This is a genomic window from Ferdinandcohnia sp. SAFN-114 (assembly GCF_059415045.1).
Genome location: NZ_JBPFDQ010000010.1, coordinates 1 through 81,386 on the forward strand (window position 1 = coordinate 1; position 81,386 = coordinate 81,386).

Sequence of the window (81,386 nt, forward strand, 5' to 3'; positions counted from 1 at the left end):
CTTTCGAACCGCCGTATACCGAACGGTACGTACGGTGGTGTGAGAGGTCGGCGCGGTAACGCGCCTCCTACTCGATTATTTGCTCAGGAAGGAGAAACTATTAATCAAATTTCAAAGTGGATTGTTCTTATTAAAGAAATATATGTTGAAAAGTGCTTGAAATCAAAGAATAAATACGTTATGGTATATACAGGTTGTTCTTTGAAAAGAACAAAATCCTAGATGTCCTTTTTTGAAAAGGAGTGAAAATATGCTAAAGAAGACATTAAGATGGAGTGGAAATGTATTATTTGCTTTATTCGTTCTGTTAAGTGTTTTAGTGTTGGTGTCGACCTTTCAATCAAAAAGTCAGATTGGACAAGTTCCCTCCATCCTTGGTTTTAAAATCATGACCGTGATGACAGGTAGTATGGAGCCGGAAATACACCCCGGAGATATGATTATCGTCAAGGGGAAGGATCCTAGTAAACTCCAAGTAGAGGACGTCATCACGTACCAATTGAACCAACAGACACTCGTAACACATCGAATCGTTGATTTGGTAAAGAAGGATGGGGAAACTCTTTATCAAACAAAAGGTGATGCCAATAATGTGGTGGATCATAACTTTGTGTCCTCAGACCAAATTGTAGGCGTTTTAGCTTTTACGATACCGAAGGCTGGGCATTTGGCCCAAATCTTACAAACCCCTACTGGTATTATCATAATCTCTCTTTTAATTTTGTTGATAATAACGCTTGGAATGATCAAAAAGATGCTAACAGCACAGCGAGAAGAAACTAGTCATACATAATGCATTCCGCCGTTATTACTCATAACTTATTTGATGAAGGAGGTGTCATTTAACTATTTTTAGCAGTTTAATACATTAGTAGAAACGGGAGGATACCATGAAGAAAAAGAGTATTATTGGATTAGTTTCTTTGTTAGTTGTGTGTATTGCAGTTGTAGGTACGATTGCTTACTACTCGCTCAGTTTTAAAAGTGACAAGAATATGGCAACAGCTGCTAGCTTTAAAGTTGAAGCAAAGCATAATGGACAGGCGATTGGTGATGAGCAATTTCAGTTAGATGAGCTTTATCCAGGCATGGAAACAATAGAAGCCTATAGCTTTGAAGTGAATAAGAAAGGTACTGAAGTACCAGTAGAGTATCAAGTGAAGTTAACTCCAACTGGTGAATTGTTCCCTGCAAATGCGAATTCTCCAGTTACCTTTACATTACAGCGTCAACTTGATGGCGAATGGGTATCTCTAGATCATTCAACTGCATTTAAACCGGAAGCTGACGTAGAAAACTATCGTATTTTAGTTGATTGGCCACACAGTGATAATGATATTGATTTTGAAGGTAAAAGTGGAAACATCCGCTTAGAGGTTATTGCAACACAAGTTGAAGCAAGTAGCGCTCAGGTAGCAAAAGAAAAGTATGAGGCAGTAAACGAAGCGTTCCTTGCATTAGATAAAGTTCATAATAACACTTCTTTTAATAGAGGGAACTTTACAAAAGCTCAATCAGACGCAGTGCAAGATTCAATTAATGAGCTAGCTGCTTACGTTGATGGATTAGTAGACGGAAAAACAAAGACTGAATTAAAGGCGAAAGTAGCAGATTTACAAAAAGCCCTAGATGAAAAAGTGGCATCTCGCTATGTGTATTATGAAGTTGTGGAAGAGGAAACACATTTTGAGCAGCTTAAGCTATCTATTTCTGGAGAACTATTCTCCACTGCAAATGGAAGAACACAACATAATAATCCGATGTATACAAATTCTGGTGGAGAGAAAAACACAATTTATTTAAGATACTCTAATTTCTCATTTGTTAAACCTACAGTCGGTGATAAGGTAGATCTGAACTTAAGGTTTAGCAATAACGTGAAAAACATCGATGTAACTTTCACAAACCTTGGTGACGGCAAATGGCAAATTGAGAGTGATTGGTTAGTAGAAAAGAAATAATTGAGGGATAAGTTTTGTCCTTTTGTTCTTTATTAAGAAAAACATGTGCATTATGACGATCTATAACGTTTGAAAAAGGAGGAACCACAATGAAGAAAAAAGCTTTATTCGGCCTAGCTTCCCTCTTAATTATTGCAATTGCGATTGTTGCAACAACAGCTTATTTTACGAAGCAGTTCGTTAGTGACAATAACCCAGCAAAGGCTGCTGTTTTTAATGTGGATGTTGTGGATAGAGATGGTCAAACTATTGGGGACGGAAAGTTCAATCTAGGGGAAGATTTCTTTCCAGGTATGGAGCCTGTTGAAGTGTACAACTTTACAATCAAGAAAAATGATACGAAGCTTCCTGTTGAGTACAGCGTGAACTTCACGCCAAGTGGCGAATTGTTGACTGGAGATACACCTATTGCTCTTGAACTTCAGAAGGATGTAGCGGGTGTGTGGACGAAGGTTGACTACTCCACCACATTTAAGCCAGAAAATGACTCTGAAAGCTACCGCATTCTTGCAAGCTGGCCACATGGTGACAATGACATTGCATTCCAAGGTAAGACTGGAAACATGAAATTAGAGGTTACAGCAACCCAGGTTGATCCTGAAGAGGAAGTTGAAGGACCACCGTATTATACTGGTGAAGTTGCATTTAAGGCAACACCTAACGGCTCTACTAGAAAGACTTCTGAGAAAGAAGTTAATTTTTATGTGAATAAAGAAGGATATAAGGTAATTGAAATCAACAAGGGTGAAACAGCTGGAGATTTTGAAACTAAGGTTGGTAATGTAAAAGTAGTTGGGGAAACCTTTAATGGCAAACTATATTACCGTGTGTATACAGAAAAAGAATACTATGCGAGTGAATCTCAGGTATGGAGAACAAGTACTGTTGATACATCTGTTGATGGGGTAGTAAGGTTTAATGCTGTTCTCGGTCCATACCTATCTATCGAATCTAAAGCTCTATACAATTGGTTTACTTCAAACTAATTTTTACAATGGCATAGGCTGACATTTAAATTGTCAGTCTATGCATCACCATAATCGGGAGGTGACTTGATTGAAAAAAACGATTCTAAGAGCAACTGGATTTTTATCAGCGGGCATATTAATCTCCGCCATTTTACAAGCAAATACTCCTACATTCTCATACTTTACCACCCAATATCAAGATGTAATCAATGTTTCGACTGCTTCAGCGGAAGACCTGATTAAACATGTAGAAGTGATTAAGAAAAAGGATGGTAGTTTAGTAGTTGAGGTGGTCCGTGATAGTGATTATGGTTATCGACCCGATGTCGGCTTTTCGATTGAAGGCGATTTGGCCGAATACATCTTACATATCAATCCAATCAAAGCTGAAAAAAATGGAACTTACACTATTCCGCTCGAAGCCAACATTAACGCCTATCAATTTTTAGAGCTTTTAACAATGAAATTCTCTGGAAAAGAGACAACTGTCAAAGGAAAACTCACTGCAAAGAATTTTGATGGTCAAGTTATCGCAGCAAAGGATATTGAGCTAGACATTGATTATTTGTTAGGTCGAATTGATGATGAAATTGTAAGAAACAATCCAAAATTAGACAAGCTTGATGATCCTAAAGCCATTGAAGAGCTAGCAAACCTGATTGCTTTTTTAGCTAAGGGTGTGAATTTGGAAGAAGAATCGAGTGAAGTTATCGTTAAAACTCTTGCTCCGGATTTACTAGAAAAGCTTGAATCTCAAGAGAAACAATTGGATGAAAGAAACAATGAAATAGTAAAGCTATTGAAGGAAATTGATAAGCTAAAACAGGAAAAAAAGGAACTCCAAACAAGTCTTGAACACGAGCAAAAAGCTTTAGATGCCCCCCCTGTAAAACCTGAAACAAAAGATGATACAACAGAGGAAGTTGAGTAGCATGCTTCGTAACGAAAAAATAATAGATAGTTAGAAGAACGGGAGACGATATCGTAATCCCGTTATTTTTATGTTTTTTAAAGATTAGTAAATGCTGGTTATAGAATATCTATTAAGGTAGTTGCACTTTATGGGGGTCATTCGTATAGTGCTTTATAACTAACTTATAGACATAAAGCGACAAGTTAAGTAATTGTTTTAAATGATTTAGATTTATTGTAGTAAAGGGATATTTCACTAAAGTTTGTATATTCACTGTAAACATTTTATTACAAAAAAGTACAATAGTTGTCGTATTCTTCCGAATTTTAAATATTTATAGAAGGGTTTGACTATAGTAACATTTAGATTGTTTCAATAGCTACCATTAAATGGGTAACGATGGGAGGGGAAAATAGAGTACTAGATATGGTCCTTAAAGATATAAAGATAAGAGAGGGGAATAGGTATTGTCGAAAAATAGGAAGTTTAATAAGCTCTTTACCAGTTTACTAATCTTTGTGCTCGTTTTTTCATTTTTTGCTCCAGGACTTGTATCCGCGGAATCTACCTCTACGAAAGATATTAATTTAGACGAACGGAGATCAGCAATAAAGCAAGTTATTGAAGCGCAGGAAGCTCTTGTTTCGGAAAAACCAACGATTCACCCATCCTTGGTGAACTTAAATGGAAACAAAAAGGTTTCTGTCATTGTACAACTTTCGGAGAATCCAGTTGCTCTTGAAAAAGGGAAAAAAGAACTGAAGGGACAAACATTTTCAGCATCACAGGAGGCGGCTGCTGAAAAGAAAGTTGTTGAACAACAGGCTTCATTTGATAAGAAACTAAAGGAAGCAAGGATTGATGGGAAGAAAGGATACTCCTATCAAAAAGTATTTAATGGTGTGTCTTTAACATTACCAGCAAAGGACATCCAAAAGCTCGTGAATATCAAAGGTGTTGTACGAGTTGAGCCGGATAGTGAACGTTATGCGTTACAAGATATCACACCTGTTGATGATGACGTTTCTGCAACGATGAACACTAGTAATTCTTACTTAGATGTACCTGCGATCTGGGATATGGGCTATGAAGGTGAAAATGTAAAAGTAGCAGTATTAGATACTGGTATTGATTACAACCACCCTGAATTTGAAGGCGTTTATAAAGGTGGTTACAATTTTGTACTACATGGTAACGATTATACTCGCGGCCGCGCTGATAATGATCCATATGAGACAACACCGGAGGATCGACCAGATCATAAGCCAGAAGTCAATTCAACTGGTCACACGTTCTATACAGATCATGGTACTCACGTTGCAGGCACAATTGCTGCTATCGGTGCCAATCCATATGGAATTAAAGGAATTGCACCAAAAGTTGACCTCTACGCGTACCGTGTTCTAGGTGCTTATGGTAGTGGAGCAACTTCTGGAATTATTGCTGGAATTGAGAAGGCTGTAGAAGAAGGTATGGATATTATTAATCTTTCATTAGGTGGAGGAAGTAATAGCGAAACTGCGCCAGATTCTATCGCGATTAACAATGCTGTTCTTAAAGGTGTAACAGCAGTAGTTGCAACAGGTAATAGTGGGCCAGGACGTTCGTCTATCGGAAATCCATCGACTGCTTCTCTAGCTATTTCAGTTGGAAACTCTACTTTACCTTCTGAAACAATACAATCTACTATCACTGTTAAAGCTGGTGATTTCGAGGATGAGTATAATGTAGGCTTAATGGGCTGGACTTTCGCTTCTGACCCAGAAGAGACATTATCAGGAACGTTTGATGTAGTTGCAGTACCAGGACTGGGTGCACCTGCAGACTATAACGGTCTAGATGTAAAAGGAAAAATAGCCCTTGTATCACGTGGAGATATTGCGTTTGTTGATAAGATTGCTGCTGCAAAGGAAGCTGGTGCATTAGGTATCATTATACATAATAATGTTCCAGATGCAGGTCCGGCAGGATTCTTATTAGGGGATTCATTCAAGTTTATCCCGACATACGATATTCCTACCGCAAAAGGAAAGGAATTCAGAGACGCCATTGCTGCTACGGATAACAAGCTTGGTCAAGTAACATTCAGTAATTATGTAAAAGGTACGGTTGCGGGAGACGATATTAACGATTCAAGCTCACGTGGTCCATCCACACCAAACTTTGATATTAAGCCAGACGTCTCAGCACCAGGGACAAATATCATGTCTTCTGTGCCTGCATACGGAAAGGATTATCCTGATGCAGATTATTCGGAAAGCTATGATCGTTTTACTGGTACAAGTATGGCAACACCGCATGTAGCGGGAATCGCAGCATTGCTTTTATCAAAAAATCCAAATTGGGAACCATCTGATATTAAAGTAGCATTATCTAATACTGCAAAACAATTAGACAAAAAATTATATGATGTCTTTGCACAAGGTGCTGGTCGAGTTCAACCACTAGAGGCTATTAATGCTGAAGCTTTAGCATATGCATTAGATACAACAGAGTTTGAAGGCCAGACACATAATCATAAAAAAGGAACCGTTACATTTGGAAAGGTTGTTCCTAATCCAGAAAAAGAAACAGTTATTACAAAGGAAATTGAAGTAAAAGACCTAGTTAGTAAGACCAAAAACTTTGATGTAAGTGTGGAAGTGACCAAAGCTGCAACAGGTGCATTAGAAGACGCTGAGGTTACTGTTAACAAATCATCGTTTACGCTTAACGGCAAAGAAACTCTTACTGTTGCATTAACCGTACCTGCGGGTGAGGATTCACCAGGTAATGAATTACTAGGGTATATCCATATTGTAAGTGAAGGAACAAAACTAGCATTACCATTTGCAGTAGCATTTTCTGACGAAGGTCCGTCAGGGCTGGAGTACTACTTCCTTAATGAGTATGGAATCTCTCCTAATGGTGATGGAAAGCATGAAGAAGCAAGCCTTGAATTAGGGTTGTTGGGGGATGAGGATTTAGTAACCATTGAATTATGGGATGCAGTAAATCCAGAAGGCGGTGCATTTGGAGATGGTTATTTAGGGTTTATGTATCTAGATTCCCTTTCAGCTGGGTATTACACATTAAACGGAATTGATGGCACATACTTCGAGTGGCCGACTGGTGAGCCTGCTGTTGCACCAGAAGGCGTCTACACAGTAGACATGCTGTCATGGAATGCTGAGACATTTGAACCAGAAACATTACTTGGTGATGATGGTCCATTGTTTATTAAAACGTCTTCTCCAGAAATTTCGTTCGACACAGTTGAAGGAGAAATTGAAGGATCTGAAATTACTGTGAAAGGGTTAATCACAGATAAATTTATTGACTTTAAATCAACTGTTGAAGGTTTGTTTGGTATTCCATACGACGTAAATGAACAATTAGATGTTTCGTATGTAGCAACAAATAAAGATGGTAGTACAATTGGTCAGGATTCAATTACAATTGAACAAGACGGTTCATTTGAAATTCCGTTGACAGGTCTTCAGGCGGGTGAAAATACGTTGACACTTGCAGTTGAGGATAGCGTAGCAAACTCTGCAACTCAAGAAGTCAAGCTTCCAGTAAAAGAAGCTGAGAAGCCAAAAGAATTTGCTGTTTCATTAACACCTTCTACAACTGAAGAAACTGAAGGACCAGTTACTGTAAGTGTTGAAACTGACAGTGAAGAGGAACTTGTTGCTCTAAAATGGTTGAAAGGTGAAAAAACGGCAGCAGATTTTGTTGAAGGCGGAATTGATATTAGCCTTGAGGAAAAGAAATTTGATGTAGTTGAAAATGGTACGTACACTGTTTATGCGAAAAATAGTGTGGGTGTAGAAGCGATACAAACAATTACTGTTGAGAATATCGTTGTACCACCAGCACCAATCGCGATTGAATTAACACCGTCAACTACAGAACCGACTGAAGGTCCAATCACTGTAACTGTTACGACAGACAGTGAAGAAGAACTTGAAGTAGTCAAATGGTTAGAAGGACAGAAAGAGGTTTCTGATTTTGCAGAGGCTGGAAATGAAGTAAATCTTGAAACGCTTGCATTTGATGTATCTGCTAACGGTACGTATACTGTATATGCGAAAAATACTGCAGGTGTAGAAGCGGTGCAAACAATTGTTGTGGACAATATTGTTGAACCAGTGAAACCAATTTCAATCGAACTTACTCCATCAACAACAGAACCAACAGGAGGTCCTGTATCGATTACAATTGCAACAGATAGCGAAAGTGATCTAGTCGCAATGAAATGGTTACAAGGTGAAAAAACAGCAACAGACTTTGACAATGCTGGGGCAGACATTGACCCAGAAACAAAAACGTTTGATGTTATTGTAAATGACACATATACAGTTTATGTGAAAAACCTTGAGGGTGCAGAAGCACTAAAAACCATTAAAGTGGAAAATATTGTTGAGCCAACTGAACCAGTTACGATTGAACTTACACCATCCACTACTGAGCCAACAGAAGGTCCAGTTATCATTAAAGTTGATGTAGATGGTGATGTAGTTGCAATGAAATGGTTAGAAGGTGAAAAGACAGTCGCTGATTTCCAAGATGCTGGAATGGATATTGACCTTGAGGAAAAATCCTTTACAGTCATTAAAAATGGTTCGTACACAGTTTACGTGAAAAATAGCGATGGAACTGAATCAGTACAAGTAATAAAAGTGAACAATATTAAACCGAAAGTGGAGCCGGAGAATCCAAGCCCAGGAGATCCGGATCCACAACCAAATCCGGACCCACAAGATCCGAAACCAGAAGATCCTAAACCACAAGATCCGAAGCCGGACAACACAGGAAAACAACCTAATAATTCAGGTAAGAATGGCGATAACCATAACAAAGGAGGAAAGCTTCCAACAACAGCAACTTCCATGTTCAATTACCTTTTAATAGGGGGAGCTTTACTACTTGCTGGCGTTATTGCACTGTTTATTCTGAACAGAAGAAATAAAAATGTTACACTATAATTCTTAATCGAAACCTACCTTTACTGCAAAAAATTTATAGTAGAGGTAGGTTTTTTTATACGAACACACATAAATTTTAAAAGGAGATGAAAATGAAGAAAATCCTACTCTATCTGATTGGCGGGGTCGCATTCATTTGTTTCATCATATTTATTACACAAGAGCAATCCGATGATGTAATAAAAGAGGAGAAGGAAACGATAATAACGGAGGGTGAGGGAGATATGAGAGATAATCGTAAAAAGTTAGGAAAAATCATTAGTTCAAGGAAAAAGGTCATAGGGCCGAATCATCTAAAAGCATCCATTTCAAAAAAGGAAATGAACAATGGAATTTCAATAATTTACGAAATTTATAATGCGGGGGATCAAGATATTCGTTTGCAATTCCCATCTGCTCAGGAGTATGACTATGAAATATATAATGAAGCTGGGGATTTAGTGTACCGTTATTCAGATGAACATGTTTTTGCACAAGTCATTAGGGATGTTTTATTTGCTAAAGGAAAGACGTTAACTTTTGAAGCAGGACTTCCAAAATTAGAAAAAGGTGAATATAGAATATCCATTTGGGCAGCTGCAAGGGGAATGGAAAGTCTGAAAGAAGAATTAACTTTTCGGGTTGAATAAATCTTATTAGGTTTTCATGGGGTCATTAACAGTTTGCTGAGCATATTTCATCCAGTAACTATATACAGATAAACAAGTGACATACCCGTCAATTTCATTTAGAATGGAAATTATAAAGAAACTCAGACAGGAAGGTAAAATATATGAAAACGGCGATTGTAACTGATAGTACAGCTTACATACCACTGGAACTCCGTGAAAAACTTAATATACATATGATTCCGCTAAGTGTCGTATTGGGTGAAGAAAGCTATCGCGAAGAAGTCGACATTACTGCGGAGGCGTTTTACGATGAACTAAAGGCGCGCAAAGAATTGCCAACAACTTCACAGCCGCCAATTGGAGAGTTCGTAGAGTTGTTTGAAAAGCTCGGAAAAGAAAATGATACAATCATCAGCATTCATCTCTCAAGTGGAATTAGTGGGACTTACCAAGGTTCCGTGACAGCGGGCGAGATGGTAGAAGGTGTAAAGGTCTACTCATTTGACTCTGAAATCAGCTGTATGGTACAGGGCTTTTACGCGCTGGAAGCTGCAGAAATGGCGAATGAAGGTAAAGATGCAGCCGAAATTATGGAACGTCTTAATGAAATTAAAAAAACTGTTCGCGCTTATTTTATGGTGGATGATCTGACGAATCTTCAGCGTGGCGGCCGTTTGAGCGGGGCTGCGGCTTTTGTAGGAAGCTTGCTTCAAGTGAAGCCGATCCTTCACTTTGATGATAAATTGATTGTACCTTTTGAAAAAATTCGCACTCGTAAAAAAGCATTGAATCGTGTATTCGAATTATTTGATGAAGATGCGTGTAAGGGTGTGCCAATGCGTGCAGCATTAATTCATGCAAACATCGAAGAGGAAGCAAAGGAATTAAAGGCTGAGCTTGAAAAGAAATATCCACATGTTGAATTTTTACTAAGCTATTTTGGCCCGGTAATTGGAACCCATCTTGGTGAAGGTGCAATTGGGTTAGGATGGTATATGAAATAAAAGATTGCGCCGTACTTTGCGGCGCTGTTTTTTAAAAAAATTGGAGGAACCTTATGAGATTTATACTAGAAAATGAACTATTAATCCCCGAACATTTATCGGACAAGCCTGAAGTCAAACGAATTTCAGACCATGAATCTGGCCACTCCCGACCACTAAATCCCTCTTATGACTACTCTCCACAACTCCAACAACTACTCTACGGCAAGCAAATTTTACTCGAAGAGATTCCATTTTCTCTTGAAGACATACAACAACATTATGTGAATGGTTTTGTGCATTATCGAAAATGCATCACAAAAACAAAAGAAGGGTATTCCTGTGTTCGCTGTGGGAATTCGGACCAAAAGGTTTTTGCGTCGTTTGAATGTGCGCGCTGTTATCAGGAATGTACGTATTGCAGAAAGTGCATTAATATGGGGCGGATGAGTGAATGTACAGTTATGGTAAGTTGGGCGGGGCCAAGTCCGACGATAGAAAGCCCAGATAAACCACTTGTATGGGAAGGAACACTCTCAGCTGGACAACAAAAAGCTTCAACTGAACTTATACGGGCTGTTCAGACAAATGATCAGCTTCTGATTTGGGCCGTCTGTGGAGCAGGAAAAACGGAAATATTATTTGAAGGAATTCAAACTGCACTTCTAGCAGATAAAAAGGTTTGCATCGCCACACCACGCACCGATGTTGTTATTGAGCTTGCTCCCCGAATAAAAGCCGCATTCCCAAAAGTTGATGTCATCGCCTTGTATGGAGGAAGTGAGGATCGTAACAAAACAGCCCCCATTACACTCTCCACAACCCACCAATTGCTTCGCTTTTACAAAGCCTTCGACATGATCATCATCGATGAAGTGGACGCTTTCCCGTATTCCGTGGAGCCGATACTCCAATATGCTGTCAACCAAGCTAAAAAGGATATCTCTTCCACCATCTACCTTACCGCCACTCCAAATAAAACATGGAAAAAAGAAATTTCAGCCGGGAAAAGAAAAGCTGTCACGATTCCTTCGAGGTACCATCGTCAACCATTGCCTGTGCCTAAGTTTGTATGGTGCGGGAACTGGGAGAAAAGACTAAAAAAGAAGAGATTGCCAGGGAATCTGATGGCATGGATTAAGGTACATCTTGAAAAGGGGAAACAGGCTTTTTTGTTTGTCCCACGGATTACATATCTGGAAAGCATCGTCCAAGTTTTGCAGTCTATTGAACCACGAATACAAGGTGTCCATGCCGAGGACCCCGATCGTAAAGAAAAGGTAGCTCGATTTCGTACTGGCGAAATCCCAATTATCGTCACAACGACCATTTTAGAAAGAGGAGTAACTGTTCCGAATATTGATGTGGCCGTCCTGGGCGCAGAGGATCGAATTTTTACGGAGAGTGCATTAGTGCAAATTTCAGGCCGGGTTGGCCGCAGCGCTCAATTTCCAACCGGTCAGATATTATTTTTTCATTTTGGAAGAACAATGGAAATGGTGAAGGCGAAACAGCATATTGAAAAAATGAACAAAGAGGCTCTCCAAAACGGCTTCATTGATTGATTTTGCAGCCCATTTTGATTATGATTAAAGGTAACGGACAAAGAACGAATATGGTGGTGGTTTCCAGTGAAAAAGGTTGTTTATACGTTTGCGCTTTTGTTAATCATCGGTGGAGTATCATTGACAGGGTACTCGGTTTTTCAAATTTGGGATTCAAATCAAGCACAAAAAGAAGCATTGGTTCAAGCAGAGGAACTTATTTCAACGAATCCTGTAGAGGAAGAAGCAAAGAAGGATATGGTAATTCCAACTTTTGAAAAAGGCGAGACAATGGGAGTTTTAGAAGTTCCAAAGCTTGGTGAGAAAATGCCAATTATCGAGGGAACGGATGAGGATGAGCTGGCAAAGGGTGTGGGGCATTATCTCGGCACCGCGCTACCTACGCAAAATGATCAAATCGTTCTATCCGGTCACCGCGATACAACCTTTAGACGTTTTGATGAACTTGAGATCGGTGACACTTTTGTTGTGAAAATGCCATACGGTGATTTTACCTATGAAATTGTGGACACAAAAATCGTGGATGCGGACGACCGGACCATCATTAAATCAACGGCCCCAAATGAGGAGCTTGTAGTGACAACCTGTTATCCATTCGGATACATTGGAAACGCGCCACACCGCTTTATTTTCTATGGAAAAATGGTGAATTGACCTTGTGACCCCTAAGCCGGACGGAATCTGGCATAGGGGTTTTTGGATAGGTCCAAAGTATAGTTTTTCAAGCGTTTAAAAGGAATATTACAAAGTGATGTCAAATTAATGGAGGAGGACAAAATCATTTCCAATTTATGTTTATCATGTAATAATGAAAAAAGATAAAGAGAATGGAGAGGTTCATATGAAGGTTTTTAATGCAATGGAGCCATTAGTAGCTGAAGCAATTAATGATAATTGGTCTGAATTTAACCTGCCTTGTAAATGTGAACAGTGTAAAAATGATGTATTTGCCCTCACGCTTAATAATATACAGCCGCGTTATGTCTCGAAAGATAGTGGTATGGCGTATGTTCGTGCTCAATATTTTAATAAACAAATGATGGCTAATATCTATGTGAAAATCGCAGAAGCCGTGAACATCGTAGCAAAAAATCCTCAATGCGCTAATTTTCAAAGGAACTAACCGATGTCTACATGTATACTTTGTCATCAATATTTTGAAGAAGTGGATTCATGGGCATCCTTGTTTTCTCTAGTAGAACCTGATCCACTTTGTTCTACTTGTAGTGAGAAATTCGAAATCATAGAAGGTGAACTTTGTGAATGTTGCGGACGACCTTTTTTGGGTGTGGCAGATGAATATCGCGAAGGAAACCTCTGCTATGACTGCGTTCGGTGGGACCAGGATTCTCGTTGGCAGGGTGTCCTCACAAAGAACCGGTCGATTTACCTCTATAATGACTTTGCAAAAGATGTGATCTCCCTCTATAAATTCCGCGGTGATTATGTAATTTCTTCCATCTTTAAAACCCCTCTTAAAAAAGCTTTCCACACTCATTTTAATTCTTCCCATCTTGTTGTTCCCATTCCATTAAGTGACGAGCGATTGTATGAACGTGGATTTAACCAGGCCAAGGCGCTAGCAGCATTGTTAGATGTGCAGGTACATGAAATGCTTGCGAGGACTCACCTTGAGAAGCAATCGAAAAAGAGCCGTTCCGAGCGAATTCTTGCCGAAAATGTATTCCGTGTGACTGGAGAGGTTCAGGGTAAAGAAATATTGTTAGTGGATGATATTTATACAACGGGATCGACGCTGAGGCATGCGGGAAAAGTGTTGCTAGAAGCTGGAGCGAAATCAGTCTCCACTTTGACTTTGATGAGGGGATAGTCATTTCAAAAAACTTTCACTATAAACTCCTTTAAAACCACCGATATAATAGATAGAAAAAAGGTGATTGAGGAGAGAGTCAGAATGGCAGAACTAGCGAATTGCCCAAATTGTGGCAGTGTTTTTGTGAAAACGAATCTACGTGATGTTTGTGAAACATGCTATAAAGAAGAAGAAATCGCATTCGAAACAGTTTATACGTTCATTAGAAAAAAAGAAAATCGGACAGCTACCATTTTTGAGACCTCAGAGGGCACGGGTGTTGATGAGGAATTAATCATCAAATTTATTAAGACAGGCAGATTGCGTCTGGCGCAATTTCCAAACCTTGGATATCCTTGTCAAAAATGTCGTACTATAATTAGGGAAGGAAATTTATGTGATGAATGTGTAAATGAACTTCGCAGTGAATTATCAACTTTCGAAAAAGAGCAGAAACGAATCCAGGAACTACGAAATCGTGAAAAAAGAACGTATTTTGTTGATAAATAATCTAAACTTTTTCATGTCGCTGCCGATATTATTAAAAAGAAATAAAGTTCGGATAGAAAGCGAGGTTTTACAATGAAAATTAACCAGTTCGGACCAGTCGGAATGAATCCATATAAGAAGCAGATGAACAAGGTTGCTGCTACAGAAAAATCAACTCAGACAGACAAAGTCGAGATTTCTTCTGCTGCAAAACAGTTACAAGAAACATCACCTATAACCGTTGAACGCCAGCAAAAGGTTGAAGCCCTAAAGCAACAAATACAAAGCGGTACATATAAAGTGAACGTAGAGGACGTTGGGAAGAGCGTTTACGATTTTTATTTTAAAAAGTAATGTAAAAAAGGAGGGTCATTATGTCAGCTGAAAACTTAGTCTCAACGCTCAAAAAGATACTTATTTTACATCAAAACCTATTGAAGCTGTCCGAGCGAAAAACAGAAATTCTGAAAAAAGGCGACATCGATGCCCTCAACGAACAAATGAAAGAAGAACAAAAATACATTTTAGCGATCAAGCAAATGGAAAATGAACGGATGACCATTGTTGATAAATGGCTTGGACCACGAGTTCAAGAGAAGACATTATCAAAATGTATCGAAGTTGCTGAAGACCCAATTCGTTCGGAGTTGATCGAATTACAAGAAGACCTGCTTAAAGTGACACAAGAATTAAAAGTAGTTAATGAATTAAATCAACAGCTAACACACCAGTCATTGCAGTATGTGAACATGTCGTTGGACATGTTACTGCCACAGGAACAAACCGCTACTTACGGAAACCCAGCGGGTACAAAAGAGAAAAAGCAAACACGCTCAATGTTCGATTCGAAAGCTTAACTTATTCAGTGGTGGTTTACCGAGAATAAGTAAAGGCCTTCGGCGGATGCCACAGATTTTTAAAGGAACTTTTCGAGCAAGCTCGAAAAAATCTGGGCGCAAATACGCCAAGGCGCATTTGATTTATTGGAGGATGGAAAAATGGTATCAACCTTTCATGGACTAGAAACAGCACGCCGCGGCATGATGACCCAGCAAAGTGCGTTATATACAACTGGACACAATATCGCAAATGCAAGCACACCTGGCTACACAAGACAGCGTGTCAACTTCACCCAAACAACTCCATATCCATCTCCTGGTCTAAATGCACCAAAATTTCCAGGTCAGCTTGGAACAGGTGTTGAGGCTGGTACGATCCAACGTGTGCGTGAGAGCTTTATAGACGCACAATTCCGGGGTGAGCAAACGAAAACCAGTTACTGGGGAACACGCGCAAGTGCCTTAGGAAAGATGGAAGAAATAATGAATGAGCCAACGGAAACCGGTCTTGCAAACACATTGAACCAGTTTTGGCAATCCCTGCAGGATTTAGCGGCTAACCCAGAAGACCAAGGTGCACGTTCGGTTGTGCGCCAGCGTGGTGAAATGGTGGCAAACACGTTCAACTATCTATCAAACTCATTAACTGCGATAAAGGACGATTTTGGCAAGCAAATCAGTGTAACTGTGAAAACAGTAAACTCGCTTTCTGACCAAATTAGTAAGATTAATAAGCAAATCTCCGAGATTGAACCGGTTGGATATTTGCCAAATGATTTATACGACGAACGTGATCGGTTAATTGATGAGCTTTCGAAGTATGTTGAAATTAAGGTTCATCCACCAAGAAGCAGCGGTGGTGATTCATTACCAGTTGCCGAAGGAATCTTAGATATTTCAATCGTTGGTGAAAACGGGACTGAGACGAAACTGATAGATGGAAGTAATTTTAAAAAGCTCTCAGTCGTACCAGCAATCGATTCAGATGGTGATGGAGTAAATGATCAACCAACGGGTCCTGTTACAGGATTTCAATTAGATGGACAAGCTGTTCCATTTATTCGTAGCGGAGAAATGAAGGCATTAGTTGAAGCATACGGGTATATGGAAAACGGCGAGGAAAAAGGCATTTACAACAAAATGCTAGATGACTTGGATAAAATGGCATATTCGTTTGTCACACAGTTCAATGCTGTGCATAGTCAAGGGTATACGTTGAAGACTTCAACAGATGAAAGTAATTCAGGTGGCGACTTCTTTGAACCGTTTAACAATGGATATAAAAACGCAGCAGCAACAATAAGCGTTTCTTCTAACATAGACAATTTAAGTAATATCGCTTCTTCAAATGCACCTGGGGAATCAGGGAATGGCTTGAATGCTACAAATCTAGCAAATGTAAAGAACACTGATTTTAGTAATATACCAGGTTCAGAAATTAAGGCAGGTAGTATTCAATCGTTCTACGAATCTCTTATTGGATCAATGGGAGTAGACTCTCAGGAAGCAATCCGTATGGCGGATAATGCGGCAGTACTGAAGGATTCTGTAGAGAACCGCCGTCAATCTGTTAGTGCGGTCTCATTAGATGAAGAAATGACGAACTTGATCAAATTTCAGCATGCCTACAACGGGTCTGCAAGAATGATTACAGTACTCGACGAAATGCTTGATCGAGTCATTAACGGCCTAGGCACTGGTGGAAGGTAGGTGTAAACAATGCGCGTAACACAATCGATGCTAACGAATAACATGTTGCGAAATCTAAGCAACAGCTATGAAAGACTTGGAAAATACCAGGACCAATTAAATACACAAAAGAAAATCACAAAGCCATCTGATGATCCAGTAGTTGCTATTAAAGGAATGCGTTATCGTACAGACCTTAAGGAAATCGAACAATATCAGCGAAATCTTTCTGAAGCTTACACTTGGATGGAGTCAGCCGATGATGCGATGGATAAGATGACACAGGCGCTTCATCGAGTGCGGGAGTTGACTGTACAGGCTAGTACAGGAACGAATGGACCTGATGAAAAAGCGAATATTGCAGTTGAGATTGAGCAATTAAAAGAGCATATTGCAACAATTGCGAATACAAAGGTTGGGAATAAGTTTATTTTCAATGGTACAAATACAACAGAAGCACCGGTTGATTTAGCTACTACTACTATTTCAATGTCAAATGCTGATGTATTGCTTGAAGTTTCTAAAGGTATACACATGAATGTGAATGTAAAAGCTAAGGACCTTTTACAAGGTAGTAATACAAACGATATTTTTACCGAGCTTGATAATTTAATTAATGATCTTAACTCCGATGGAGATGTAGGAAAATATCTAGATACAATAGATTCTCATGTATCCAATGTCGTAGCAAATCGTGCAGATTTGGGGGCAAGATTTAATCGCATAGAACTCATTGATGACAGACTAAGTTCGCAAGAGGTGATTGCAACTAAGATTATCTCTGAAAATGAGGATGCTGAAATGGAAAAAGTGATTATTAACTTAACAACTGCGGAAGCAGTACACCGTGCAGCCCTTGGAGTAGGCGCAAAAATTATGCAACCAACACTAATGGACTTTTTACGTTAAGCTATCTTTTTAGGAGATAGCTTTTTTATTAGAGGTGAAACTATGGAGTTAGCGCAAATACGCTTAGAATCACAGAATGCAAAAATAGGTATGCGAACTATAAAACCAGTACAAGAGATCAAGCAACCTAAAGCGGATTTATCAATCGAACAGCCAAAGGCCGAGGTGAAGATAGAAACTACACCGGGAAAGCTGACAATTGATCAAACTGAAGCATGGGCAGATATGGATTTAAAGCATATTTCTCGTCGCATCGCGGAAGCAGCCGACAAAGGGTACCAAGATTCACTCGAAGGAATTGCAAGACGAGCACAAGAAGGCCAGGAACTCATGACAATAGAGAATGGTGGAAATCCAATCGCACAAATTGCCAAAAGAAATAGCGAAGGACCTGAGCTTCAGTTTAACGTAGGATGGATACCATCTCACTTTAGTGTTAAGACTAATTATGTTCCGGCCGAGGTAGACATTGAAGTGAATGTGAAAAATCCAAATATAAATGTCGGGATTAACAAACCAATTCACGAATACACTCCTGGAAAAGTAAATATTACTTTGGAACAAAGACAATCATTGAAAGTTGATTTTGCTAATTTAAAATATATCGGTGTAAACTACGAGCAACAGATTTAAAAAAAGGTTGGGAAGAAATGAAAATTGATACGAAATATCATGGTGAGATACATATAGAAGAAAAAGATATAATTACGTTTGCGAATGGAATACCTGGATTTTTAGAAGAAAAAAAATTTATCTTTTTACCCTTTGGTGAGGATACAGGTATTTCAATTATGCAATCTGTTAGTAATGCTGGACTAGCCTTCGTTGTTACGAACCCATTTCTCTTTTTAAAAGAATATGATTTTACAATTGACGATCAAGTGGTTGAACAGCTCCAACTCGAATCAGTAAAAGATGTTACGGTTTATGTGATACTAACCGTTCAAGATCCATTTGAAAATACAACAGCGAATATGCAAGCTCCTGTTGTTATAAATTCAAGAAAACAATTAGCTAAGCAAGTTATTTTAACAAATACTTCATATCAAACAAAGCATTTAATCTTTGAAAAAGGAAAAGTATCAGCTAAATAGGAGGTGGGAGAATGCTTGTATTAACTAGAAAAATCAATGAATCAATAAAAATTGGTGATGATATTGAAATTACAATATTATCAGTGAGTGGAGAACAAATTAAAATCGGAATAGAAGCACCAAAACATATTGAAATCCACCGGAAAGAAGTTTATCTAGATATTCAAAATGAAAACAACCAAGCCTCCCAAACTTCAATTGATTTGTTAAAACAACTGAATATCAATTTTAAGAATACCCGTTAAACTATAAATGATAGCGGGTATTTTTATTTGCGAAATATTTGTTGAAAATAATCTAAAAATCTATTAAACAATTACAAAACATGTCGATATTAAGTATGTAAAACAAATAAGTATAAAAGGCGGCCGACTTTTGTACTATTTGTAAATATATTTAATTCCACAAGGATGTGGGATTACAAACATTCAAGGAGGAAATAAGAAATGAGAATTAATCATAATATTGCAGCGCTTAACACGTATCGTCAGTTGAATAGTGCATCAAATGCTCAAGCAAATTCAATGGAGAAATTATCTTCTGGCCTACGTATTAATAAAGCTGGAGACGACGCAGCTGGTCTAGCAATCTCTGAAAAAATGCGTGGACAAATTCGCGGATTAGACCAAGCAGCAAGTAATGCTCAAGATAGTATCTCACTAATTCAAACAGCTGAAGGTGCATTAAATGAAACGCATTCCATCTTGCAACGTATGCGTGAATTATCCGTTCAATCATCTAATGATACTAATACAGCAGATGATCGTGCAGAAATCCAAAAAGAGGTTGACCAGTTAAAAGAAGAAATCAATCGTATTTCTGATACAACAGAGTTTAATACTAAGAAACTATTAAATGGTAATGTAGCAAGTACAGCTACTGTTAGTGGTACAAACACTGCTAATATTGATTCCGCTGATGTAACTAACGCAAAATTAGCAAGTGGGGTTTATACACTTACAGTAGAAAACTCTGCAAACACAGAAATTACGGATGAAGTAGATGCTGGAACAGGAATTCAATCAGGTGATATTACAGCCACTGCTGCGAGTGCAAGTTATGGACAATATCAAGTTAAAGTTTCAGACGACACTGAAAATGCTGGTAGAAAAATAGTTACCCTTATTAATGCAGCCAATGGAGAAGAAGTGGGCTCACAATCTAACGTAGACTATGGTACTGACTCTGTAACTTTAGGTGGTTTTACAATTGATACAGCTAACGGTACAGGAAACGGAACATATAGCTTTGAATATGAAGGTGACCATGACTTTAAATTAGCTGATAGTAGTGGTAATGTAATTGCTACACAAAGTTTTACTGATTTAAATAAATCTGATATTGAAATTGCTGGTATCAAGGTTTCCTTTAATGGAGATATTACAGATGGTTCAAATACAACAATAACAATAGCTAACAATTCTTTAACAACACACATTGGTGCAAATAAAGACCAAACAATGAGCATTAATATTAACGACATGTCCTCGAATGCGCTTGGTGTGGATAGTCTTGATTTAACTTCACAATCTGGTGCAGAAAGTGCTATTGAAGCTCTTGATAGTGCAATAAGATCAGTTTCAGGAGAACGATCAAAACTTGGTGCATTCCAAAATCGTTTAGAGCATACAATTAACAACTTGAACACATCTTCTGAAAACTTAACAGCTTCAGAATCTCGTATACGTGACGTTGATTATGCTTTAGCTGCCTAGGCAGTAACAAGCACAGTCGTCCTGGCTGGTAACGGCTAGTGATTATTATCGGGTGAATTGCTGGAAAACCCTTAGAGCTTTTCTAACCACAACGTAGTTGGAAACAACAAGCGTGACGGTTTGAAAAAAGAAAAGATTGGGCAATCAGCAGCCAAGCTCCTGTCTCGAAAGAGTGGAGAAGGTTCAACGACTAGGATAAACCATCTAAGGCGAAAAGCTATGATGATGAAATCCATAGGTGAAGCAATGGTCATCAGCATTGTGGATCCGAAGTGCCCGACCCCTACTAGATTGCTAGAGGGTGAAGATATAGTCTAGTCATTTGTGAAAGCAAATGTTCGCACGATGGCGAAAGAAATGATGAACCAAACTAAGAATTCTATTCTTTCTCAAGCAGCACAAGCAATGTTGGCTCAATCTAATCAAATGCCTCAAGGTGTGTTACAACTCTTGAGATAATGATTGAAGGGCGTCTAGCTTGGTAACGAGCTAGAGGATAACTGGGTGAATTGCTGGAACTTCCTAAAGCTTCATCAACCACAACGTAATTGGAAACGGTCAGCGTGATGGTGTAAAAATGATGAAGATGAAACAATGGATAATCAGCAGCCAAGCTCCTGTGAGGAAACTCTGGAGAAGGTCCAACGACTAGGGAAAACGGTCTAAGGCGAGTGCTATGACTATGAATCTCGTAGGACAGCAATTGCTGTTCGAAGTGCCCAGCTCCATATAGAATATGGATGAAGATATAGTCTATTCTGTAATCGAAAGATACAGTCGCAAAGCAAGCAAACCAACAACCACAAGGAGTTTTACAACTTCTTCGTTAATATTAAATCTAATTGGCTCCAGGCTTTGTCTGGAGCCAATTTTTTGGAGGAAAAGCTAATTTTGAATTATTTTATGATGCCAATACTCAATAGCTTCTCCTTTTGTAAAACCAGTTCTGTTTTGGAATAATGCAATATATGATAATTCTTCCTTATTCAATTCAATTTGATAGGAATTCGTTTCATTTCTTTTTTCGAGAAGGTTAAGTGAGTAAAATTGATATACATCTTCCATATCTAATTTGTTGTACATTTGATTATTAGCAGAGTGTATAAGCTTTTTGATCTCTTTTGTAGGTTTATTAAAATTTATTTTTGATGAAATATACAATGATGTTCTATGTTTTGAAGGTAAAGTTGAATGGGCGAAGGTGTTTTGGAAGATATCCTTACGCTTGATTACAATGTGAGATCTAATTATTGATAAAAAATAAAGTATAGATGGTTTGTCATATAGGACTAGCCTTTTCTGACCATCAATTGAAAAAGATATAGAATATCTCTCTTTTATTAAATCTTTTAGAAACTCTATCTCATGAGTAGAAAAAGATTCAGTTGAAATTACCACCTTTTCTGGGTTGTTTTTCTTTAATTTTAAATTCCCATCATCCTGGTACCACCATGCGAGACATATTGGAGATAGTACTCTCTGAATCAAATCAAAGGGCAATATCTTCACGTTGTTTGAATACCATAATTCTTTTAACAGAACATATAAATCATTAACTGTAGATTGTACATAGAATTGGTCTGAGAAGCCTGCCACCAATCGTTGATCAAACACTCTTCTAAATTTTGGAGGGCTAAGTTTAATATATTCACTTAAATATTGGTAGCTTGTTAAACACCATAATCTATCTTTTCTAGTGTGACCAAATCTAAAGCGTGGTGATTTATTTTTCTCTATTAAAATATTGCCGTCTCCCAAGAGTTTTCCAGTTAACATTTCTATGAGTTTTTGATCATAGTTTTTAATAAGATAATCTATTAATTTTCCATCCACCAATATCGCCTACTTCCATACATATAGGAACGTACGTTCTTTATGTTTTAATTATATCATTTCTAATATCATTAATCTCTCCAAATCACTAAAAATTTTCTCTTACAATCCGATATAACTAATAAAGGCCCGTTCGTTTAGGAGGAAATTAAATGTCGATCGATAATATCTCTTCTAGCACAACGATGAACTTCAACACAGACTATTCTCAATCAAAAAAATCATATGAATCTGAATTCAAAGGGGCTACCCTGAGTGACACGGAACCAACCCTTTTGTCTAAGAAAAACTCAAAAGATAATGTCCAACAGGTCATTGATAGCCTTAATAAATTTTTAGAACCAAATAATACTTCCTTGAAGTTTGAGCTTCACGAGCAATTAAACGAATACTATGTGACAATTGTGAACAATGATACACATGAGGTGGTACGTGAAATCCCTTCTAAGAAAATACTAGATATTTATGCTGCAATGACTGAATTTCTTGGTTTTGTGGTAGATAAAAAGATTTAAAGGTGGTGAGCACCCATGAATATGAGAATTGGTGGATTGGCAAGTGGAATGGATATTGATCAGATTGTTACTGATTTAATGAAGGCTGAGCGTATTCCTTTAAACAAGCTCAATCAACAAAAACAAATCTATGAGTGGCAACGTGATCAATATCGCGATATGAATAAATTGTTGGCAGAACTGGATACGCTGGCGTTCGATATGACATTACAACGAACTTATCAAACGAAAACAGCAACTAGTTCGAATCCAAGTGCTGTAACAGCAACTGCAAGTACTGCAGCATCGAATGGTAATTATAAAATTAAAGTAGACCAGCTAGCAACAGCCGCAACACGAGTTAGTCAAACTGGGATTTCTGCCGCTGGTACAAAAATTGACCCAAATAAGGCATTAAATACACAATCCTTTGCAGGCGGTAATGATTTTAGTGATTTTACAATCGTCACATATAATGAGGATGGCACAAGAAAAGCACCTGTAACGTTTGAAATTGATCCCAGTAAAGATACACTAAATACTGTTTTAAAAAAGATTACAGATTCCGATTTAGGAGTGCGTGCATTCTATGATAGTACCTCTGATAAGGTGGTCCTTGAACGTACAGTTACTGGTGATTTTAATAAAACAGAAGATAATACTGAATTTTTAGGAGCAGAGATTGGGTACAACGGTACTACGGCCAGCTTCTTAGCGAATACTTTACAAATAAAAGCGGGTAATCAGGATCCTATAACTGGTAATTGGACAAAAAATGAAACTGGCGGTACCAATGCGAAATTCACTTATAATGGTGTCTTGACGGTTGAGCCAACTAAAAATGAATATACAATAAACGACCTTACATTGAAATTCAATGCAGTTACTACTGGCGAAGAGACGATTTCAGTTTCTCAAAATACCGAAGATGCCTTCGATAAAATCGTTAAATTCGTAGATAAGTACAATGAAGTCATTGAAAAAATTAATAGTAAACTCGGTGAAACTCGCTACCGTGATTATTATCCGTTATCCGATGAAGAACGTGAAGCAATGAGCGATAAGCAAGCTGAAAAATGGGACGAGATGGCCCAAAGTGGTTTGTTGAGGAACGATTCTATTTTATCCAGTGGCCTTAACCAAATGCGTATGGATTTTTACTCACCCATCTCAGGCTTGAAAGAAGGATTTAGTCAATTAGCTGAGATTGGCATTAAAACTTCATCTAACTATTTGGATAGAGGAAAGTTACTTATCGACGATCCTGATAAATTGAAGCAAAAGCTGGCAGAGGATCCAAATGCAATTTATAAGATGTTTTCTGCTGAAGGGACAGCCTATGAAGATAAAGGGATTGCTAGACGCCTAAGAGACTCGATTAAAGGAACGATTACAAATATTGAATCTAAGGCAGGGAAATCTACCATGACAAATCAGCAGTTTACGATTGGTAGAAATTTAACAAATATTGATGGTCAGATCGACCGATTCGAAGACCGTCTCATGCAAATTGAAGATCGCTATTGGCGTCAATTCACTGCGATGGAAAAAGCAATTCAACGTGCGAATCAACAATCCGCATACCTCATGCAGAACTTTTTCAGCGGATAATAAAGTGAAACTTCAATCAGTGAGGGTGATTTTCAACCCACACAGATTGTTAGTTGAACCAATCGGACCTTTATGGGCAGTTATCTTCCACTACTCATCTTTATTGGATCACAAAATTTTGAGGTGGGGGATATACTGCCCGTTAAGAGGGATAAAAGGAGTGTAACGTAAATGGCAATTGGAAATCCGTATCAAGCATATCAATCAAACTCAGTTACGACTGCATCACCAGGTGAGCTTACGTTAATGCTCTACAATGGTTGTTTGAAATTCATTAAACTCGCACATAAAGCGATTGAAGAAAATAATATTGAAGCAAAAAATACAAATTTGCAAAAGGCACAAAACATCATTCGTGAGTTCATGGTCACGTTAAACATGGATGTGGAAGTATCCAAAAACATGATGGCGATGTATGACTATATGAATCGCCGCCTAATGGAAGTAAATCTTAAGAATGACCTTGAGATTTTGGCTGAGGTAGAGGGACTTGTAACAGAATTCCGTGACACATGGAAGGAAGTTATTCAACTTAATCGTCAACGTCAGCACGGTCAAGGTGGACAAATCTAGTGAATCCGGTAAATAGTCTGTACCGCATTACAAAGGAATTACATGGCATCTTGGCGGAACCGGTTCCACAGGAAAAACGTGATGAGGTCATTGAAAAAATTACGGGTCTCCTTGATGAACGGGAGCAGCTAATATCAAAAGTAAAACCCCCTTTCACCGAGGAAGAGGGGAAACTTGGTGCTGAAATTGTCCAAATGAATGTATTTATAGATAGTAAACTAGATTGTCTAAAAAAAGAGATCCAATTGGATATCGCCAACCAAAAAAAGCGAAAAGTAACGACAAACAAATACGTCAATCCTTATCATTCGGCACCTTCTGACGGAATGTTCTTTGATAAGAAGAAATAGTTTGCCATCTGGAAAAGGTGGCTTTTTTCTTTGACGTATTTACTCAAAATCAGAATAGCTATAATGGTGGGACGCGGGACCTGTCCCTATGTCCCACCATACATATTACAGATTTACCGAATTATTAAATGCTTTTACAGCAGCCTCCGCCACTTGAACATCATGAGGAACTGTACTACCACTTACTCCGACAGCTCCTACAACTTTTCCGTCAATCTCAAGTGGGATCCCACCGCCGAACACGACAAGACGTCCATTGTTTGTTGTATTCAATCCATAAAGTTCTGCTGCAGGAACCGTTGCATCTGCTAAGTTTGCTGACGGCATTCTTAATGCGACAGATGTCCAGGCCTTATTTTGGGCAATGTCAATGCTCGCTAACCAAGCATCATCCATCCGGTGAATCGCAATCAGATTTCCACCTTCATCCACGACTGAAATCACCATGGACACTCCAATTTTATTGGCTTCTTCTTCGGCACCTGAAATAATTTTTTTAGCTAAATCTAATGTGATTTTACTCATAATAATAGCCTCCTTATTTTTAAATACCTTATTTATTCAATATTCCATGTGGGTCAATGACAAATTTTTTGGAAGCACCTTGATCGAATTCAGCATATGCAGCTGTTGCTTGATCTAAGGAAATCAGTGTAGCATTTACTGCTTTCGCAATTTGTGCTTTTCCACTTAGGATCGCCATCATTAAGTCACGGTGATATTTCATTACTGGAGTTTGGCCCGTTACGAAAGTATGTGCTTTCGCCCATCCAAGTCCCAGTCGAACTTTTAACGTACCGATTTTCGCATCCTCGTCTACTGCACCTGGGTCACCTGTAACATATAATCCTGGAATACCAAGTCGACCTCCGGCACGGGTTACTTCCATAATGGAGTTCAAAACAGCAGCAGGCGCTTCACCAGCGCCAGCACCATGTCCGTGGGCTTCAAAACCTACGCAGTCAATGGCACAATCTACCTCTGGCACACCTAAGATTTGTTCGATTTGCTCGCCGAGGTCTGGATGTTCTCTAAGGTTTACAGTTTCACAACCGAAGCTTCTCGCTTGTGCAAGACGCTCCTTATTTAAGTCACCAACGATCACAACAGATGCACCTAGAAGTTGAGCAGAATGGGCTGCAGCCAAGCCAACAGGGCCTGCTCCCGCAACATATACAGTAGTACCAGGCTTTACGCCAGCACTCACAGCACCATGATAGCCTGTTGGGAAAATATCAGAAAGCATCGTTAAATCAAGGATTTTTTCTAAGGCTTGATCTTTATCTGGAAACTTCAGCAACTGGAAGTCCGCATAAGGAACCATTACATACTCGGATTGTCCACCGACCCAGCCTCCCATGTCGACATATCCGTAAGCGGAGCCTGGACGGTCTGGGTTTACATTTTCACAAATATGTGTGTTCTGTTCTTTACAACTACGGCATCGGCCACACGCAATATTAAAAGGTACGGAAACAAGATCTCCTTTTTTAATAAATTCGACATCGCGTCCTACCTCAATGACCTCACCCGTAATTTCATGACCGAGAACAAGCCCCGATGGAGCCGTCGTCCGACCACGAACCATATGCTGATCACTTCCGCAAATATTAGTGGTAACAACTTTTATAATGACCCCATGGTCACACTTACGACCAACATTTAAAGGATTTACTCCCGGTCCGTCTCTAAGAATAAAATCTGGGTAGCTAATATCTTCAATCGCTACACGTCCAGGACCTTTGTATACTACAGCTCTGTTTCCTGCCATTTTTCCTTCCCCCAATCTCCTTTTGATAGAGTTAATTCTCTTGAATTTGAATATTCTCTACCTTACATCTAGTCTAAAAAATAAATCTTTTGTTTGGAAGAACGCACTTTTTTGTGAGAAGATTACCTCAAGGATACTTTTGAGCCAGTGAGGAGGAGAAGTATTGAATGGATGATTTACGGAGGGAAGTCAGAAAGAAACTTGAGAATGGTGAATTTAATTGTGAAAAGGAATTGACCTTATCCATTATTAGCGGCAAATGGAAAATTACGATTATTTACTATTTAGCAACGGGTGGTCCATTACGCTTTAGTGAAATTAAACGATTATTTCCGAAAATAACGCATAAGGTGTTAACGACCCAAGTTCGAGAGTTGGAGGAAGATGGCATTGTTCATCGGAAAGTATATCCCGAAGTTCCTCCGAGAGTGGAATATTCATTGACAGATTTAGGTCAAAGCCTAATGCCGATTGTTTTCATGATGTACGATTGGGGAAAACAAAATATCGAATCTTTTACTAATTAAGGTAAACGCTGGTAAAAAATAAATAGTTGGACATACTACTACTGAAGAATTCTTCAAGCAATCCCATCTAAGAAACCACACAAGTTCCATTCATAACTCACCTTAGACATGCATATATTTTTACACCTACACATAATGTTTACAAATTTACATTACTAGCAGGAAAAAAGGATAACGGGAACGATTTTATCCATTTTCTGGTGGGACAAGGGACCTGTCCCTGTGACCCAACCAAGGCGCATCCGTGACCCACGGGGATAGCTTTGTTTGTGTAAACATTGTTTACAATTTCACAATTTCTCCATATTTATTTTACAAAAAAGCAGGAATTGGGGAGGGGTGTGTAGAATTAGTTAATATAACCTTAATTTAAAAAGGGTTATATTGTTACACAGGTTGGTTACCCTAAAAAGGGTCTTGGCTGTGTCCAATGCATTAGAGTTAAAAGGAGGAGTTCATGTATGAATTACAACGTTCGTGGTGAAAACATTGAGGTAACTCCAGCATTGCGAGAGTATGTTGAGAAAAAGGTAGGAAAGCTTGAACGCTATTTCGATGGCACTCCAGATGCAAAAGTAAATGTTAACTTAAAAGTAAATAATGCGAAGGACCATAAAATAGAGGTTACGATTCCGATGACACAGCTTGTGCTTCGTGCGGAGGAGTCTAATGAGGATATGTATGCAGCGATTGACCTTGTGACTGATAAGCTTGAACGCCAAATCCGCAAGCATAAAACAAAAGTCAACCGTAAGCTTCGTGAGAAAGGCTCTACTCGCACTCTGTTTGAGAATGGCGGGGCAGCTACTGCTACTGCGGTTCAGGATATCGAGGACGAGGATTACGAATTAGTTCGTACCAAGCGTTTTGATTTGAAACCGATGGATAGTGAAGAAGCGATTCTTCAAATGAATATGCTTGGCCACAATTTCTTTGTTTTCACAAATGCGGAAACCAATACAACCAATGTCGTGTATCGTCGTAAAGATGGTAAATACGGCATCATTGAACCTAACTAATACAACTAACTTACGAGTGCACAGTCTGAATTCAGGCTGTGCCTCTTTTATGTAGGCTGTGTTAAATGTCGATGTTGAACCTTATATTTTGTTGATTGGAGTGGAAGGTACGAGATCCTCGAAAATGCTGGCATTTTCTTCGTGCGGTGTAGTTTCAAGGAAGCAAATTCAACGTCCTGCGGGAAAAGCGTGTCCAAGGGAGACCCCGCAGGAGCATAGCGACTTGTCCAGTTGCAGCGGCTAGAAACTCGAGAAATTTCAACTCCTCCTTCAGAGGCAAAATACGCCTCTTTGTCGGAGTTTCCAATTTTCTCGTTTCTGTGCAAGCCGCCTCCACATTCGTTAAGGAGGCTTCCGGACCGCCCGCGGAAAGCGAGTACCTGCAGCGGAAATCAACACTATTAATTAACAGAGCCTTTATGTAAAGGACATTCCTACCATACTAAAAAATAGGGTAAATCCCCCATGGCAAAAAAACCCTACATCATTGATAATACACTTGAGGGACAACCCTTACTAAATGATTTTAAAGCAGGGATCTAGATGACAACTATCCTACAACCTACTCTTTCAAATATTGCAATTATCTTATTTCTATATATGTGTATTAGTCTATTAGTATCCAACCGAAAATCCATTCACAAGTATCTTTTCTCAGCGAGTATTCTTATTCTTACCGCGACTTGTGTTATTTTTCTGTTCTATTTGCCGATCCGTTTTGAAGGATATCAGTTCGATCTCCGCCTTGTGCCATTGGTGGTTTTTTCACTTTTGCTGGGGTGGAAACATGCGATTCCTATCCTAATCATAACGGTTAGCTGGAGGCTTGGCATGGGTGGCGTGGGAGCTATGCCAGGCGTGGTATTTGGTATGGTATTACCTGTGTTGCTGGCTCTTCTTTTTCATAGAAAAGATCGAGTCATGCCAAAGCCGTATACCCTGTTCATTTTAATCATAGCCAGCTGGCTCATCTCGGATGTCCCGATTATCTTTCTCGTACCAAATGGATTAGAGATTTTCAGTGAAATCCATCTTGTTCGGATAATTGCCCTACAGGTATCAGCATTTATCCTATATTTTTTCATTAACCTACTTAATCAAGAAATTGAGTTGAAACGAAAGCTTCGATTTTATGCAGAACGTGATCCTCTTACAGGCCTATACAATATGCGCTATTTCGAAAGTCGCGTTAAGAAAGTCTCAAACCAACGTAAAAAATACATTGTAATGATTGATATCGATCATTTTAAAAAAGTCAATGACACATTCGGCCACTTAAATGGCGATTCTGTTTTGAAGAATGTCGCACAAACTTTGTATAAAATAGTTCACCCCTATAAATCGATACTTGGAAGATATGGTGGGGAGGAATTTATTTTACTATTAGAGGCAGAATCAAAGGAAAAGCTGATGAACATCGTTTCTGATATTCGTAGCGGGATTGAGTCAACACCGTTTTGGGCAGATAACAAAAAGCTATCTATTACTGTATCAATCGGTGTTACTGAACTGAAAGACCCGGATCACCTTTATCAAGCCATTGAAAAAGCGGACAACTCCTTATATGCGTCCAAGCAAAATGGCCGGAATCAAATCAATTATGCGATATAAGTATCTCGTTAAGTGTGGGGTACTTTTTTTGTGTCCAGTTGCAGCACCTAGCCAGTCTTCACCCTGGATAATCTTCTGAGAATATCTTACGAAAAGCTTTGCTTTGAGCAGCTCGAGGTCACAAGCCAATCCATCAAGAAGGTCAAAGTACATCCTTCATGCTAGCTCGTCTTGTGCTTGTCAGACTTTCACTGGATGTGACGACGTCTACGCTTGCCACAGGACGTGGCAGTTGTTAGTAGACGAGCAACTAAAACACCTTACGCGTTTCTCTTTTGTCGAATCCCCTCACATCACGAAACTCGATAATATTTTACCCTTGTCCCTTTTAGTGGTAAAATGGATGATATACATAATAGAAGATGTTCAAAAAGTCCGGTGAAAATGACACATCGAATTTCTTCGTTGGCTTGCTTTTCCGTTGCTCACGTATTAACTGCATACGTTCCGCTACTCAAAACTGCACCGCCTCGAACTACTCGGTCCTTTTCATCCTCCTTTTTGAACACGTATTAATCTCGTAATTGACGAATTTTACGATAGAGGAGCGTACATGATGCTTGGAATTTTAAACAAAGTTTTTGATCCAAACAAACGCACAATCAAGCGCTTGGAAACACTTGCAGATAAAATTGAGGCCCTTCATCCTGAGATGGAGAAGCTTTCTGATGAAGCCCTTCGCAACAAAACCGAAGAGTTCAAGGAACGATACCAAAAAGGTGAAAAACTTGATGATTTACTAGTTGAAGCTTTCGCTGTTGTTCGTGAAGGTGCAAAGCGTGTGTTGGGTCTGCACCCATACCGCGTTCAGTTAATGGGGGGGATTTCCCTTCATGAAGGAAATATTTCTGAGATGAAAACAGGGGAAGGTAAAACGTTAACTTCCACTATGCCTGTTTATTTAAATGCGATCACTGGAAAAGGCGTTCACGTTGTCACTGTCAACGAATACCTTGCAAGCCGTGATGCGCACGAGATGGGTCAACTTTATGAGTTTTTAGGTCTAAGTGTTGGGTTAAACCTTAACTCCATGTCCCGTGATGAAAAAATTGAAGCATACCGTGCTGATATTACGTATGGTACGAACAATGAATTTGGTTTCGACTATTTACGTGATAACATGGTCCTTTATAAGGAACAAATGGTGCAACGTCCGCTTTATTTTGCCGTTATTGACGAAGTTGACTCAATCTTAATCGATGAGGCGCGTACACCGTTAATCATTTCCGGTTCTGCTCAAAAATCAACAGCACTCTACGTTCAAGCGAATGGATTTGTGACAACCCTTAAAAAAGAAGAAGACTACACCTATGATGAAAAAACAAAAGGTGTTCAACTCACTGAAGAAGGAATTTCAAAAGCTGAGCGTGTGTTCGGTATTGAAAACCTATTTGATATTTCGAATGTAGCTTTGATTCATCACATCAACCAAGCGTTAAAAGCGAATGCGAGTATGCACCGTGACATTGACTATGTAGTTGAGGAAGATCAAATCGTCATCGTTGACCAATTCACAGGTCGTCTCATGAAGGGACGTCGTTATAGCGAAGGCCTTCACCAAGCAATTGAGGCGAAAGAAGGCGTCGAAATTCAAAACGAAAGCATGACGCTAGCAACGATTACATTCCAGAACTACTTCCGTATGTATGAGAAACTTTCTGGTATGACGGGTACGGCAAAGACTGAGGAAGAAGAATTCCGCAATATTTACAATATGAATGTTGTTGTGATTCCAACGAATCGTCCGATTGCCCGTGATGACCGTCCTGATTTAATTTATAAGTCCATCGAGGGCAAGTTCCGCGCGGTTGCTGAGGATATTGCTGAGCGCCATGCGAAGGGACAACCTGTCTTAGTTGGTACGGTTGCGATTGAAACATCTGAAATTATTTCGAAGTACTTATTGAAAAAAGGCGTTAAGCATAATATCTTGAACGCGAAAAACCACGCTCGTGAAGCTGAAATCATTGAGCAAGCTGGTCAACAAGGCGCGGTAACCATCGCGACAAACATGGCTGGTCGTGGTACGGACATCAAGCTTGGCGAGGGTGTTAAGGAACTTGGTGGACTTGCGGTAATTGGTACTGAGCGACATGAGAGCCGTCGTATTGATAACCAGCTTCGTGGACGTGCAGGTCGTCAAGGGGACCCAGGGGTAACACAGTTCTATCTTTCAATGGAAGATGAACTTATGCGCCGTTTCGGTTCTGACAATATGAAAAATATGATGGAGCGCCTAGGAATGGATGATTCCCAGCCAATTCAAAGTAAAATGGTCTCCAGAGCGGTTGAATCTGCGCAAAAACGTGTTGAGGGTAACAACTTTGATGCACGTAAACAACTTTTACAATATGACGATGTTCTTCGTCAGCAACGTGAGGTTATTTATAAACAGCGTTATGAAGTTCTTGATTCTGAGAACCTTCGTGATGTTGTCGAAAATATGATTAAGTCTTCACTTGATCGTGTCATTCACGCTCATACACCAAAGGATGAGGTAGAAGAAGACTGGAACTACAAAGGAATCGTTGATCATGTGAATGCGAATCTTCTAAATGAAGGTGACATTTCAATTGACGACCTTCGTGGAAAAGAACCTGAAGAAATGTCCGAGCTCATTTTTGAAAAGGTTAAAGTACGCTATGATGAAAAAGAAGAGCAAATTGAGCCTGAGCAAATGCGTGAATTCGAGCGTGTTGTCGTGCTTCGTGCTGTTGACAGTAAGTGGATGGATCACATTGACCAAATGGATCAGCTTCGCCAAGGTATCCATTTACGTGCATACGGTCAAAACGACCCACTTCGCGAATACAATTTCGAAGGCTTTGCAATGTTCGAAAACATGATTGCTTCCATTGAAGACGATGTTGCGAAGTTTGTAATGAAGGCGCAAATCCGCAGCAACCTTCAGCGTGAAGAAGTGGCGAAAGGCCATGCTGTTCAACCAAAAGAGGGCGGCGAAGAAAAGCCAAAAAAACGCCCAGTACAAAAATCCGTTGACATCGGCCGTAACGACCCATGCTACTGCGGAAGCGGCAAAAAATTCAAAAACTGTCACGGTCAATAAAGATATAGAGACTTCCCAAATTGGGACAGAGGGACAGGTCCCTTGTCCCAGACATGAATATTGAAAAAGGTGAGAGCCAACTCTCACCTTTTGTTTCGAAAAAAATCAGAGACTAATCATGTAAAAATGAGTAAGATAATGAAGTAGGAATCATGATAACTTTATTCAGTAGGGGATTAAAAACCCCACTGAATAAAGTTATAGCCTCCGGCGGATGCCACAGATTTTCAAAGGTAACTTTTCGAGCAGGCTCGAAAAAATCTGGGCGCAAATACGCCAAGGCGAATTTGACTAAATGATTACATCTTGGAGGAAAAATTATGGAATTAGTAGAAATTAAGCACGAACTTGATAAAATGGCTAAGAAATTAGCGGGTTTTAGGGGGTCTCTTTGACTTAGAGGCCAAACAAGCGCGCATCACCGAGCTTGACGAAATTATGTCAATGCCCGACTTCTGGAATGACCAGAATGCTGCCCAAACTGTCATCAACGAAGCAAATGCATTAAAGGATCAAGTCAATGAATTTGTGAATTTAAACGATTCATATGAGAATCTTGAGCTCACCTATCAACTTGTGAAGGAAGAGCCTGATGCAGATTTGCAAGCTGAACTAGACGAAGAAATTCAACAATTGTCTAAAAGCTTAAGTGATTTCGAATTACAGCTCCTATTGAGCGAGCCTTATGATAAAAATAATGCAATCCTAGAGCTTCACCCAGGTGCGGGTGGTACCGAATCACAGGACTGGGGCTCCATGCTTCTTCGTATGTACACTCGTTGGGCCGAGAAAAAAGGCTTCAAGGTTGAAACAATGGACTATCTTCCTGGAGACGAAGCTGGAATTAAGAGTGTGACTCTTTTAATCAAAGGACACAATGCCTACGGCTATTTGAAGGCTGAAAAAGGAGTGCACCGCTTAGTTCGTATTTCACCGTTCGACTCTTCAGGCCGTCGTCACACATCATTCGTGTCATGTGAAGTAATGCCCGAGTTTAACGATGATATCGAAATTGATATCCGCACTGAAGATTTAAAAATCGATACGTACCGTGCGAGTGGAGCGGGTGGTCAGCACATCAACACCACCGACTCAGCTGTTCGGATCACACATCTCCCAACAAATACGGTTGTAACGTGTCAAACTGAGCGTTCACAAATCAAAAACCGCGAACAAGCAATGAAAATGTTGAAGTCTAAGTTATATCAGCTTGAGATTGAAAAACAACAAGCCGAACTAGACGAAATCCGCGGTGAACAAAAAGAAATCGGCTGGGGCAGCCAAATCCGCTCCTATGTCTTCCACCCATATTCCATGGTAAAAGACCACCGCACAAATGTAGAGGTTGGTAATACTGGAAGTGTAATGGACGGCGAGATTGACTTGTTTATTGATGCATATTTGAGATCGAAATTGAATTAATAAGTGGAGAGGGGCAGCCTTGTGGCTGTCTCTTTTTTTGAGCGGAAATTTGCTATCAGCCATAAAAATAAAATAACGGCCATAAATGAAAAGTATCGTCCATAACCCTTATGCTAACGGCCATAAATTCGATTTATCGGCCATAAGCAGGTTCGATGCGCCACTGATCATGTAAAAGGAACGAAGGTCATTCACGGTCGTATATTAATTTATACTCATTTTCAAGCTCTCTTAAAGTCAATTCATAAAGATGCTTTTCATTTTTTTTATAAATTCCTTGTTTTATCAACTTATTAATTAGAACCTTCTTTTTTGACTGACTAGCTTTTCGCAGTAGATTTCCCATTTTAACACCTCTATCTAGTAAAAAAATATGTACGTCATTCATTGTGTTTATTTTCATTGATTCGAGTATGATATTTACTTATCTGTTTAAAAACGATATTCAAAAGCCAAATAATCATAACGGCACCCAAGATATATGTACCAAGTAAGTTAACGACAGTCATCATAAATTACCTCCACCATTTGTCCTTTTCCAATTCATAGAAAGGCGCAAAACAAATTTTGACTCCTAACCTCCAACTCTTGTCATTATATACAATCATACCTTTAAAATTTGTCGATTCATCTGCAATTTACAACTCTTAAATGAATTGTTAACTTTCATTAATAAAAGAAAAACTTGTAATGATTCATACCCCTTGTCAATTCTATAAAAATAAGCCCAACATCACCTCGAAACTTTCAATCTTATTTGTATCAATCAATGAGTGACAGTTAAAAATGACCTGTGATAAAATAACCATAAGTGAAAACTATCAAAAATAGTAGAAATGACTCAGAATATGACTAAAGCACTGCATTTTAATATCGCATATATCTTTGGCTACACCCCTGTTAGGTGTAGCCTTTCATCTGCCTATTTAAAAAACTAGTAAACTATCATTTAAGGGGTTGGATTCTATGAGGAAAAAGGATGAAACAATAGCGCAGTTGGAAGCTATTTTAAAAGAACTTAAATCAGCAAATGAAGAAAGTGCCGCGACTGCGGTGGTCGGCCAGAGAAGAAGAAATCGCAACATGTCTGGGACGCTATTTAAGTTTCTATTTCGAGCTCTAGGAGCACGGATTCTCCTAGTTGCTGTCCTTCTCGTTGCGGTTTCAGTAGGGAGTGTTTGGCTTTTATCTGGAAGTACGTTTAAGAAAGAAAGTACGTTTTTTGTTGAAGATATCAAAGAACTCGCTACACTCGCAACAGCTGAAGCCTCTGTGAAAGCAGTGATCAGACAAGAGGATAATAAGTTGTTTGGAAATGATATATCAATTAATCTTCCAGGCACAAAGAGAGAGATATTTTTAATTGTTCCGGGCACCGTGATTGCTGGTGTTGATTTAAAAGGAATCACCAAGGATGATTTATATGTAAATGAGAAAGAAAAAGTGCTAGATATTGTTCTCCCACATGCAGAGCTAATCCAAGATCCAGCAATACAGATGGAAAAGTTAGTCGCGTTCTCAGATGAAGGAATATTTCGTGGAGAGATGAAGTGGGTGGAAGGCTTTGATTTAGTGGCTGAAGCCCAGGATGATATTCGGAAAGAGGCAATCGAGATGGGACTATTAGAAACCGCCGAAAGAAACGCAGAAAACGTTTTGACTAGCTTTTTTAACAATCTAGACTATACAGTGAACCTAACCTTTAAATAATATGTCACTCTCAATACAAGTTGGTTTGAATCCCACTTTCCCATAATTACTATATTCAAACCTCCTAAAAAACGGTAAAATAGAGGGTGATATCAATAATGGGGGACAACCTTATGAACGAAACGGTTTTATCTATTGAGGAGTTAAAACGAGAGGATCTTATCCGAAAAAACAAATTGGTCGGCATTGTTTCACTTATTTCTATCATTCTAGCAATTATTGTTGAGGTTTCGATTCGTCAGCCACTTCAAATGATTCTCATAATCGGAATTGGCGGTGCGATCTTTCTTGCTATCTTATGCTTACTGATTTACAAGAAACTCCTATTAACACAAACACCTTATATTTCGGTCGTAGGGATTTCGGTGGTTATCTTTGTGATTATGTCTAGCTCACAATCGGCGCCAATTGTCCTTTTACCGTTATACCTATTAACAACGGTTGCAATCTATAATAAACGGAAAACGCTAATCTTTGGCGTAGTTTGTGCCATTGCATTAACGGTTTTATTTTTTCTTACAAGTGGACATGAGTTCAACTACACCTCAAAGGAAATTGTGATTTATTATTTGATCTTTTCGGTAATTATTGCGACTCTGTTTTTCCAGAGTATTGTTACTGGAAGGTTGACTCAGGATATTCAGGCAACGCATAAGCACACCGAGCACCTACTTGAGATGAGACGGCATCATGCGGCACAGCTTGAGGAAAATTCACAAGTGATCAGCGAGAACATCACAAACATCCGTCGCCAAGGTGAGGAGCAAATGCACTCCTTTAACGAGATGACAATCGCCGTTACGGAAATCTCATCTGGAATGAACACGCAAAATGAGGCAGCGACAACCATTACTGAATCCATCGAAGATCTTAATCGAATTGTCCAGGAACTTGTAAAAGGTTCGAACCACCTAAGTAATCAGACCGAGAATACGAATTTAGCAGCTGACAATGGAAATAAATCCATTGACCTTTTACTCTCAAAAATTACAGACTTTCAAGTATCTGTCCATTCAATGTCTGAAACAATGAATTTATTAGTTGAAAAAATCAATGAAACAAATGGGTTTACGGATCGAATTCAGGAAATTGCGTCACAAACGAATTTATTAGCGCTTAACGCTTCGATTGAAGCGGCAAGAGCAGGTGATAGTGGTAGAGGATTTGCGGTAGTTGCATCTGAAATACGAAAACTTTCAGAGGTGACATCAAATACGGCGAATCTCATTTCTGAGAATTTAAAAGAAGTAAACGAGAGTACGACATTAACGCAGAAGCATATGGCAGAAAATGCGATAAAAATGGACGAAAGTGTTCAACTTACAAAGGATGCAAAAGGAGTTTTCACTGTTATCGATGATACAGTGTCCGAACTGAACGATGCCGTTAAGCATTTCGAAAAAATCTCAAACCAAATCAGCCAGTCATCGATTTCCATTGAAACATCAGTGAGTGAATTTGCTGCAATCATAGAAGAAACAACAGCTTCTCTTGAGGAAATTACGGCATCCATCGAAAACCAGAATGGCCAAATGCAACACCTCGTCTCCTATGTCCAAAACACAGACGACGCAACAGCCGAATTGATGGAAATTTTTAAAGAAAAATAGTAGGTCAAGGGGACAAGGTCCACTGTCCCACAATCATTAATAAGTGGGGCGAGGGACCTGTCCCTCTGTCCCAAAGGAGGATACAAATGGTTTATGTGGCAAGTGAAGGGCGTTATGATGGGATGAAGTATAATCGGGTTGGAAAGTCAGGTTTATTTTTGCCAGCGATTTCATTAGGGTTATGGCACAACTTCGGGGGAGTCGATTCTTTTGAGAATGGACGAAACATCTTAAGAAAGGCATTTGACCTTGGGATTACTCATTTTGATTTAGCGAATAATTATGGTCCACCACCAGGCAGTGCTGAAGAAATGCTTGGGAAAATGATGAAGGCAGATTTTGCCCCGTATCGTGATGAATTGGTTATTTCCACAAAGGCTGGCTACCAGATGTGGGAAGGTCCATATGGGGACTGGGGTTCAAGAAAGTATTTGATTTCAAGCCTTGATCAAAGTCTAAAACGGATGGGCCTTGAGTATGTTGATATTTTTTACTCACACCGCCCGGACCCTCATACACCACTTGAAGAGACGATGGGTGCTCTTGATCAGATCGTACGACAAGGAAAAGCGCTATATGTGGGAATTTCAAATTATAATCCGACTCAAACACAAGAAGCCATTCGGATACTGAAAGAGTTAGGTACACCACTCCTTATTCATCAACCGAGATATTCGATGTTTGACCGCTGGATTGAGGATGGCTTGCAGGATGTGTTGGCCGAAAATGGTGTGGGATCGATTGTGTTCTCCCCGATGGCACAAGGATTATTAACGAATAAATATCTTGGCGGCATTCCAACTGATTCAAGGGCTGCTAAGCAAAATACATTCCTTAAAAAAGATCAAATCACAGAGAATGTTTTAGGGAAAATCCAACAGTTAAACGCTCTTGCGATAGAAAGAGGACAAAGTCTTGCGCAAATGGCATTGGCATGGGTTCTCCGTGAAGGTCGTGTCACATCAGCGCTGGTTGGTGCAAGTAAAGTGAGTCAACTCGAGGACAATGTTTCGGCTTTACGAAATCTTTCCTTCACTCAAGAGGAATTAACCAAAATTGAGGATATTTTGGCGCAAAACTAGTTATACTAGTACAGCGCATAATAAAAGGGGAGTAGCCTGTGAGTGATAGGTTACTCCTCTTTTATATTTCAATAAAGGTAATTTGGGAGTGCACACTCTCTTTACATGGCCGAATGGTAATAACCCCAAAGAAAATCTATTTAGTGATTTCGGATAAAGTCTACAAAATGTTGCAATCCTATTTTTGGAAAACGATGTGGTTTTTGAACCATCCATAGTGACCGTGTGAGAGAAAAATCGGCCATGTTAATCTGACATAATGTTCCTAGCTCTAGTTCTTTTAAAACAGTAATCCTTGGAAGAATGCTGATTCCTAGATCTGCTTCTACGGCGCTTTTGATAGATTGAATACTCCCAAGCTCCATTTCGCTCTCAATGTCCTCAAGGATCCCATAATCACGAAGGTAATTTTCAACAATTAGACGTGAACCAGATTCAGGCTCCCGCCAAATCATTTTTTCCTCTACTAATTCATCTATCGTAATTGTTTTTCGATTCTTCCAATGATGGTCATTCGAAGTGACTAAAATAAGCTCATCTTCGGCGAATTTTTCAATTTTTAGGTTTGGATTTTCTATTTGACTTTCCACAAGAGCGATATCAATTTCATTGTTTTCAAGCATTGCAATCATATTTGGAGTATTCCCGATTGTAAGACTGAATGTGATATGTGGATATCCTTTTTTGATCATGCCAAGTATTTGAGGTAATAGATATTCACCAATCGTTAAGCTTGCGCCTATATGTAAATTGACTTCCTCATTGCCAGTCATTTTTTGAACAGCATCGAAAGACCTTTTGATATTTTCAATAACTTCTTTCGCATAAGGATAAAGGACTTCCCCAGCCTTTGTTAGTTCAAGTCTCCCGCCATTTCTCTCAAAAAGCAAAGTGCCATATTCATTTTCAAGCTGGCTAATCTTTTTCGTGACAGCTGGTTGAGAGATATAACTTATCCGTGCAGCGTTTGTAATACTTCCCTCTTCTACCACGAGGCAAAAGAGTTTAAGATTTTCAATGTTCATGGTATCCCTCCTTTCATACGTAATTTCCATATTCATTACTTTCATTATATAAGAATGAGTTCGTATTATTCTATATCGTGAGCAGTATTACGTTTTGTTATGACCTATTATACATTGTTATTTTACTACAACTTAAAGGTTTGATAGGTTAATAGAGAGTCATACATAGGGGGAACGTAATGATGGATATCGTAACAGGTGTTTTACTTGTGGCAATCGGGATATTTGCTGGTGGTTATGGAGCGATTGTTGGGGCAGGTGGAGGTTTTCTATTTGTACCGGCACTCTTGCTTCTCTTTCATGTTGATCCCGTTCTTGCCGCAGGAACAGGACTAGTCATTGTACTCATTAACTCATTGTCTGGTGTTTTTGGATTTGCAAAACAGAAACGGATTGATTACCGAACTGGAATCATGCTAGGTATAGGGGCGTTCCCAGGAACTTTTATCGGTGTGCAACTTCTTCAAGCCTATTCTTCTACGTATTTTTATTTTTTCTTTGCTAGTGTACTTGTCTTTTTGGGCTTCTTTTTAGTCGTGAAAAATACGAATCTGCTAAAAAAGAAGAATATGACGAAGGAAGTAAAAAAAGAAACCGCAGCAACTGGGGAATCAGAGAATAACGTCAGCTCTAGTCTACAAGTAAATACAAGATTACAAGGTAAATGGCTCATTCCACTTGGTTTATTCATGGGGATTCTCTCAAGCTATCTGGGGATTGGTGGAGGCTGGATGCTTGTCCCAATTTTGGTATACATCTTTCGTGTTCCAACCCATATCGCAACCGCAACCTCAATCTTTTCTTTATGTTTATATTCTTCTGTGGGTGTTTTTCTTCAGGTCTGGCATGGGAATATCGATTGGCTGATCGTTGCGTTTGGTGGAGCCGGGATTATCATTGGTTCACAGCTAGGCGTCTTGCTCTCACAAAAAATACCAAGTCGAGTCATCATGCAAATGCTATCTTTTCTATTAATAATCATAGGGTTTCGAATGTATTTTCATTAAGAACCAAAGGGGGATATCTCTTTGGTTCTTTTTTTTTTGTATGGACCCAGAAAACCGCAATTAAATGTTTAGTAAAACTTTAACTAAAATTCATTGACCTTTTTTACTAATGACTCTACAATGTAGATAGAAACCAAAGTATTGGAGGCAAATCCACTATGGATCACGAACAACTTTCAAATAGATTTATAGAAGTATTTAACGAAACCGATTACAGAAGCTTCTTCGCGCCTGGGCGTATTAATCTCATTGGTGAGCATACTGATTACAATGGCGGCCATGTTTTTCCGGCTTCAATCACAAAAGGAACGTATGCGCTTGCTAGAAAACGTGACGATGACAAATTCAGAATGTACTCGATGAACTTTGAAGACCTCGGGGTAATCGAGTTTGACTTAAGCGACCTTGACTACAATAAAGCCCATGATTGGGCGAATTATCCGAAGGGAATGCTCCGTTACTTACGTGAAAAAGGCTATGACATTGCAACTGGTGTTGACGTGCTTTTTTACGGCAATATCCCAAATGGTGCAGGTTTATCCTCATCGGCATCTATCGAGCTTGTGTCAGGTGTGATGTTCGAAAAATTATTTAACCTTGAAATTGATCGTGTTGAACTTGTAAAAATCGGTCAACTTGTAGAAAATAAGTTTATTGGTGTAAACAGTGGGATCATGGATCAATTTGCAATCGGAATGGGTAAAAAGAATGCAGGAATTTTACTAGATTGTGATACATTAAAGTATGAATACGCACCAATTGAGTTGGATGATCATCTCATTTTAATTATGAACACAAACAAGCGCCGTGAGCTAGCGGATTCTAAATACAATGAGCGTCGCAGTGAGTGTGAACAGGCACTTTCTCAACTTCAAAAGGAGCTTGATGTTCAAGCGCTTGGTAATATCACAAGCGAAAAATTTGAACAGTACAAGTATCTAATCGAAAACGAAACCTTACAAAAGCGTGCCAAACATGCGATTTACGAAAATGAAAGAACATTAGAGGCGCTAAAAGCCCTAAAAGCGGGGGACCTCGTAGAATTCGGTCGTTTACTAAATGCATCACACACATCATTGCGTGATGATTATGAAGTAACCGGAAAAGAGCTTGATACGTTAGCAGAAGCAGCATGGGCGCAAGAGGGTGTGCTTGGTGCACGAATGACAGGCGCTGGCTTCGGAGGCTGTGCGATTGCCCTCGTCGAAAAAGACAAAGCGCAAGCAATCATAGATGCCATCGGAAAATTATACGAAAAAACAATCGGCTACCCAGCATCCTTCTATGAAGTAAGCATCGGCGACGGCGCAAAAGAACTATAACAGGGTAGGACACAAGTTCGGGTGGGACACAGGCTGTCAGGGGGACGAGGGAACTGTCCCTCTGACCCAATTTAGGGTGAAAGCACCTGACCCAGCAGGCCCATGACCGAGCCAGGGTGAAAACCCCCTGAACAAAAAAAGGAGCGAATGAATATGAGTATTTTAGTATTAGGTGGAGCGGGTTATATTGGCTCACACGCGGTTTATCAGTTAATTGACGCAAACGAGGATGTTGTGGTTGTTGATAATCTTCAAACAGGTCATAAGGAGGCGGTTCACCCGAAAGCGAAGTTTTATCAAGGTGACATCCGTGACCGTGCATTTTTACAATCTGTTTTTGAAAAAGAAGATATTAACGCGGTGATCCATTTTGCGGCAAATTCACTTGTCGGCGAATCGATGGTTGACCCGTTAAAATACTATGACAACAATGTGTATGGAACACAAATCGTACTTGAAACAATGAAAAACAATAATGTGAAATATATCGTTTTCTCATCTACTGCAGCTACATACGGTGAACCGAAGCAGGTGCCAATTACGGAGGAAATGCCGACTTTTCCAACAAATACGTACGGTGAAACAAAGCTTGCGATGGAGAAAATGATGAAGTGGTCTGAGATTGCGCATGACATTAAATTTGTTTCACTCCGCTATTTTAACGTAGCTGGGGCTCGCGCAACTGGTGAAATCGGGGAGGATCATGATCCAGAAACACATCTGATCCCGGTTATTTTACAAGCGGCGTTAGGAAAAAGAGATGCCATCACAATCTTCGGTGAGGACTATGATACGCCAGACGGAACATGCATCCGTGATTATATTCATGTTGAGGACTTAATTAATGCGCACATTCTAGCGCTTAAATATCTCCAAAACAAGGGCGAGAGTAACTATTTTAACCTTGGAAGTAACAGTGGATTCTCTGTAAAAGAAATGGTTGAAGCAGCTAAAGAGGTTACACAACGCAATATCCCTGTCAATATTGGCGAGCGCCGTGCAGGTGACCCAAGTATTCTAATCGCATCATCAGGAAAAGCGAAGGAAGTGCTAGGCTGGGAGCCAAAGCGTACTTCTATCAACGAAATCATCAAGGATGCGTGGAACTGGCATGTAAACCACCCAAATGGGTATGAAAGCTGAGGGGAGTAACTTGACGATCTACGGAGCTGTACAACAGCTAAAGGAACAGGCTATCAAGGTTGGACTTATTGAAAAAGAAGATAAGATTTATGTTCGCAACCAAGTCCTTTCCTTATTAAACTTAGAGGATTTCGTCCCAACCGAACATGTCTCACCTGAAAAAGACATTCCAACTCTGGTTGAGGATCTAGTTGAATACGCGTGCGAACAAGGTGTTATCGGGGACTATTTTGACGCAAAAGAAATACTTGCAAGTAAAATCATGAACGTGATGATTCCACTGCCGTCCGCGGTGACACGCCAGTTTTATGACCTTTATCAACAAGACCCGGCAGCAGCGACCACCTATTTTTATGAGTTGAGTAAAAATAGCAACTACATTCAAATGAAGCGAATCGAAAAAAACATTGAATATAAAGTAGAAACAACGTACGGCGAGCTTGATATTACTATCAATTTGTCTAAGCCTGAAAAGGATCCAAAGCAGATTGCGCTTGAAAAAGAGACAAAAATCAGCGGTGAGAAGTATCCGAAATGCCTGCTCTGTGTAGAAAATGAAGGGTATGCGGGCCGCATCGGTCATCCGGCTCGCTCCAATCACCGCATCATCCCGGTGCCACTTGAGGGAGAAAACTGGTATTTGCAGTACTCGCCATATGTGTACTACAACGAACACAGTATCCTGCTTTGCGAAGAGCATCGTGATATGAAAATTAGCAAGGCAACATTTGCACGATTACTTGGTTTTGTTGAAAAGTTTCCACACTATTTTATAGGTTCAAACGCAGACATCCCAATTGTGGGGGGCTCGATTTTAACCCATGATCACTATCAGGGTGGAAACTATGATTTTGCGATGGCAAAGGCAAAAGACGATATCAAATTCACGTGGGACTGTTATGACACCATCGAATTTTCAACGGTAAACTGGCCAATGTCAGTTCTTCGCCTAAGAAGCTCGGATAAGGATGCCTTGATAGAAGCGGGTGACCACATTTTACAAGCATGGCGCAACTACAGCGACCCTGAAGTCGACATCATCGCGTTTACGGGCGACACGCCGCATAACACGATTACACCGATTGCTAGGCAACGAGACGGCAAATTCGAGCTCGACCTTGTTCTGCGTAACAACCGTACTAATGATGAGCATCCACTAGGCATATTCCATCCGCATGCCGATGTGCATCATATTAAAAAGGAAAACATTGGTCTCATCGAGGTTATGGGATTAGCGGTACTTCCGGCTCGACTCAAAACAGAGCTACAAGAAGTTGAAAAATACCTAATCGGCGAAGCAGACTCAGTCAATCCAATCCACCAAGAATGGGCGGATGAATTGAAAGCTTACAACCCAACAATAGAAAATGCTCACGAGTTTGTGCAACAAGAAGTCGGTAAAAAGTTCATGCGTGTGCTTGAAGACGCAGGCGTATACAAACGTGATGAAGTTGGCCAAAATGCATTTAAGAGATTTATAGACCATTTTACCTTTATTCAGCAGTAATCTCTTAAATAGTATTTTGTAGAATATATTTTTTTAGCACTTAAATTGGCTGAATAAAGGTAAAGCCTCCGGCGGATGCCACAGATTTTCAAAGGAAACTTTTCGAGCGCGCTCGAAAAAATCTGGGCGCAAATACGCCAAGGCGCATTTGATACTAGATAGGAGATTATCAATATGGAAGTTACAGTACATCCCTACGGAAAGTATGATCACCAAGAAGTACAAGCTTATACGTTAAAAAATGACCATGGGCTAAGCGTTACCTGCATTGACTATGGTTGCATTATTACGGAAATCCTCGCTCCAGATCGAAACGGAGCACAGGAGAATGTTGTACTCGGATTCGATAGCCTGGATGGATATCTTGCAGACCAAACCTATCAAGGGACGATTGTGGGTCGGATTGCAGGCCGCATTAGAGGTGGCGAATTTGAGCTAAATGGTAAAACATATTCCTTAGATAAAAATGAAAAACCAAACCATATCCATGGTGGAGTAAAAGGGTTTAGCAAAGTCGTGTGGGATTCCACTATTATTAAGAAAGAAAATCATGTCGGCGTTGAGTTTAAGTATGTCAGTATGGACGGTGAAGGTGGCTATCCTGGAACGATAGAAATGACAGTCACTTATTCACTCAATAATGAAAATGAATTATCGATCTCTGCAGTAGGTGTTCCTGATGCAGACACTATTTTAAATATCACAAATCATGCTTATTTTAACCTATCAGGTAACATGAAAAATGATGTGCTTGATCATGAACTTACAATTAATAGTAGTAAGTTTCTCGAATTAGACCATGAGTTTCTTCCTACTGGTGAACTCCTTGATGTCACTGGCACTGTTTTTGATTTTCGAGAAGGTCGAAAAATCGCAGACGGCCCGAATTCAGCTGATGAGCAGATTGCCATTGTCGGTCAAGGATATGACCATCCATTTTTGCTCGATGAAAAATTGGTTACGCTTTATGACGAAGCATCCGGTCGCCTATTGAAGGTAGAAACGAACCAGCCTGCAGTTGTCGTATACTCAAGCAACACAATGAAAGACTTTGAAATGCGCGATGGTAGTGCACGTCCGTATTTTGGCGTTTGCCTGGAAACACAAGCACCACCTGATGCAATCCACCATCCGAACTTCCCATCCACGATCGTCAAAAAGGGTGGAGAATACAATTGGGAAACGAAGTACACATTCTCGGTGAAATAAATTCCGGTGAAACTGTATTTGGGCTAAAACGCAATTCCCGAGATTATCGCACGTTTCCATAAAACTCAGGACATTTTTAATAGAAAGGAGATGAAACATGGCAACAATAAAAGATATTGCGGAAAAAGCGGGTGTCTCTATTGCAACGGTATCAAGAGTGCTCAACTATGATTCCAGCTTATCCGTCAGTGATGAAACTAAAAAGAGGATCTTTGAGATTGCTGAGGCGCTTTCTTATAAAAAACGTTCCACTAAAAAGTCATCTTCTGCTCGGATTGGGATTCTCCTTTGGTACACGGAAAAAGAGGAGCTCAACGATCTCTATTACATGTCGATTCGTCTTGGGATTGAGCTGCGTTGTGAGCAGCATGGTATCCAAGTAGCCAATTTTTACAATAGCATTGATAGCATGAAGCAAGAGGAGTTTCAGGGAATCATTGCGGTTGGTAAGTTCAGCACAAATCAAATTGATGAGCTATCGAAATTGGCCGAGCACATCGTGTTTGTTGATTCAAACCCTGATGAGGATGTGTACGATGCGGTTGTTGTGGATTTTGAAAAAGCGACCCGAACGGTGTTGAAGCATTTTATTGAGAATGGTCATACGAATATTGGCTATCTTGGTGGCCGTGAGGAATTCAAGGATCACTCTGCGAAAATTGAAGAAATACGAGAAAAAGCGTTTAGAACCTATCTTGCAGAAGCTAATCTACTAGATGAGAGCAATATTTATATAGGAAGCTTTACGGTCGAAGACGGTTACCAGTTGATGAAACAGGCGATCGTAGAAAAAGGAGACAATCTCCCGACGGCCATTTTTGCGGCTAATGACTTGATTGCAATCGGTGCATTGCGTGCGTTAAATGAAGAAAAACTCGCCGTTCCGAACCGTGTAAGTCTAATTGGGGTCAATGATATTAGCGTCTCCAAATACGTCTTCCCGCCACTGTCAACGGTCAAAGTCCATACCGAAGTCATGGGTGAAACCGCCGTCGACACGATTCTTGAACGGATTTCTGGTAGACAAATCGCAAAAAAGGTATTCATTACTACTAAATTAGTGATACGAGAAACCTAGTCAACCAACTGACTAGGTTTTTTACAATCCAATATAATAGGAAAGAAAGATTACCAACTTTCCCTATAACAACCACGAAACTCCTAGAGAATTAAGTCGAATTCTCGTACCTTTTCCTTACCTATTCACCAGCATTTACCACTTCAAATAATCATTCTTCGAAAATAAAATCCTATTTTACAAAAACATTACCTCATTTTAAGAGGAAGACGAAATTATTCCTTCACACGAATGAAAGTGCTTACAAGAAAATTTAAGGCGCCGAATACTGTCAAGTTACATTTATGTTGCAAACATTAATGATAAAAGGACTATTTTCCTACTAATTGTAATAAAGGGAGTCAAGAGGCTTGAAACCAAGATATTATGTCGAGGGATATCAACGTTCTTCAGTCTAATCAATTTCTCAAAAGTACTAGTGGGGTAGTACACCTTATGTAGTAAGTGGCTTCAAAAGAAACGACAATTTGTAGAAAAATGTAGAATAAACAGGTCTTTCGTCTCGGTTATTAAGTTGGTTGAATATTCTGGAAAAATTGACCTAATCCTAAATATCAAGTAATTTTTAGTATATATCTGGAAAAAATGTGACCGTACTATGTCAATTTTGCCCCGTGTAAGGGCATTGCACTATATAAAACTTATTTACGATAAGCAGGTGATTTTTATGGGAATTAGTGTTTCGGCAGCAATTTCACAGGCAAACCAACTTCGCAATTATGCCACACAGCTTCGGAATCTAAAAACCTCTTTAAATGGATTTCAAGGAAATATCAATTCAGCTTGGCAGGCAACAGAGGTTCAATATATCAACCAAGCGATCGCCGAGATTAACCGAGAGTTAAATTCGATTGCCTCTAAACTAGACTCTGTTGCTCCAGACATCATATCTGTTGCAAACCAAATTAAGCGAGAAGAAGAAGCGGCTGCTCGTGCAGCAGCGGAAGCGAGAAGAAAGGCTGAAGAAGAAGCACAAAAAAGAGCTGACGCAAGGGCTCCGCATCTGCGTTAAATCTAATACTTTTGCTGTCGTGGTGATGTGTGTTTTCTTTTGCTTTTCTTAGTCAAACGTTTGAATTGCATGCAATGAAGGGCGGTAAAAAGCCTTGCTTATACTCAAAAAATTAGTTCAATACCTCTCCTTATTTTTTGTGATGATTTTTTATATTGAGGTCTTGGAGAGTATCTATATTGGGAATATTACGGGCGGTTTAATTATGCTCATCATCTTATTTCTATTAAACTATCGGATTTTAAAATGGATGAGTAAGTACCCTGTCTCATACCCAGGGTTGTATTTTTTGAATGGAATATTAACCCTGATTAGTATTATTTTCATCATTTATTTACTAATTTTCATAACCGGTAGACGTACTTTTGACGATGTTGTAGGTTACTTCATCCTTATAACTGGTCTGATATCTGCTGTGTTTTGGTGGAATTTTAATATTTTAGAAGTATTTAGAAAGAAAAAAGGGAAAAGGGATACGTCCCTAAGGTTTCAAAAGAAGTCGTTTAAAAAGTAGTTTTATAAACGTACTTATTGATAGGAGAGATTTGCTTTGATATTAACTCTATTTGATCGGGAAAAGGCATTTACATATGTACTGCCAGAGCGCATCACAGGCCGCTATATCTTAACCTCTGAAGATGCTCATGGGGAACCGAAAGATTTAATTGCCATCGAGGCAGAAGATGGCAAATGGTTCTTGAAATCGAACAAGTCGGCATTTTTGGCAAGTGATAAGCAAGAAATACTTGGCAAACAGGAAATAGAGCCGTTTAAGACCTACTCGATTTCACGGAACAATGATGCATCTGCTCTCCTTTATGTAGAGCCACCGACAAACGATCGAAATGAGTTTACAAAGCATGAGGTGACGGGAAGTAGCATTCGGATTGGTCGAGGCAATGACAGCCACATCCGATTTTCGAATAAGCTTGTCTCTAGTTCCCACTGCGTGATTCAGTATGATGCACAAGGCCATGCGATCATCCGTGACAACAATAGCTCGAACGGTACATATGTCAACGGAGAACGTGTGACGGAGAAAGTTCTTTCAACAGGTGATGTTATTTACATCATGGGATTGAAGATCATTTACAACGGCAAGCTCTTATCTCTGAATAACCCACATCAATTAGTATTTTTAGACCGAAATGCGTTTCGTCCGTTTGAAGTGCAAAAGCCGATTATAGAAGAAGAGGAGCCACTTGACGATTTCGAAACCGAGGAATTAAATGATGACCTCTTTTATCGTTCACCACGTTTTAAGCGGGATATTAAAAGAACAGAAATTAGAATCGACCCACCGCCTTCGAAGCCGAATATCGATGAGACTCCATTGATGTTCATCCTCGGACCTTCTCTCACAATGGGAATGGCATCCTTGTCCATGGGGATATTTATGCTAAATAACGTATTGGCACGCGGCGAAAGTCTTACATACGCGATGCCGACATTGATCATGTCCTTTAGTATGTTGATCGGAACGGTGCTTTGGCCAATTTTAACGAAGAAGTATGAGAAGAAGCAGCGGGTAAAGCTTGAAGGCAAACGTCAGGAAAAATACTCAAAATACATTGAAGAAATGGCGCAGGAGATAGAAGAAGAATGTCAACGTCAAAGTGAAATTCTTCATGAAAACCATGTCGCCCTCCAAAATTTAATTTCACGAATTACAATGCGAAAAAGAAATCTGTGGGAACGCGCCATTGGTCAAGATGATTTCCTTAAGGTTCGTCTTGGGATTGGCGATCTTCCATTAAATGCAGAGCTAAAATACCCTGAGAAGAAATTCACCCTAGAGGACGACAACCTCCAGGATGAACTCTATAAATTGGTTGAGACACCTCACATTTTAAAACAGGTGCCCGTAACCTTAAGTTTTGTTGAGGAGTATGTCAGTGGGGTGATTGGACGCCGCAGTCGCGTGCAGGATTTTGTGAAGGGACTTATTTTTCAATTAACAGCCTTACATAGTTATGACGAGCTGAAGCTAGTGTTTCTTTACGACAAAAATGAGGAAGAGTATTGGAAGTTTACGAGATGGCTACCACATGTATGGGACGAAGCGATGCAGATTCGCTTCATCGCAACAGATGCGACTGAGGTGAAGGAGCTGTCTTCCTATTTTGAAAAGGAAATTGCCTACCGCGCAAGCCTTGATGAGGCAGAGATACAGGACCTTGACCAGCATTATTTGATTTTCTCCATGAGTAAGTCACTCGCATCAAGGGCTGAGATGATCAACCTCCTTTTAGAGGAAAATAAGAACATTGGAATTAGCCTTGTCACGTTATACGATGAGCTTAAAAATTTACCGAAGGAATGTACGATGGTTGTCGAGCTTGCGGATGATATGTCCAAAATTTATGACAAGGACGACATTTCCGGTTTGTACACTGCATTTGATGCGGAATTTTATGAGCGTGAGGATGCGGAAGAGGTTGCGATTCGCCTAGCGAACATCCAGCTTGCATCCTCCGTTGAGGCATACACGCTACCAGACATGATTACGTTCCTTGAGATGTTTGGTGTAAGTAAAATCGAGCACTTGAACGCATTGACTCGTTGGAAGGAAAACAACCCTGTGCTCTCCATTGAAACACCAATTGGGGTCGACACGATGGGTGAGTCGTTCAAATTAGACCTTCATGAAAAATACCACGGTCCACACGGGCTGATTGCTGGTATGACCGGGTCTGGTAAGTCTGAGTTCATTATGACGTTCATTTTATCGCTTGCGGTGAACTATCACCCAGATGAGGTTGCCTTTATTTTAATCGACTATAAGGGTGGCGGAATGGCGAACGCCTTTTTAAATCTGCCGCATTTAGCTGGAACGATTACAAACCTCGATGGGGCAGCGGTGAAACGCTCGTTGATTTCAATCCAAAGTGAGCTAAAGCGTCGTCAGTCCATTTTCAGTGAGACGAGTCGACGTATGAATACAAGTAATATTGACATTTATAAATACCAAAAGCTGTACCGTGAAGGCTTAGTGAGTGAGCCACTTCAGCATTTGTTCATGATTTCCGATGAGTTCGCCGAGCTGAAAACCCAGCAACCTGAGTTCATGGAGCAGCTGGTGAGTGCGGCTCGTATCGGACGAAGCTTAGGTGTCCACTTGATACTAGCTACTCAGAAGCCTTCTGGTGTCGTGGACGATCAAATTTGGAGTAACTCGAAATTCAGAATCAGTCTGAAGGTACAGGAAAAAGCCGATAGTATGGAGGTCATCAAGCGACCAGATGCTGCCGAGCTATCAACGACCGGTCGTTTTTACCTGCAAGTGGGGTATAACGAGTTGTTCGAGCTTGGTCAATCGGCATGGGCTGGGGCACCGTATTATCCATCCGATAAGATTGAAAAACGGGTGGATGAAAGCATTCGTGTCATTGACCACCTAGGTCGTGTCATCAAAAGTGCAAAAATTGACCGTAAAACGATGGTGAAAAACCCACCGAAGCAAATTGATGAAGTCACAAAGTACCTAGAAACTCTAGCAAAACAGGAAAATATCAAAGTCAAGCAGCTATGGCTCGAGCCGATACCTGCACGGATCTATTTAGATCAGTTAGTTGAAAAATACAGTGAAGAAACAACGAATCGCTTTGAACTGAACCCTGTGATTGGGGAATATGACGATCCGGCGAACCAACGCCAAAATGTTATGAGACTACCAATCACACAGGATGGCAATACTATCATCTATGGAGTTGCCGGTAGCGGTAAGACTACGTTCATTGCAACGTTGATGTACTCGCTAATGGAATCTCATACGCCTGATGAGCTACATGCTTATTTATTAGATTTTAGCTCAGAGACGTTAAGTTGGTTCCGTGATGCGCCACATATCGGGGATGTTCTGTTATCCCATGATAGTGAGAAGATTGATAATCTCTTTAAAATGCTTAACAGCGAAATTGAGAAACGTAAAAAGCAGTTGTCCAATTATGGCGGTGATTTGCAGACATACAACCGTCTATCAGAGGATGGCCTGCCATCGATTTTAATAGTGATTCACAACTATGCTGCGTTTTCTGAAATGTACGAGTCACACGAAGAGGCAATTTCTTACCTGACTCGTGAAGGAACGAAGTACGGCATTTATTTTATCGTGACAGCGGCACATACCGGAGCAGTTCGCTACCGCTTGATGCAAAACTTCAAGCAGTTGTACGTGTTGCAGCTTAATGACACATCTGAATATTCAGCGGTACTCGGAAATGTGGACGGCGTCTTCCCATCGAAGCACAAAGGTCGAGGCATTTTCAAAGCGGACAGTGTGTATGAATTCCAAGTGGCCCTCATTACCGAGGGTGTTGAGGACATGTACCAATACATTACGGACTACTGTCGCAACCTGCGTGACAATTGGGGCAAGGGTGCTGCGAAACGAATTCCAGTCTTGCCTGAAAAAGTAGATATTGAGTATCTACAAGATGAAATTCAGTACAACAAGTCAAGTAAACTACCGGTTGGTGTTGAAAAAGAGTCCCTCGCTATCACGTATTTTGATTTCGGTGATTCACCTGTAAATCTAGTCCTTGGCAGTAGCAGCGATGCCTGCTTAGAAGTGATGCAGGGAATTTCAGAAATTGTTACGAAGAATGAGAAAAATGAAGTGATTGTGATCGACCCGAATGGGGAACTGATTGAAGTTGGTGGAAAACATGTTTCTAGTCCAACGGAGATTGAGGAAACGGTCGTTGAGTTGTTTAACACACTAGTATTCCGCAACAACACAATGAAGGATGCAATTGCGGAAGGAACGACACCACCAGTTTTCGAACCGCTTTACTGCATCGTTCATTCCTTCAACGACATGTTGCTGATGTTATCCGAGGATGGTCAAGATAAGCTGAAGGTATTCTTAGAACGAATTGACGGACTCAATGTCTTTATGATCATCTCAGACCGCGCCGATGCACTGAACTCAGTTGCATTTGAGCCTTGGTTTAAAAAGCAAGTCTCACTTAGCGACGGCATCTGGGTTGGAAACGGAATTACTGATCAATTTTTATTAAAAGTTTCAAAAGTCACAAACAGCATGTACCAAGAGATTCCAGAAGACTTCGGATATGTGCTCACTAAAGGAAAACCAAAGTTAGTCAAGTTATTGACGGGTTCGGCAGTTCGTGAAGAGGAGGCAGTTTTCAATGGATAAAGTGTTGGTCGAAGTATTCATTCCAGCAGCCGGTGAATCCTACGACGTCTTCATCCCGGCCCAAAGCAAGCTCTATGAAGTAACCTTTTTACTCGCAAACACCATGACCGAGCTATCCAACGGCTACTTCGTCGCAACCGACACCACCGTGGTGTGCGACCGCGAAACCGGAAAGATCTTCGACATTAACCAAACAGTGGAAGAACTAGGATTTATGAACGGGAAGAAATTGATGCTGGTTTAGATTGGGGTTAGAGCTGAATTTTGGCTTAGGGCATAATGAGTTGGAGTTAGGGCAGAATTCCCGGCGGGTAGGGCACAATTCTTGAAAGTTAGGGAACAATTAATCGGAGTTCGGGCACTATCCCCGCCGCCAGCTCGGACGGAAATGACGGCTTTGTCCGATATATTGAAAAGTTTGTCCGATATCTTGCCGAAAATGTCCGATAAACTCAAAACTATGTCCGATATCTCAAAAAAGCGGGCCTGGGCCACTTCGAAAAAGGGTCCCGCCCCCCGCCAGCCTAAGTCAACAATGTCCAACAAACAATTTTTACTAGGAATCAAAGTCATTTTTACGTAAGGAAGGTGCAAAATGAGGTTACAAAAGAGGGTAGTCTTATTCCTTCTTCTATTCATTCTCATAATAGGAGGAACAGGGTGTATGAGTTCGAGTAATGCGAGTACCGAGGAAAAAGCAATCCAGTATTTAGAGGAGAAGTATGACAAAGAATTTGAGGTCATGTTTGCAAAAGAGGGAAGTAAACTTTTTCAGGATTTATATGGGGGAGATAAAGTGGTTGTTCACCCCAAGGATGATTCTGAGGCAATTTTCCTAGTTGAGGAAGCGAACACCGAAGGCGATTTAATGGATAGTTATATTCCAGCAAAATGGGGGCAAGAATTGCAGAGCAAGCTTGCAGATAGCATTGAAAACGAATTGCCTGAGGATAGTCCATATAAGCTTACATTTCATGTGAATTCAAAAGAATTCGATCCATCAATGGCTAGTATGACAGTGGATGAATACTTATCACAGAATAAAAATGTAAGAGTCGTGTTGACTGCGGGTATAAAATCATCTGGGGAACCTGATGTGAATGCCTATAGTCAAGGTATCTTTAACCTTTACAATCTTCTAAAAGGACTTGGTGTGGAATCCTATATTGTTTCAGTTGGGTTCGTTGATTCATCTGAAGATATCTCAGAGTATATTCGCACAATTAATGTGAATAACATGGGCTGGTCTAATTTAAATGCTAAGGTTTATGGTGAACTTGGTTTGGATGAGAGAAATAATCCTGACAATCCGAGCGAAAGTTTTGACCCTACTTTAATCCTTAACAGTGAAAATAACGTGGTCGAAAATTACACGCCTTTTGAGGGGTGAGGAAGATGTCGCTATCTAATTTAAGTGAAAAGGAAAAATATCTTTTACTACAGCTTTCGTACTATGACCTAGATTTAAGAAAACCAATTAATGAAAAAAAACCTCTAACCATCGAGGATATGATTAAGTCGATCGAATATCAGAATAAACCGGATGCATCGGATACTAATTTTGCTGAAATAAAGAAGTATCTGCACCAAAATAGTGATTCCCCACTCCATGACGTTAAGCTGGTAGGATATCAAAATAATAACCCTACTACAAGTAATAATTCAGGTGGGAATTCCCATACCGGATTTGTAGGCTATGCTTTTACCGATAAGGAAGGGAACGGTACAGCTGTTTATCGAGGCAGTGAAGATTTAACAAATGTCGCTCACATAGCAACAGACTGGGTATCCAATGTTGAGGCTGGTCTTGGAGTAACGATCCAGCAGCAAAGGGAAGCAAATGAATTTTATGAACGATACATTAAAGGTCTAGATGGGGAACAGTATGTATTTGGCCACTCGAAGGGTGGAAATTTGGCGGAATTCGTACTTGTCAATAATCTAGAGGATGAAAAATTGACTTCTTATATTGTGAATGGTGCACCTTTATATTATTGGACTCTAACACAGGAGCAAAGAGATGCATTAAGTAGTCGAAATACATTTATCGTACACGAGGGTGACTTCGTTTCGTCCCTAGGATACGCACCTTATGTGGATAAAACAGTTAAATTAAATAGCACTGAAGAAGGTCTTATGTATGCACATGGACTTGATAGTGTTGATTTTACCCCAGGTGGAGACTTTAATAATGCATCTGATGGTGCTTCACTAGTACGTGATATTGCAAATCCAGTTGCTGGAGCCATTTTTCTAGCGGTTTCACTTCATCCAAAAGTATTGGCATATCGAGCAGCAGCGGCGATTCGCGATGCTACTTTATACATCTTAGAAGCTGCACAAAGAGGACTTGAAAAAGCAGTTAACTGGGTGAAAGATCAAGCAACAAAATTTATTGCGAAAGTAAAAGAACTTTCACAACAGGTGAAAAACGAAATTAACCAATTCATCACGAATGTGGCAACGAAGGCGGCAATACTTTTTGTAAAAGTAGCAGCAAAGATTGGTGGTTACTTCCCAGTTGAACCATACCTGAAAGTCAATGTTGCAAGGCTCTACTACTATGCACAACGACTTGAAAGTATCAAGCGCCGAGTGAATGCACTTAATAATCAGATTGACTCTCTATACTGGGAGGTTGACCTTCTAGATATCCGTCATGTGTTGAGCGCCGATATTTTAACGTCCTTCTCATACAGGCTCAATCAAAACATTAACTACCTAAATACGGCTGCCCGGTTACTAGATGCGAACGAAACGAAGCTAGTCGGAAAGGCAAGGATTATTCAATAGCTATGAAAATAGTAAAAATAACGATGTTACTATTTTTCTTTATGGGAGTTGTTGGCTGCAGTAACACTGAAGAAAAAGCACTTCAGTATTTGGAAGATAAATATGCTGAAGAATTTGAGGTTATGTGGGTGAATGATGATCTCGTTACTGTTCATCCAAAGGGTAAAACAGATGTGGTTTTTTCAATCCAAGAAGATGGCAATGGTTATGTTGACACATACCTGCCAGCAAAATGGGCTCAAGAGTTACAGGAAAAGCTAAAGGTTGATATCGAAAAAGAGCTTCCTGCCAATTCTGAATTTAAACTTGTTTTAAGTAGAACAAGTTTTAACGAATCCATGGCTGATATGAGTATTAATGAACTAATAGAGCAAAACAAGAATATGGGTGTTGATTTAGTTGTAGGGATTAAGACAGCGGGAGAACCTGATATTAATCAATATAGTCAAGGTCTTTATAATCTATATAATCTCTTAAAAAGTCTTGGATTAAAGAATTATTTAATTTCTGTTGGGTTTGTTAATAATTCTGAAGATATTTCAGAGTTTATCCAAACATCTTATGTCAATAATATGAGCTGGTCAAATTTAGACGCTACCGTATACGGAGAATTAGGAATTGATGAAAGACATAATGCAGATTATCCTAGTACATTGGTAGACCCTAATTTGATTTTAAAAGATGTGGAAGATGTAGAAAAACATTATCAGAAGTTCTAAGGATCAGAGATTTTAAATTGTAAGGGAGGTAACCCAATGAAACCTCATGTTCGACGAAAGATTAATAGCATTATTTATGAGATCAATGCCATCTCAAGGGAACTTGATGAAATCTCAAATGGTCTCAACCGTGAATTCAAAGGGATTGGCTCTACAAAAAGTGCATCAAGCTTGCAGAGTGCAGCGGACAAATACCGCAGAGTCGGGAATGACCTTAGAAGGATTTAAGTTATATAGAATTCTAGATTACTAGACCACTGCAATCCAAAGTTCTCTCGGCCAAAACCGAGTTAACTCATACATATCTCATTTTAAGGAGGTGAAAAAACAATGGCACGTTCAATCACAGTTGATCCAGCGAAATTAGACACTGCGGCTACTAAAATTGACCAACAATCTGCTGACTATGAGAGACTTTACAAGGCTCTTTACACAGAGGTTGAGGGCATGGGTGCTGCGTGGCAAGGTACTGATAACCAGGCATATGTTTCTCAAATCAAGGGCTTCATGGATGACTTCCAAAAAATGACGAACTTGATGAGACAATACTCTGAGTTCTTAAAGCTTAGCGCAAAAACATACCGTGAAACACAAAGCGAGGTAGTGAACCAAGCTCGTCGCTTAACTAACTAATCTCCATACCTATAAAACTACCAAAAAAGGAGGTGGCACGATGTCAGTTGATGGAATCAAGATTTCCCTTGGCGAGGTTAGTAAAACCGCTGGGCAAATCCGTAACCTAAACCAACAGCTTGCAACTGCACTAGAAGACATTAAGAAGGAAATGAATGGCTTATCTGCTACATGGAACTCCGATGCTTCTAATACAATTCGCGGAAACTTCAATGCGTTGGCTCCACGTTTTGAGGAGTATCGCCAAGTTATTGATAGCTATGCGAAATTTCTAGATAACACAGTTACAAACTACAACGCTGCAGAAACTGCAATCAACAATAACGCTAGCGCATTTAAATAATCCATGAGGAGGGCAATTGGCCTCGCCGGTTGTCCTCAACTCATAACTTTATTCAGGAATGGCGTGAAAAAATCTGGGCGCAAATACGCAAATGGCGCATTTGATAAACAATGGGAGTGCAAGAAAATGATCAAACATGTTGATTTACATATTGAAAATTACGGTGTTTCGAAGTTCATATTTTACAAGGTGCCACCTGCGATTCGTGTTGATTTTACAGAAGCTGATAAGCTTAAAAACAACAAGGTTCCAGGGCTTTTGCCATGTGTTGTGATTAACAAGGAAGATGAGGGGTATTTTCGCTATGACTTAGTCTCTGAAGTGACTCTTAACCAACAGACAACAAACCCACTCACAAAGGAGCAGCTCCATAGCTATTTTTCAAATATCATCGAAACATTAATCGAAGCTGAGCGACTTGGGTTAAATGTGAACAACTTTGTTTTTGATGAGAACTACATCTTTATTGATAATTTTTCAAACAGATTAATTCTACTGTACATGCCGATTAAAAATAATATTTTTGAAAAGGTATCAATCCGGGAATACTTCACCAGTTTCTTACACTCCCACTCCTATGATGAAAATGATGACCTTGCTTTTTTTGTGCGGCTACATAATTATTTCGCAACATCTGAGGAAATCAACTTATATGCGCTTCAACAAAAGCTTAATGAGTTTCTTATGAATAAACCAACATCACCACAAAGTTTCAGAAAGCTGCCGATTCAGGATGAAGAACCCAAAACACCAAACTATTATAGTCCTAGCAGTGAAATCAAGGCATCTGAAGAAAACGGCGTGATTACTTCAGAATATAGCAGTAAAAAGGTTGATAAAAAAACAAAACAAAAGCTTGAAATCGAGGAAGAAGTTCAGTACAAGCGAATCACCCGCACCGAACTAGGCGAAGGAAATCCACTCCTTTCAGGTGGAACTTCCATCAACATCAAGCCAAATGTGGGAAGTCCAATTTCGTTTGATACAGATGAACCTGATGAGGAAGAGGGGACAACTGTCCTCACCGCTTATAAAGAGCCAGAAGAGGAAGAAGGAACAACGGCGCTGGGTGTAGGCACCAGTTTCCAACAGCAGCAGCCATTCCTACTAACGACCACTCAGGAAAAAATTATCCTATCCAAGCGAGTGTTTAAGATTGGCCGTGATCCAGGGGTTACTGATTATACATCTAACAATAAAGTCATTGGGCGTGTTCATGCGGAGGTGATTACCGAAAACGGGGAATATTTTATTGTCGACCAAGAATCGCGAAACGGCAGCTATGTAAATGGCGTCAAGCTAGTTCCTAATAACAAGGTAAAAATCAAGCACGAAGACAAAATCAAGCTTGCGAACGAAGAATACGTATTTAGGCTTTTTTAAAATACGAAGATAAAATGGTTTTTATTGTCTAGCTTCAGGCGCCATCGGCTCGAGGTCACAAGCCAATCGCTTCGGAAGGTTGGGCTTGTCTTGTGCTTGTCGCTCATGCCAGGATGGCAAGGATTCCAGCGTTAGGCACAGGACGTGCATGCCTTTAGCTGGAATTGGGGGCGCCTTACGCATTTCAAAAGAGGTGAAATAAGTGTCGTTCATACATGCATACCACACGGATGTGGGAATAAAAAAGAAAACAAATCAAGATGCGTTGCTCGTCAAGACCGCAAAAACACCGAATGGATATGTGGGGATGTTCGTCGTGTGTGACGGAATGGGTGGACTCGACCATGGGGAACTCGCCAGTGCAACAGTCGTTCGCGGGCTCTCCGACTGGTTCGAACAGAAGTTACCTGAATTACTTCATTCTGACCAACAGGATGAAGACATCCGCCGAGCGCTCGAAGTCTGTATTACGGAGCAAAATGAAAAAATCTTAGAATATGGGGACGAAACAAACACTCAGGTCGGAACAACGGTGACTGCACTCCTCATCATTCATTCGCGTTATTATATCGTACATATCGGAGACAGCCGTGCTTATCAAATTCAGCAGCAAGTGACAAGGTTGACGAAGGATCAAACCTTGGTGGAACGTGAAGTAGAGCGCGGAAACATTACACCGGAGCAAGCCTTGAAGGATCCGCGGCGCAATGTCCTTTTACAATGTGTTGGAGCGACAAGGGAGCTTGATGTCGTGATTCTAACAGGTGAGACAGAGCCAGGAACCGTGTTCTTACTTTGTACGGATGGTTTTTACCATAAGATCACGGATAAGGAGATACTTGAGGAGCTTCGTCCGAACCAATTTTTAAATGAAAAGCAATTAAAATACAAGGCGATTAAACTCGTCGATGCTGTGAAAGAACGTAAAGAGGTCGACAATATCTCAATCGTTCTTGCGCATGTAGTATGAATGGTCAAGGCCATTCATAGGAGGAATTACGTTGATTAAAATCGGAAGTTTTATAGATGACAGATACGAAATATTGAAGGAAATCGGACGCGGTGGAATGAGTATTGTCTATTTGGCGATGGACAACCGACTTAATAAGTCTTTGGTAGTCAAGGATATCCGTAAGCGCGACAACAGTAACAACGAGCTCCTCATTAATAGTCTAGTTGTCGAGGCGAACATGCTGAAAAAACTAGACCACGGTTCACTTCCAAAGATTTACGACATCATCGAATCTGAGGGTGATATTTATGTGGTTATGGACTATGTCGAGGGTGAGTCGCTCAAGCAAAAGCTAAAGCGGGAAAAAATCATCTCGGCGAAGCTTGTGATTAACTGGGCAAAGCAGCTTGCAGAGGTTCTTCATTATTTGCATACAAGAAAGCCACACCCGATTATTTACCGTGACATGAAGCCGGACAATATCATGCTCACACCGGAAGGGAAAATCAAACTGATAGACTTCGGGATTGCGCGTGAGTTTAAGGATGAGAGCCTGACCGATACGACGAATCTCGGAACGAAAACCTATGCGGCACCCGAGCAGCTGTCCGGCAAACGAACAGATGCCAGAACGGACATTTACAGCCTAGGTCTAACCTTGTATCAGCTCATAACTGGTAAAAGCCTAGCAGACCCGCCGTATGAGGTAAGGCCGATTCGCCAATGGGACCCGACCTTACCAGAGGGACTCGAGCATATCATTTTAAAATGTACCCAGGCAGAACCGGAGAATCGCTATCAAACTAGTGAGGAACTCCTGTACGATCTTGAAAATATCAACAAACTGACAGCAGGTTACCGGAAAAAAATGATGAAGCGGCTCTATCTCTTTTTGGTTCCAGCCGTTTTATGCCTTGGTTTTTCAACGACGTCAGTACTTGGCTATCAAGGTATGCAAAATGAGCAATTCCAGGATTACATCGGACTAGTCAATGAATCTAGTATTTCATTAATCGAGGGCAATGATACGGAGGCAATTAAGCTTCTAGAGCAAGCCATTAAAGTCGACAAGGGACGTGCTGCTGCTTATATCAATCTGCTAGATGTGTACATTAACCGAAATGAAGTGGACACAGGACTTTCGAAAATTGAGGCCTATGTGAATGACGAATACGGCAACATCCATAAGAATAGTGAGGTTCTTTTTAAACTGGGGATGACGTATTTTGACCGAAAACGCGATTACCCTGTTGCACTGAAGTATTTTAAGCAGGTGAGTGAAAAAGAAATTCCGGACGCGAGTTACTATATTACTCTTGCGACAACATTGGGCGGCATGAACATTGATTATGACCAGTTTTCTACGAATCTCTTAGAGTTCGAGTCATTCAATGACAACCTTCCAAACAACTCGAAAAAAGTGGATAACTATAATTCGCTGGCGAACATTTACATTTCTTATAAAGGTCAAATCACGGACGCCAATACGAAAGCCATCACGGTTGTCCAGAAGGCGCAGAAGGTTCTCGAGTTGGCTCCAGATGAGCAGCTGCAGTTAAAATACGAGATTGAGTTCGAGCAAAAACTCGCTCAAGCCTTTTACTCAAGAGGCGTAAACTCTGGGGATCAAGTTGCTGCCCGTGACGATTTCGAACAGGCAACACTGCACTACAACAATCTTCTTGATTTGAACGTATCGAATAAGGAAGAGGTTATGATCAATATCGGTGTGATTTATCAGGAGATGGGTGAGCATTCACAAGCGGTTGAGCAATTTGAAGGAACGATTAAGGAATATCCGAAAAGCCTAAATGCATACGTGAAGTTAGGCAATCTTTTGCTAGACATTGAGCAAGGTAAACAAGAAGACAAGCGCAACTACAACAAGGCAAAGGAAGTCTTTGACAAAGCAGGAAAGCTTGAAGGCGCTAAAGACAATGAAGCCTACAAAAAACTATCCAGACGCATGAGCAATCTAAATATCAGATAGTGGGACAAAGGGACAGGTCCCTTGTCCCAGCGGCGAATTCCAAAGAAAGGGGGGCTCTCAATTGGAATACCAAATTATGTTTTACGGGGGATTAGCGGGCGCTGTGGTCACGCTCATCATCTCCATCATCGTCTATATGAAACTACAAATCTCTCAGGTTTTTGCGGATATCACGGGAAACCGGTTTATGAGAAAGAAGCAAAACAGCCGCATTTCCCTTGAGGCTCATGAAACAAAACGAACAACAAGTGAAATCAAGCTTCGGAAAAAAGATGATCCAGTTGCAGCATCAGTTGAGGATACAGCCCTCATGAGCCAGGGACTTGAACCGACCTCCTTACTTGAGGAAAGTTCACAAGCACCGACGGAATTGTTGGTAGAAGAAACTTCACTTTTATCAGAGGAAACGGCTCTCTTACAGGATGACGATGAGACGACATTGCTAGTCGGGGATGACGAAACAACGATTCTCCTTGAAGGCGATGGCGAAACCGCAATCCTCACCGAGAAAGAGGAAGAATCCGATTTCCAAATTGAAGTCGATGTGATGATAGTCCATACAAATAATGTAATTAACTTTACTCAGCAGAAGTCCCCTGCTTCTTCAATAAGGGGATGAGTGTAAAAGGAGTAAACACTACTGCTGGGGTTCAAACCTGGCTGAGTAAAGTTAATGCCCCAGCGGATGCCACGATTTTTTAAAGGAAGTTTTTCAATCAGTAAGTTCAAAGACTAAAAACGCCACATCCTGTGGCAACGTCTTTATGACCCACTTCCTGTGGGCCTAAAAATCGGGCGCAAATACGCCAAGGCGCATTTGATAATAAAAGGAGCGTAGTAAAGTGATAGCAATGATTTCAAAAAGCTACCGAAAAAACAAATCGGTACTCTGGTTACCGATTGCATTGGTTATGGTGCTTTCGGTAGTACTGTTTAGCCTGAACGTATCATCCCAGGTTGAAACAAAGCAGTATATAAAATATAACAATGAACAATGGGAAATTGGGAAAAAGTTCTCAAATGAATGGTACATAAATGGAGACACCTTTCAAGTCCAGGTTGATTTAAGTGAGGACTATGAGAATTACCTAAAGCCAAAAGAAACACCGGAGGAGCCGGAAAATCCTGACGGAACTGAAACAGCTGAGGAAACGGCAACTCCAGTAGCAGGCGAGGTACCTGAAGGTGGGTCACCTTTTGATGTAGAAGTAAAGAAAGGACCTGGAAATGCAACTATTACCCCAATCACAGATGGCGGATTTAAAGGTCTGTATAAAGTAACCATCTCTGGTGCCAATCATAAAGATGGTGAAATCCCGATGGAAATCACCTTTAAAGATGACACATGGGTAGTTGATCCACCAAACAATTCTACTTTTAGTGTAATAAAAGACACTACGGCACCAATAGTTAATCTATCAGGTGCATACGAGGGCGGGTTTTTTGAGCATACAGTCAACCTTCAAATTGATGTAAATGAAAATAACTTTACACAAGATAAAGTAGATATAAAGGTTAAAAAAGATGGTTCAGATTTCCAAACGCCTTCAACTGAGTGGGATGGGAAGAAAGCTTCTATCGCATTTGACCAAGTTGGGAAATATGAAGTAACAGTAACCGCAAAGGATAAGGCTGGAAACGTAAGTGACACTCAGTCCATCTCCTTTGCAAATGTCAGCAAAGTTGCGCAATTGGCCATTAAAAATAAAACGGAAAATGATTTTTATAACGATGGAGTAAATATCGTTATCACTAATCCACTCTTTATCGAGTCAGCGAAGCTCACCTATACGAAAGATGGCGGCGAGCCACAGACTGTGGATATGGAAATTAAAAATTCCCTTTCTTCTAAGACAGCAACTTATACTCTTACTGAAGCAGGAAAATATGAATTTAGTGCAAAGATAACAGACTATTGGAGACCAACTGGGTTTGATCTCGGAACCTATGAAAATATCATTATCGACAAGACAGCACCTGAATTAACAATTAGTGGTGTTGAAAATGGTGGCAAATATACAGAATCTAAGGACATCATAATTTCAGCAACTGACACATATTTAGATCAAAACAAATCCGTTTTAAAGCTAACGAAAAACGGAAAAGTTCAAACAATCACTGGAAAAGAAGCTCTTGAAAAACGTAACTTAACAGATGGAGTATACTCTGTTGAACTAAGTGTGTTTGATAAAGCAGGGAACGAAACAAAATCCCCAGCACTCAATTTTACAATTGATACCAAGAAGCCAGAATTAAAGATTTCAGGAGTTGAAACTGGGAAGTATTATCCTGAAAACCAAACTGTTCGTTTTTTAGTTGAAGATCTTACACTTGATTTAGCGAAAACAACACTTGTTGTAAAGCACAACGATACCGATTATGCGGAAGAAATCAAATTAAAACAGAACGGTACAGTGGCTGAAGCAAGTCATACGTTTAAAACTGAAGGAAAATACACAATCGAGTTAAATGCAACAGACCAATTTGGAAATGCTGCAGACAAAATCACGAAAACCTTCACACTCGATAAAACGAAGCCAACTGTTTCACTTGCTGGCGCTGAAAATAATAAAAAGTACAACCGCCAAGTAGACATAGAGATTGTTGGAAAAGACACAAACAAAGATGATAGCAAGACCATTTTAACAGTAACAAAAGATGGGAAATCAGAAACGTTTGAAGGTAAAAAGGCACATGAGAAACATAGCTTTAAACAAGAAGGTGTCTATGAACTCAATGTAGACTACTTTGATAAAGCTGGAAACAAAGCTGATTTTTCAACGATTACATTTGTTATCGACAACTCGAAGCCAGAGGTTGATATTACGGGTGTAAATGAAAATGAGTTCGCGAATACAGACAAAGAAGTCAAGTTTACGGTTGAGGACTCACATATCGACCTAGACAATATTGAACTATTTATTACGAAGGATGGTAAGGCTTATCCGACGGATGAAATCAAATTCAAGAAACAAAGGAACCGATACGCTGAGGCAGAGCATACATTTACCGGCGATGGCGTTTATGTTGTAAAACTAAAGTCGACTGACGAAGCAGGAAATATCTCAGCAGAAAAAGAAGTTCGTTTTACAATCGATAAAATCAAGCCTGAGATTGTTGTGACAAACATCGGTGAAGATGGCAGATACAATGATAATCGTGAAGTATCCATTACGGTAACTGATCTAAATATGGGTGAGTCAAATGCAACAGTTAAGTACAATGGGGAGTCATATGAGATTGACCCACTTGTGCTTGAAGGCAAGATGGCAACAACTAAACACACCTTCACTGAAGAAGGGGTTTACGAGCTTCACGTCGTTTCAACGGATAAAGCAGGAAACGAAAGCTCAGAAACTATAAAATTCACGGTCGATAAAACAGGACCTGCGATTAAATACTCGATTAAAGATGGTACGTATTTTAATGATAAAAAAGTGAGCCTAACTGTTACTGTCGATGACTACACACCATTTGTTCCTGAAATCACAGTGAAAAATGGGGATAAAGACATCAAGGTTCCAACAGACGGATGGATGAAAAAAATCGTCTGGTTAATCACTCAAGAACTAAGTGTTGAACTTGAAGACGAAGGAGTTTACTCCGTTCAGGTAAAAGCAAAGGACTACTTTGGCGCTGAAAGCACTGAGGATCTTGGCTTTACAATTGACCGCACATCACCTGAAATTCAAATCAGCGGGAATATCCCGAACGGTGGATTTGTAAAAGGTGACAATGAGTTAATCGTAGACATCAATGACCTTCATTTTGACGAAAGTAAAAATGAAGTCCTTGTAAACGGCAAACCGGTTAAAAATGCCCAGTGGAAAGAAACAGCAAAAGGTTATCAGTTCAAACAAAGCTTTCCAGAGGATGGAGAATATGAAGTAACAGTTCGTTCTGTAGACTTTGCGGGTAACAAAGCAACGGAGAAAAAACACAAATTCACAGTGGATAACGTAAAACCTGTTATCACGATTGAAAATGTAAAAGACGGAACATTTTACGATAAAAAGAAAACAGCTACGATCAAGGTTAACGAGCTGAACTTTGCAAACAATGAAGTAGAAGTAAAAGTAAACAATAAACCGTACGAGTGGAAAAACCAAGGTGTTGAATCAAGTCTTGCGATTCCATTTAACGAAGACGGTGACTATGTGATTAAGGTGACTTCAAAGGATGCAGCAGGCAACATTGCGGACGCAAAAGAAGTGAAGTTTACAATTGATGAAAGCTTCCCGACCCTCAAAATCACAGGTGTCGACCACATGACGAATTACAATGTGACGAAGCCAGTTTCATTTGAAGTAACGGATGCGAACATTGACAAAACTTCATTACGCGTAACAAAGAACGGCAAGGTATATGAGATTCCAGCACTACAACAATCTAGAACAAAAGCAAGCTTACAACACAATTTTGCAGAAGAAGGTAGCTATGTGCTCTACTTCAACGCAACGGATAAATCAGGTAATAAAACAACACATGAGGAAATTGCATTCATCATTGACAAAACAAATCCAGTTGTAAAAATTGACGGTGTTGACCACCAATCCTTCAATCCAACTGGCAAGCGCGTAACTGTTTCTGTTGATGAACTGAACTTTGGTACAAATTACGTAGTGCTATCTGTAACAAAGGACGGCAAAGTATTTAATATTGGAACTTGGAAAAACAACAACAAGCTTTCAAGTTTAGGCTACAATTTTAATGATGATGGCCTGTACACCATTGCAATTAGCGCTGAAGATAAGGCTGGCAATGGTCCAATCACAGCGAACAAGACATTCACAATTGACACGACAAAGCCAGCAATTGAAATTACAGGTGTTGAAAATGCAGCACACTATAACGTTGATAAGCCAGTGAGCGTGGAAATTCGTGATGTGAACTTAGATGTGAACCGCATCACCGTGACTCGAAATGGTAGAGGCTATAACGCTGGTGGATTTGGAGTAGCGAATCAAACTGCTCGACTCAGCCACAACTTTAGCCAGGAAGGTGACTATGCGATCAACGTAGAAGCGATTGACAAAGCGGGTAACCAATTCAGCAGACAGATTGCTTTTACAATTGATAAAACAGCTCCGGTCATCACACCGAAATTTAAAGGTCAAAGCCGTGTCATCAAGAATGGCGAATATATTAATGAAGTATTCACACCGGAATTTGCGCTAGACCAAGGTGAGGACACCATCGTTTCAGTAACAATGAATGGCTCAAATGTAACAGGTCGAATTCCAACGGCTACATTGGAAATGAAGTACGATTTCAGGGTTCTTGCACGAGACAAAGCAGGAAACGAGTCAACAATTGATATCAGCTTTATCCTTGATACGACAAAGCCAAACTTGAATATCACAGGCGTTATTGATGGATTCTTTAATAACAATCAAATGCCGACTGTGACCTACTCGGATCGTTACCTCGATTCAAGTCGTTCAAGTGTCACATTAAATGGACGCCCATTTGTAAATGGGGTGCAGCTAAGTGAAGAAGGAGATTACATTTTAAAAGCTAAGATCTATGATTTAGCTAACAATGTTTCTTCCCGAACAATAGTGTTTACGATTGATAAAACAGCACCAGTGATCAAATTTAAGGAAGCTATTTCTGAAGGGTACTTCAAGGAAAGCTTACTACCTGAATTGCTCATTGAGGATTTAAATGCATATGACATCATCTCACAAACCTTGAATGGTCAGCCTTATAATCTTGGTGACCCAATTGAGGAAGAAGGAAAGCATGTGCTCTTCTTTGAGGTGAAGGACAAAGCAGGGAATATCCAACAGCTAAGTGTTGAGTTTATTATTGATAAAACTCCTCCGAAAGTCATCGTCGATGGAGTCAAGAAAAACGAAACATACCGTGACCCTGTAACTCTCTCAATCAGCCTTGATAATCCTAGTGATACACTCAAGTCTGTCATGATTAATGGAGAGCTCTTCAATGGTGAGGTAAAAGATGTGAACGGAACGAAAGTCATTTCCGTAACACTATCTGATATCAACAAATACAAGGTGGAAGTATTAGCAGAAGACGAAGCTGGTAATGAAATGAACGAAGTCGTTGAATTCGAAATCGTTGAGAAAAGCGTACTTGTAAAGTTCTATGAAAACAAACCATTATTTGCGGGCGCAATGGTAGGTCTTGTTGGAATTGCAGCAGCAGGTGCTGTCGCTCTCCGCAGAACCATCATCCGCAGAAAAGACGAGAAAGATATGTAACAAAAATGTAGGCATTCGCATTTTGCGGATGCCTGTTTTAAAGAAAGTTACTTCATTCAGCAAACCCGGCTGAATAAAGTTAAAGCCCCGGCGGATGCCACGATTTTTTAGAGGGAATTTTCGAGCGGTAAGATCAACGACTAAGGACGCCACTTCCTGTGGCAACGTCTTTGTGACCCACGTCGTGTTGGCCTAAAACCGGGCGCAAATACGCCAAGTCGTATTTGATTTATAATAGAATAAAAGGAGGCATCGTTTTGTCTAGAATCACGATTAAACCGAATCAAGTTATCGGATTAAGTCCCATGGTAGGGTCTGTAGCCTCAAAACTTTCACAGGTTGAAGGAGGCGTGGCTTCTGTCAGAAATTCCATTGATTATCGAATCTTAGCTAGAACCTCCATCCGGCCGCAACTAACAGAGGTAACTTCTTCAATTGATCAATTGGAAGCAAAAGTAAGAAAGCTGCAGTCTTTTTTAAATTTAGCTGTAACTCGCTATTCGTCAACAGAGCGATATTTAAACACCTCGTTTATGGCGATGGAGGCAGTTCGGGGTATGGCCCCGGCAAATCAGCCAGCAAATGGTAAAAATGTTGAATCCTCAAGCAAGGATACATCTTCACTAGCACATAAAATACTTTCTTACTTTGACTCCGTTAATAAAGGGTTAAGTGCAGGGGACGTCGCATTAGTAGGGTCACAGTTATTATCTGTGGCAACATCTTCTTTTTTAATGCGCAATTTAAAAATAAACTATATTGGTGGAAAGCCTAACATATGGCAAAAATTTCGCGGTCGATATAAATTCACTGTAACTGCAAAGCCTTCCTGGACGAGTCGAGGTGGCTATAGTTCGAAAATAGCAAGGTATATCCATAATTTTTCAAGGTCCACACCTTCGAATGCTGTTACAAGAACCATACATTCCTTCGTCAGCTCCTATAATGGGCCAGCTGCTCTATTAAAGCATGCTGCAGGTTTTTCGAAAAATGTAAATGCAGCCATGCATGGCTCAACATTAATGGGGCGTTTCCAAGAGCGTATTACAATTGGCTCGAAAGACGTAGCGAAGAGCTTAGCTAATGCAAGAGGATTTACAAGTGTTGCAAAGAGAATACCAATTTTGAGTCAGGTCATCTCTGTAGGGGCGAATGCAACAGAGTTTGTAGACCCCAAAAACGCCAATTTATCAATGACTGAAAAATTTGGCCGATTTGGTGCAGGAGTTGGAGCAGATATGGTTGCAATCGCAGGTGGTGCGAAGCTTGGCGCTATGATTGGAAGCTTCGGTGGCCCTGTGGGAATCGTAGTTGGTGGAGCTGTTGGAGGACTAGTAGGTGGATTTGTCAGCTCTAAGTATGGTGATCAAATAAAGGATTTTGGTCAGAAAGCAGCTGGATTTGCAGAGGATGTTGGTAAAAAGATTGGTGGAGCAGTTGAGGATTTTGGGAAATCAGTCTTCAAATCTGTTAGTAGTTGGTTTGACTAAATCAAAATTGAAGGATGAAAATTATGTATAGTACTGCAGAAATAATTGAATTAATCACTACTGTTATAGGTGCTTGGTTAACACTTCAGTTCGTCGTATGTATAGTTACGTTTTTGCTAGGAAATGTGATGGTGGAACACGTAGAAACAGGGGTTTTTAGAAACACAAAGAATCCCTTTCTCAAATTTTTTACCTTTATTGTCTTATTCTTATTTGGAATAGGTCCACTCATTTACAAAAAGCTAGACCGATTTTCATGGATTGTGCGGAGACTGTTCATGTTAGTCATTACACTCGTTTTGGGACTTCTGTTTATGCTTATCTACTATATTATTAAAATTGCGCTGCATGCAGTATTTTTATAGATGATCAAGGCGGGGATGTGAGGACAAGTTTCTAATATAGAATGGAAGAGTTTTTATGAACAATTCAGTAGAAATAATAGAAATAATTACAACTTTGTTAATCTGGTGGCTCTCACTTCAAGTTGGTATCAGCGCATTAACCATTTTACTAGGGGATGCACTGGTTGAACATGTGGAATTAGGTATTTCCAGGAACACAAAAATCCAATTCTAAAATTTATCACCTTTATTACCCTATTCTTAGTTGGCTTAGGACCAACTACTTATAAAAAACTAAACAAATATTCATGGTTAGTTAGGAGAATTCTTATGCTAATCATTACACTTGTCATGGGAAATCTATTCATGATTATCTACTACATTATAAAAGCAGCACTGTATGCAGTGTTTTTATAGATTACACTGTAAAACGTCCTCGTTTTCTAGTAGGAATTAAGTTGATTGAGTGATGCTAAAAAATGTTTATCATACCCTCACCGGCAAGCAAGCGAGGGATTGAGGGTAAGAAAATGCTGTACTCGTACCCTCACAATCAAGCGCTCGAGTGGTCGAGGGTAAGAAAAGGTCGTACTCGTACCCTCACAGTCAAGCAATCGAGGGATTGAGGGTAAGAAAATCCCTCAATCGTAATCGTCCCCCACTCACTAAGCACCTAAAGGGATGACGGTACAAAACAAAGAAACCGCTAGACACCATAAATTAAACTACAACATAGCATTCAAAAAACAAAGGAGGTACCCGTCATGAACCATGCTTTAACATGTACGACGGAGGAATTGGCATTATTGGTTACAGTGTGTGGATACCCAACTGTTGCCAAAGGTATTGCAGAAGCTTCGTACGGAGAGAAGTCTCCTGAAGAATGGGACGCCATCATGGAATCCACGATCCACCAGTTGGTAATCAAGTCCTTATGGGACCCAAATAAAACAGGTGAGGATGAGCATCCACTTAGCGAAGAAATGCAAATTTTTATCAAGCAATACGTAGAATCCAAATGGATGATCCGTTGCTCGAATATGATGGGGCGAAACGTATTAATGATCCACCATTTCGAAGAAGATATCTGGCTTGCCCATGTCATCGCAGAAGACATCATGCATGAATTTGCATTATTATCAAATGATGAAATTCCAACGGTGATCAAAGACTTTTATTCGTTCGAAGGTACAAAAATCGAGGGGACACACGAATTCTTCCTCACAGACAAATTATTCGATTGGCTAAGTGACCAGTCAAAAACAGAGAAGGTCCGGAAGAAAGCAAAGTTAACACCGACTGAGGAACAGAGCTTCAATTTATTCATTGAGGATCTAGAAGAGCAAGAATGGTCACTTTATAATATTTCACACTTCGAGATTCCGAACATTGAAGGTGATTTTCTACTCGCGAACATCGTCTTCTTTTTACCATCCAAAAAAGGAATGTGGATTGTGGAATATAAAGAGGATGTTAAAAATCCAGTCCACATTAAACTAAATACATACGAGGAATGGCACGAAATGCTCGATGCAGTAGGCACCGTGGCAGCCGCTATTGAAGTATAACTTTATTCAGGACTATTTCCCCTAGATGTTGTAACTAGGATAAGTGCTAGGAATTATATTAAGTGTTGTTTTAACCTTATTTGAATAAAGTTAAAGCCTCCGGCGGATGCCACAGATTTTCAAAAGAAGTTTTTCGCGTGGGCGCGCGAAAAAATCTGGGCGCAGATACGCCTTGGCGTATCTGATTAAGATGACTTTCATAAGTCGTCTTTTTTTTATCCAGAATCTAGTCCTTTTTGCTTATTTCATTCTAGTTAATACATCATTTTATAAGCAATTGGCAAACTAAGATTGGAAAATAATTCTGGAGGGTATGCTGTATGATTTTTTGGCAACACGTGCTGAAAATAGCTGTTCTATTCTTACTACTTTTAACAACTACAGTAAGCCCAGACATGGTAGTTGCACAACGGGACACACATTCACCTGTCATCACACATAATCCGAAAACAACAAGTGAGCCGCTATTACCCATCAAAATAAAGGCTGGTGTAACGGATGACACCACCATTCAACATGTAACACTTTTTTATAAGACAGGTAACTCAGATGACTTCAAAGCAATCCCGATGCAATTGAACGAGGAAAAAACATACATTGCCGAAATCCCGGGCTTTCACGTATATGATGAAATCACTTATTATATCGAGGCAAGTGACGGAACCAATACGGAAAAAACGGACGAGAACACCATACAAGTTATTCAAAAAGAAATCGATTATACCAAAATGCCTCAGCTGCTTGTGACGGAGGTTCTTCCAGACTCAACGAATGTGGGCAGTGCAGATGGATTTGAATTTGTAGAAATCTACAATAACAACAACAAAGCAATCAACTTTAAGGATTATAAACTCTACTATCGATATGGAAAGAATCCCCGAACAGATGTGATGTGGCCTTCTGTAAAAGAGAATGTGTTCATTCCTGCCCGCAAAACACTTGTGCTCTGGATCATCAATGGCGAAAATAGCGAGCAGACGGTGGAGGATTTTAATGCACATTATGGAACTAACTTGAAGGAAAATCAGGATATTGTGCGGGTTTACAGTGGCGGTATGGCAAACAAAAGCATGCGGGGTGTCGTGATTGGAACGAATACGCATCGTGAAATTTCAGTTGCATACTATAACAAGACAGAAGTTGACAAGGCAATTATATACCGATATCCAACCAACAAATCCACGGTCTCTAAAAGAATCGGCACAAAGGATGCGACTCCTGGTAAGGTAGAAAGCTACCAGGTACCGAAAAAGCGTGTTCATATTGAGGAAGATTCTGTCCCACCGAGTATTGAGGATTTAACATTAAATTCTGAAGTCAATCAAAAAGACAACCTGGAGCTCATCGCAAAAGCTACAGACGACCATACCGTTAAATCTGTTAAATTACATTATAAAATCGACCGGGATAACGAGTTCGATGAAGTCATTTTACATGAGAATTACGATGATTTACTGTTTCATCACACGATTGATGCACCAGCATTAATTGGCCGCGAGTATATCGATTATTACTATGTCGTTTCCGATGGAAGCAATGAGGTGAAAAGTGAGACTTATCGGGTTAACATCAAGAATGAACTTGACCACTCAAGTCTACGACTCAATCTGAAAAATGAAGAAATGCTTCGGGGAGAGAAAATAATCAAGGCTACTTCAGAAGAAAATACGCATTTGAAGCTGATGATTAACGGAAATGAGGTTCAGGAAGGCATCTATCGTTCACTTGAACACACCGCCTATTTTGCGTTTGAGGTAAATGGGTTGAATACGTATTTTCAAAATGCTGTCACGATGGGCAAGGAAGTATTACATGTGATGGACCAGGATTGGCTTACGAAATGGAAGACATTCACGATTCCAATTGAGCCTGAGCGACTTCCCGTAGGCAACACAACAATCACGATTCGTTCTGGAAACAAAGCTTCGCCGTTTGAACTTTGGTCGAGGGAAAATCGCGATGACTTTCAATTGCGAAACGTTCGACTCATTCTAGGCGATGGAACGGTGATCAAAGATCCGATTTACAACGACCCAAATCGCATCTTGAACATGGGGGATCAGCGTAAGCATGTCGATTTTACCTTTACGATTACGGAAAAAGAGGCCCGTTCGTTCACCTATAAATGGAACACAACCGAGGTGCACGACAAAAAACATAACGTCACAGTACAGGCTGGTGACAAAATGGTTCGTTCACAAGTTTTGGTCGATAATAGGGCCCCAACTGTCAATACAAATCTGAAAAATAAACCATACAAAGGGGCCTTTACAATTAATATTGACGTGAGGGATAAGCTTTCTGGTATTGAAAAAAAGACGGTAATCTTGGATGGAGAAGTAATTGAGGTTCCGTTTGAAACATCGTCCGCAAAGCTTAAACCAGGTAAACATAAGCTCAAAGTACATGCGATTGACAAAGTAGGAAATGAAACAAAGGATGTTTTCTATTTTAAAGTGGTGAATGAAAACCCAAAAAAACCAGAGCGCATTTCTCCGAAGGGAAAGAGTGAAGGGGATCCACTTTTACAAGTGAAGGTGAAAGATCCAACAAAGGATAAGCTTGATGTTACCTTTTATGAAGCCTACAAGCATGACATAAATTCAAGTGTGAAAGGATTTAAAAATGCGACTGAGCTTGAGCCACCTAAAAGGATGCTTCCAGAAGGAGAGGATGCTTTCACAACAGAAGACATCTCACTCGTTTCAAAAGCAGATGGCCGCTATTTAGTTACGGATTCTGACACAAAATTCCCGTACCACCGTTTTGATGTCACGGTTGATGAGTTTCTCGGTGACAATGACAGGGTTGAGCTTTTATGGAAAGGGAATTCACTTGAAGGTCGAAAAGTTTCGATGTACGCATGGAATCATAATGAGGGAAAATGGGTTTTGCTTGATTTTAAGATAGCAGGCTCAAAAGATTTTAAACTTGCTTCTGATGTGTCGGTCCGTAACTATGTACTTGATTCGAAAATCAATGTCCTGATTCAAGACGAAATTGCTGAAGAATTTGATTACACCTTCGTCTGGATGTCCGACACCCAATTTTACGCTGAGAGCTATCCGGAGATTTTTAAGGAACAAACGGAATGGATTGCAAAAATGAAGAAAAAGCTAGGTATCAAATATGTGTTTCATACCGGTGATTTGGTCAATCAATCGAGGAAAAAGAAGCAGTGGCGAAATGCGGATAAGTATATGAAGGTGTTGGATGAGAACAACATTCCATACGGTGTGTTAGCCGGGAACCATGACGTTGACCAGGTGAATAATGATTATTCCGAGTTCTATCGTTATTTTGGGAAGGACCGTTTTAACAATAAGCCATATTATGGTGGTTCGTACCGAAATAATCGTGGGCACTACGATTTAATTTCGGTAGGTGGCAATGATTTTATCATGGTCTACCTTGGCTGGGACGTAACGGATGAAGGTATAGAGTGGGTCAATAAGGTGCTTGCAGCCTATCCGGATCGCAAAGCGATTTTAAGCTTTCATGAATATTTACTTGCGACAGGTACGAGACATCCGATGGGAGATAAACTCTATAATGAAATTGTCGTACCAAACAAAAATGTCATGGCGGTATTGAGCGGTCATTATCATGAAGCACAAACCTTTATCGATGAAATTGATGATGATGGTGATGGTAATCCAGATCGCACCGTTACGCAAATGTTGGCCGATTATCAAGCAGGTCCAGAAGGTGGCCAAGGCTATATGAGGCTCCTGCATTTTGACCAAGATAACAATCGCATTTTGGTTAAAACATACTCACCTTATATGGATGACTATAATTTTTATGACCTAGATATTTATCCGCAGAAAGACCAATTTGTAATTGAAATGGATTTAGCACCAGTCACGAAGCGGGTCGCAACTGATTACTTTACGGTCAATGTTTATACAGACAGGGTAATCGGGACTGATAAGGCGAAAAGTGGTAAAACCGCAAAGGCCTTGTGGACGGGGCTTGAAAATGACCGTTCATACTCGTGGTATACTGTGGTTGAAGATAAATTTACAGGACGGGTAGTCTCAGATATTTGGACATTTCGTAAAAATTCAAGCGAGTAGTTGGGAAGAATCATTATTTTGTAATAATAATTTATTTATCGTTACAAACTAATGATGTAGGTGTATATTTTGTTGCTTTACCACGTTATTTTGCTGGCGTTTACTTGCTTTTGAAGCCGTGTTATACTTCCAAAGGTTATTTTGGCGTAATTAGGCAAGGCAAGAGGCATCTATTATTTAAAATGAAGCTAATTGCTAGGATTGTATACGGGGGTAGTTTCATGAATAGAAGAAGACGTCAGCACGAAGTTCACCCAACACTTCAAAAGGTAAAGGAATTCATATACATACTACTAGGTTCGGCCACAGTGGCTCTATCGTTTAATCTGTTTCTACTACCGAACAAGGTGGCATCTGGTGGTGTGAGCGGGATTAGTACCATCCTGAACTCCCTTTTCGGTTGGGAAGCAGCCTATGTCCAGTGGGCATTTAATATCCCATTATTCATTGCAGGGATCATTTTTCTAGGGAAGGTGTATGGTGCACGGACGTTAATTGGCACTCTTTTTTTACCATTTGTTGTTTATCTTTCTAGAAATCTGGAACCCGCAACATTCGATCCATTGCTTGGTGCTTTATTTGGAGGAATTGGAGTAGGTTTGGGACTCGGTATTACTTTCCGCGGCAATGCGTCGACAGGTGGGACAGACCTCGCCGCTCAGATTGTTCATAAGTTTACAGGAATCTCTCTTGGCAAAAGTGTTGCTTTTATTGACGGCTTGATTGTTCTGACCGCGGCAATTGTGTTCGATATTGAGAGTGGGCTCTATGCGTTAATTGGACTTTTCGTTACAAGTAAAACGATTGATTTGGTACAGGTAGGTCTAGGTAATTCGAAAATGGCTCTCATTATTACGAACCGTCAGGACGAAGTGCGACAGGAGATTTTTGACAAACTGGATAGAGGTGTGACAAAGCTCTCTGGATATGGGGGTTACACGGACGATGAGCGACCGATGCTCATGTGTGTAGTCGATCAAAAAGAGTTCACAAAATTGAAACAAGTGGTTCAAAGCGTTGATACATCTGCATTTGTCGTCGTAATGGACGCTTCAGAGGTATTAGGAGAGGGTTTTAAAAGAGCGTAAAAGGGGTATAATAAAAATTGTATAATGGAAAAATTTATTACAGGGGGTAAATTCTGTGAAACGTAAGCTATTTAGTTTTCTATTAGGATCATCACTTGTTTTCGCTTTAGCTGCATGTGGCGGTGGGGACGACAATGCAGGAGAAGCACCAGCAAGTGATAATGGCGGTGGAGAAGCTACCGTTAACGCTGAAGAAATCTTTCAACAAAACTGTGCATCTTGTCACGGAAAAGACTTGTCAGGTGGAGCAGGTCCTGACCTAACAAAGGTTGGATCTAAATACAGCCAAGATGAAATTGCTGGAATCATCGAAAATGGTCAAGGCGCAATGCCTGGTGGCATCATTAAAGGTGAAGAAAAAGACGCAGTAGCTGCTTGGTTAGCTGAGAAAAAATAAGTAGAATGTCAGGCCTTCCGGATGTACCGGAAGGCTTTTAATTTTGCCGAAATAGAGTTATGTCCGATAAAAAGTGGGGAAAGTCCGATATATTCAGAGTTGTGTCCGATAAATATGGATGAATGTCCGATATCCCGGCGACAATGTCCGATAAAATCAAAATTTTGTCCGATATCGAAAAACCTAATTAGATAGTCTGCCTTCCGGATGTACCGGAAGGCTTTTAATATGTCCAAAAAGAGTGTAATGTCCGATAAATGTGGATGAATGTCCGATATCACGGCAACAATGTCCGATAAAATCAAAACTTCGTCCGATATCGAAGAACCTAATTAGATAGTCTGCCTTCCGGGTGAACCGGAGGGCTTTTAATATGGCCGAAAATAGTGTAATGTCCGATAAAAAGTGGAGAATGTCCGATATCTTCAGAGTTGTGTCCGATAAATGTGGATGAATGTCCGATATCCCGGCGACAATGTCCGATAAAATCAAAGTTTTGTCCGATATCGAAGAATCTAATTAGATAGTCTGCCTTCCGGATGTACCGGAAGGCTTTTAATATGGACAAAATAGTGTTATGTCCGATATCTAAAACTTTCTCCATTGACCAGGTGAAATATTTTTATCAAAATTGCAGGAAAGGCGAAAAAAATGTCGAATACCCAATAAAAATGAAAGGAGTAGATGTATTTGATAAGAAAAGTGCGTACAGTTCCAATTATTATTTTAATCCTTGAAGCATTATTACAGAGAATCCCGCAAGATCATCCCAAAAGACCACAAATTCAAGTCGAATTAGTCAAAAGAAAGAAGGGTTACCGGGGAGAACTTTCGTTAAATTATTATTTGGAGCTCATCGACACACCCGAATTCCTCATTTTGCACGATATCAGACTTACAGATGGCAAAAGCTTCTTCCAAATTGACACCCTCATAATTACACCTTATTTTTATCTAATCCTAGAAATCAAAAATATAACAGGAACTTTATATTTTGAAGATGATTCTAATCAAATGATACGAACCTTGAACAATGAAGAAGAGGGTATGCATAATCCAATTTTGCAATCGCTCCGACATTCCCGCCAATTCAAAAACTGGCTCACTCAAAGGAAGTTACCGCTATTGCCCATCGAACATTTAGTCATTATCAGTGATCCAAAGACAATCATTAAAGCGTCAAGACCAAGTATCTTCACAAAAGTAATGCATAGTGCAAATCTCCCATTTACATTTGAAAAATTTCAAAATAGACATACGAAAGAATCGTTGACAATGAAGGAAATGAAGAGAATAGCGGGGACCATTGAAAAACACGATACCCCTAAAAAGCCTGACCCACTAGTACAGTTTTCTATCTCTCAAACTGAAATTTTAAGAGGGGTTCATTGTCCAAAATGTTCCGCTCTCCCGATTGAAAGAAAAAGAGGCTATTGGTATTGTGATAATTGTTATACGAAATCTCAAGATGCGTTTATTCAAGCACTTCAGGATTATAGCTTGCTCATAAAACCAGTATTTACGAACGAGGAAATACGTGATTTTTTACAAATCCCATCAAGTAAATTTGTCTTTCGATTGATAAAAACTATGAATCTCGAGTATGTAGGAGAGAAAAAAGGAAGGATGTACCGTTTGCCCCAATTCCAATATTTACACCCCACCAGCTAACCCCTATCCCATCAAACATTAACTAGTATGAAATAAAAATGTAATAAAATTGAGTCGTATTTTGACGAAAAATGATGTTATAATGAAAAAAGTAATGAAATTATCCTCATTTTGGCTTATAATTTCTAGTTGCATAGTTCAATAGAAGCACAAGTATGTCTATATGGACATAAGCGCTTACATTATAATATAAATAGATTACTAAACAAGAAAAATATAATCCCCACTGAGATCGGTGGGGTTCTTACTTCCGGTTAAACGAGGGATAAAAAAACGATGATAGGTGATTAGCAATGATAGAAATGAAAGACGTTTTTAAAAAGTATCCGAATGGTGTCATGGCCGTTAATGGAATAAATGTAAAAATTGATCAAGGTGAGTTCGTGTATGTCGTTGGTCCGAGTGGTGCGGGGAAGTCGACGTTCATTAAGATGATGTATCGTGAAGAGAAGCCGACAAAAGGTTCAATCATCATTAACGGGATTGATCTTGCTAAACTAAAAGAAAAGAAGGTTCCTCTTTTACGTAGAAATATTGGCGTCGTGTTCCAAGATTTCAAGCTGTTACCACGTCTAACGGTTTATGAAAACGTGGCGTTCGCGCTTGAGGTTATCGAAGAAAATCCGAAGAACATCAAAAAACGTGTAATGGATGTGCTTGACCTTGTTCGTCTTAAACACAAAGCACGACATTTACCAGATGAACTTTCTGGTGGGGAACAGCAACGTGTGTCGATTGCGCGTTCAATCGTAAATTCTCCAGGTGCGCTTATTGCGGACGAGCCTACGGGTAACCTTGATCCAGAGACGTCTTGGGAAATTATGAACATTTTTGAAGAAATCAATTTCCGTGGGACGACCATTGTAATGGCGACTCATAACCGTGAAATTGTGAATACGATCAAAAAACGTGTAATTGCCATTGAAAGTGGAAAAATTGCGCGTGACGAGGTAAAGGGGGAGTACGGTTATGAAGCTTAACACACTCCGCCGTCATTTACGTGAAAGTACAAAAAACTTAGGGCGAAACGGATGGATGACATTTGCATCTGTCAGCGCCGTTACCGTTACACTACTCCTAGTAGGTGTATTTTTAGTCATCATGATGAATCTGAACAGCATGGCGACATCACTTGAAAAAGATGTTCGTATCAGTGTTCACACGGAACTAACCTCAACAAAAGAACAGCAGGAAGCCTTGAAAGCAGAAATTGTAAAAATTCCTGAGGTTGCAACTGTCACCTTCTCATCAAAGGATCAAGAGTTAGAAAAGATGATTGATAGCTTTGGAGAAGATGGAAAAGTTTTTGCTTTATACGAACAAAGTAATCCACTTCATGATGTGTTTATCGTAGAAACGAAAAAACCTCAAGAGATTATGGCGGTTGCTGATAAAGTTGAAAAAATGGAGTATGTTTACAGTGTGAACTACGGAAAAGGAAAAGTTGAAAAGATTTTCAGTACAGTTGGTGTTTCACGAAACGTTGGAATCGGATTGATCATCGGGCTTCTTTTTACAGCGATGTTCTTAATTTCAAATACAATTAAAATTACGATCTTTGCGAGAAGAAGAGAAATCGAGATTATGAAGCTAGTAGGAGCAACGAACTGGTTTATTCGCTGGCCGTTTTTCCTAGAAGGACTATTCCTTGGAGTTCTTGGTTCTTTGATTCCTATTGGAATAATCCTAGGATTCTATAATTACTTATATGACATGATTCAACCACAATTAAACGGAACATTCCTAGAGCTATTGCCATTTAATCCATTTGCTTTCCAAGTAACTGCACTCTTACTGTTAATTGGTGCGTTCATTGGGGTTTGGGGAAGCTTAATGTCTGTCCGTAAGTTCTTAAAAGTATAAGATGATGTTCAGAAAGTCCTGTGAAAATGAAACATCTAATTTCTCGTTCCTTTTCATCCTTCTTTTTGAACACGAACTAAAAAAGCGCATCTGCTAAGGTGCGCTTTGGACTAACCTAAAATAGTGAGACAATATAAAACACCTCCAAAATGGCAATACTTGAGATAAGTATTGTGACATTAT

At 39.9% G+C, this 81,386-nt stretch carries 72 protein-coding genes; 65 read left to right on the top strand and 7 right to left on the bottom strand.

Going from position 1 to position 81,386, the window contains the following annotated elements; all coding sequences use genetic code 11:
* The 22 genes from ACR65M_RS04795 to ACR65M_RS04900 all read left to right on the top strand — a co-directional run.
* A partial coding sequence (locus ACR65M_RS04795; protein ID WP_440272696.1) for a hypothetical protein occupies positions 1–222 on the top strand: 222 nt, incomplete at its 5' end.
* Positions 223–250: 28 nt separating this feature from the next.
* On the top strand, positions 251–793 hold the full coding sequence (locus ACR65M_RS04800) for a signal peptidase I (protein WP_440272697.1): 543 nt from the start codon (positions 251–253) through the stop codon (positions 791–793).
* Positions 794–890: 97 nt separating this feature from the next.
* Positions 891–1,961 carry a hypothetical protein gene (locus ACR65M_RS04805; protein ID WP_440272698.1) on the top strand — a complete coding sequence of 357 codons (1,071 nt, stop codon included), beginning with the start codon at positions 891–893 and terminating at the stop codon, positions 1,959–1,961.
* 89 nt (positions 1,962–2,050) lie between these two features.
* A complete protein-coding gene (locus ACR65M_RS04810; protein WP_440272699.1) occupies positions 2,051–2,947 on the top strand; it encodes a hypothetical protein in 897 nt (298 codons plus the stop codon).
* A gap of 70 nt (positions 2,948–3,017) precedes the next feature.
* Entirely contained in the window at positions 3,018–3,860 is an 843-nt protein-coding gene (locus ACR65M_RS04815) for a hypothetical protein (protein ID WP_440272700.1), read from the top strand.
* Between the two features lie 449 nt (positions 3,861–4,309).
* Complete coding sequence (locus tag ACR65M_RS04820; RefSeq protein ID WP_440272701.1) at positions 4,310–8,812, top strand: S8 family serine peptidase; 4,503 nt, start codon at positions 4,310–4,312, stop codon at positions 8,810–8,812.
* A 92-nt stretch (positions 8,813–8,904) separates the two neighbouring features.
* Positions 8,905–9,441, top strand: coding sequence for a BsuPI-related putative proteinase inhibitor (locus ACR65M_RS04825; RefSeq protein ID WP_341332973.1), 537 nt, complete (start codon positions 8,905–8,907; stop codon positions 9,439–9,441).
* Between the two features lie 143 nt (positions 9,442–9,584).
* A complete protein-coding gene (locus ACR65M_RS04830) occupies positions 9,585–10,427 on the top strand; it encodes a DegV family protein (RefSeq protein WP_440272702.1) in 843 nt (280 codons plus the stop codon).
* 53 nt (positions 10,428–10,480) lie between these two features.
* Positions 10,481–11,971: an ATP-dependent helicase ComFA gene (locus ACR65M_RS04835; protein ID WP_440272703.1), complete on the top strand. Its 1,491-nt coding sequence runs from the start codon at positions 10,481–10,483 to the stop codon at positions 11,969–11,971.
* 66 nt (positions 11,972–12,037) lie between these two features.
* A complete protein-coding gene (srtD, locus tag ACR65M_RS04840) occupies positions 12,038–12,625 on the top strand; it encodes a class D sortase, LPxTATN-specific (protein ID WP_341332970.1) in 588 nt (195 codons plus the stop codon).
* 154 nt (positions 12,626–12,779) lie between these two features.
* The gene (locus ACR65M_RS04845) at positions 12,780–13,094 is read left to right on the top strand and encodes a late competence development ComFB family protein (RefSeq protein WP_440272704.1); all 315 of its coding nucleotides are present in this window, start codon (positions 12,780–12,782) and stop codon (positions 13,092–13,094) included.
* 3 nt (positions 13,095–13,097) lie between these two features.
* Positions 13,098–13,802, top strand: coding sequence for a ComFC family protein (locus tag ACR65M_RS04850; RefSeq protein ID WP_440272705.1), 705 nt, complete (start codon positions 13,098–13,100; stop codon positions 13,800–13,802).
* 84 nt (positions 13,803–13,886) lie between these two features.
* Positions 13,887–14,294, top strand: a complete 408-nt coding sequence (locus ACR65M_RS04855; RefSeq protein ID WP_341332967.1) for a TIGR03826 family flagellar region protein — start codon at positions 13,887–13,889, stop codon at positions 14,292–14,294.
* A 72-nt stretch (positions 14,295–14,366) separates the two neighbouring features.
* Positions 14,367–14,627 carry a flagellar biosynthesis anti-sigma factor FlgM gene (flgM, locus tag ACR65M_RS04860; protein WP_440272706.1) on the top strand — a complete coding sequence of 87 codons (261 nt, stop codon included), beginning with the start codon at positions 14,367–14,369 and terminating at the stop codon, positions 14,625–14,627.
* Positions 14,628–14,647: 20 nt separating this feature from the next.
* Positions 14,648–15,130 carry a flagellar protein FlgN gene (locus ACR65M_RS04865; RefSeq protein WP_440272707.1) on the top strand — a complete coding sequence of 161 codons (483 nt, stop codon included), beginning with the start codon at positions 14,648–14,650 and terminating at the stop codon, positions 15,128–15,130.
* Positions 15,131–15,271: 141 nt separating this feature from the next.
* Positions 15,272–16,822 (top strand): flagellar hook-associated protein FlgK, encoded by a 1,551-nt coding sequence (flgK, locus tag ACR65M_RS04870; protein ID WP_440272708.1) that lies wholly within the window; start codon positions 15,272–15,274, stop codon positions 16,820–16,822.
* A 9-nt stretch (positions 16,823–16,831) separates the two neighbouring features.
* Entirely contained in the window at positions 16,832–17,710 is an 879-nt protein-coding gene (gene flgL, locus ACR65M_RS04875) for a flagellar hook-associated protein FlgL (RefSeq protein WP_440272709.1), read from the top strand.
* Positions 17,711–17,752: 42 nt separating this feature from the next.
* A complete protein-coding gene (locus ACR65M_RS04880; protein WP_440272710.1) occupies positions 17,753–18,343 on the top strand; it encodes a DUF6470 family protein in 591 nt (196 codons plus the stop codon).
* A 17-nt stretch (positions 18,344–18,360) separates the two neighbouring features.
* The gene (gene fliW, locus ACR65M_RS04885) at positions 18,361–18,804 is read left to right on the top strand and encodes a flagellar assembly protein FliW (protein WP_440272711.1); all 444 of its coding nucleotides are present in this window, start codon (positions 18,361–18,363) and stop codon (positions 18,802–18,804) included.
* A gap of 11 nt (positions 18,805–18,815) precedes the next feature.
* Entirely contained in the window at positions 18,816–19,049 is a 234-nt protein-coding gene (gene csrA / locus ACR65M_RS04890; protein WP_099354877.1) for a carbon storage regulator CsrA, read from the top strand.
* A gap of 201 nt (positions 19,050–19,250) precedes the next feature.
* On the top strand, positions 19,251–20,519 hold the full coding sequence (locus ACR65M_RS04895) for a flagellin N-terminal helical domain-containing protein (protein ID WP_440272712.1): 1,269 nt from the start codon (positions 19,251–19,253) through the stop codon (positions 20,517–20,519).
* A 324-nt stretch (positions 20,520–20,843) separates the two neighbouring features.
* Entirely contained in the window at positions 20,844–20,978 is a 135-nt protein-coding gene (locus ACR65M_RS04900) for a flagellin (protein ID WP_034329040.1), read from the top strand.
* A gap of 426 nt (positions 20,979–21,404) precedes the next feature.
* Here the strand turns inward: ACR65M_RS04900 and ACR65M_RS04905 are convergent, their stop codons facing one another.
* Positions 21,405–22,352: an endonuclease gene (locus tag ACR65M_RS04905; protein ID WP_440272713.1), complete on the bottom strand. Its 948-nt coding sequence runs from the start codon at positions 22,350–22,352 to the stop codon at positions 21,405–21,407.
* Between the two features lie 152 nt (positions 22,353–22,504).
* Between ACR65M_RS04905 and flaG the strand changes: the two genes are divergently transcribed.
* The 4 genes from flaG to fliT all read left to right on the top strand — a co-directional run bounded on the left by flaG (position 22,505) and on the right by fliT (position 25,380).
* Complete coding sequence (flaG, locus tag ACR65M_RS04910) at positions 22,505–22,867, top strand: flagellar protein FlaG (protein ID WP_440272714.1); 363 nt, start codon at positions 22,505–22,507, stop codon at positions 22,865–22,867.
* A gap of 15 nt (positions 22,868–22,882) precedes the next feature.
* The gene (locus ACR65M_RS04915; RefSeq protein WP_440272715.1) at positions 22,883–24,457 is read left to right on the top strand and encodes a flagellar hook-associated protein 2; all 1,575 of its coding nucleotides are present in this window, start codon (positions 22,883–22,885) and stop codon (positions 24,455–24,457) included.
* 171 nt (positions 24,458–24,628) lie between these two features.
* On the top strand, positions 24,629–25,030 hold the full coding sequence (gene fliS, locus ACR65M_RS04920) for a flagellar export chaperone FliS (protein WP_440272716.1): 402 nt from the start codon (positions 24,629–24,631) through the stop codon (positions 25,028–25,030).
* Entirely contained in the window at positions 25,030–25,380 is a 351-nt protein-coding gene (fliT, locus tag ACR65M_RS04925) for a flagellar protein FliT (RefSeq protein ID WP_440272717.1), read from the top strand. Before fliS ends, fliT begins: the two co-directional genes overlap by 1 nt.
* Before the next feature lie 105 nt (positions 25,381–25,485).
* Here fliT and ACR65M_RS04930 read toward each other — a convergent pair whose 3' ends face one another.
* Complete coding sequence (locus ACR65M_RS04930) at positions 25,486–25,905, bottom strand: GlcG/HbpS family heme-binding protein (protein WP_440272718.1); 420 nt, start codon at positions 25,903–25,905, stop codon at positions 25,486–25,488.
* A 28-nt stretch (positions 25,906–25,933) separates the two neighbouring features.
* The gene (gene fdhA, locus ACR65M_RS04935; protein ID WP_440272719.1) at positions 25,934–27,151 is read right to left on the bottom strand and encodes a formaldehyde dehydrogenase, glutathione-independent; all 1,218 of its coding nucleotides are present in this window, start codon (positions 27,149–27,151) and stop codon (positions 25,934–25,936) included.
* A gap of 167 nt (positions 27,152–27,318) precedes the next feature.
* Here fdhA and ACR65M_RS04940 point away from each other — a divergent pair, with 167 nt between their 5' ends.
* The 5 genes from ACR65M_RS04940 (at position 27,319) to prfB (ending at position 34,797) form a co-directional block, all read left to right on the top strand.
* Positions 27,319–27,678 carry a winged helix-turn-helix transcriptional regulator gene (locus tag ACR65M_RS04940; RefSeq protein ID WP_440272720.1) on the top strand — a complete coding sequence of 120 codons (360 nt, stop codon included), beginning with the start codon at positions 27,319–27,321 and terminating at the stop codon, positions 27,676–27,678.
* Positions 27,679–28,139: 461 nt separating this feature from the next.
* The gene (gene hpf, locus ACR65M_RS04945; protein WP_121445788.1) at positions 28,140–28,697 is read left to right on the top strand and encodes a ribosome hibernation-promoting factor, HPF/YfiA family; all 558 of its coding nucleotides are present in this window, start codon (positions 28,140–28,142) and stop codon (positions 28,695–28,697) included.
* Positions 28,698–29,240: 543 nt separating this feature from the next.
* A complete protein-coding gene (locus ACR65M_RS04950) occupies positions 29,241–30,308 on the top strand; it encodes a GGDEF domain-containing protein (RefSeq protein ID WP_440272721.1) in 1,068 nt (355 codons plus the stop codon).
* Between the two features lie 556 nt (positions 30,309–30,864).
* Positions 30,865–33,375, top strand: coding sequence for a preprotein translocase subunit SecA (secA, locus tag ACR65M_RS04955; RefSeq protein ID WP_341333590.1), 2,511 nt, complete (start codon positions 30,865–30,867; stop codon positions 33,373–33,375).
* A 320-nt stretch (positions 33,376–33,695) separates the two neighbouring features.
* A protein-coding gene (gene prfB, locus ACR65M_RS04960) for a peptide chain release factor 2 (protein ID WP_121445791.1) occupies positions 33,696–34,797 on the top strand; the annotation gives its coding sequence in 2 pieces (ribosomal slippage) (positions 33,696–33,767 and positions 33,769–34,797; 1,101 coding nt in all).
* Positions 34,798–34,984: 187 nt separating this feature from the next.
* Here the strand turns inward: prfB and ACR65M_RS04965 are convergent.
* Positions 34,985–35,143 (bottom strand): Fur-regulated basic protein FbpA, encoded by a 159-nt coding sequence (locus tag ACR65M_RS04965; RefSeq protein ID WP_121445792.1) that lies wholly within the window; start codon positions 35,141–35,143, stop codon positions 34,985–34,987.
* Between the two features lie 34 nt (positions 35,144–35,177).
* Positions 35,178–35,309, bottom strand: a complete 132-nt coding sequence (locus ACR65M_RS04970) for a hypothetical protein (protein WP_440272722.1) — start codon at positions 35,307–35,309, stop codon at positions 35,178–35,180.
* A 454-nt stretch (positions 35,310–35,763) separates the two neighbouring features.
* Here ACR65M_RS04970 and ACR65M_RS04975 point away from each other — a divergent pair, with 454 nt between their 5' ends.
* The 3 genes from ACR65M_RS04975 to mgrA all read left to right on the top strand — a co-directional run bounded on the left by ACR65M_RS04975 (position 35,764) and on the right by mgrA (position 39,199).
* Complete coding sequence (locus tag ACR65M_RS04975) at positions 35,764–36,507, top strand: DUF4230 domain-containing protein (RefSeq protein ID WP_440272723.1); 744 nt, start codon at positions 35,764–35,766, stop codon at positions 36,505–36,507.
* A gap of 113 nt (positions 36,508–36,620) precedes the next feature.
* The gene (locus ACR65M_RS04980; RefSeq protein ID WP_165918116.1) at positions 36,621–38,117 is read left to right on the top strand and encodes a methyl-accepting chemotaxis protein; all 1,497 of its coding nucleotides are present in this window, start codon (positions 36,621–36,623) and stop codon (positions 38,115–38,117) included.
* Positions 38,118–38,203: 86 nt separating this feature from the next.
* A complete protein-coding gene (gene mgrA / locus ACR65M_RS04985) occupies positions 38,204–39,199 on the top strand; it encodes an L-glyceraldehyde 3-phosphate reductase (RefSeq protein ID WP_440272724.1) in 996 nt (331 codons plus the stop codon).
* Positions 39,200–39,339: 140 nt separating this feature from the next.
* Here mgrA and ACR65M_RS04990 read toward each other — a convergent pair whose 3' ends face one another.
* Positions 39,340–40,224, bottom strand: a complete 885-nt coding sequence (locus ACR65M_RS04990; protein WP_440272725.1) for a LysR family transcriptional regulator — start codon at positions 40,222–40,224, stop codon at positions 39,340–39,342.
* A 182-nt stretch (positions 40,225–40,406) separates the two neighbouring features.
* Here ACR65M_RS04990 and ACR65M_RS04995 point away from each other — a divergent pair, with 182 nt between their 5' ends.
* From ACR65M_RS04995 to cccB, 28 genes are all read left to right on the top strand, one after another.
* Positions 40,407–41,231, top strand: a complete 825-nt coding sequence (locus tag ACR65M_RS04995; protein WP_440272742.1) for a sulfite exporter TauE/SafE family protein — start codon at positions 40,407–40,409, stop codon at positions 41,229–41,231.
* Positions 41,232–41,389: 158 nt separating this feature from the next.
* Entirely contained in the window at positions 41,390–42,553 is a 1,164-nt protein-coding gene (locus tag ACR65M_RS05000; protein ID WP_440272726.1) for a galactokinase, read from the top strand.
* A 153-nt stretch (positions 42,554–42,706) separates the two neighbouring features.
* Positions 42,707–43,696 (top strand): UDP-glucose 4-epimerase GalE, encoded by a 990-nt coding sequence (galE, locus tag ACR65M_RS05005; RefSeq protein ID WP_440272727.1) that lies wholly within the window; start codon positions 42,707–42,709, stop codon positions 43,694–43,696.
* Between the two features lie 10 nt (positions 43,697–43,706).
* Positions 43,707–45,203 (top strand): UDP-glucose--hexose-1-phosphate uridylyltransferase, encoded by a 1,497-nt coding sequence (gene galT / locus ACR65M_RS05010; RefSeq protein WP_440272728.1) that lies wholly within the window; start codon positions 43,707–43,709, stop codon positions 45,201–45,203.
* A 174-nt stretch (positions 45,204–45,377) separates the two neighbouring features.
* Positions 45,378–46,412, top strand: coding sequence for an aldose epimerase family protein (locus tag ACR65M_RS05015; protein WP_440272729.1), 1,035 nt, complete (start codon positions 45,378–45,380; stop codon positions 46,410–46,412).
* Positions 46,413–46,509: 97 nt separating this feature from the next.
* Entirely contained in the window at positions 46,510–47,490 is a 981-nt protein-coding gene (locus tag ACR65M_RS05020) for a LacI family DNA-binding transcriptional regulator (protein WP_440272730.1), read from the top strand.
* Between the two features lie 667 nt (positions 47,491–48,157).
* Entirely contained in the window at positions 48,158–48,502 is a 345-nt protein-coding gene (locus tag ACR65M_RS05025; RefSeq protein ID WP_121445802.1) for a kinetochore Spc7 family protein, read from the top strand.
* Positions 48,503–48,641: 139 nt separating this feature from the next.
* On the top strand, positions 48,642–49,016 hold the full coding sequence (locus ACR65M_RS05030; protein ID WP_440272731.1) for a hypothetical protein: 375 nt from the start codon (positions 48,642–48,644) through the stop codon (positions 49,014–49,016).
* A gap of 36 nt (positions 49,017–49,052) precedes the next feature.
* A complete protein-coding gene (gene essC / locus ACR65M_RS05035; RefSeq protein ID WP_440272732.1) occupies positions 49,053–53,663 on the top strand; it encodes a type VII secretion protein EssC in 4,611 nt (1,536 codons plus the stop codon).
* Positions 53,656–53,907, top strand: a complete 252-nt coding sequence (locus ACR65M_RS05040) for a methyltransferase (RefSeq protein ID WP_099354906.1) — start codon at positions 53,656–53,658, stop codon at positions 53,905–53,907. Before essC ends, ACR65M_RS05040 begins: the two co-directional genes overlap by 8 nt.
* A 420-nt stretch (positions 53,908–54,327) precedes the next feature.
* Complete coding sequence (locus tag ACR65M_RS05045; RefSeq protein ID WP_341332940.1) at positions 54,328–55,053, top strand: hypothetical protein; 726 nt, start codon at positions 54,328–54,330, stop codon at positions 55,051–55,053.
* Between the two features lie 5 nt (positions 55,054–55,058).
* Positions 55,059–56,456, top strand: coding sequence for an Mbeg1-like protein (locus ACR65M_RS05050; protein WP_341332939.1), 1,398 nt, complete (start codon positions 55,059–55,061; stop codon positions 56,454–56,456).
* Positions 56,457–56,458: 2 nt separating this feature from the next.
* Positions 56,459–57,175 carry a hypothetical protein gene (locus ACR65M_RS05055; protein WP_341332938.1) on the top strand — a complete coding sequence of 239 codons (717 nt, stop codon included), beginning with the start codon at positions 56,459–56,461 and terminating at the stop codon, positions 57,173–57,175.
* Positions 57,176–57,211: 36 nt separating this feature from the next.
* On the top strand, positions 57,212–57,403 hold the full coding sequence (locus tag ACR65M_RS05060) for a hypothetical protein (RefSeq protein ID WP_099361338.1): 192 nt from the start codon (positions 57,212–57,214) through the stop codon (positions 57,401–57,403).
* Positions 57,404–57,505: 102 nt separating this feature from the next.
* On the top strand, positions 57,506–57,808 hold the full coding sequence (locus ACR65M_RS05065; protein ID WP_099354911.1) for a WXG100 family type VII secretion target: 303 nt from the start codon (positions 57,506–57,508) through the stop codon (positions 57,806–57,808).
* A gap of 40 nt (positions 57,809–57,848) precedes the next feature.
* Positions 57,849–58,151 carry a pore-forming ESAT-6 family protein gene (locus ACR65M_RS05070; protein WP_099354912.1) on the top strand — a complete coding sequence of 101 codons (303 nt, stop codon included), beginning with the start codon at positions 57,849–57,851 and terminating at the stop codon, positions 58,149–58,151.
* A 126-nt stretch (positions 58,152–58,277) separates the two neighbouring features.
* Complete coding sequence (locus ACR65M_RS05075) at positions 58,278–59,534, top strand: DUF6382 and FHA domain-containing protein (RefSeq protein WP_341332937.1); 1,257 nt, start codon at positions 58,278–58,280, stop codon at positions 59,532–59,534.
* A 202-nt stretch (positions 59,535–59,736) separates the two neighbouring features.
* Positions 59,737–60,504: a PP2C family protein-serine/threonine phosphatase gene (locus ACR65M_RS05080; protein ID WP_440272733.1), complete on the top strand. Its 768-nt coding sequence runs from the start codon at positions 59,737–59,739 to the stop codon at positions 60,502–60,504.
* Positions 60,505–60,535: 31 nt separating this feature from the next.
* Complete coding sequence (locus tag ACR65M_RS05085; protein WP_341332935.1) at positions 60,536–62,476, top strand: protein kinase domain-containing protein; 1,941 nt, start codon at positions 60,536–60,538, stop codon at positions 62,474–62,476.
* A gap of 61 nt (positions 62,477–62,537) precedes the next feature.
* Positions 62,538–63,095, top strand: coding sequence for a hypothetical protein (locus ACR65M_RS05090; protein WP_440272734.1), 558 nt, complete (start codon positions 62,538–62,540; stop codon positions 63,093–63,095).
* A 232-nt stretch (positions 63,096–63,327) separates the two neighbouring features.
* Positions 63,328–68,703: an Ig-like domain-containing protein gene (locus ACR65M_RS05095; RefSeq protein ID WP_440272743.1), complete on the top strand. Its 5,376-nt coding sequence runs from the start codon at positions 63,328–63,330 to the stop codon at positions 68,701–68,703.
* A 257-nt stretch (positions 68,704–68,960) separates the two neighbouring features.
* A complete protein-coding gene (locus tag ACR65M_RS05100; RefSeq protein WP_440272735.1) occupies positions 68,961–70,193 on the top strand; it encodes a hypothetical protein in 1,233 nt (410 codons plus the stop codon).
* A 23-nt stretch (positions 70,194–70,216) separates the two neighbouring features.
* Positions 70,217–70,558, top strand: coding sequence for a hypothetical protein (locus ACR65M_RS05105; protein WP_440272736.1), 342 nt, complete (start codon positions 70,217–70,219; stop codon positions 70,556–70,558).
* 55 nt (positions 70,559–70,613) lie between these two features.
* Positions 70,614–70,772, top strand: a complete 159-nt coding sequence (locus ACR65M_RS05110) for a hypothetical protein (RefSeq protein ID WP_341332931.1) — start codon at positions 70,614–70,616, stop codon at positions 70,770–70,772.
* A 529-nt stretch (positions 70,773–71,301) separates the two neighbouring features.
* Complete coding sequence (locus tag ACR65M_RS05115) at positions 71,302–72,105, top strand: YfjC family protein (protein ID WP_440272737.1); 804 nt, start codon at positions 71,302–71,304, stop codon at positions 72,103–72,105.
* Between the two features lie 320 nt (positions 72,106–72,425).
* Complete coding sequence (locus ACR65M_RS05120; protein WP_440272738.1) at positions 72,426–76,184, top strand: lamin tail domain-containing metallophosphoesterase family protein; 3,759 nt, start codon at positions 72,426–72,428, stop codon at positions 76,182–76,184.
* A 221-nt stretch (positions 76,185–76,405) separates the two neighbouring features.
* Complete coding sequence (locus tag ACR65M_RS05125; protein ID WP_440272739.1) at positions 76,406–77,272, top strand: YitT family protein; 867 nt, start codon at positions 76,406–76,408, stop codon at positions 77,270–77,272.
* 55 nt (positions 77,273–77,327) lie between these two features.
* Positions 77,328–77,669 (top strand): cytochrome c551, encoded by a 342-nt coding sequence (gene cccB, locus ACR65M_RS05130; protein WP_121445819.1) that lies wholly within the window; start codon positions 77,328–77,330, stop codon positions 77,667–77,669.
* Positions 77,670–77,997: 328 nt separating this feature from the next.
* On the opposite strand, the gene ACR65M_RS05135 is transcribed toward cccB, so the two are convergent.
* A complete protein-coding gene (locus ACR65M_RS05135; protein ID WP_440272740.1) occupies positions 77,998–78,273 on the bottom strand; it encodes a hypothetical protein in 276 nt (91 codons plus the stop codon).
* A gap of 86 nt (positions 78,274–78,359) precedes the next feature.
* On the opposite strand from ACR65M_RS05135, the gene ACR65M_RS05140 reads away from it, so the two are divergent.
* The 3 genes from ACR65M_RS05140 to ftsX all read left to right on the top strand — a co-directional run bounded on the left by ACR65M_RS05140 (position 78,360) and on the right by ftsX (position 81,203).
* Positions 78,360–79,340, top strand: coding sequence for a nuclease-related domain-containing protein (locus tag ACR65M_RS05140; RefSeq protein ID WP_440272741.1), 981 nt, complete (start codon positions 78,360–78,362; stop codon positions 79,338–79,340).
* A gap of 293 nt (positions 79,341–79,633) precedes the next feature.
* A complete protein-coding gene (gene ftsE / locus ACR65M_RS05145) occupies positions 79,634–80,320 on the top strand; it encodes a cell division ATP-binding protein FtsE (RefSeq protein WP_341332926.1) in 687 nt (228 codons plus the stop codon).
* On the top strand, positions 80,310–81,203 hold the full coding sequence (ftsX, locus tag ACR65M_RS05150; protein ID WP_341332925.1) for a permease-like cell division protein FtsX: 894 nt from the start codon (positions 80,310–80,312) through the stop codon (positions 81,201–81,203). The genes ftsE and ftsX overlap by 11 nt, the downstream gene beginning before the upstream one ends.
* The last annotated feature ends 183 nt before the right edge of the window (positions 81,204–81,386 follow it).

What these genes read in the sequence shown, in the direction of transcription:
- ACR65M_RS05050 (WP_341332939.1), top strand. Translation starts at nt 55,059, where the DNA reads ATGTCGCTATCTAATTTAAGTGAAAAGGAAAAATATCTTTTACTACAG.
- ACR65M_RS05105 (WP_440272736.1), top strand. Translation starts at nt 70,217, where the DNA reads ATGTATAGTACTGCAGAAATAATTGAATTAATCACTACTGTTATAGGT.
- ACR65M_RS04940 (WP_440272720.1), top strand. Translation starts at nt 27,319, where the DNA reads ATGGATGATTTACGGAGGGAAGTCAGAAAGAAACTTGAGAATGGTGAA.
- flgK (WP_440272708.1), top strand. Translation starts at nt 15,272, where the DNA reads ATGGTATCAACCTTTCATGGACTAGAAACAGCACGCCGCGGCATGATG.
- ACR65M_RS05120 (WP_440272738.1), top strand. Translation starts at nt 72,426, where the DNA reads ATGATTTTTTGGCAACACGTGCTGAAAATAGCTGTTCTATTCTTACTA.
- ACR65M_RS05055 (WP_341332938.1), top strand. Translation starts at nt 56,459, where the DNA reads ATGAAAATAGTAAAAATAACGATGTTACTATTTTTCTTTATGGGAGTT.
- ACR65M_RS04855 (WP_341332967.1), top strand. Translation starts at nt 13,887, where the DNA reads ATGGCAGAACTAGCGAATTGCCCAAATTGTGGCAGTGTTTTTGTGAAA.
- ACR65M_RS04895 (WP_440272712.1), top strand. Translation starts at nt 19,251, where the DNA reads ATGAGAATTAATCATAATATTGCAGCGCTTAACACGTATCGTCAGTTG.
- hpf (WP_121445788.1), top strand. Translation starts at nt 28,140, where the DNA reads ATGAATTACAACGTTCGTGGTGAAAACATTGAGGTAACTCCAGCATTG.
- ACR65M_RS04800 (WP_440272697.1), top strand. Translation starts at nt 251, where the DNA reads ATGCTAAAGAAGACATTAAGATGGAGTGGAAATGTATTATTTGCTTTA.
- ACR65M_RS04990 (WP_440272725.1), bottom strand. Translation starts at nt 40,224, where the DNA reads ATGAACATTGAAAATCTTAAACTCTTTTGCCTCGTGGTAGAAGAGGGA.
- ACR65M_RS04825 (WP_341332973.1), top strand. Translation starts at nt 8,905, where the DNA reads ATGAAGAAAATCCTACTCTATCTGATTGGCGGGGTCGCATTCATTTGT.
- flgM (WP_440272706.1), top strand. Translation starts at nt 14,367, where the DNA reads ATGAAAATTAACCAGTTCGGACCAGTCGGAATGAATCCATATAAGAAG.
- ACR65M_RS04995 (WP_440272742.1), top strand. Translation starts at nt 40,407, where the DNA reads ATGGATATCGTAACAGGTGTTTTACTTGTGGCAATCGGGATATTTGCT.
- ACR65M_RS04950 (WP_440272721.1), top strand. Translation starts at nt 29,241, where the DNA reads ATGACAACTATCCTACAACCTACTCTTTCAAATATTGCAATTATCTTA.
- ACR65M_RS05000 (WP_440272726.1), top strand. Translation starts at nt 41,390, where the DNA reads ATGGATCACGAACAACTTTCAAATAGATTTATAGAAGTATTTAACGAA.
- flaG (WP_440272714.1), top strand. Translation starts at nt 22,505, where the DNA reads ATGTCGATCGATAATATCTCTTCTAGCACAACGATGAACTTCAACACA.
- csrA (WP_099354877.1), top strand. Translation starts at nt 18,816, where the DNA reads ATGCTTGTATTAACTAGAAAAATCAATGAATCAATAAAAATTGGTGAT.
- ACR65M_RS04975 (WP_440272723.1), top strand. Translation starts at nt 35,764, where the DNA reads ATGAGGAAAAAGGATGAAACAATAGCGCAGTTGGAAGCTATTTTAAAA.
- ACR65M_RS05115 (WP_440272737.1), top strand. Translation starts at nt 71,302, where the DNA reads ATGAACCATGCTTTAACATGTACGACGGAGGAATTGGCATTATTGGTT.
- ACR65M_RS04810 (WP_440272699.1), top strand. Translation starts at nt 2,051, where the DNA reads ATGAAGAAAAAAGCTTTATTCGGCCTAGCTTCCCTCTTAATTATTGCA.
- ACR65M_RS04845 (WP_440272704.1), top strand. Translation starts at nt 12,780, where the DNA reads ATGAAAAAAGATAAAGAGAATGGAGAGGTTCATATGAAGGTTTTTAAT.
- ACR65M_RS05075 (WP_341332937.1), top strand. Translation starts at nt 58,278, where the DNA reads ATGATCAAACATGTTGATTTACATATTGAAAATTACGGTGTTTCGAAG.
- ftsE (WP_341332926.1), top strand. Translation starts at nt 79,634, where the DNA reads ATGATAGAAATGAAAGACGTTTTTAAAAAGTATCCGAATGGTGTCATG.
- mgrA (WP_440272724.1), top strand. Translation starts at nt 38,204, where the DNA reads ATGGTTTATGTGGCAAGTGAAGGGCGTTATGATGGGATGAAGTATAAT.
- ACR65M_RS04805 (WP_440272698.1), top strand. Translation starts at nt 891, where the DNA reads ATGAAGAAAAAGAGTATTATTGGATTAGTTTCTTTGTTAGTTGTGTGT.
- fdhA (WP_440272719.1), bottom strand. Translation starts at nt 27,151, where the DNA reads ATGGCAGGAAACAGAGCTGTAGTATACAAAGGTCCTGGACGTGTAGCG.
- ACR65M_RS04980 (WP_165918116.1), top strand. Translation starts at nt 36,621, where the DNA reads ATGAACGAAACGGTTTTATCTATTGAGGAGTTAAAACGAGAGGATCTT.
- ACR65M_RS05070 (WP_099354912.1), top strand. Translation starts at nt 57,849, where the DNA reads ATGTCAGTTGATGGAATCAAGATTTCCCTTGGCGAGGTTAGTAAAACC.
- ftsX (WP_341332925.1), top strand. Translation starts at nt 80,310, where the DNA reads ATGAAGCTTAACACACTCCGCCGTCATTTACGTGAAAGTACAAAAAAC.
- ACR65M_RS04830 (WP_440272702.1), top strand. Translation starts at nt 9,585, where the DNA reads ATGAAAACGGCGATTGTAACTGATAGTACAGCTTACATACCACTGGAA.
- ACR65M_RS04970 (WP_440272722.1), bottom strand. Translation starts at nt 35,309, where the DNA reads ATGATGACTGTCGTTAACTTACTTGGTACATATATCTTGGGTGCCGTT.
- ACR65M_RS05045 (WP_341332940.1), top strand. Translation starts at nt 54,328, where the DNA reads ATGAGTTCGAGTAATGCGAGTACCGAGGAAAAAGCAATCCAGTATTTA.
- ACR65M_RS04915 (WP_440272715.1), top strand. Translation starts at nt 22,883, where the DNA reads ATGAATATGAGAATTGGTGGATTGGCAAGTGGAATGGATATTGATCAG.
- flgL (WP_440272709.1), top strand. Translation starts at nt 16,832, where the DNA reads ATGCGCGTAACACAATCGATGCTAACGAATAACATGTTGCGAAATCTA.
- galE (WP_440272727.1), top strand. Translation starts at nt 42,707, where the DNA reads ATGAGTATTTTAGTATTAGGTGGAGCGGGTTATATTGGCTCACACGCG.
- ACR65M_RS05020 (WP_440272730.1), top strand. Translation starts at nt 46,510, where the DNA reads ATGGCAACAATAAAAGATATTGCGGAAAAAGCGGGTGTCTCTATTGCA.
- secA (WP_341333590.1), top strand. Translation starts at nt 30,865, where the DNA reads ATGCTTGGAATTTTAAACAAAGTTTTTGATCCAAACAAACGCACAATC.
- ACR65M_RS04835 (WP_440272703.1), top strand. Translation starts at nt 10,481, where the DNA reads ATGAGATTTATACTAGAAAATGAACTATTAATCCCCGAACATTTATCG.
- ACR65M_RS04880 (WP_440272710.1), top strand. Translation starts at nt 17,753, where the DNA reads ATGGAGTTAGCGCAAATACGCTTAGAATCACAGAATGCAAAAATAGGT.
- ACR65M_RS05065 (WP_099354911.1), top strand. Translation starts at nt 57,506, where the DNA reads ATGGCACGTTCAATCACAGTTGATCCAGCGAAATTAGACACTGCGGCT.
- ACR65M_RS05125 (WP_440272739.1), top strand. Translation starts at nt 76,406, where the DNA reads ATGAATAGAAGAAGACGTCAGCACGAAGTTCACCCAACACTTCAAAAG.
- ACR65M_RS05135 (WP_440272740.1), bottom strand. Translation starts at nt 78,273, where the DNA reads ATGGAGAAAGTTTTAGATATCGGACATAACACTATTTTGTCCATATTA.
- ACR65M_RS05060 (WP_099361338.1), top strand. Translation starts at nt 57,212, where the DNA reads ATGAAACCTCATGTTCGACGAAAGATTAATAGCATTATTTATGAGATC.
- fliS (WP_440272716.1), top strand. Translation starts at nt 24,629, where the DNA reads ATGGCAATTGGAAATCCGTATCAAGCATATCAATCAAACTCAGTTACG.
- ACR65M_RS04850 (WP_440272705.1), top strand. Translation starts at nt 13,098, where the DNA reads ATGTCTACATGTATACTTTGTCATCAATATTTTGAAGAAGTGGATTCA.
- ACR65M_RS04865 (WP_440272707.1), top strand. Translation starts at nt 14,648, where the DNA reads ATGTCAGCTGAAAACTTAGTCTCAACGCTCAAAAAGATACTTATTTTA.
- ACR65M_RS05025 (WP_121445802.1), top strand. Translation starts at nt 48,158, where the DNA reads ATGGGAATTAGTGTTTCGGCAGCAATTTCACAGGCAAACCAACTTCGC.
- ACR65M_RS04965 (WP_121445792.1), bottom strand. Translation starts at nt 35,143, where the DNA reads ATGGGAAATCTACTGCGAAAAGCTAGTCAGTCAAAAAAGAAGGTTCTA.
- ACR65M_RS05015 (WP_440272729.1), top strand. Translation starts at nt 45,378, where the DNA reads ATGGAAGTTACAGTACATCCCTACGGAAAGTATGATCACCAAGAAGTA.
- ACR65M_RS05095 (WP_440272743.1), top strand. Translation starts at nt 63,328, where the DNA reads ATGATTTCAAAAAGCTACCGAAAAAACAAATCGGTACTCTGGTTACCG.
- ACR65M_RS04930 (WP_440272718.1), bottom strand. Translation starts at nt 25,905, where the DNA reads ATGAGTAAAATCACATTAGATTTAGCTAAAAAAATTATTTCAGGTGCC.
- fliW (WP_440272711.1), top strand. Translation starts at nt 18,361, where the DNA reads ATGAAAATTGATACGAAATATCATGGTGAGATACATATAGAAGAAAAA.
- ACR65M_RS05110 (WP_341332931.1), top strand. Translation starts at nt 70,614, where the DNA reads ATGAACAATTCAGTAGAAATAATAGAAATAATTACAACTTTGTTAATC.
- ACR65M_RS05040 (WP_099354906.1), top strand. Translation starts at nt 53,656, where the DNA reads ATGGATAAAGTGTTGGTCGAAGTATTCATTCCAGCAGCCGGTGAATCC.